The sequence below is a fragment of the Nocardia sp. NPDC004860 genome (genome assembly GCF_040609015.1).
Taxonomy (GTDB): domain Bacteria; phylum Actinomycetota; class Actinomycetes; order Mycobacteriales; family Mycobacteriaceae; genus Nocardia.
In genome coordinates this window covers 287,869-389,976 of sequence record NZ_JBEXJI010000005.1, presented here as the reverse complement: position 1 = coordinate 389,976, position 102,108 = coordinate 287,869, and the positions used below count along the sequence as shown (strand labels likewise).

Genomic DNA, 102,108 nt, shown 5'->3' with positions numbered 1-102,108 from the left:
GGGGGGGCGCCCGCCCCCGGCGGCCGGGGCGCCCGCCGGGCCCCCGGCGGGGGGGCGCGGCCGGGGGCCCGGGCCCCACCGCTGCCGTTCTGCGCAGCAGGTGCGCTCCCAGCCGGGGCAGCAGCTCCGGCTTGACGGCCTGCCACGAGCGGATTTCCTCTGCCGACAGGGGCGCGGCGGGTTCGCCCTTCATCTCGAGCCAGACGGTGCAGGCTGCCGCCAGCACCGACATGGTGGCCACTGCCGTGGCCGGGTCGCTGCCCATCGCGATCGCACCGTTGCCCCGCAGAATCATCGCGTCCGCCGACCCCATCGCCTCGGCGAGCCGGCGGCCGCGGTCGGCCTCGCGGACCAGCAGCGCGGACGGATACACCGGAATGGAGTCGCCGAGCCAGCACGCCTGACCATGCGTCGGGGCGACACGGTCGGTGCGCATGCCGACGGCCAGCGACGACGCGGGCTGGGCACGAGCGATCGCTCCGGTCGCCGGGTAGCGCTGGTAGAGGGCCAGATGGGCCCACGCTTCGGCCGGGCAGCCGGATGGCAGAGCCGTGGCGTGCAACGGGACGCGGAGACAGTCCGAAGGCGCGACGGTCGCCAGATCGGCCGCAGGGGTGATGACCATGTGGTCGCCGTCCCTGGCTGACACGTGCCCGAACGCGTCGACGAGCCCCAATGCGGCCAAGGCTCGCGCGGCGTCGACAACCTGGATATCGAGGGACCGGGTGATGGGGGAGGGCATGACAGGTAACTGTATGCACCTGGGGTTGGCGGCGCCACGCTGGAAGCAAAAGTCGGTAGCCCCGCCGAGAACTCGTTCCGCTAGGTGAAATCCGCGAGCATCCAACGTGACCGGCGTCACTACCGAGAGTCAAGGTGTATGCACTTCTACCCGAAAGGATCCACCATGACCAGCGCTTTGACCGCCGCAGCACTACAGGCGGTCGACACTCTCGACGCCGAGGGTTTTGCCGAGTTCTTCGCACCCGACGGCAGGATCACCTTCGGCAATGTCCCCGCTCTGGAGGGCCGTAGTGCGGTCGCGGCGGGCTGTGCCGGCTTCTTCGGCACGATCGATGGGATGCATCACGACATCGTCAACGAGTGGGTCGTGGGCAACGACACGATCGTCGAACTCACGGTCACATACACGCGTAAGGACGGCCGGAAGGTGTCGATCCCGGTGGCGTCGATCTGGACCGTCGGCGATAGCGGCCTGATCGACGAATACCGGGTCTTCTTCGACCTGGCGCCGGTGTTCGCATGACCGCGCGCAACGCGAAGGGACGCGTCGCGGTCGTCACCGGGGGCGCTGCCGGCATCGGCCAGGCGTTCGCCGAGCGCCTGGCCGCGGATGGACATGTGGTTGCCATCGCCGACGTCGGACCTGCGGACGAGACCGTGCGCCTGATCGAGAAGGCGGGCGGCCGGGGGTTCGCCGCCCATTGCGATGTGTCTTCGCCCGAGTCCGTGCGCGCATTCGCCGCCGAGGTCGAGGTCGAGCTCGGGCCGGTGGACGTGCTGGTGAACAATGCGGGTATCTACCCGGCCACCGCTTTCATCGGGATGAGCTGGGCGGAATGGCAGCGGGTGCTGGGGGTGAACCTCAACTCGTTGTTCCTGCTGGGGCAGGCCTTCGTTCCCTGCATGGTCCAGCGGGGCTGGGGTCGCGTCATCAGTGTCTCCTCGACCACCTTCCATTCCGGCATCGGACTCAATACGCACTACACCGCGAGCAAGGGCGGGGTGATCGGGTTCTCCCGGTCCCTCGCGGCCGAGGTCGGAGCGCACGGGGTCACGGTGAACACGATCGCCCCGGGTCTGGTGCGCACGCCCACCACCGAGAGCGGCCCGCAAGCGGCATGGTTCGATGTGCTCGCTCAGCAGCAGGCGATCAAACGGGTCCAGGAGCCCCATGACCTGGTCGGGGCGATGTCGTTTCTGGCTTCGGACGACGCGGCCTTCATTACCGGTCAGACCTTGGTTGTCGACGGCGGATGGGTGCGGGCATGAAGCCTCGCACGTGAGGTCCGGCTGGCCTGTATCGGTATGGCCGCTTCGGGCCCGCCCATCGCGGTGATGGGCGGGCCACGGCGGATCAGGTGAGGTTCTCCGCGATCGCGGTCGCGGTCGCCCTGGCGTCGGGCACGAGATCGACGAGGTGCCGGCGGTTCGAGCTCGCCGACGGGCACGCCAGCACGACCGCGGCGATGACCTTGCCCGACCGGGTGGTGACCGGGACGCCGACGGCGTTCACGCACTGCTCGCTTTCCTCGAGGCAGAGGGCATAACCGTTCCGGCGGACCACACCGAGCTCACGACGGAGCGTGACAAGATCACGCATCGAGCCATCGCGCATACGGACATGGCGGTTGGGGTAGAGCGCGACCAGTTCGGTGTCCGGAAGCTGGGCCAGGAGCACCTTGCCGCCCGAGGTGGTGTGCGCGGGGAGCAGGAGTCCGACGCGGCTGCCGACTCGGAGCGCGCGGTCGCTCTCCACACCGTCGATGAAGCGGCAGCCGTTGCCCTGCAACGTCACCAGAAACGTTGTGTCGCCCACCGTGCGCGACAGCGCCGCCAGGTAGGGGCGGGCCAGGCCGCCCAGGTCGTGCGGCGGCTCGGCGCCCGACGGCAACTGCGCCAGCCGAGGTCCGGGCAGGTAGGCACGTTTCCGGTCCTGTTCAGCGAACTCGTGTCGCTTGAGGGTGGACAACAGCCGGTGTGCGGTAGGGGGCGTCACCGACAACAGCTGGGCGGCGTCGGCCACTCGCAACCGGCCGTGCTCGCGCAGAGCGATGAGGAGGGTGAGGACGTTCTCGGCCGACGAGACCGACTCCTGCGACGGCACCACCGACTCCTGCGACGGCACTGTCGCCGTGGTCATGACGCGACCATGGCGTTCTCCAGTCGGCCGATACCGTCGATCTCGGTGACGACCAGGTCGCCGACCCGCAGGAAGGTCTTGTGCGGCATGCCCACTCCGGCCGGTGTTCCGGTCAGGATGACGTCGCCCGGCTCGAGTGTCAGAACGCGGCTTGCGGCGGCGATCAGCCGTGGCACCGTGATCACCATGTCGGCGGTGGATGCTTCCTGCTTGATCTCACCGTTGACGGTCAGCCGAATGGTGAGGTCGTGTGGGTCGCCGATCTGCCAGCCGGGGACGATTCCGGGCCCCAGCGGGCACGATCCGTCGAATGCCTTGTGCTGGAACCAGTCCCAGCCGAACGGCGGGAGGACCGCATCCTTCCTCGGGAACCGTCCGCGTGCGGACAGGTCGTTGGCGACGGTGTAGCCCGCGACGTGCTCGAGGGCTGTGCGCTCGTCGATATCGCGCCCGCCCGTGCCGATGACGACGGCCAGCTCGGCCTCCCAGTCGACGTCCGCGTTGTCCGGCAGCCGCACGTCGTCGTGCGCACCCACCACGGTCGTTGTCGGCGGCTTGAGGAAGAAGAACGGCTCGGCGTCGGGGTCCGGGCGCTGGGTGCCCATTTCCTGCGCGTGCCCGTAGTAGTTCGCCCCGGCGCAGAGGATCTTGCGGGGGTAGGTGAGGGGGGCGATCAGCTCGGCGTCCGGCGCGACCTCGAGTGCCGGGAGCTGGAGATTCCGGAGCAGTGGCGTGAACTCCTCCCACCGGTCGACGACTTCCAGGAGGGTGCGACCGGACAGCGACTGCGGCGCTCGACAGACCTTGCCGTCGGCGAGCACGCCGATGCTCGGCTCGGCTCGGTTGTTCTCGACGAATTGGACGAGACACCAACGCTGCGACGACATGGAAACCCCTTAAGGATCGGTTAGCTCCCTAAAGTGCACACACTTTTGCAGAGGATGTCAAGGTCGCTCGCTCGCCGGGCCGGAAGTTCCGGAGGCCGAAATTTGCTCAGCAGTCACTTTCTGGCGTGCAAAACGAGAAAGGCCCGGTCCATGAGGACCGGGCCTTGTCGCATTCAGAGGGTGCCGTTTTCGATGTCGCGTTTCAGGGCGGCCTGGTACGCCTGGTGGGATGAAACGCCATTGTCGACGGTGAAGTTGATGAGCAGCGGGTTGGCGATGAAGGTGAGGTGCTCGTTCACCGTGGTGGTGCCGTTGCCGTTGTCGACGAAGGTGATCTTCTGATGGGTGATGATTCCGGGCGAGTCATAGCTGTCGGTCAGGTAGTAATGATCAGCCGGATAGAGGCGCTGTTCGGCCTGGGTTTTCGCGGGGTAGTCGACCGAGCCCATCGGAACGTTCTCCAGCGCGGTGAAATCGATGGTTTCGGTGACGCCGTCGGTGCAGGTGCGATGCGTGATGATGTCCTTCAGGAAAGGATGCCGCCCGATGTCGTTGCGCAGGTTCGAGTACACCGTCCATACCTTGGCGATCGGCGCATTGATGGTGATCGGCAGATCGACCGTCCGCGACGACGTGCCGGACGACGGACTCTTCTGCTCGGCCTGATATGTGGCCCAGCCGGTTTGCCAGCCGGCGGTGTAGGCGTTCGGGGTGTCGGTACAGGTCGGTGCGGAATCCGCCTGCGCCACCGGTGAACCCGCCGCGAACGACAGGGCCATTGCGCATCCCACAAGATATTTCACGGGCGGACTGTAACGTGTTCTCGCGCCCTGCGCGAGGCGCTCCCGAATTCGAGACCGAACCGTATGAATTGTGCTGTGCGGCCCGCCTACCAGCAATGCACGGTTCGAATGACTGTCCGGCCGGCCGTCCGTCGGAAGGACGAGCCGGCCGGACCCGCGTCAGCTCCGCGCGGCCGGCACGCCGAGCAGCGCGGTCAATGCCGCAGCGGTGCCGGGGAACCGCTCGAGCAGGCCGGCTACCTCGTGGTTTCCGGCCGGGCCGGCCTTCTGCCAGCCGCCCTCGATGCCGAGCAGTCCGCTGAGCGCGTCACACGCGGCGGGGTGAACGGCCAGCAGTTCGGTGACCGGCCCGCGCGGCGCCGCGGCCACCGGCGGTGCGGCCGTGGTGAATTCGGCCGACCAGGGCGGGACGAAGGCGTCCACGGCGGGCAACGCGCCGGGGAAGGTACGGCCCGCTTCCCGGACCAGGCCCGGAATCAGGTCGCCCGCCTGATCCTTCAGGGTGGTGATCAACTTCGGCAGCCAGGGCAGCAGCACCGTGTCCGGCAGCGTGCCGAAGGCCTTCGACAACAGTTCCACCACAAAGGGTTTCAGTGCCGGAGCCGGGTCGATGGCCTGCACGAAACCGCTCACGTACTGCGGAACCGTCGGCAGCACCAGCGGATTGGCCAGCATCCCGTCGCACCGCGCGCGCAGCTCGGCCATGGTCAGCAGGCCGAGCTGGAACCGCGCCGCCCACAGCAGGGCCACCTTGGCCGGCGCCTCCGGATGTGATTGCAGCACCGCCAGTTCCAGCTGGGTGTGATCGCAGCCCAGCGACAGCGCCAGATTCTCCATCCCGAACAGGAAGCCCAGCATCGCCGCCACCTGCCCTGGCCCGGTCTCCTCCGCGGCGAAGGCGGTGGGCAGCAGGGTGCAGTAGTGCGCGTATCCCGCTGTCACGAACCGTTCGCACCATGCCGGTAGGCCGTCCTCGGTGGAGCGGAAGTAGTTGAGCAGCACCCGGATCCGTCGCAGCACGACGGGCGCGTCGTCCACTGTCCGTTCCGCGGCGAGGAGTTCGACCGCGCGGTGGCCCAGCTCGTCGGCGAGCCGGACCGAGCCCAGATACACCAGCGCGTCCTCGACCGCGCCCAGCGCCACGGCCGCGGTCGCGTCCAGCGCGGCGACCGCGCGCCGCAGGCGCTGCTCCAGCACCTGCTCCACCGACACGCCCTCGTACCCGAGCTCCACCAGTGAGCGCTGGTGTTTGCCGAGCCCGATGTCCCAGCTCTCCTGGATCGAGGTCTCACCCAGTCCGCGCGAGCCCATGATGGGCCGCAGCGCGTCCTGCGGCAGCAGCCTGCGCAGCAGCCACAGCAGATTCGAGCACGGCCGCAGGTCCGGATTCGCCTTCAGGTCCAGCAGAGCGCGTTGCAGCGTCCGCTTGGACAGATCCAGTCCCAGCGGTGCCAGCCGGTCGAGCACGTCGCGGGCCAGTGGCGGCAGCGCCGCGTACCCGACCTGGCCGATGCGGTCGCCGCCGAGCAGGATCTCGCACAGCCGCCGCACATCCCGCCGCCCCGGCACCCGGTCCTTCTCGAGGCAGGTGACGGCCGCGTCCTGGAAGTCGTACGGCGTCGGACGGGCACGATTGCGCAAGCCCGCCAGCAGGATCGAGGTCTCGAAGATGGCGATGGCGTCGGCGGTGCTGGCCAGGTAGCCGTTGCGCCGGGCCAGCCGGACGATATCCACCGACCACTCCAGGAGCTCGGCCTCGTCGAGCGGGTCCAGCACCGGTGGCCGGGACAGGAAGCCCGAAAGCCGGTCCGTCACTTCGGCTTCCGATTCCGCCGGAAGGGGCGGCTGCTTGGCGCGCTTCTTCGCTCCCTGCTGGCCTTCCAGCTGGAACGACTGCAATTTGCCGCGCCGCAACCCCTTCGCCCAGGTGGCTGCCGCGATCGACACCGCGCCGCCGGCCAGCCCGAACTGCGCCTCGATGGCGGAGTGGCTGGACGGGATCAGCCCGTAGTGCCATGTGGTGGCCGAGCGCGGCGAGATCTCGAACGGCTCCGACGCGGCCAGTCCGAACTGTTCGACCGGGCTGGCCGCATGGGCCGCGCCGCACACGTACAACGCCTGTGCCGGATCGATGTCGTTGGCGGCCAGGTGTTCGCGCATGCGGGTCCACATGTACCGTTCGCGGTCCTCGTCCTCGACGGTGCTGCCGCGCCGCAGCCGCCGGAACAGGCTGCCGATCATCACCATGACCTGGCGGTAGGTGTCGTAGTCGGCGTCCACCAGGGGCTGCTCGACGTACTGGTCCCACCATTCCGACCAGTGCCGGACCTTGCCGTGGTGCAGCAGGTGTTCTTCCAGTTCGGCGAAACGCGGTCGCAGATCACCGATTTCGAGGCCGACCGCGCCGCCGTGCAGGCCGTCGTCCTCGGGCTGCTCGCCGCCGGCGGGTGTCTCGGACTGCTTCGTCTCGGGAGCCCACTGGAAGACGTGATCGGTGGACCGATCCACCAGCACCAGTTCGACGCCCGGCGTATCGAGCGCGTAGGCGATGGCCTGGTACTCGGCCGACGATTCGGTGATCGGCGCGACCACCGACAGCGGCGCCCATTCCGCGGGAAAGCCCTCGATCTCGGTGGCGAAGGCCTGCAGCGCAATCGGCAGGCGGCAGTTGCGCAGCTCGTCCAGCAGCGGCCGCATGTCCTCGCACAGTTCCAGGTAGATGACGCTCGGCTGCTTCTCGCGCAGCCGTCGCACCATGGCCAGACCGGAGGCGGGCGAGTGGTGGCAGACCGGGAAGATCTCCAGCCGCTCCGACAGCGCCCGGTCGACATCGTCGACGATGCCCGCCAGGATGTCGCCCGCCGCCCCGGGTGCGCCGGCGAACGCGACGGCCGCGTCCGCCAGCTGATCTCGCAGCGCGGCAAAGGTATTCGGCGCGGGCCGGGTGTCGGACACGTTCACGACAGCCTCGCGATCGCCGCCCGGCCGCCCTCGAGGAATTCGCCCCAGGCGGCATCGCCCTTCTTGTCCTTGGTGCGCGGCTCGACGACGCCGTGCAGGTACTTGTTGAGAATGGCCAGGTCCTCGGGCGTGCGCCGGGCCAGCGAGCCGACCAGCGAACCGGCGAGGGTCTCCGCGCGCAGTTCCTTCGCACCGAAGAACTGGCTGTGCAGGATGGCGTCCTCGAGCACGCCGATCTGCTCGGCGGTGGACAGCGCCGACTCCAGCTTGTCGTCGTCGCTGGTGGCGGCGGCCGCGGCGGCGCGCAGATCGGCGAAGCTCTCCAGCAGGATGTCGAGCAGCGTGGGCGGCAGTTCCAGCTCGATGGAGTGGCGGCGCAGCAGTTCCGCGGTGCGGAAGCGCACGATCTCCGCCTCGCTCTTCTTGTTGGACACCACCGGAATTCGCACGAAATTGAAGCGCCGCTTGAGTGCCGAGGACAGGTCGTTCACGCCGCGGTCGCGGCTGTTGGCGGTGGCGATGATGGAGAAGCCCGGCTGCGCGAACACCACATTGTCGTCATCGAGCTCGGGGATCGAGACGTACTTCTCCGACAGGATGGAGATCAGCGCGTCCTGCACATCGCTGGTGGAGCGGGTGAGCTCCTCGAAGCGGCCGATCACGCCCTGCTCCATGGCGGTCATGATCGGGGACGGGATCATCGACTCCCGCGACTGACCCTTGGCGATGACCATGGAGATGTTCCACGAGTACTTGATGTGGTCCTCGGTGGTGCCGGCGGTGCCCTGCACCACCAGCGTGGAATTGCGGCTGATGGCCGCCGACAGCAGCTCGGCCAGCCAGCTCTTGCCGGTACCCGGATCGCCGATGAGCAGCAGACCCCGGTCCGAGGCCAGCGTGACAATGCTGCGCTCGACGAAACTGCGGTCACCGAACCACTTCTGCTCCACCTCGCGGTCCAGTCCGTCGGCGCGTTCGGAGCCGAGTATGAACAGCCGCACCATCTTCGGGCTCAGCCGCCACGCGAACGGCTTGGGGCCGTCGTCGATGGACTCCAGCCAATCCAGTTCCTCGGCGTACTTGACCTCGGCGGGGGCGCGCAAAACGTCGTTCATGATGGCTGGTCTCCTAGTCGAGAAAGTTCTTGAGTTCGTGCACGAGCTTCTGGATGCGTCCGGAAATCACCGGGGTGCCAAGGTTTTTGAACCGTTCGCGGAACCACGGGTTGACGCTCTGGTGGCCGGAGCTGTTCACCGAGCCGACCGGGATGAGCTTCACCCCGGAGCGGTGCACCGCCTCCATGGCCTCGAACAGCGGCTGGGAGCGATCGAACTCGTAGAAGTCCGAAATCCACACCAGCACGGTGTTCTTCGGGTCGGTGATCTTGGGCTGGGCCATGGCCATGGCGACCGGGCCGTCGTTGCCGCCACCGAGATTGGTGCGCAACAGTACCTCGAACGGGTCGTGCACCCACGGGGTGAGATCCAGGGCGCGGGTGTCGTAGGCGATGAGATGTACATCGACCTTGGGCAGGCCCGCGAAGATCGACGCCAGGATGGTGCAGTTCACCATGGAGTCGACCATGGAGCCGGACTGGTCCACCACCACGATCATGCGGGCGGGGACGGTGCGCTTGGCGGTCTGACGGTAGTAGAGCCGGTCGACGTACAGCCGCTCGTCCTGGGGGTTCCAGTTGGGCAGGTTCTTCCAGATCGTCCGGTCCACATCCAGATTGCGCAGGATGCGCTTGGGCGGGACCGAGCGGTCGACGGTGCCCACACTGGTCTGCTGCACCTGGGTGCGCAGCACTTCGGCGACCTCGTCGATGTAGCGGCGGATGAGGCGTTTGGCATTGGCCAGGGCCACGCCGGACAGATTGTGCTTGTCGCGCAACAGTTGTTCGATGAGCGACATGCTCGGGGTGAGCTGGGCGGCCAGGTGCGGATCGGCGAGTACCTCGCGCAGCCGCATGCGGGACACCAGCTCACCTTCCAGGCCGGTGAGCACGCCTTGCACGGCGCCGGCCTGCTCCTCGCCCAGGCAGCGCCGCAGCCAGTTCGCATCGGACTGCCAGCCCGCCAGCTGGGTGGCGCTGACCTGGCCGGAGCCGGTGGCGAAGACGTTCAGCAGCAGCTTGGAAACCAGTGCGGCGCTGCGGACATCGGCCGCGCCGATGGACTGGGGCGCGGCGGCTTCGGTCTCGTTCCCGGCGTCTTCGGCCGCCGCCCCCTCGGTCGCGGAGTCCCCGTTCTCGGAGAAGTCGAGGCTTTCGAACTCCGCTTGCATCTCCGGATAGCGTTGCACCACATTGTCGATGGAGATGCCCGGATCGAGTACGGCCAGCGGCAGACCCAGATCGTCGACGATGCCCGCGCTGGCCTGCTCCAGCGCCGGTTGCTGATCTCCGGTGAAGACACCGGCCAGGAGACGCCAGTACAGGATCTGGCGTCGCGTTTCATGATTCGTCATTTGCGCAGCAACCGTCCCGCGCGCTCGCGCAGCACCGCCACGGCATCGCCCGACTTGGCCTGTGCCTTGGCGACTTTCGGATCCGTCGGGCCCAGCGCCCAATCACCGTTGTGGAACGCGGTGAGCGCACCCTTGACCTTGCGCTGCACGGCCAGCGGCCGCACCGACCAGACGCCCGCATCCCAGCGCAGCAATCCGATCATGGCGCTGGACCCGGTCAGCCCGGCCGGAGTGAGCGGACCGGCGGACGGGAGCGCGTCCAGCTCCACCCGGATCCGCTGCTCACCCATCTCCAGTACGCCGTCGCGGAACCGGTACCCCTCGAGCACAACCGGTTCGGCGATGTGCACCGGATCGCGATCCAGCGGCGCGACGGCCGGGGCCTGCGCCTGCGGCAGTTGCACGGTGGCGGTGACGAACGGATCGGCGGCCTCCCCGGCCTTCGCCCGATCGTCATCCCACAGCAGGTCACCGGTCGCCGTCAGCGGCATGTCGGTGAGCTCCAGCGTGCGCTGCCTGGCCAGCGCGGTGAGCAACTGGCGATGCGCGCCCAGCAGCTGCCACACCGCCGGTCCCACAATGGTGTCCACCTTGGCCGCCGCCACCGACACCCGCACCCGGCGGGCCGGTGCGCCCGCGACCTCGAGCACGCCGTGCACCTGTGCCTGTACGGCGGTCCCGTGCTCGTGCAGGTCCACGCCGAGCGGGAGCAGACGACCCGAAACCGGCTCGGTGGCAGCGGATTCCGCGCCGCGCCAGGACAGCAGCAGGGCGCGCGTCCACAGATCGGCCCAGCGTCGCGCGGGCACCCGGTCCATGGTGGCGATCGGTGCGGACGCGCCCAGTTCGGCGGTGAAGCCGTCCAGCAGCATCGCCAGCCGCCGCAGCGCGGGTTCGGCCAGCAGCGACTCCACGGTCTGATCCGCGGCTGCCACCAGGTCGTGGTCCACGCCGCGCCATCCGGCGATGGCCAGTTCACCCAGCCAGGCGCGGGAACCCGCCACGAGCGGGCTCGGTGCGGCCGCATCCGGCGACGCCGTCCACTCGGATCGATTGCGGCCCATGGCCGTATCGGCCTGGCCGACCAGTGCGTCGTGCACCGCGCCCAGCAGGGCGGCCCGGGCGGCGGCCAGCGCCGACAGCTCATCCGCGCCGATCGCGCCCGTGCTCACCTTCGACACCGCCGCCGAAACCGCCTCGGCCAGAGGCGAACCCGCCACCGCCGCGGCCAGTGCCGCCAGCGCCGCGCTCTGCGGTTCGGAAACCCGGGCGAAGCCATTGACCAGAGCGGAATCGAACCCGCTCACCGCGTCCAGGGCTGCCTCTACGCCGGCGGGCGCATCCACCAGCGCGGCCAGTTGTACCGCCTGCATCAGCGACCCACCCCCGCCGGGAACCAGTGCAGCTCCGGAATCGGCGCCGTGCTACCCGGCAGCTCCAGATAGGTCAGATGCCGCAGGAACCGGCTGAACACCGCGGCGGCCGGAGCCGGATCACGAGTTCCATTGAGACAGTGGGCAAGTCGAGAGCCCTCGGGGACCTCGACCCGCAGGAACCGCGCCACCCGGTCCTGCCCGTACTGGAGCACCGCTTCATCGATCAGCGCGTCCAGATGCTTGCAGGCCCACCCCTGGTTCAACCCGCCGCACGGCCGGTTGTTGTTGGTGCTGCAGCTCAGCCCGTGGGTCCCCGCGGTCACCGATGCCACGTACACCCGTGAGATATCGGAGCCGCTCGACACCACCCCCTGCAGGCGTCCGTCGGCCAGCTCGACGAACGGCACCTTGTTCAATTTCCGCGGCGCGACAGCGGGCAAAACCCGCACCACAGAAGCGCTTTCCCAAGCCGGTTCACCCGGCGTGGCACTCGGATTCGAGGCCATCGTTCTCCCTCCCGGTCGATCACGATGCGCCCAAGGTATGTGACCCCACCGACAAGTCCCGCCCCACCCCCGAAACGGCTGGTGAGGACCCCTTCCCTCGGCAGCTTCCCGGGCCCGTCCGCCGCTACCGTGAACGGAGCGCCGCTGCCCGAAGAGGACGTATTTCACTGACTCGCAACGCAATTCCGATGCCTGGCCCGGGAAGTTGTGCAATTCATCGCCATTCGCATCGCCCGGTGCCCTGACCCGGCTCGTCCACCGGCGGCGGCCACTCGGATTTCCGTCGTATCCGTGCCCATGGATGGCCCCCGGCTCCACGAAGATCGGTGCGCTCTGCAACTCGCCGCGCGATAAAATCGATCATGGCTCGGGGTTTCAGCTCGAGGTGATGCGCAATGGGTGATCGGCCGACCGGCGATGCCACCGCTGCCTTCGATCCATTGGCCGATCGGGCGGTGAGTGAGCGGTCGAGCGCGCCGATCGTGAGTGAGGAACTCGAGCCGGGGGATCGGATCGACGATTTCGATCTGCTGCTGGAGTTGGGCCACGGTTCGTTCGCCAAGGTGTTCCTGGCGCGGCAGCGCTCGATGCAGCGACTGGTGGCGGTGAAGGTTTCCACGGACCACGGCTTCGAACCCCAGACGCTCGCCCGGTTGGAGCACGAGTACATCGTTCGGGTCTACGACCAGCGGGTGCTGCCGGACCGCGGGCTGAAGCTCTTGTACATGCAGTACCTGCCGGGTGGAACGCTGGCGGCGGTGCTGAAGCGGGTCCGCGCGACCCCGCCGGAGCTGCGCAGCGGGCGGTTGCTGCTGGACGCCGTCGACGCGGCATTGGAGGAGAAGGGCGAGATCCGCACCACGGGCCTGCGGGTGCGTGAGGAAATCGCCGCCCTGTCGTGGCCGGAGACCGTGGCCTGGCTCGGACGCCGGCTCGCCGAGGCGCTGGACTACGCCGAACGACGGGGTGTACTGCACCGCGACATCAAGCCAGCGAACATCCTGCTCTCCGCCGACGGTGTGCCGAAGCTGGCCGATTTCAATATCAGTTTCAGCGACCACCTCGCGGGCAGCAGTCCGGTGGCGTACTTCGGCGGGTCCCTGGCCTACATGTCGCCCGAGCATCTCGCGGCGAGCCACCCGACGCTGTCCGGCACGGTCGACGACTTGGACACGCGCAGTGACATCTACGCCCTCGGCGTCGTGCTGTGGGAGCTGCTGACCGGGCGGCGGCCGTTCCCCCGGGTCGAGGCGAAGGATTCGCAGGACTATGTCGAGCAGGAGCTCGCGCTCCGCCGCCGCCCGATCGCCCCGGAATTCCTGGACGACCTGCCCGCCGACTGCCCGGCCTCGCTGCGCCGTGTGCTGCTGACCTGCCTGTCGCCACGACGGGACGATCGGTGGGCCAATGGGGCGGAGCTGGCTCAGCAATTCGAGCTGTGCCTCGACCCCCGGGCCCGGGATCTGGTCGACCCGCCGCAGCACTCCCGGCGGCCGACCGGACCGCTGTGGCCGCTGCCGATGATCGCGATAGCGATCGGAATACCGAATGTGGTGGCGGCTGGGTACAACTATTACTACAACAAAACGCTCATCATCAGTAAGCTCACGCCCGCAGCCCAGCGGTCGTTCGACTATGTCGCCTCGATACTGATTCCGCTCGCTATCGCGGTGGGCGGAATCCTGATTCTCTACGCGTCGCGCCGCCTCATTATCGTACCCATTGGTCTGCGCATCGGATGGACTTTCAGCGACGAGACCCTCACTCGGACGCGTATCGATGCGCTGCGGCTCGGCAGCCGGGCGGCGCGGATCGCCTTCGTGTTCTGGGTGCTCTGCGGCGTGATCATCCCGGCGCTGCTGAACCTGATCGCCGGCGGCGTTCCACGCGGCACCTACGTGCATTCCGTGCTGGCGGTCGTCGTGTGCGGCGCAATCGCGGTGGCATATCCGTATTTCGCGGTCACCTGGTACGTGGTGCGGTGCCTGTATCCCCTTTTCCTGGTGCACGGAAGGTCCGACGCCGCCGATATCGACCACCTGGGCTGCCTCGCCGGGCGCACCGGTTTCTACCTCACCGTGGCGGCCGCGGTGCCGCTGGTCGGCGTGACCGGCATAACCTTCCTTCCGGGCGCGGAGATCGAATCCATTATCTGGGCGGTCCGGATCCTGTGCATCGGCGGCATCATCGGCTTCGTGCTCGCCTATCTGCTCTACGGCGTCATCGAGAAAGATATCGAGGCGCTCGAACGTGTTGCCTCCGCATCCGATACGTGTGCCGCGGGCACGGACGAGCCGAACCCCGATACGGCATCGGAGTCGTCCCGGCGGCGGGACTAGCGGTCGGGAGCCCCACACGGACGCGGCGGCTGCGCTGGTCCGAGCGGTGCGCGCGGCTGTCTGCGACCGGCATCGATACCCATTGGCGAGTCTCGGTGGGTGCGGGTGCACGCCTGGGAGGGGACGCCGATAATGTGATGTCGGATGAGTTGTTCTACCGCTGTTGCTGACCCGAAGTCGCTGACCCGCCGTTTCGGGCGGGTGATGTGGCTGGTTCCGGCGTTGTGTGTGGCCTTCACCGCGCTGTGCCTGATGCTGCCCGTGTGGCCGTTCAAGCAGATCACCGGTGGGTTCATCGACCTGCAGGTGTATCGGCTGGGCGTGCAGACGCTATGGCACGGCGGCGATATGTACGGGCAGTTGCCGCAGACCACGATCGGGATCGGGCTGCCCTTCATCTATCCGCCGTTCTCCGCGCTGGTGCTGTCGCCGTTCGCGGCGTTGCCCTGGGACGTGGCTCGTACCGGGTTCTTCGTGACCTCGGTGGCCGCGCTGGCGATTTCGTTCTATCTGGTGGCGCTGCGGGTGTGGCCGGGGGAGAGCCGGCAGCGGCTCGGGCTGTGGGTGACCGCCTGCGCCACGCCGCTGGCCCTGCTGCTGGAGCCGACCCACTCGACGCTGGATTTCGGGCAGGTCAATCTGCTGCTGATGGTGCTCGTGGTGGCCGACTGCCTGACGGAGAAGCCGAAATGGCGGCGCGGCATGCTGATCGGCATCGCGGCCGCGGTGAAGCTGACGCCGGCCGCGTTCATCCTCTACTTCCTGATCCGGCGTGATTACAAGGCCGCCGTCACGGCCGCGATCACCGGTGCCGTCGCTACCGCGCTGACCTTTGCCGTGTTGCCGCAGGCGTCGGTGAAGTACTGGTTCGGCGGGTTGGGCAATGTGTCGGGGCTCAGCGGTTCGGCATTCCACACCAATCAGTCGATTCAGGCGGTGCTGGCTCGGTTCGAGATCCACAAGCCACTGCTCACGATTCTGTGGCTGGTAATGAGCGCCGCACTGCTGGCGCTGGTGGTGCCCGCCATGCGCCGCGCGGCGGACTTCCCGCCGCTGGCCCTCGGGATCAACGCGGTCTTCACGCTGCTGGTGTCCCCGATCTCCTGGTCGCACCACTGGATCTGGATCGCCCCGGCCCTGCTGGCGATGCTCGGCTACGCGACCCGGTTGCCCTGGCGCCGTGCCGCGGGCTGGTATCTGGTCACCGCGATCACGGCCGCGATCTTCGTGATCGGCCCGCAGAATTGGCTCCCGGACGGCGAACATCGCGAATCGCACTGGACGCCTTGGCAGCACCTCATCGGCAACACCTACGTCTGGTTCAGCGTGCTGCTGGTGGCGCTGTTCCTGCTCGGCACCCGGCGTGCGCGACCGGTCGCCCAGAACCCTGCGGTTGGCGCGCTGGTCCGTTAGGCCCCTTCCTGTTTCACCACTTCCTGTGTCGGCTCGCGGTAATGCGCCGCGGCTGGACCGGATCGCGGGAAGGGGTTATTCTCGGCCGGGTGTTGACTCCTTCTGAACAAAGATTGGGGGTCCCGTTCGTGCCAGGTGAGTGCTGATGCGCACTTCGAGTACGAATTGGGACGATTCCCGCTTTTCCTTCTGGCTGCGCGTGCGTGAGTACGCCGTGCCGCCGTCCATGATCGAGACCGCGACTGCCCGGCGTTGTGTCGGGGACTGGGCCGGGGCTTGTGCCGCAGCGGGTTTCGATGTCGATATCGATATGCGTTCGCTGGTGCGCGCCCACGGCCGGGAACTCGCCGCTCGGGTGCGGGCCGATCTGCGCCACTTGGCGCCGGACCTGTTGCGCTGGCACATGCCGCGGATTGCTCCTGACGGTCTGCTTCGGCCGGGGCTGACGATCACCCTGGCACGATACGATCCGGAAGGATCAGTAATCCGTTGTGGCAGAGATCATTCCGTGCATCTGGTCGTCCGGACCGCACCCGCCTGGGCGGATGCGGGCCAGCGAATCAGCCTCGCACTCTGGGACGGATCCCGCTCCGGTGCCGGCCTGCACCCGCATTCCCGCCCCAGCCGGCGGTTCCGGCTCGATCTGCACCGTCATCTGTGGGATGCCCGCAGCAGTGATGAGCTGCGGATGCGTTCCGGTGCAGCGCGATTCGCCGACGAAGGCATGCCGGGCTCCGGGCTGTCGGAGCTGGTGCCGCCGGGGTGCGCCGTCGACCGATGGGCGGCTGAGGCGGGAATACTGCTGCAGGCGCATGGGCGCCGGGCCGGGCCGGTTCTGGTTCGGTGTGGCGCACGGCGGCGGATCGTCGTCGATGTGTCTGTGCCCGAGGATGATTCGCCGGTTATGCGGATCGAGCAGACGTTTCCGCGGGGCGGGATATCCGCGCTGCCGGTGCTGCCGGACGCGGCGACCTGGGTGTTGCCCGATCTGGAACTGCTTCGTGCCGGTGCCATCACGCCCGATCGGCTGCATCCACTGGTCGCGTCGGCGCTGGTAACGGATCATTCGCCCGCCGATATCTCCCCGATTGCCGACCCGGCGGGCCGGCCGCACCTGGTGGACTGCCGGGGCGAGCTGCACCGCATCGGACTGGTGAACGGGGTGCTGGCCGCACTGGACCACGATCCGGCGGAGGTCCGCAGGGAGGAGCTGCTGGTCGGGTTGACCGGCACTCCGCTGCCCTGTCTGCAGGCCATCGACCGGGCGCATCGGCATCCGGATTGTCTTGTCGGCGTTCGTGAACGGCTGGACCACGGCGACACCGCCGGTGCGCTGGCCGTCGTCGAAGGTCTGCTCGGGCCCGACGCGTTACTGCGTGCGGGAGCGCTGCGAGACGAGCTCGAGGCTGCCGCGCAACGGCGGATCGGCTACGGGCTGTTCCGGGCCGGGCTGACCAGGCCAGCGCTGACCCCACCGGCGGCCGAGCGCGATCATGCCCGCCGACGCAGCGCAAGCCGCGCGCATCCCCGCCACGCGACCGCACGCTGATCTTTCCCCAATTCCTTTACGCCCAAAGGTGATTCACACATGCCTGTAGAAACCACGTGCGCTCCGGCCGCGGAGCACGCCCACCCTTCCCAACTCGACGTCGCGGGCGAACTGCTGAACCTGCTGGGCGCGGTGACCACCGAGCCGCGCCCGAACATCCAATTGGACGCGCTGACACTGGCGGTCGCCGCCGACCTGCCGGTGCTGCTGTGGGGCGAGCCCGGGATCGGCAAGACCGCGGCCCTGACCCAGCTCGCCGCCTCCCTGGATCTTCCTCTGACCACGGTGATCGCGAGTGTCCATGAGCCGTCGGACTTTTCGGGCCTGCCCATCATCGGAGACGACCCGGCGACGCACGGCGTGCCGATGGCGCCGCCGGACTGGGCCGTCCGGCTGGTGCGGGCGGGTCGCGGGCTGCTGTTCCTGGACGAACTGTCGACCGCTCCGCCGGCCGTGCAGGCGGCCCTGCTCCGCCTGGTCCTGGAACGGCGGATCGGTGCACTGCGCCTGCCCGACGGTGTCCGCATCGTCGCCGCCGCCAACCCGCGTTCCTCGGCGGCCGACGGCTGGGAGCTGAGTCCGCCGCTGGCCAACCGTTTCGTGCACCTGCCGTGGACGCACGATCACGATGTGGTGGTCCGGGGCCTCGGCGGTACCTGGCCGCGCGCGATCTTGCCCACGCTCGCTCCGGAAAAGGTCACGGAGGCAGTGGCTTTCGCCCGCCGCGCGGTGTGCGTGCTGCTCGCGGCGCGTCCCGCACTCGTCCATCAACTGCCCAGCTCCGAAACCCGCAGGGGTGGCGCCTGGCCGTCGCCGCGCAGCTGGGAGATGACCGTGCGGCTGATCGCCTTCGCCACCGCGGCCGGCTCCGGACGGGATGTGCTGTCCCTGCTGGTCCGAGGCGCCGTCGGCGACGGTCCCGGTTTCGAATTGCTGGCCGGCATCGACCGGATGGACCTGCCCGATCCGGAGGTGCTGCTCGCCGACCCGGCCGCCGCCGAGCTGCCCGAGCGGGGCGATCTCCGTCAGGCCGTGCTCGACGGTGTGGTGGCGGCAGTCCGCTTGCGGCCGGAGCGATCCCGCTGGGACGCGGCGTGGGCGCTGCTGGTGAAGGCCGTGGAATCCGGTGCCCCGGACCTGGTGGTCGTCCCCGCGACGACCCTCGCCACCCTGCGACGGGACGACTGGGACGTACCCGCCTCGATCGAACGACTGGCCGGCATGGTGTCGGTGTCGCAGGGCGCGGATCGCGCCGCGGCCCGGGTCGCCGCGCAGGCGCGCCGATGACACCGGACACCGCGCCGCTCGACTTCGACAAGCTCTTCGCCGCCCGGCTGCTGGCCGCCCGGGCCCGGCCGTATCTGGCGACCGCCTTGTTCGCGCTGCACCTGGTCGAGTCGCCGCGGGTGCCGACGATGGGCGTGGACCGGTACTGGCGGTGCTATGTGTCGCCGGCGTTCGTGAACTACACGCCGGTGGAGGACCTGGCCTCGGTCCTGGTACACGAGGTGTCGCATCTGCTGCGCGAACATCACAGGCGCAGTGACCGATTCGCCCGGGAGCAGAACCTGACCGGCCCGGCGGAGCGACTGCGGATGAATATCGCCGCGGATGCCGAGATCAATGACGACGCGTTCGGCGACGGCCTGGTCCAGCCCGAGGGGGCGGTGCTGCCGTCGACGCTGGGGCTGGGCTCCGGTGAGCTCATGGAGGACTACCTGCGTCAGTTCCGTCTCGGGCCGCGCACCGCGGACCTGGCCTGGCTGGACTGCGGCAGCGGCGCCGACGGCCTCGACCGGGAGTGGGAACTGGGGCCGGACGGCGCGGACGGACTGAGTGAACAGGAACGCGACGCCGTCCGATTTCGCGTGGCGCAGGGCATTGTCGGCCGTCCGGGGCACGCGCCCGAGGGCTGGCGCCGGTGGGCGGAGGCGGCGGTGCACCCGCCGCAGCCGTGGCGGGATCTGCTGGGAGCGGCGATCCGCTCGGCGGCTTCCGCCCCCGGCGTCGGCGCGGACTACAGCTATGGGCGGCCCGCGCGGCGCTCGGCCGGAGTGCCCGGCGTCGTCCTGCCGAGCCTGCGGCACACCCCACCTCGCGTCACCGTGATCATCGATACCTCTGGGTCGGTCAGCGACGCCGAACTGGGCAGCGCGCTGCTCGAAACGGCAGCCATCGCCCGGACGGTGGGCGGCCGCCGCGACCTGGTCACGGTGCTGTCGTGCGACGCCGCGGCCCGGATCGCGGATCCGCTATGCCGTGCCGAGGGCATCCCGCTGATCGGCGGCGGGGGAACGGATCTGCGCACCGGCTTCGCCAAAGCGCTACGCGCGCAACCCCGTCCGGATGTGGTCGTGGTGCTGACGGACGGTCAGACACCCTGGCCGGCCGCCCGCCCCGCCTGCCGCACGGTCGTGGGCTTGTTCCGCCGGGACCCCGCCTGGCGGGAAGACGATCCGGACTACGTACCGGACCGTCCGCCCGCCTGGGCAAGGGTCGTCGATATCGGGTGACGGCGCGGGCCGTCACGGCCGGGATGGTTGACGGCGGTACGGGTGTGGCGCATGGTGGGCCGATGGGCGATGACGTGCGGGCCGGGCTGAAGTTCTCCAGTCTCGACAGTCCCTTGTTCGACGGGGCCGAGGCCACCAAGGGCGATTTGATCGACTACCTGGAGGCGATCGGCGAGCGGATGGTGCCGTCATTGCGGGAGCGGCCGCTGTCGGTGGTGCGGGTGCGGCCGGGGCAGGAGCCGTTCATGCAGAAGAACCTGCCCAAGTACACACCGGAGTGGGTGCGGCGGGTGACGCTGTGGGCGGGCAGTTCGAAACGGGAGGTGTCCTACGCGCTGTGCGATGACGTGCGGACGTTGCTGTGGTTCGGGAATCAGCGCGCGGTGGAGTATCACGTGACACTGCTGTACGCGGAAGGTCTCGCCGACTATTCCGGCAGCCCAACGCATCTCGTGCTGGATATCGACCCGGCGCCGGATCAGCCCTTCGCCCAGGTGGTCGGGGCAGCGCAGCTCATTCGGGAAGCGCTGGCGGCGGACGGGCTGGCGGGCGCGGTGAAAACCAGTGGCTCCAAGGGCGTGCACATCTTCGTCCCGGTCGTGCCGGGCGTCGACCTCGAGGATGCCGCGGCGGCGACCCGGGCGATCGCGGCCCGCGCCGAACGTCTCGATCCGCAGCTCGCCACCACGGCGTTCATTCGAGAAGACCGGGGCGGCAAGGTCTTTCTCGATTCGACCCGCGCCGGCGGCGCGACGGTGGTGTCGGTCTACAGCCCGCGGATCCGCCCGGGCGCGACCGTCTCGTTCCCGGTCGCCTGGGCGGACCTGCCCGGCATCGACCCGCACGACTTCACGATTCGCACAGCGGCCAAGATGCTCGGCGACCGCGATCCCTGGGCCGAGGCCATGCCCGAACCCCAATCTCTCCCAGCCGATCTCATCGCCCAGGGGCACACCATCCCGGTGGCGCGGGTGCAGGCCATGCACGAGGGCAAACGCCGCGCCCGCGCCCGCCGGGAGAACTGACCCGGGCCGCCGCCGCGTCCATCGCGATCAGCAGCACGCCGACACCGATGCCGAGATAGTCCACCGGGCGCAGCCGGGTGCGCGTATGCGGGGAAGGTCGACCCCGGGATCCGGGCACGCTGGGCGCCAGGTCGGAAATCGTCCGCCGCGTCGCCGAGGGCACGATTCAGGCGGTTCGCCTACGCTGGTCGGCGTGATGAGAGCGGTGGGTGCGGTGGCGGGGATCGCCCTGATCGGGGCGGCGATCGCGGGCTGCGGCGGCTCGTCGAATCAGCAGGCGGCCCCGGCGACGACCACATCCAAGGCGGCGGTGATGCCGGCGCCGAACACCATCGAACTGTGCGGCGGGGTGGCCGATGCCGATGTCGATCAGGCGACCGGGCTCAATGGGCTGCGGCGAGTGGCGGTGAATCCGCTGGGATGTGCGTGGCAGCGGCCCGCGGGCGGTGACTACGCGGTGGTATTCCACTGGTTCCGGGGCAGTCCGCTCGCGGAGCGCCGGACTCAGATCACCGACGCGCGCCCGTCCGACGTTCAGGTGGCCGGGCAATCCGGCATCGAATGGCAGGGGCCGCAGTCGTGCGAGGTGGCACTTCCGTTCGGGAACAGCGATTTCATCGATTGGTCGGAGCGGGCCGCGATCACCGAGACCGCCAAGGGGCCCTGCGCGGGACTGGAACAGCTGGCGGCGTCCACTCTGACGAAGGCGGGACAGGGGTAATGCGTACGGTTCGAACGCGAATCACCTTGGCGGCCTTGCTGATCGCCGCACTGGCGGGGTGCTCGCAGGGTCCGAGGGAATCACCCGTCCGCGCCGCCGACGCCCCGAACCTGCTGGCCGGCTGCGGCCCGCTGGAGGATCGGAAGATCGCGAGCAACCTGCACGTCTCGGGCCTCGAGCAGCAGAGCGCCCCCACCATCTGCAACTGGACCGCCACCAGTCCGAACGGCGGCGCGATCGACATCGCCTACGCCTGGCTGGAGAACGACACCCTGAGCCGTGAGGTCCAGATCGCTGACCAATTCGGTTATCAGGTCGAGCGTTTGGTGATCAAGCACTTCGGCGGCATGTACTGGCGTGACCCGAAGGATCCGAGCACCTGCGCCGTGACCACCTCCGACACCGGCACCGTCACCTGGTGGGTCCAGAACCGCGACCACGCGGCGCAACCGGACCCGTGCGCGGGGGCCATGACTCTCATGCAGGCCACCCTCTCGGTAGACGGTGTGTGACCGTCCCGAACCTGCTGCCGGACCAGAAGGCAGCGGCGGCGAGGGTCGAGACCATCACCGCCACAACGGGTTTCACAGACACAATCGGATCCGCCCGCTAGACGGCAGGGGCAGGCGCCGCGCCGGCGGGAGCCGGGGTCGAGTCGGGCGCGGACAGGCGCTGGGCCAGGCCGATGCCGACTGCGATGGCGGCGGGTACGCCGGTCAGCACCAGACCGGCCGCCGCACCCAGCGGAAAACCGATGGCGGCCACCCGTGAGGCAGCCCGCGATACCGGTCGGCACCGACATGACCGTGACGCCGGCGATGGCGCCGCCCGCGGCGCCGATGGCGCAACCGGCCGCGCCGCCGATGAGGGTGCCGATCAGGGTGCCCATCGAGGTGGCCAGACCGAACTGGTCGACCGCCGCGGAGAAGGCGGCATCCTGGTCGGCCTGGCTCGCGACGGTCTTCAGCACCGGCGCGGGGACGGCCGGGGCGGGGACGGTGGCGGCCGGGGTGTACGCGGTGATTTTCCTCATTGGCGAACCTCCGAAATTCTTGGTGGATGATTTCGAATGAGGGTGAAAAGGCCAGCACGCATTACACGGCCGCGTAATGGGGATACGCATCGTGCGTGGTGTGGTGAAAGGTCAGAGTCGTGTGGCGTGTTTCCACCCGCAAACGGATGAGTGGAACGGATCACTCGGATACGGACTATCGCCGGGGGCCATGGGTCGTCCTCACCTCCTGGTGGCCGGAGCGCACGAGGGCGCTGACCAGGGTGCACACGAGGAGTCGCCACGGCAGCAGGCCGGCGGGCGAGCACCCCTCTCGTCAGAGCTTCGGCACTGCACGACGTATACCCAATGACAATGACGTTGGGAAGCCACTTCGGGTGACCCCTTAATCCGGGGAAACCTGTCCTAACCCTGGGCGTCTCTCGACGTCGTCGGATCAGTGGCCTGTGTTCGTACAGGAGCCTCGCCTAGCGAGGTGCTGATTGACGCCGCAAATTCTGGCAGCAGAGGATTGATTCGTCAAATTCGGACATGCAATGTTTCGCCCGTGGCCGCCGGAATTCCGGGTCGCTCGATCAGGAGCGCAGATGACCGAGCCCACAGTATCGCCGAAGCCGGAATCGGTTGCGACGGCGCATCTGTCGCAGTTGCTGAAGGCGCCGGTGTACCAGGAGATGGTGGTTCGCCTGGGCGCGGTCACCGGCGTTCTTCCAGCGGTCCACTGTCGTCGACAAGCGCATCACCCCGCGGTTCATCGGCTACGAGCGGGCCGACACCACGCTGGGCGCGTTCGTCGTGGTGATCGGCGCGCCCGCGCTGATGATGACCGCCGACTACGCCGCGCGCCAACGACGCGGTCGGGAAGTTCATCGACGTGGGCGAGCTCGCGCACCTGCTGGGCCAGGTCCACCGCCTGCTAGGGTCGATTTTCGCGATCGTGCTGCTGGACGCGTCGATCATCGGCGCGGCGGCGGTCGCCCTGCGCGGGCGCGGCCGAGCTCAGTGCTCGAGGAAGGTGGCGACGATGTTCCAGAACATGTTCGGGTCCACGCTGTTGAAATCCCAGCTCTCGGTGAGGCTGTGCGTGATGCTGACGATGCTCGGGATGTCGAAGTCGTGCCGGGTGGCGGTGCCCTTGGCCTCCACGGCGGTGACGACATAGGCGGTGGCGGTTTCTGCGGTGTGGGGCACGAGGAAGCTCCAATCGAGGACCGGGACCGGATGGGAACGCGTGGCCGTGGACAGCGTCGGCCACAACCACGCATCGCAAACGCCGTGGCGAGCCTCGCGGCGGGCACGTCGTGGCGTTTCCGTCCAGTTTCATTTCCGCCCGCGTCGCGCGGGAGTTCCGAAGACGCCAAACCGGGCCGGTACACGCCAACCTTGCTGTGTGGTTGCCGGAATACCGTACGGTAGGTGCGATTTCGGCCTGCGCGCGGGGTCCATCTTTCAGGAATCGTCGCGATCGCGCCAGCGATGTACGGCGCGCCGCAGGCTGGCCGGATCCGCGTATCCCAGGAATTCCGCCTGCTGAGCACGTGGAAGGTGTTCGGCCCGTTGCAATCTGCGGCGCCGCGCCCGGTCCACCTCACGGCGCCAGGTGGTTCCGGCCTCGGTCAGGCGGCGTTGTAGTGATCTTGGTGAGGTCAGCAGACGCCGCGCTACCACTTCCAGTGTCGCCGTGCCCTCGTCGAGAGCGCCGTCGAGGACGTCGCCGAGCCGTTCCAGCCAGGTGACGCCGGACTCGGGAGTGGCCGGCAGTGTGGCCGCGTAGGACAGCAGCACGGCCGTCAACTCGGGATCGGCCGACTTCATGGGTAACGCCAGATCCGCGGCGCGCAGCGTCAGGGAGTCGACCAGGCTCCCGAAATCGATTGCGCGAGTGCCGAACAGCTCGGTGACGGCGGCGAGGTCGGCCGGCGCGGCCTGCCGGAAGGTCACCCGCGCGGGCACGATCGGGGAGCGGGTGGCCGCCCGGCCCCGGCCCACGAGGAGCGCGAAAGCCGCCTGCACCAACAGTTCCCGCCCGCGGCAGTCCTCCACCCCGGACAGCACCTCGTAGCAGACCTCGTGTTCGGTGCGATGCGTGATCCGGAAGTTGTAACTCGTTGTCAGACTGCCGGTGTGGCGCACGCAGGCTTCCAGCGCCGCGCCCAGGGTCTCCGCCGACAGGAACAGATACTCCAGCAGCCCGAATTCGCCGGTCGCACTGTCCTCCGGCACGCGCAGGGCGATATCCGGGTCACCGGTTTCCTGTTCGAGCAGCTCCCACACCCGCAGGCAGTACCGGGACGACACCCGGGTCCCCTCGCCACCCTCGCGCCAGGCGGGGACCCCGGCCAGCCGGGCGATCCGCTCCGGGTCGAGCCCCGCCCGGGCCGCCCGCTCCAGTGCGAACCGGGCCATCAGAATGCTGTCGTGAGCGTCGGATCGAGTAGTCACGGCCGCCCATCACCACGCCGCCCGGCGGCGCGCGCTCGCCAGCTCCCGGCTCCAACTGGTTCCGGCCGCGGCCAGTCGCCGCTGCAGGGTGCGCGGGCTGGTACCCAGCCGCCGGGCCATGCCGTGGATCGACGCCGTGTCCAGCGACGGTAGTGAATCGAGTTCGGCGGCAAGCAGATCGGCCCAGGCGCGCGCGGGCGGGGTGGACAGGGTCGCCGCCCTGGCGGCCCGGCGTAGCACGGCCGCCAGCCCGGGATCGGCGGTGAACTGCCGCCGGTCCAGGTCCGCGTGGCGCAGCGTGAGCGTGTCGGCATCGGCGCCGAAATCGACCGCGGCCGTGCCGAAGAACTCGGTATACGGTGCGTGATGGCGCGGCGCGCGTTCCCGCAGGGTCACCGCGACCGGCGCGATCCGCGTCCGGGCACCGAGGCGTGCGCGACCGGTCAGGAAGGCGAAGCTCGCCTGCGCCGCGACCTCCGCGCCCCGGCCCTCCCCGGTCGTCTCCGCCGCGAAGGTGACGTGCCGGTCGTCCTCGCCGACCACGGCCAGGCGCCGCGTGGTCGACAGCGCGGATCCGAATTCCCCTGCGGCCCTGAACCCTTCGCCCACGGTCGACGCCGTGGCGAGCAGATAATCCATCATCCCCAGTTCCCCCATTCCGTACCGTTCGGCCGCCCGCAGTCCCACGTGCGGCAATTCCGCCCTGCGCTCGAACAATTCCCACAATCGCGGATAGCACTGCCCCGGAATGCTTCCCGGCGGCCCGTCCAGCGCGCCGGCCCCGATTCCCGCCGCCCGCGCCAATTCCACCGGATCCAGCCCCGCCGCCCGGGCTCGCGTCAGCACGAACCGGGCCAGCAGCACACTGTCCGAGGCGGTCATGATCGCTGCTCCATCCGCCCGGCCACACCGCCTCGCCCACGCCACCTCGGGTCACCTCGCCGGAGTGGGTACCCCCGGGAACTTCGGCGAATCATGGCGTATCGCAGTCGTGTTCGGCGGCCCAGCCGGATTCGAGATCTTCGAGGTGGCGTTTGCGGGCGCGGTCGACCTCGAGGCGCCAGGTGGTGCCGGATTCGGCGAGGCGGCGCTGGAGGGTGCGCGGGCTGGTGTAGAGACGGCGCGCAACCTGGTCGAGCAGCGCGTCGGTGCCGTCCAGGACCTCGGCCAGCACCGCCGCCACCCGGTCCGGCCACTCGGTGGCGCGCGGCGGCGGGGGCGGCATGGTGGCGGCGTGGCGGCGCAATACCGCTGCCAGCAAGGGGTCCGCCGTGATCTGGGCCAGCTCGAAGTCCGCGTTGTGGAAGGTGATCCGGTCGACCGGAGCGCCGAAATCCAGCCGCGCCGTGCCGAACTGCTCGGTGAAGGCGTCGAGGCGGCGGGGCGCGCGCTCGCGCAACCGGATGCGCACCGGATCCATCGGGCGGCCGGTGGTCTGGCGCAGGCGCGAGATCAGGGAGGCCAGCGCCATCTGTACCGACAGGTCGCGGCCGCGGCCCTCGGTATTGACGGTGTAGATGTCGAAGGTGGACTCGGTCTCGGTCTGCGCGCCGGGCTCGACGCGGAAGTTGGTGGAGATCGCCCCCACGCACGGGCCCATCACGCCGAAACCCGCGCCGACGGTCTCGGCCGTCGAGATCAGATAGTCGATCAGCCCGAATTCCCCGAGCCGGTAACTGGCGGTGGCCCGCAGGGTGACCTCCGGGTCGTCCAGCTCGTACTCCAGCAGCTCCCACAGCCGCGGGAAGTAGTCACTGGACACCCGGGCATCGCCGTCCTCCAGCAGCCAGCCCGGCATGCCGGCCTCGCGGGCGAGGCGGGCCGGGTCCAGGCCCGCGGCCGCCGCGCGCGACAGGACGAAACGTGGCAGCAGCACGGAGTCGGAGGTGTGCATCAGCCAATGGTGCGGCGAATTCGCGGCCGGAAACCGCGAATTCGCCGAACTGTGAGACAACCCGCTCGTCCCCGATTTCCTGCGGGACCGGCGAGCGGGTGTCGCTCCCTGGTTTTTCTGCGGGTCAGGCGCGCAGGAAGGTGGCCGCTATGCCCCAGAACCGGCGGCGGTCGACCGCCTGGAAATCCCATGTCTGCGTGATGCTGTGCGTCGTGCTGACGATCCCGGGGATATCGAAGTCCTCACGGGTCGCCGTCCCCTTGGCCTCCAGGGCGGCGATGACATAGGCGGTCGCGGATTCCGCGGTATGGGGCATGGGAGCTCCGGTCTGTCGTAGGGGCATGGGGCGGTGTGCGGTTTCAGCGGATGGTGTCGCTCAGTACTTCCTCGTAGCGGTACTCGGTGGGGATGGTCTCGCCGGACGCGTGCGCCCGCTCCTCGCGCTGGCGCAGGTCGACGCGGCGGATCTTGCCGGAAATCGTCTTCGGTAGCTCGGTGAACTCCAGCCGGCGGACACGCAGGTAGGGCGCGAGGTGATCGCGGGCGTATTCCAGGATGGCGCGGGCGGTTTCACGGTCCGGCTCCCATCCCGCCGCCAGCGCCACGTAGGCCTTGGGCACCGCGAGCCGCGTGTCATCCGGCTGCGGCACCACGGCCGCCTCCACCACGGCCGGATGCTCGATGAGCACGCTCTCCAGCTCGAAGGGGGACACCTTGTAGTCGGAGGACTTGAAAACGTCGTCGGTGCGCCCGATATAGGTGATGTATCCGTCCGCGTCTCGCACGGCCACATCGCCGGTATGGTAGTAGCCGCCGTCCATGACCGCGGCATTACGCTCCGGATCGCCGAGATAGCCGGTCATCAGATTGACCGGCGCGGCAGCCAGATCCAGGCAGATCTCGCCCTCCTCGGCGCGCTGCCCGGTGATCGGATCCACCAGCACCACCGGCACGCCCGGCGCGGGCCGCCCCATGGAGCCGGGCTTGAGCGGCTGGCCGGGCGTATTGCCCACCTGCAGGGTTGTTTCCGTCTGGCCGAAGCCGTCGCGGATGACCAGGCCCCACGCCTTCTCGACCTGCGCGATGACATCGGGGTTCAAGGGCTCACCCGCGCCGAGGATTTCGCGCAGCCCCGCCGGACGCTCGCCCAGATCGGCCTGGATCAGCATGCGCCACACCGTGGGTGGCGCGCAGAATGTGTTCACTTCGGCCCGGCGCAGCTGCGCCAGCAGGGCCGCGGCGTCGAAACGCGCGTAGTTGTAGACGAATACGGTCGCCTCCGCCAGCCACGGCGCGAAGAAGCAGCTCCAGGCATGCTTGGCCCAGCCGGGCGCGCTGATGGCCAGATGTACGTCGCCGGGGCGGACGCCGATCCAGTACATGGTGCTCAAGTGACCGACCGGGTAGCTGATCTGGGAGTGCTGCACCATCTTCGGCTTGCTGGTGGTGCCGGAGGTGAAGTACACCAGCAGCGGATCGGTCACCTCGGTGACGGCCCGGAACGGCCCGGCCGATTCGACGGACGCCGCGGCGGCGTAGTCGTGCCAGCCAGATACCGGCTCGCCCACCGCGATTCGCGTGTAGTCGCCCGGCACCTCGTCGAACTTGCCCGTATCGCCGTGATTGGCGATGACGAAACGCGCTCCGCCGCGCTCGATCCGGTCGCTCAGATCGGCCGGGCCCAGCGCCCCGGTGGTGGGCATGATGACCGCGCCCAGCTTGGCGACCGCCAGCATGGCCTCCCACAGCTCGGCCTGGTTGCCGAGCATGAGCACGACGCGGTCGCCCTTGCCGACGCCCAGCCCGGCCAGCCAGGTGGCCACCCGGTCCGAGCGCTCGGCCATCTCGGCGAAGCTGATCCGCTGCTCGGAGCCGTCCTCCTCGACGATCCACAGCGCGGGCCGGTCGTTGCCGCGGGCGATGTGGTCGAACCAGTCGGTGGCCCAGTTGAATTCGCCGGTCAGCCGTGGCCATTCGAACTCGCGCAGAGCCGCGTCGTAGTCCGTCGACACGGCCAGCAGTCCGTCGCGGGCGGCGCGGTAGGCCTCGGTGTTCGTCATGCGTTCTCCTCGGTCAGGCCGAGCAGTCGCGCGCCGATCTCGCGCATCTCGACCTTGCGGATCTTGCCGGTCACGGTCATCGGGAACTCGTCGACGACGTGCACATAGCGGGGAATCTTGTAGTGGGCGAGCTTGCCGGCGCAGTACTCACGCAGACTCTCGGCGGTCAAGGGCGGTGTACCCGGTCGCATCCGGATCCACGCCATCAATTCCTCGCCATATTTGACGTCGGGCACACCGATCACCTGGGCGTCGACGATGTCGGGATGGGTGTAGAGGAATTCCTCGATCTCGCGCGGGTAGATGTTCTCGCCGCCGCGGATGACCATGTCCTTGATGCGGCCGGTGATGGCCACGTAGCCCTCGTCGTCCATGGTGGCCAGGTCGCCGGTGTGCATCCAGCGTGCGGCGTCGATGGCCTCGGCGGTCTTCTCCGGTTCGCCCCAGTAGCCGAGCATCACCGAGTAGCCGCGGGTGCACAGTTCGCCGGCCGTGCCGCGCGGCACGGTCACCCCGGTCACCGGGTCCACGATCTTCACCTCGATGTGCGGCCCGGCCCGGCCGACCGTCGCGGTGCGCTGCACCAGCGAATCGTCGCCGCGGGTCTGGGTGGAGACCGGGCTGGTTTCCGTCATGCCGTAGCAGATGCTCACCTCGCGCATGCCCATGCGCTCGATGACCTGCTTCATCACCTCCACCGGGCACGGCGATCCGGCCATGATGCCGGTGCGCAGCGAGGACAGGTCGTAGGTGTCGAACTCCGGATCGGCCAGTTCGGCGATGAACATGGTCGGCACCCCGTACAGGGAGGTGCAGCGTTCGGCCGCAACGGCTTCCAGGGTGGCGCGCGGGTCGAAGGCCGGTGCCGGGATGATCATGGCCGCGCCGTGCGTGGTGGCGGCCAGATTCCCCATCACCATGCCGAAGCAGTGGTAGAACGGCACCGGGATGCAGATCCGGTCCTGCTCGGTGTAGCCGCACAGCTCGCCCACGAAATAGCCGTTGTTGAGGATATTGTGGTGGCTCAGGGTCGCGCCCTTGGGGAAACCCGTTGTGCCGGACGTGTATTGGATATTGATCGGGTCGTCGGTGGACAGCGCCGACTGCGCGGCGGCCAGCAGCTCCGGATTCGCGGCCCGGCCGCTGGTCGACAGGCTCTGCCATTCGAGGCTGTCCAGCAGCACCACCTGTTCGAGCTCCGGGCACTCCGGGCGCACCTCGGTGATCATGGCCGCGTAGTCGGAGGTCTTGAACGACGGTGCCGCGACCAGCATCCGCATTCCGGACTGGCGCAGCACGTAGCGCAGTTCGTGCGCCCGATACGCCGGATTGATATTGACCAGGATCGCGCCGACCTTGGCGGTGGCGTACTGGATCAGCGTCCACTGCGGGCAGTTCGGCGCCCAGATGCCCACCCGGTCGCCCTTGCCGATGCCGGCCGCCAGCAGGCCCAGCGCCAGCGCGTCGACCTCGGCGTTGAATTCGCGGTAGGTCCAGCGGATACCGGTGGTGTAGTCGATGAGGGCCTCGCGGTCCGGATGCGCGGCCGCGGTCCGGTCCAGGTTGGCGCCGATGGTCTCGCCCAGCAGGGGAGCGTCCCAGACTCCGAAGGTGTAGCTCGTGCTCTCGCTCACACCAGTAGGATCTACGTCACACTCACCCTGGACTACCCCCGAAAGGGGCTGACCGATGACTTCGGCCACGGACGGGCTCCTGCGCCCCAGCGACGGTGACGCTCTGCGTGCTGAGCTGCGCACTCTCGCCTCCGCCAGCAAGCTTCCGGTCGTCTTCGGCGGCGAGGTGCACGCGGGCATGCTGGTGCTCAGCGAATTCGTCGGCACCCGCACCAACGGCATGCGCGGGCTGGCCGTCGCTCCCAGCTCCGGGCTGGGCGGCTCGGCGGTGGTGACGGGCAAGCCGCGCTCGGTGTCGGACTATCGCTCGGCCTCGACCATCACCCACCACTACGACGCCCCGGTGCTCGGCGAGGGCCTGCGCGCGGTGGTGGCGGTGCCGGTGGTGGTGCGGGGCGAGGCACGGGCGGTGCTGTACGTGGCCAATCGGGACTCGGGGGTGATCGGCGACCGCATCGCCGACGAGATGGTGCAGGCCGGGCGCCGGCTCGCGACGGAACTGGCCATTCGCGACGAAGTGGATCGGCGGCTGCGCCTGTCCTGCGCGCGGGAGTCCACGACGAGCGCCCATGCCTTCGTCGCCGAAGCCAATGCCGTTGTCACCGAACAACTCCGGGATCTGCACGCGGAACTGCGCGGCATCACCCAGGTGGTCTCGGAGGCGTCGGCCCGCCGGCGCCTGCGCGAGGTGACCGAGAAGCTCGCGCGCCTGGTGTCGGGTGTCGCGGCCCCGGACGACGCGGTGAGCCTCGCGCCCCGGGAACTGGACGTCCTCGCCCACGTCGCGCTGGGCTGCACGAATCTGGAAGCGGCGCAGCGACTTTCGGTGCGACCGGAGACGGTCAAGAGCTATCTGCGCAGCGCCATGACCAAACTCGGCGCGCACAACCGCCACGAGGCGGTCGTGCGCGCACGCCGCCTCGGGCTCCTTCCGTAACCGAATGTCGCAGGCAGCGGCCCGCGGCCGGACTCAGTCCGACACGAGGTGGCGGATCGATTCACCGCCCTTGGCGTGATGGAGCCGCCCGAACTTGCTGTCGAGCAGGTGCGCCATGCTGTCGGCGGCTCCGGTGTAGGCGTCCTCGGCGGTGGCCGCGCGGTGGGTGGTCGCCACCGGTGGCTGGCCCTTGGGCCGCGCCTCGAGGCTGCACTTCTTGTCCTCGGAACCACCCTTGTGCCCGTTCACATCGGTGATGTGGGCCTCGACCCGGGTGAGGTGATCAGCGAATCGATCCAGAATCGAAGCGATGGTGTCCGTCGCTTCCTCGGCGATCGCGCCGCCGCCGATGTTCTTGTCGGCGAAGACCTGGATTTGCATGGCATCTCCAATCTCTCGGGTAGCAATCCCTGGAGTAACCGAGGGCTTGCTGACACCTCCGACCCTACCCACTCCGACTGAGAGTGGCATGTGGAATAGATCGCGTAGCGGCGTACGGCTTTTCGTGATCCGCGCTCAGCGGGTGGCCAGATCCAGGACGGTGAGGGCGAGGTCCGTGGCGGCCTCCGGGTGGCCGAGGGCGCGGGCGGCGGCCGACACGGCGGCGCGGGTCCCGGCATCGGTCAGGAGTTCGGTGAGGGCCGTGCGGAGGTTCGCGACGGTGGCGTCGTCACCGACGAGGGCGCGAGCGGCGTTGTGGTCGGCCAGGATTCGGGCATTGCGAATCTGCTCGCCGCCGACCGAATGCGGGTACGGAATCAGCACCGAGGGCTTGCCCAGCGTGGTGAGCTCGGCGAGAGTTCCTGCGCCGGAACGGGATACGACCACGTCTGTGAGCGCCAGCACATCGGGGAGCTCGGGGCCGACGAACTCTCGCACCAGATAGCGGCCGCGCACGTCCTCCGGGAGGGCGGCGGCGTGGTCGCGAACCTGCGCGAAGGAGAGTCGTCCGCACTGGTGAATCACATTGGCGGAGTGGAGGAGTTCGGGTAGCAGCTGCCCGATCAGCTCGTTGATCTGCACCGCGCCCTGCGCACCGCCGGTGATGTAGACCGTCGGCAGGCCGGGGGTGTAGCCCTCCCAGTCGAGAGCCTTGACCGCCGCGGCCGGATCGCCGGTCGTGAGGGTCGGGCGAATCGGGTTGCCGGTGACCACGGCCCGGTCCCGGGCGCGCGCGGGCAGCATGGCGATCGACGCCTCGGAGCTGAGCGCGATGCGGTCGGCCATCCGGGCCAGCAGCAGGTTGGCCTTGCCGACGCCGGTGGTCTGCTCGTGGATCACCAGCGGCCGCCGGCGCAGCGCGGCGGCCATCCCGATCGGGGCGCACACGTAGCCGCCGGTGCACAGCACCGCGTCCGGGCGGAACCGGCGCACCACGCCCTGGGCGGTGAGGACGCTGACCGGCACGCGCAGGGCATCCCGCGCATTGTCCTTGTTGAGCATCTTGAGCGGATTGCGGTCGCGGCGCAGCTTGCCGGCCTTGATGCCGGTGAAGTCGATGTCGTTCTCCGCCGCGACCCGCTGCTCCAGGCTGTCGGGCACACCCACCCACAGCACCTCGGCCGCGGCCCCGGTCTCGGCCGCCAGATCCCGCAGCGCCCGCACGGCCGCTACCGCCGGATAGGTGTGGCCGCCCGTGCCGCCACCGGCGACGATCACGCGCACCCGGCCACGGTCGCCCAGTCGCTGCAGGATCGGGGCGCGGTCGGCGGCGGGATTCGGCATGGACGATCCTCCTGGTGTGGGTGGCGGGTGCGGGTGGCGCAGCGCCCAGGCTATCTCGGGTGGCGGCGGGCCGGCCGGTTCGGGAGGTACTGGTCGGTCGGCGAAGATTGCGAGGTGTTGGCGAGACGGCGACGGGCCTCTACCATGGTTGTGACGCTGATCACGTTGTCGCAGTGAGAGTTCTGACGCGGTTCGTTCGACATATCGCAAACAGCAGCGCAATACCGGTGCCGCCGGCGACCGGAGTGCACAACCTCCAGCGAGAGGGCCCTGAATTGAAGCCCTTCACCCTGCCCGATTTCTACACCCCGCACCCCGCCCGGCTCAATCCCCACCACGGGTACGCCCGCGCGCACTCCACCGCGTGGGCGCTGCGCATGGGCATGCTCGGCGAACTCGGAGTCGACGGCAAACCCATCTGGGACGCCGAGAGATTGGACCGTATGGACTACGCGCTGCTGTGCGCGTACACCCATCCCGACTGCGACGCTGAGGCTTTGGCGCTGCTCACCGAGTGGTACATCTGGGTCTTCTATTTCGACGACTGGTTCCTGGCCGAGTACAAGTACACCGGCAACCGGTCCGAGGCCACCCGCTATCTCGCGCGCCTGGAACTGTTCATGGCCGAACCCGGCTGTCCCGCACCGGAACCCGAGACGCCGTCGGAGGCCGGCCTGGCCGACTGCTGGGCCCGGACCGTGCCGGTCATGTCCCCGGGCTGGCGGCAGCGCATGCGCCGCTCCACCCACAACCTCATGGTCGAATCCCTCTGGGAACTGGACAATATCGCCCGCGACCGGGTGGCCAATCCGGTCGAGTACATCGAGATGCGCCGCCGGGTGGGCGGCGCGCCCTGGTCGGCCAATCTGGTGGAGTTCGCCTGCGGCGCCGAGGTGCCCGGCCGTTTCGCCGCCGAGCGGCCGCTGCGGGTGCTGTGCGAAACCTTCTCCGACGCAGTGCATCTGCGCAACGACCTGTTCTCCTACGAGCGCGAGGTCCGGGTCGAGGGCGAGAACGCCAATATGGTGCTGGTGCTGGAACGGTTCCTGGGCCTGCCCACGCAGGCGGCCGCGGAACTGACCAATGACATGCTGACCTCGCGTCTGAAGCAGTTCGAGGACACCGCGTCGGTCGAGGTGCCACAGCTGTTCGTGGAACACGCGGCCACCCCTGCCGAACAGCTGGCCGTCGCGCGGTACACCGGGGGCCTGCAGGACTGGCAGTCCGGTGGGCACGAGTGGCATCTGAGGTCGAGCCGCTACATGAACAGCGGCGTCGACCGCGGTCCGACCGGGCTGGGCAGCGCGGCCGCCCGGCTCGCGCCGGGGTTGCGAATCCAGCTCCGGCAGCACGTTCCGCCGCCGCGAACATCCGGACCGCTGCCGGTGCGCGGGCTGGTGATGCCGTATCGGGTGTCGATGAATCCGCAGGTGGCGCTGGCTCGCGCGGACGGGCCGAGGTGGGCCGCGGCCGTCGGGCTGCTGGATCCGCGGGTCGGCTGGACGGCCGAGACCGTGGCCGCCGCCGATTTCGCGGGGCTGATGGCCATGCTCGATCCCGGGGCCCATGCGGCCGCGCTGCTGCTGCGCACCCGCTGGTGCACCTGGGGCACCTACGCCGACGACCTGGCCACCCGGGTGTTCCGGGTGGAACCGGCATCCGGCCGAGATCAGTTGCGGCGCTTGCCGCTTCAGCTCACCGACAGCCCGCCCGCACCGCTCACCGCACTCGAATACGGCTTGGCCGCGCTGTGGCGCGATACCGCGGCCGGCTGTGACGAGACGGGGCGTGAGCGCTTGCGGGCGGCCCTGATCGAGCTGTTCGAGGGCTGGGAGTACGTGTTGGAGAACGAGATTCGGCACCGGCTGCCCGATCCCGTCGACTATCTCGAGCAGCGACGCCTCACCTCGGGCGGGCCGCTGTTCTGCGCACTGGACGCCCTGTATTCGCCCGAAATTGCCTCCGACCCACGGATTTCGAAAATATCGGACTCCAGTATTGTTCGGCAGCTGCAGAATTCGGCGCACGACTACGCGGCCCTCGTCAACGATCTCTATTCGTATCAGAAGGAGATCGAATACGAGGAGGAGATCTACAATCTCGTGTATCTCACCCAGTCCCTCCTGGGCTGTTCCCGAGAGCATGCGGCCGATATCGTCGTCGATCTCGCCAATGAACGGTTGACGCAGTTCGAACTCGTCGCGTGCGAACGGCTGCCCGAATTCTTCGCCGACCACGAGCTGCCCGGCGAGGTGCGAGCGGCGCTGCTCGGCCATGTCGACCGCTTGCGAGATCACATGGCCGGAAATCTGCACTGGCACACCAGCACCGGCCGCTATTCCGAGCAGACCCTACGTGCCTCCCGTCCCCGGCCGGTGATCGCCGGTCCGCTCGGCCCCTTCGTCAGCGTGCTCGCCGATCGGGCGAGCCGCCGCTGACCGTTGCGCCGCGGCCGCCCGGCGGTGTGGCGGCTGTGGGGCATCGAGGACGCGGTCCTGGTCGGGGACGCCCTGCACAGCTTGGCCAGCTGGATGCTGGACGAATGCCTGGAAACCCTGCGGCGCAAGGGGGCCGCGCTGCTGGGTTGCGCCTGCGCCCTGGGTGCGCCGTGCGCGGGCGCGGAGGTGGTGGCGGCCATGGACCGGTTCGGCCGCCGCGGATCTGCTGGCGCCGGCCGGTTGTGCCGGGCGGCGATAAATCGAATTCGGACAAATGAATTCGACCGGACGGTTCATATTTTGCGGCAGCATTTTTTCGTGATGTGACCGTCAAGCGCGCTTAACTCGTGGGCGGCGCATTTAGCGGATCGCTTGCGCTGGTGATGCTGGTTTCCCCGCGCGCCGGGTCGCGCAATGCCATGGGACTTAGGTAATCGATTCACCGGAATCCGTTGCTCTAAAACTGCTGGGCTGTCACGATATCCCACACGCGGTGAACGGGTTCGGTGCGATTCGCCGTCGAATTGTCGACCAGGCGCGCAACTTTCACATTCCGATGCTTCCGGGCTGCGATACGCCTCATTTCGCCGTGCCTACTTCCCAGGAGTTCGAGCATGACTACGGGAGCTGTCGTCGCCCTCGAGCCGCCCCGCGACGCACCCGGGCGGTCCCTGCTGCCGTGGCGCCGGCGGCATCAACGATGTGCTCCCGCCGAGACCGCCGCAGCCCATGCCGCGCGGCGGTCAACGACCCCTCACCCCGAGGAAACCAGAGAGGACGCAATGAACACGTCGAGCAATGCAGGTGCCCCCGGCAGCATGACCGACCGGGTGTCGACGCTGGTGAAGGTCCTGTGCACGGAGGTGCCCGAATGCATCGCCGCGGGCGCCATCGACATGGCCACCGGGATGCTGCTGGCGGTGGAGACCGTCGACAACCATCCCCGGGAGGACCTCGATCTGCTGGCCGCGGCCGCCCTGGAACTGTTCCAGGGCCGCAATGTGGTGATGATCGAGAACATCTGGAAGGAGCGGCGCGGAATCCGGTTGGACCACCACTACTTCCAGGAGATCCTGGTCAACAGCGACAATCTCACCCACCTGTTCGTGCGTGCCGAGAGCCGCGAGGACGTGGTCGTGGTGGTGGTGTGCCGCAAGTCGGTCAATATGGGCATGCTGTTCGCCCAGACCCGGCGGGTGCTCGAGGACGTCGGCAGGCTCTGACCATGCGCGCGGCGGGTCGGCCGGATCAGGGAATGCGGCCCACCGCCCCCAGCATGGACACCGCCTCGGGACGCGGATGCGGCCGGTACTCCTCGGGCCGCCAGAGGGTGACCGCGGTGATGCCCGGCGGAATCAGGGTGAATCCGTCGAAGAACTTGGCGAATTCGGCGCTGGAACGCAATTGGAACGGCACGCCGCTGCGGGCATTGGCCTCCGCGGAGCGGGCCAGGTCGTGCTCGTCGAGGTAGTCGTTGGTGGCGTGCGACATGACCAGGTAGCTGCCGGGGGCCAGGGCGTCGGTGAGCTGCCGGACGAGGTCGTAGGGCCGTAGCTCGTCGGTCATGAAGTGTGCGACCGCGACCACCATGAGCGCGACCGGCTTGCTCAGGTCGATGGTGGCCAGCAGGTCGGGATGGGTCAGGATGTGCTGCGGGTCTCGGAGGTCGGCGTCCAGATACGCGGTCCGGCCCTCGGGGGAGCTGTTGAGCAGATCGCGAGCGTGCACCAGCACGATGGGGTCGTTGTCGACGTAGACGATGCGGGACTCGGGGGCGATGCCCTGCGCGATCTCGTGCACGTTCCCGGCGGTGGGCAGGCCGGTGCCGATGTCGAGGAACTGGCGGATGCCCGCCTCACCGGTCAGATGGGCGACCGCGCGGCGCAGGAAGTTGCGGTTCTCCACCGCGGACAGCTGCACCGTCGGGAACGCCTCGGACACCGCGTCGGCGGACTCGCGATCGGCGGGGAAGTTGTCCTTGCCACCCAGCCAGTAGTCGTACCGGCGCGCCGGATGCGGTTTGGTGGTGTCGACGCGGTCCGCCGCTGATTCCGAGTTCAAAACGCTCACAATCCTTTTCGGCTACTGTCTGAATCTGTCAGCTCCAGTTGCGGATCGGTAGCGACTCTGTACCTTCGGAAACCGGCAGAGCCGTGCGCCCGCCCCCGCAGCATCGCCGGAAGGTTCGTCATGCAGTTGCGCTACAGCCCGTTCGATTTCGATGTCCATGCCGATCCGTACCCTTACTATGCCAGGTTGCGCAGCGAGGCCCCGGTCTACCGGAACGACACCGACGACTTCTGGGCCTTCTCGCGCCACGCCGACGTGCTCGCGGCACTCCGCGATTCGGACCGTTTCTCCAGCGTGAACGGCCTGCGCATGGAACCGGCCTTCTGGGGGCCGCAGGCCGAACGGTTCTTCTCCTTCGTCGCCATGGACCCGCCCAAGCACACCCGGCTGCGCGGCCTGGTGACGCGCGCGTTCACCGCGCACCGGGTGCAGTCGCTGCAGCCGCGGCTGCGCGAGATCGCGACCGGCCTGCTGGAACCGCTGCTGGAGCGCGGCAGCTTCGACCTCATGGCCGAATTCGCCGGGCCCTTCCCGACCGAGGTGATCTCCGAGCTGGTCGGCGTGCCCGAGAACGATCGGGAGATGCTGCGCAAGCTCGGCATGGAGATCATGTACACCGAGGAGGAGTCCACCGATCTGCGGCCGGAGGCCATGCAGGCCATCGGCGCGCTGGTGGGCTACTACACCGAGCTCACCATCGAGCGCAGCAAGTCCCGGCAGGAGGATCTGCTCTCCGGTCTGCTGGATGCCGCCGACGGCGATGACCGGCTCACCCCCGAGGAGATCGTCGGCGTCCTGATCCTGCTGGTCGGGGCCGGCATCGAGACCAGCATGCTCACCTTCGGCAATGCCTGGCACGCCGCCTGGCTGCACCCCGACCAGCGCCTGCAGGCCCTCGACGGCCGCATCGACGACTGGATCGCCGAGGCCATGCGCTGGGACCCGGCCACCCAGACCCAGCTGCGCACCACCACCGAACCGGTCGAACTGCACGGCGTGTCGATTCCCGCCGACGCCCGCATCCTGCTGCTGACCGGGGCCGCGAACCGCGACCCGGAGGTCTTCGCCGATCCGGACACCTTCGACCTGGACCGCGACACCTCCGCCTCCCTGGTCTTCGGCAGCGGCCGCCACCACTGCCTCGGCTCCAACCTGGCGCTGCTGGAACTGCGCACGGCGCTGCAGGAAATCGCCTCGCGGGTAACCGATTTCGAGGTCGACCCGGCGGGGCTACAGCGCATCCACGCCTCCAACAACCGCGGCTTCGCGAGCCTGCCGACCACGGTCACGCTGCGCTGAGCGCTACCTCCGTGCGGTGCCGCCGCCGGTCCGGTTCAGCGCAACGAGCCGGGCAGGCGGTCGGTCACCAGGCGGGTGTACGCGCGCAGGGTCAGGCACATCGAGAGCCAGCACGCGCCGATGAGCCAGCCGGCCAGGACGTCGGTGGGCCAGTGCACGCCCAGGTAGAGGCGGGACAGGCCGACCGCTCCGGCGAACAGGGCGGCGACGGTGATCACCAGGATGCGGGTGAACCGGCGGGCCAGGATCGGCAGGAGGACCGCGACCAGGATGCCGGCCACGACGGTCGAGCCGAGGGCGTGCCCGGACGGGTAGGAGTGATTGGTCTCGGTGACCAGATGGTCGATCACCGGGGGCCGATCGCGGGCGATGAGAAGTTTGCCGAAGAAGACCAGCACCCCCGCGCCGGCCGCCGCGACGGCGACGAGCACCGCCTGGTCCCAGTACTTCCGCCAGGCCAGCAGCACGCACGCCAGGATCGCGTAGATCGCCACCGAGGTGGTGTCCCCGGCCGCGCTGACCGCCTTCGCCAGGCCGGTCCAGGTCGCGGTGCGCTGGTCGATGAACCACTGCAACCAGGCGGAATCCGGTCCGGCCGGGCCGTTGTACCAGACCACCACGCAGGTCAGGACGAGAATCACGGCAGCCAGCGCCAGCGCGACCAACGTGCCGGTGAGGGTGCGGCCGGGGAATCCGGCGGGCCGTTTCGTGGTGGACGCTTCCTTCTGCGCAGGGGGTGAGGACAGCATGCCACCGAGGTTGCCATGGCATCGCTGAGAGAACGTTGAGAGCGCGGCCGGGCGGGGCCGGGCCGCCCCGCGGCCGGATCGTCGGGCATGCTGGTGCCCGTGCGGGTGCTGGTGGTCGAGGACGAGGAGCGGCTGGCGCGGACCGTGCAGCGCGGGCTCGAGTTGGAGGGGTTCGTCGTACAGCTCGCCCACACCGGGACCGACGGACTGTGGGCGGCGGTCGAGGACAGCTTCGATGTGATCGTGCTGGACATCATGCTGCCGGGACTGAGCGGCTACGAGGTGCTGCGCCGGCTGCGCGCCCGCGACGTGACCACGCCGGTGCTCATGCTGACCGCCAAGGACGGCGACTACGAGCAGGCCGACGCGCTGGATCTCGGCGCGGACGACTACCTGACCAAGCCCTTCTCCTTCGTGGTGCTCATCGCCCGGCTGCGCGCGCTGCTGCGCCGGCGCGCACCGCAGCGGCCGGTGCTGCTGACGGCGGGCGATCTCGCCCTGGACCCGGCGCGGCGCACGGTGCGGCGCGGCGAGACCGCGCTGACGCTGACCCCGCGCGAATTCGGGCTGCTGGAATTCCTGTTGCGGCACAAGGGATTGGCGCTGACCAAGATCGAGATCCTGCGCAATGTGTGGGACGCCCACTACGACGGTCCGGAGAACGTGGTCGAGGTGTACATCGGCTACCTGCGCAAGAAGATCGATGCGCCGTTCGGCAGCACCAGCATCGAGACGCTACGGGGCGTCGGCTACCGCATGGTCGACCCCGACTGGTCCGGCGACGGGCAGGTCGATGACGAATCGGGCTCCGCCCCACGGTGATTCGCCGATCCTGACCGAACCGCCGTGCGCGGCCACGATTTCCGCGACGATGGCCAGGCCGAGCCCGGAGCCACCGGTGGCGCGGGCGCGGTCGGCCTCCAGTCGCACGAAGCGGCCGAAGACGCGCTCGCGGTCGGCGGCGGGGATGCCGGGGCCGTCGTCGTCCACCAGTACCCGGGCGGTGTCGCCGTCGCGCCGGACGGTCACCGCCACCGTGGTGCGGGCGTGCGCGGCGGCATTGTCGACGATATTGCGCAGTGCCCGAGCCAGTTTCGGTTGATCGCCACGGATCCGCACCGGCTCGATCGCCGTCCGCACCGTGCGGCCGCCCCGCGCCCGCAGGGCCGCGGCCTGGTCGCCGGCCAGATCGTCGAGATCCACATCGCCGGTGCGCATGTCGAGCCCGCTCTCGTCGGCGGCGGCCAGGGTCAGCAGATCCTCGATGAGGTGCCGCATGCGCTCGGTCTCGGGCAGCAGTGTGCCGCCGATCAATTCGGCGTCCAGCACCTCGGGCCGGTCCCGGGCGAGCTCGAGCGCGGCGGTGACCGCGGCGAGCGGGCTGCGCAGTTCGTGTGAGGCGTCGCCGACGAAGCGCCGCTGGGCCGCGTGCCCGGCCTCGATGCGGGCGAGCATGTCGTTCATGGTCTCGGCCAGCCGGGCGATCTCGTCGCGCGCCACCGGCACCGGCACCCGCTCCGACAGTCCGGCCGCGCCGATGCCCGCCACCCGGCTGCGGATCTCCTCGACCGATCGCAGTGACCGCCCCACCAGCAGGTAGGTGGCCAGCGCGGCCGCCGCGACCACCAGGGGCCCGCCCACCGCGACCAGGACCGCGACCCGCTTCACCGCGTGCTCGGCCGATTCGCTGTCGCCCGCGACCAGCACGAGGTACCGGCCATCCGGCGCGGACAGGGTGCGGGCCGACACCCGCAGATCCTCGTCGTACGCGGAGACCGGCCGGCGCGCGGTCTCTCGCGCGCCCACTGTCCCCGGGTCCAGCAGCGGTGCCGCCAGCTTCGCGTTCGACTCCCGCGCGATCCGCCCCTGTGGGTCGATGACCTGCACCACTCCGATCTGTCCGGTCGCCTCGAACAGCGAGTTCGGCAGCTCGGCCACCGAATTCCGGGTCAGCTCACCGGCGATGGTCTCGGCCCGCGTGCCGGCCGCCGTATCGATCTCCCGCAGCAGCGACCGATTCAGCAGTCCGAGCATGGCTCCCGCCGCCAGCAGCAGCACCGCACCCACGGTCAGCGCGGCCGCGATGGCCGACCGAATCCGCAACCCCCAGTGCGAGGGCCGCAACCATTCCCGGATCCGATTCACGCCCCCATCATGGGTCACCCGCGCGCCGGGTCGTCCAACAGGCCGCGGTTGACCAGGCCGAGCACCTGATCGACCGCGAAATCGATGTCGGCGCGGGTGGTGGGCAGTGACCCGTCCAGTAACAGCGCGGCCAGGCCGTGGACCGCCGACCAGGCGGCGATATCCGCACCAGGCCGCAGCTCCGGGTCGAGGAGTCCGGCGGCCTGCGTCTCGTCGAGGACCTGGCCGAGGATGCGGTGCGGGTCGTCGGCCGGTTCGTCCGCGGTATCGGATGCGGCGGGCGAGTGTGCGCCGAAGGCGGTGCGGAACAGGCCGGTGTGGGTGAGCGCGAAATCGATGTAGGCCGTGCCGACCGCGTGCAGGCGGCCGCGCGGATCGTCGGTGCGGGCGATGCGCCGGCGCATCTCGGCCGCGAGTGCGGCGCGGGCGCGGCGGGATACCTCGGCGAGCAGGGCCTCACGATCGGTGAAATGCCGGTAGGCGGCCGAATGCGATACCCCGGCGGTGCGGGCGACCTCGCGCAGGACCACTCGGTCGGGTCCGCCGTCGTCGGCCAGCGCGAGCCCGGCGTCGACGAGGGCCGCGCGCAGCGCGCCGTGGTGATAGGTGGTGCGGCGGTCGGGGGCAGCTGGACTCATAACGTCAGGATTGCACATTCGGCAGAGATGTTGACGACGGTCACATGAGCTCGCATACTCATAGATGTGACCAATGGAAACATTGTGGTCCGTCATCCGGCCTTCGAATGAAAAGTGCTGATATGAACGACATTTCCATCGATACCCCGTACGCCTCCGGCAACTCCCGGACGGATATCGAGAAGGCCCTGCTCGCGGCCGGGCACGACCTCGATCGGCTACGGCTCGCAGACCTGGCGCTGGTCGAGGACTTCCACACCATGGGCCGGATCGCCACGGGTGCGCTGGCGGAACTGGCAGGTCTCACCCCGGCGTCCCGGGTGCTCGATGCCGGCAGCGGAATCGGCGGCACCGCACGGTATGTCGCGGAAACCTACGGATGCCGGGTCACCGCTGTGGATCTGACCGAGGACTACTGCGAGACGTCGCGCTGGCTCAATCGCCTGGTCGGGCTGGACGACCGGATCTCCGTGCGGCAGGGCGACGTCACCGCGCTGCCCTTCGCCGACGGCGACTTCGACGTGATTTTCAGCCAGCACGTGCAGATGAACATCGCCGACAAGGCCGCGCTGTACCGGGAAGCACGGCGGCTGCTGAATCCCGATGGCCTGCTGGCCATCTGGGACATCACCACCGCTTCGGGCGCCCGCCCCGACTTCCCCGTCCCGTGGGCCGACCGGTCCGAGCAGAGCCACCTGGTGACCCCGGACGATCTGCGTGTCACCCTGGAGCGCTCCGGTTTCGCCCTCGACCACTGGGACGACCTCACCGACCAGGCGGGCCCGATCATGCGGGCCGTGCTGGCCGCCCCGCCGAATCCCGTTGGGCTGCAGGCTTTCGTCCCGAACTTCCCGGTGAAGATCGAGAACCTGACCCGGGCGCTCGCCGACGGCCGGCTGCGTGTCGTTCGCGCGGTCGTGCGCGCTCTGCCGTAGCGCGGGCCGGATCGGGGAGCTCCGGGTGCGGGTTTGCGCGGTTGACCGCAGCCGGAGCTCCCCGATCATGAAAGTTACCGGGGGACCGGGATTCCCGCAGACCAGACGCCGCGGATCTGCGTTGTGGCCGTGATGTCGGCGAGCGGATCGGCGTCGAGCAGAACCAGGTCGGCGCGCAGACCCGGGGAGATCGCGCCGCGATCGGTCAGGCCGAAGTACTTCGCGGGCAGGGCGGTTGCGGCATCGAGGGCCTCGGCGGGGGACAGTCCCGCGCTGACCAGCAGCGCCAGCTCGTGGTGCAGGCTCGCGCCGAAGGCCGGGTTCACGGGCACGCCGGGGGAGGAGTTGGCGTCGGTGCCCGCCAGGATGGGGACGCCGGCCGCGCGCAGCGCACCGACATTGGTCAGGGCGTCGGCGAAGGCTCCGGGGACGCCGCGGGCGGCGGCCATGCCCTCCATCATGGTCAGAGTCGGGACGACGACCTTGCCCTCGGCGGCCAGGCGGGCGATATCGGCCTGTGGCAGGGCGACGCCGGCGGGGATGTGGGTAATGATGTCGACACCCGCGTCGAGGGCCATGGCGTATGCGCCGGGGGTGGCGGCGTGGGCGATGACGAGCAGATCGCGGGTATGAGCTTCGGCCACAACGGCTTTGGCCGCGGCCGCGTCGGGGCCGCCGTCGCCGGGGGCCTCCAGCACCAGCTTGATGTAGTCGGAGCCGGTGGAATGGCGCTGGGAGACAGCGGATTCGGCCTGGTCGGCGCTGCGGATGATGGCGGGTTCGCCGAGGAACTTGCCGTGCATGCCCTCGGGGCCGACGATGGCCATGCCCGCGCTGCGAATATCGCTGGTGCCGACGGTATGCCGGAGCTCGGCCACCACCTCGGCGGGGCTGGCCATATCGAGCCCGGTGGTCACGCCGTGGGCGGCGAGCAGCCCGGGAGTCTGCGCATCGCGGATGTGGACGTGGGCGTCGATGAAGCCGGGCAGCAGGATCGCGCCGCCGGCGTCGAGGTGTTCCGCGCCGGTGTCGTCGGTGCCGATGCGGTCGCCGTCGATGACGATCGTGGTGGGCTCGGTGAGCGCGCGGCCGTCGAAGACGCGGACATTGTCGAGCGCCGTCCGGCTCGCTGAACTTGAAGAGGTCACCGAACCAGCTTCCTCCCATTTACGCCGGGCGACACTGCGTTTCGGCTCAGCGCCGGCGGGGCAGCAGGCGGCGGGAGACGTGCTCGGTCACGGCGTCCGCGATCGGCGGCACCGTCGGCGTGGGCCGGGTGGGCGGCGGCGGGGCCGAGCGGGCGTCGGCGGAGATGCGGATCAGCAGCGCCAGGATGATGTAGTTGGCCAGCAGCGACGAACCGCCGTAGGACATGAACGGGGTGGTGAGACCCGTCAGCGGAATCAGTTTGGTGACACCGCCGACCACCACGAACAGCTGCCAGCCGATCGAGAACGCCAGCCCGCCGCCGAGCAGCTTGCCGAAGGCGTCGCGGGTGGTGAGGGCGGCGCTGAAACCGCGGACGCACAGGATGAGGAACAGCGCCAGCACGGCGGCCAGGCCGATCAGCCCGAGCTCCTCGCCGATGGTGGAGATGATGAAGTCGGTACCGGCGAACGGCACGTCCTGCGGCCGCCCGCTGCCCAGCCCGGTCCCGGCCAGCCCGCCGGTGCCCATGCCGAACAGGCCCTGCGAGATCTGGTATCCGGTCGTGTAATAGGTGGCGAACGGGTCTCGCCACACCTCGACGCGGACCCGCACGTGCCCGTACAGCTGGTAGGCGATGACCGCGCCGACCGAGAACATGGCCAGGCCGATGAGCAGCCACGCGGCCCGCCCGGTGGCGATGTACATCATGGCCAGCACGGTGCCGAAGACCAGCAGCGAGAAGCCGAGGTTCTTCTCGTACACCAGCACCAGCACCGCGATGAAGGTGACCAGCAGCAGCGGGGCCAGATCCCGCAGGCGCGGGAAGGTCATGCCCAGGAAGCGTTTTCCGGCGGTGGTGAACAGGTCCCGGTTGGCGACCAGGAAGGCGGCCACGAAGATGATCAGCAGCACCTTGGCGAACTCACCGGGCTGAATCGAGAACCCGCTGATCAGGATCCAGCTCTTGCCGCCGTTGACCTCGCTGAAGCGGGAGGGCAGCAGGGCGGGGATGAGCAGCGCGACCACCCCGGCCAGTCCGCAGGTGTAGCCGTAGCGGGCCGGTTTGGTGTGGTCGGGCACGAAGACCAGCACCAGCACGAACAGCAGCATGCCCAGGCCGGTCCAGATCAGCTGATGCGCCGAGTCCGAGGACGGTATCGGCTCGCCGGCGTTCTTGGCCTTCACCACCTCGGCGCGGTCCAGCCGGTCGATGAGCACCAGCCCGATGCCGTTGAGCAGCACCACGCACGGCAGCAGCACCGGGTCGGCGGCGGGCGCCCAGCGGCGCACGGCCAGATGGGTGACCAGCACGAAGACCGTGAAAACGCCGAGCGCGCGGACACTCTGGCCGTCGAAGCCATTGCCGGTGGCCGAGGTCATGGCCAGGTAGGCGAAGGCGATCAGGGCCAGCGCGGCCACGCAGAGTAGCAACTCGGCATTGCGCGGAACTCGCCCTCTCGACCGTGCCGGGGGAGGGCTGTGCCGAAATGCGCTCACACCGAACAGTATCGCGTGCCGTAGCGGATGAGGAGCCAAAGCAGTAGTGCTTCGGCCAGGGCGGTGAACACGGTGAGGAATCGGCTGAAGTGACTGGCGAGTACATTCACCACGGTCAGCGACAGAATGCAGCGGGCGACCAGCACGATCAGCAGGAAGGCGGTGTCCACCGTGGCACCGGCGGCCGCGTCATCGCACCGAATCAGGTGGTCATCGCACCGAATCAGGTTCTGGGAGCTTCATCCGGATCAGTAGGGGTGGGCGGTGGCGGAGAAGCGGGGGGAGAGCTGGTCCGTGAGGGGGCGGGGGAAGGACTGGTGGGCGGGGTCGCCGTCGGAGGTGTAGCGGGCGGTGGGGTTCGCCGCGAACCAGTCGAGCCAGTAGGTGGAGTCGAAGGGGACTGCGGTGCGGCCGGAGCGGATTCGGGGGAGGCCGGTCGGGTCGAGGGTGGCGGCGAACGGGGAGGGGGCGGGGTCGGCGCCGACGAGGAGGACGGCGGCGAAGGTGTACGGGGTGCCGTCCCAGGCGCCGGAGGTGGCGAGGGCGTGGTCGGCGGGATAGACGCCCAGGGGGAGGGCCATGGAGTGGACGACGGTGCCGGGTGCGGAGGTCGTGATGGCGCGGACGTTCTGGACCAGTTCGCGCTGAACGTCGGCGGGGGACAGGTGCGCCAGGTTGGGGTGGGTGGCGGTGTGGGCGCCGATGTCGTAGCCGTGGCGGACCAGCCAGGCCAGGGCGCGAGGGTCGTCTCCGAACGCCTCGTTGTTGAAGTAGAAGGTGGCGGTGGCGGCGAAATCCGGGTGGCGGGAATGGAATTGCTCGAGCAGGCCGACCGCGCAGTCGGGGGTGGGGTCGCCGGAATCGCCGAGGGTGAGCTGGGTTCGAGTGGAGTCGTCGAAGGTGAGGACCACCGGGTGCGTGCCCGCGGGTAGGTCGATGGCGCCCGCCAGATACTGGGCGATGGTGATCGGGCGATAGCCGTCGGTGTAGAGGCGGTCCAGCTCGGTGGTGAATTTCGTTGGCGTCTGGTCGTATTCGCTGCCGGGCTCGGCCTCGATGCGGTGGTACATGAGGATCGGGATCCGGCCCAGCTCATTGGCGGCCACCGTGGCCGGATCCGGCGGTCTCGAGGTCGGTGGGGGTGCCGTGACGGCCGCGGGGCGCGGCACGGTGGCGGTGGTTGCTCCGCAGGCGGTGGCGGTCGCGCACAGCAGCGCCGCCGCGACCATCCGCAGCGTCGTCGACGCCTTCATCGCCGCAACGCTACGCGGCGACAACGGTTTTGAGGTGATCTCGGCGAAAAACGGCCGACGCCTGCGTGCAGGCGCGATAGTGATGCCAACAGCTGTCAGTGGAAGTTGGTGTGTACGTTGCTCATGCGACTCCGGTCGATCCGCCGCCGGCGGTCCACCCTGCTCGCGATCGGCGCGGTCGTGGTTCTGGTGCTCGCCGCGCTGGTGTTCGTCTTCGGCCGCAGTCGCCCCTCGGCCGCCGGCGCCGACGCCCGCCCGGCCCGCCTGGAGCTGGCCCCGACGGCCGCCGCGACCTCCTATCGTGATCCGGTGACGGTGCGCGGCACCGCGATCGGCGCGAAGCAGGTGTCGGTGGGCGACCGGTCCGTCCAGCCCGCCAAGGACGGATCCTTCGAGATCCAGCTGCCGCACGCACCGCTCGACACCACCGTCGTGGCCACCGGCGCCGCGGGCGACCGCGTCACCGCCCCGCTGCGAGTGGAGGTGGCACTGCCGCGCATCCGGGCCGTTCACGTCACCGCCTACGCCTGGGCCTACGACCCCATGCGCGATGCCGTGCTCGACATGGCACGCGAGGGCCGCATCGACACCGTCGAACTCGATATCAAGGACGAGGACGGGATGGTCGGCTACGACTCGCAGGTACCGCTGGCGCGCGAATCCGGCGCCGCCACCACGATTTACGACGCGCCCGCCGCGCTGAAGCAGCTGCACGATATGGGCATCAAGGTGGTCGGCCGCATCGTCGCCTTCCGTGATCCCACCCTGGCCGGCTGGGCCTGGCACAACGGCCGTCCTGACTGGGTGATCCAGAACCCGTCCGGCCGGCCGTACTCCAGCGGCTACGGCGCGATCGCCTTCACCAACTTCGCCAGCCCCGAAATCCGGTCCTACAACCGGGATCTCGCGGTCGAGGCGGCCCGGCTCGGCTTCGACGGCGTCATGTACGACTACATCCGCCGCCCCGACGGCAATCTCGCGAGTATGCAGTTCCCGGGCCTGGCCGAATCGCCGTCGGACTCCATCGCCGACTTCCTGCGCGACTGCCGCGAACCCGTGCACGATGCCGGAGCCTCGCTGAGCGCGGCCGTTTTCGGCATCGCCGCCACCCGCCCCGACGAGATCGCCCAGGACATCCCGTCCATGGCCCGCTACACCGACTTCCTGGCCCCGATGCTCTATCCGAGCCACTGGCACTCCGGCGAATACGAGGTCGCCAATCCGAATGCCCAGCCCTACGACATCATCTTCCGGTCCCTGCAGGACTTCCGCGCCCGCACCGCGGGCACCGACGCCCAGATCATCCCGTGGCTCCAGGATTTCAGCCTCGGCGTGGCCTACGGCGACGCGGAGGTGAAGGCGCAGATCGACGCCACCTACGCGGCGGGCTACAACGGCTTCTTCCTCTGGAACCCCGCGGTCAGCTACCACCCCGGCGCTCTCGCACCCAACTGATCTGCCTCGCAAGGCTTCTCGTCGGGGCGGCCCGCCGATCGCGTCCGGGTCAGGCGGTGGTGGGGCGGTCCGCGAGCCCCAGGCGCAGGTGTTCGCTGTGGTAGATGGCCTCGTCCAGCAGTTGCGCGACGTGGTTGTCGTAGAGGCTGTAGACGATGCTGCGGCCGGTCCGGGTACCCACGACCAGCCCGAGATTGCGCAGCAGGCGGAGCTGATGCGAGACCGCCGACTGCTCCATGCCGATCGACGACGCCAGTTCGGTGACCGCGAGGGGGCCCTGGCGGAGCTCGCTGAGGATCAGTAGCCGGCTGGGGGTGGCCAGCGCCTGCAGGGTGGTCGCGACATGGGTGGCGGCCTCGGCGTCCAGCCGTGCCGTCGGCCGATCGCGGCCCTCGACGCCATGTCCCATAACACAGGAGGGTACCTCGAGGAACTCCATACACATGAAGACGTCTTCATGTGTTCTGGTATCGTCGCGGCGGTCAGGGGTAGCAATGGAGGTGAGTCGTGGTCGTGGCGACGCCGGTGCAGGCAATCGCGCAGCCGGAAGTGGCGGTCCGCCGGACCCGCCTGTTCGAGCTGGCCGAGATGCGATGGGCCGCAGTCGCCCTCGCACTGTTCCTGCTCGGGCTGGCCGCTCAGCTGGCCGGCGCGCCGAGCTGGCTGTGGTGGGGGCTGTACCTGGCCTGCTATGCCGCGGGCGGCTGGGAGCCGGGCTGGGCCGGGCTCCGGGCACTGCGCGAGAAGACCCTCGACGTGGACCTGCTCATGGTGGTGGCGGCGCTCGGCGCGGCGGCCATCGGGCAGATCACCGACGGGGCCCTGCTGATCGTCATCTTCGCGACCTCCGGGGCGCTGGAGGCGCTGGCCACCGCGCGGACCGAGGATTCGGTGCGCGGCCTGCTCGACCTCGCGCCCGAGACCGCGACCCGGCTCACCGTCACCGGTGAGGAGACCGTGCGCGCCGCCGACCTGAACATCGGCGACGTGGTCCTGGTCCGCCCCGGCGAGCGAATCGCCGCCGACGCCACCGTGATCGACGGTGGCAGCGAAGTGGATCAGGCCACCATCACCGGCGAACCGCTGCCCGTGGACAAGACCGGTGGCGACGAGGTGTTCGCCGGCACCCTGAACGGCACCGGGGCGCTGCGGATCCGGGTGGATCGCCGCGCCGAGGACTCGGTGGTGGCGCGCATCGCCGTCCTCGTCGAACAGGCCGGGCACACCAAGGCGCGCACGCAGCTGTTCATCGAGAAGGTGGAGCAGCGGTACTCCCTCGCCATGGTCGCGGTGACCCTGGCGGTGTTCGTGATTCCCCTCGCCCTCGGCGACCCGCTGCAGCGAGCCCTGTTGCGCGCCATGACCTTCATGATCGTGGCCTCCCCGTGCGCGGTGGTGCTGGCCACCATGCCGCCCCTGCTGGCCGCCATCGCCAATGCCGGGCGGCACGGCGTGCTGGTCAAATCGGCCGTGGTCATGGAGCGGCTGGGCGTGACCACGCGGGTCGCCTTCGACAAGACCGGGACACTGACCCGCGGCGCCCCGCACGTCGACGAAATCCGCAGTGTCGATCCGGAATTCAGCGAGCCGGAGGTGCTGCGGCTGGCGGCGGCCGCCGAACTCGACAGTGAGCACCCGCTCGCGGCGGCCATCGTGCGCGCGGCCCGCGCCGCGGGGCGGCAACTGCCGGCCGTCGAAGGATTCGCCGCCGATCCCGGGCGCGGCGTCAGCGCCCGGATCGGGCAGCGCCGGATCGCGGTCGGTTCTCCGGCGGCGCTGCTGCCGAGCTCCGGGCAGGGTGCGCCGGACGCAAACCGGGCCGCCCGCACGGCCGTGGACGGATTGCAGGAGAAGGGATTCACCGCAGTCGTCGTCTCCTGTGATGCGCGCCCGATCGGAGTGCTGGCGATCACCGATCAGCTCCGCCCCGAGGCCGCCACCGCGATCGATCTCACGGCCCGCGTGACGGGATCCGCCCCGATTCTGCTGACGGGAGACAACAGCCGCGCCGCGCATCGGCTCGCGGCTCGGGTCGGGCTCAGCGACGCCCGCGCCGAATTGCTCCCGCACCAGAAGGTCGATGCGGTGCGGGCGCTGCAGTCGGCCGGTGACCGGGTCGCGGTGGTCGGCGACGGCATCAATGACGCACCCGCGCTCGCCGCCGCCGACACCGGAATCGCCATGGGCGGAGCGGGTTCCGACCTGACCCTGCAGACCGCCGATGCCGTGGTCGTGCGCGACGACCTCACCGCCATCCCCGCCGTCATCGCCCTGTCCCGGCGCGCTCGCCGGGTGGTGGTTGCCAACCTGGCGATCGCCGCGACCTTCATTGCGGTCCTGGTGATCTGGGACCTGATCGGTACCCTGCCCTTGCCGCTGGGCGTCGCCGGACACGAGGGCTCGACCGTGATCGTCGGCCTCAACGGTCTGCGCCTGCTGCGCCGCGCGGCCTGGCGGCGGTCCGCCTCCTATCGGTCCAGCACGTAACTGCCCGGAGCGGCCTCGATCGGCTGGAATCGGGCGTTGCCGAGATGCGCCGGTGCGGGCACCAGCTCACCGGAGCGGTCGCCCAGCCATTGCGCGAAATCCGGCCACCACGAACCCTGTTCGGTGGTGGCGGTGCGCTGCCACGCTTCGGGGTCGAGGCTGTTGTCGTCGGAAACGCGATAGCTGGATTTGTGATTGTCCGACGGGTTGACCAGGGCCGCGATGTGGCCATTGGTCGACAGCACGAAACGCACCTTGCCGCCCAGCATCTGGCTGCTGCGGTAGCAGTTGGTCCACGGGCAGAGGTGATCGGCCGAGCCCGCGACCACATAGGAATCGGCGGTGATCCGCTTCAGATCGATCTCGGTGCCGAGCACGGTGACGCCGCCGGGCCGGGCGAGCTTGTTGCCCAGCGCGGTGTCGAGGAAGTCGCGATGCAGTTTCGCCGGCATCCGGGTGGTGTCGGCATTCCAGAACAAGATGTCGAAGGCCGGCGGCTTGCGGCCCTGCAGATAGTTGTTGACCCAATAGTTCCAGACCAGGTCTCGCGGGCGCAGCCACGCGAACACCGCGGCCAGCTGCTTGCCGTCCAGATAACCCTGCCGCCGCGAGCGGGCGATCGCGGCGGCGGCGGCCTGCTCGTCCACCATCGCGCCGAACGCGTCCTCACGGGCCTGGTCGAACATGGTGACCAGCAGATCGAGGCTGGCCAGCCGGTCGAAGCCCGCGGTCTCGGCCCGATAGGCCGCCGCCATCGCCGCGAGCAGCCCGCCCGAGCAGGCGGCGAGCACGTGTGCCGTGCTGTGACCGGTGATCTCGTCGACGGCGTCGAACGCCCCGGTGACGGCCTCGACGTAGGCGTCGAAGCCCCACTTGCTGTGCCGCGCATCGGGATTGCGCCAGGACACCACGAACACCTGCTGGCCCTGCCCCACCAGGTACTCGATGAGGCTGCGCCCCGGCGCCAGATCGAGCACGTAGAACTTGTTGATGGTCGGCGGGATGATCAACAGCGGTACCGTGCGCACGGTTTCGGTCTGCGGCCGGTACTGGATCAGCTCGAACATCGGCGTCCGCAGCACCACCGCGCCCGGGGTGATGCCGAGGTCGGACCCGACGCGGAACGCGGACTGATCGACCATGGACGGGATGAACGGGGCATGGCTGAAGTCACTGATCAGCTGCTGTGCGCCGGTGCGGAGATTGCCGCCGCCGGTGTCGATGATCGCCTTCCAGGCCACCGGGCTGAGCAGCGGATTATTGCTCGGTGCGAGCGCCTCGACGAGATTCGTGGTGAGGAATTTGATCCGCTCGGCGTCCTGCCACTCCAGAGGCAGGTCCTGCACCAGGCCCTCGGCGGCGATCCCGGCGGCCAGATAGACCTGTACCACGCGGCGCAGCAACGGATTTCCCGTCCAGGCGGGATCGGCGAACCGCTTGTCCCGGCTGGACGGGGCGACGGTGGAGGAGCCGGCCGCGATACGGGTCAGCTCCGCGCCCAGGGTTGCCGCCCGGTTCGCGACGCGCCGGGGCCGCCGCGCCATCGCCAAGAGCAGGCTCAGTCCCGGGCGCCCCGGCAGGAACCGGCGGGCGATCCCGGTCGTGGCCTCGGTGAGGATCAGGTCCGGGGGTGCGGAGACATCCAGATCGGTCATGACAGTCCTTCTGGGAGAGACGATTTCACGTTCGATGAGATGGGCGAAGGTCGACGATGACCCGCACCTGTCAATCGTCGGAGAGCCGCGCGGGCAAACCTATGTGCCCGGGAAACATGAAATGCCGCTAACGATGTGGCCGAGCACATTCATCCCGGATGGAGCGATGCGTACTCTGGTGCTCGGATCGTGCTCCGATACCCACGAGGACACCCAATGGCGAGTGAAAATGCCCGGGAGTACACGGTATCCGGCGACCGCCTGCGCGTTGTGGTCCGTCCCGGCGTCGGCGTCCCGCTGGTGCTGTGCAATGGGATCGGCGCGAGCCTCGAGCTGCTGCAGCCATTCGTCGACGAGCTCGATCCGGCGATTCCGGTGATCCGGTTCGACCCACCGGGGATCGGTCGTTCGCCATTGCCCCGGCGGCCCTATCTCCTGACCACGCTGGCCGGCCGGGTCACCACACTGCTCACCCAACTCGGCTACGACACCTTCGATGTGCTCGGCATCTCCTGGGGTGGCGGCCTGGCTCAGCAGATCGCCCTGCAGAACCCCCGGCGCTGCCGGCGGGTGGTCCTGGTCAGCACCGCCACCGGCTGGATGATGGTCCCCGCGCACCCGAAGGTGCTGCGCAAGATGATCACTCCGCGCCGATACCGCGACGCCGAGTACGCCACCAGGATCGCCGCGGAACTCTATGGTGGCCGGCTGCGCACGGATCCGGATCGGGTGACAACCCTGCTGGCCGGCCACTCGACGACGTCCTCCGCTCGCGGCTACCTGCTGCAGCTGCTGGCCGGCACAGGATGGACCAGCCTCCCGTTCCTCGGTTTGATCCGGCAGCCGACGCTGATCCTGGCGGGCGACGACGATCCGATCATTCCGCTCGTGAACGCGAAGATCATGGCCCGGCTGATACCCGACGCGCGGTTGCACGTCTACCACGACGGCCATCTGGGTCTGGTCGTGATTTCCGATCAACTCGCCCCGGAGGTGAGCAGATTCCTCCGGGGCGATCGGCAGGTCGACCTGCAACGGATGGATGTCGTTCGCTGACCCTGCGCGCCGCGTGGCGCTGAGCAGGGGGTACGGTGATCAGACGTCCGGGGATCTCGGATGGGTGAGCCGGGAAGTCTGGTCGGCGTCAGGACATGACGCCGGAACAGCGCAGGAGGCTCCACCGTGGCCGGCATACCCCTCGAATTCGACCGCCACCGCGAAGCATTGCGGACCAATCTGTGGTTCGTGCCGACCGTGGAAGTGCTCGCGGCCATCGGGCTTTTCGCGATCACCTACCTGCTGGACCGGGCGGCATATCAGGGCGGGTTCACCTTTCCGTCCTGGGTGATCGGCGGCCCGCCCGACACGGCGCGGCAGGTGCTGACGGCCATTGCCGCCGCCATCATGACCGTGGTGGGTGTGGTCTTCTCCATCACCATCCTGGCGCTGACGCTGGCCTCGACCCAGTTCGGTCCGCGCATGCTGCGCACCTTCATTCGCGATCGGGGCACCCAGGTCACCCTCGGCACCTTCGTGGCGACCTTCGTCTATGCCATCGCCGCCCTGGTGTCCATCGGATCGGATTTCGTGCCGCACATCACCACGACGGTGTCGATCGCGTCGCTGGTGCTCGATCTCGCCGTGCTGATCTACTTCATCAATCACATCGCCATGGCGATCCAGCTGCCCAATGTCATTGCCGAGATCGCGGGTGAGGTGGCGGCCGGAATCGAGGCGCAGCGCAGCGACGCGCCCACCACCCCGCACTGCGGGCCGACGGCGGCCGAATTGCTGGAACGGATGGCGGGCGAGGGCGGCGAGGTCCGGGTGACCGGCAGCGGATACCTGCGCTACATCCGCTACGAGCAGCTGGTGCGGCTCGCGACCGAGGCGGACGCGGTGATCCACCTGCCCTATCGGCCCGGGCATTTCCTCACCGAGGGGCAGGTGGTGGCCACCGTGTGGCCCGCGTCGGCGGCCGGGCGGATAGCGGAGAACTTCTCGCGCGGGCACGTGGCCGGGCCCACCCGGTCGCTGACCCAGGACATTTCCTTCGGCATAGACCAGCTGGTCGAAATCGCCGTGCGCGCGCTGTCCACCGCGGTGAACGACACCTTCACCGCCCTGACCTGTGTCGACTGGCTCGGTGACTGCCTGTCGCGGGCCGCGGTGGCGTGGGAGCCGAGCCCGGTCTACCGCGGCAAGAACGGTTATGTCCGCGTCATCGCGGCGCAGGCGAGTTACGAGCGGCTGGTGCAGCGGGCCTTCGAGAAGATTCGACAGTCCGCGCGCGGCATGCCCGCGGTCATGATCCGGCAGCTCGAAGCGCTGGCCCAGATCTCGGATCACACAACCGATCCCGAGCGGCGCAGCATCCTGCTGGAGCAGGCGGCGATGATCGTGCGGTCGGCGCGCGAGTCGGTGCCGGAGGACGCGGATCTCCAGGACGTGCTGCGACGGTACCGGGTGCTGGTCGGCGACGCGGAGCTGCCGCTGATTCAGGCCGTGTCAACGCCAGAACTGCCAGGCACGGCGTGAATCCTGTTCCTGCGGTATGAGTGTCGCCGCGGGCGGCAGGCTGTCCGCGGGGTCCAGGACCAGCAGGGCGGTCATGGCCTGGGGGAGGTCCAGGCGGGTGCGGAGCCAGGGCCAGCCGCCGGTGAGGGTTTCGGTCAGATCGGCCGGGGGGAGGTCGAGGGCTGCCACCGCTTGCAGGAGGGTGGATGGGGGCATGTCCCATTGGCGGGCGCAGGCGGTGACCAGGGTGGGGAGCTGATCGGTGGGGGTGAGGGCGAGGATGCGGCGCAGGGCGGAAACGGCGTCGGGGGTGCGGGAGCGCGAGACCAGGGCGGAGACGACGAATTCGAGGTCCGCGGTCAGGGCAGCGGACAAGGTGCCGGTGGGCGATTCGGCTGCCAGTGGTTCGTCGGCCGGGGTGCACAGCAGGGTCGTGAGTTCGGCGCGGGACCAGGTGCCGCGCTGCCTGCTCCATCCGAATGCTCTGCGGGGCACGCGGAGTCCGTCTCGCTGCTGATCGTCGGCGGGCGCCGGGACGGCGAGGACGACCAGGGCCTCGATCGGTTCCGGAAGGTTCAGGGTCTTGCGCAGCGTGCGCCACGCGGGGCGGAGGGCGGCCACCAGTTCGGCCGGTTCGGAGCGGGTGAGGGTGAGGGCCTTCAGCAGGGCCGTGGCGTCGATCGCGGGGTAGCGGGTGGCCTCGGCCAGCAGCGTGGGCAGCAGGTCGGCGGGTGCGCAGGCCAGGATCTGTTCCAGCGCATAGCGATCGCGGCCGTTGCACGAGACGTTCACCACCAGCTGGGCGACGATGCCCAGGTTGGTGTGCATGGCCCGGCGCAGGATTCGGCTGCCGCCGGTGTGGGTGCCCGGATCGTCGACCTCGGCGCTGAGGGCCTCGTACACCAGGGCCCGGTCGCGGGAGCCGATCGCCTGCTCGCGCAGGGCGCGGTGGCGCAGCAGATGGGCGGCGACGATGCGGCGACGCTCGACTTCGCCGGTGGCCCAGTCCCGCTGGAGGCGCGGCCACACCGATTCGGCATCGGACGAGGTCAACGGAGCGGTCCCGGATTCCAGGCGGTGCCAGGCGGAGGTGGCCAGCGCCCCGCTGAGATCGATGCCGAGCTGCCGGGCCACCTCGACGGTACGGGTGCGGTCGCGGCCGTCGGTGAGGATACGGTCGGTGAGAACCTGCTCGAAGGTGCGGCGGACGCCGGGACGGTGGTCGAGTCGCGCCAATGCCTGCGCGACGCTGGGTCTTCCGATGGCGAGACGGACGGCGCGACCGGCCACCGCGTCGTCGCGGAGCCAGTCGGGGTTCAGCTCCGGGTCCGTGATCACCTCGGCCAGGTGGTTGTCGTCCAGCTCGGCGGGACCCAGGATGCGCAGGTGCCGTCGATAGCACCAGTGGCCGATTTCGTCTGCGGTGGACAGGGATTCGGGAAGCGTGACACCGGCGCGCCGGTGGCCGATGATCTGCTGCCCGAGCACGACGAACGGGTCCGATTCGTCGCCGGGATCGCCCGGTGTGACGATCCGGCGCGCGCCGCCGGGCGGGGCGGGGCTGTCGCGGGTCACCGCGGTGATCGCGGCGGGAGTCGAGGACGGCGTGCTGGAGGTGCAGAAGGTCAAGTCCCGCAGGCTGTTCCGGGGCAGCAGGCCGTAGAGCGCGCGCAGCATGGCCACGGCGTCCGTGCCGCTCTCGACGTGCAGCTCGATGGCGGGGCCGCGCCCGGCCAGATGCGCCAGGGTGTAGCCGAGCAGCGCGGGCAGCCAGTCCAGGTCGAGGTAGGCCTCGGCCGCGGCGGTGACGGCGGGACTGTACTCCACGGAATTCGGCAGCGGCGGCCAGTGGTCGGTGGGAAATTCGGCGTCGTCGAGCGAGGTGCGGAAGCGTCCCGCATCGTAGAGGCTCAAAGTCGTTGCACCGTCGAGTGTTCCGCGACCACCCGCGACGAGGTGTGCCACACAGGTGCCCGGCCGGTCATTGGCGGGCGTCTTCAGCACCGCCACCGCGAGTCCCCGCACCACGGTGAACTCCAGCGCGAACGCCTCCGGCGACGCGGGCGAACCATCCCAACTGACCAGCGACCCCAGCTCCCGCGTGGTGGATCCCAGTGCGGCGGGCCAGTTTCCGGACCTGGCGACCACGCCGACCCCGGTCCCGGAGGACTCCAGCGTCACCACGGCCCAGCCGCACAGCAGCTGCGCGAAGCCCGTCATCGGTCCGCCCGTAGCCGGTCGATGCGGTCGAGCATGTGGATGACCGGGTCCACGGCCGCGAACGGCTTGAACACCGGATAGGTGTTGTCGGCCCGCTTGCCGCACCCGACCGCCGAGACCGGGAAGTAGCGGTTGTGCGGGAAATGGATGGACAGCGTGGCGTCGACGGCCGGAAACAGTTTGCGCACCAGGCTTCTGGTGGCGTCGGAGCGATAGTCGATCTGGCCGGGCTGATACAGATTGCCCGCACCATTGAGGCTGTACGGCGTATCCGCCCAGTCCGGCGGCGGCGCGACCAGTCCGACCTCGGGCAGGTTGATCAGCGACAGCAGATCCGATTTCGCGATGATGGTCGAGGCGTGCAGGCGTGGCGGCTCGATGGGCAGATCCAGCGGATAGCTGTTGGCCGTGCGCCACAGCTTGGCGATCTGGTCGATCATCATCTTGGTGCGGCCGACGGTCTGGGAGTGCTCGACATTGTTGTTCAGGCTCTCCTCGTTGGCCGGTCCCGCGTGCTCGCGCATGATGGCCAGGTACTGCTTGTTCAGCGTGGACGGCATCACGAACCAGAGGAAGTCGGCGATGGCCAGGTGCGGGCTCACCTTGGCCGCGATCTCGGCGTCGGCCACATCCTCGCCCGCGACATCCACGAAGGCGAGATTCACCGTGCGCCTGGTGGACAGCGAGGTGAACTTGATCAAGATCGGGGTGCGGACCTGCCAGCCGCTCCAGGCGTGGGTCCGGGTCTGCTGCTGCGCCATCGGCGGTTGCGGCGGGCGCGGCGGTTGCGGCAGACCCGGCGGCTGCGGTGCGCCGAGCGGCCCGATGCCGTTCTCCTGCCGCTGCTGCGCGCCGACGTAGCCGCGCTTCTGGGTGTAGCCGATGGCCTGCCGGTTCATCAGCGTGTTCTCCAGCGCGGCCAGCATCTTCGTCGAACGGCGGGACGGCACGATGGACCATTCGCGGGCCAGCATCGGGTCGTTCATGACCGAATAGATCATCGACACGATGAGATGCGTCTTGGACGAGGCGGATTCGCCGACGAAGCCGATCACGGTGGTCGGATGGTCGAGGATCTCCTCGTCGATCTCACAGCCGTTCGGGCAGCGCCGATCCAGGCGCCGCGAATAGTCCCCGACGCGGGTCGCGAACCCGCCGTTGGGCTGGCGCAGCACCCAGATCCAGGAGCGGCGGGCGGTATCGAACTTGAACTCCGCCAGGCAGTTCAGGCAGACGATTCGCACGGTCACCCCTCAGAGCACGGTGTAGGTCAGCCACAGCAGCGTGGCCAGGAAAGAGGCCCCACCGACCGCGGACGCCACCCGCAGCCAGTGCCAGGAGCGGGATCCGGCGTACACGTACTGCTGCCAGGCCAGGCCGGCCCGTCGGTTGTTCATCGCAGTTCCTCACAGATGGTGGGCGATCGACACGATCACCCAGGCGAGCAGCACGAAAACCAGCCAGCCCAGCACGATTCCGGCACCGGCCGCGCCGAGCAGCACGCCGCCGATGTAGCGGGGATCGTCGCGGGTCAGCCCCTCCAGCACGCGCTGGCGGTATTCCAGGGCCGGGCGGACGAAGATGCCCCACAGCCCGGTCTCGGGCAGGTCGACGCCGTGCCGTTCCTCCGGCAGTCGCACCGGCGGGCCCGGGGTCAGCACGCTCGTCTGCGCGCGCACCGGCACGGTGACCGGTTCCGGCCTGGGGCCCTTGACGGTTCGGGCCAGGTTGCGGGTCTCGGAGTGGACCGCGTCCCGGAAGTAGTGCTGGAACTCGGCCGCGGATTGGAAACGCAGCGCCGGATCCGGCGAAAGCGCCTGATCCAGCACCGATTTCAGCCGGCCGGGCAACGGCGCCGGCGCGAACACCGCCTCCAGCACCTCATGGCACACCACCGCGAACGAGTACACGTCACTGAGATGGGTGAACCTGCCGTGTTCGAGATACTCGGGCGCGGAATAGTTCTGTGTGCCCACCACCTGGTTGGTGCGGGTGAGCCGCAGCATGTTCTCCCGCATCTCGATCGCGATGCCGAAATCGGCCAGCTTCGCCGTGCCGTCGCGGCAGATCATGATGTTCTCGGGCTTGATGTCGCGGTGCACCACCTGCTTGGAGTGCGCGTACACCAGCCCGCTGAGCGCGTCGGTGAGAATCCGGGCCAGTGCCGGCAGCGACCAGTTCTCCCGGTCCCGCATGAACTGCCGCAGATTCTCCCCGTGAATGAACTCCATCACCAGAAACGGTGAGCGGCAGCCGTTCTCGGCGAACACCCCCGAGTCGTGCAGCATCACCACATTGGTGCAGTTCATCTGCGCCGCGATCCGCGCCTCCCGCTCGAACCGCTGCCAGGCCACCTGCTCGTCCTGCGCCCGCACCGCGACACTGCCCGCGTCGAGCACCTTGACCGCAACCTGCCTGCGCAACTGCCGATCCCAGGCATCCCAGACCTCGGCCATCCCGCCCTTGCCGACCAGCTCCCGCAGCTCGTACCGGCCATTGATCAGCCTCACCGGCGTCCGACCTTCCCCGCGGAGCGGCCGCCTTCCCCGCGAACCACCCCGGACGACAACGAATCACCGCCCACTGTACGCGCGCCCACCCACCCCCCGCCCACCCATATTTCCAGCCGATTTGCACTAGAGGGGGTCCCCTGGTGTACCTTCTCCCAGTCGCCCGGGAAACCGAGCGGCAACCATCCGGGGCTATGGCGCAGCTGGTAGCGCACCACACTGGCAGTGTGGGGGTCAGGGGTTCGAGTCCCCTTAGCTCCACAATCAGAGAAGCCGCATATCAGAGACATGCGGCTTCTTGCATTGATTTGCTGCGCGGACCATTGGATGGTCACTGATCGGGCGAAATCGTTTTCTCATGGGGTTCGAGTCCCATTAGGTGTCTTGGCGACTCGCGGTCGATTGGCTCAACCGGGTAGCCCGGTGACCGAGTCGGAATTGTGGTCGACGCGATGATGGCCGGGACTCGGGGCGGCGGCACTATTCGCGAGATGAGTTGTCGGAAATCCTGATTCGGTACAAATGGATTAGAGCCGAAGGCACTGCGCAGCCCGCACTTGATTCAGCCGAAGACGTGCACGCCCGCAAACGGGTTGCCGTAGGCAAGGCTTCGAACATCCTCAGTCAGTTGATCGTCGGTCGTCCCGTGTTGGCCGACTCGGTCAGCGCGACTCGTGGAGGAGATCGGACCGGTGCGGACTTGCCGCCTGGACGTTGAGGTAGGACTGGGCGAGCGGTGGCAAGAGCCGCCGCGTGATCGGCGAGACATCCGAAAGCCGGTGCGTCGCAGCCAGATCCGAGTCCAGCAGGTCGAGCAGACGGTCATCGGCGGCCGGGTGCACGGGCTTCGGGAACCAGCGCTCACGCCAATTGTCGAAGAGCTGGTCGACGCCCGCGCGCCGCCTTCGGAATATTTGTAATTCTCGAGCTCGTAGTTCACGACCCAGGCGCGGTACTCGTCGTGAGTTTCGGGGACTCGCAAGCCCATGCGGATTCCGAAACCACGCCAAACGCGGAATGGCCGAGGCGCTTGGCGGCCGTGAGCGCGTGCACGCGAAGATGATTCAGATTCCGGTGGCCTTCGAATGTGACCGTGGACGTGGTGTACAGCTGTTGATCCTCGCTTCGACCGCGGCTCGTCGGGATCCGCGCTCTCGGCCACCGACTGCAAGAGCGCGTGTGCTTTTCCCATGATGTCCAGCGCGGTCTCAGTGGTCGCCAGCCACTTGTTCGCCAACTCCCTTGTCGAACGCGCGATTTCAGCCTGCTCAGCGGCCAGCTTGCCGACCTTCTCACCCGGCCCCAGACGGTTCGCTCGACTTCGGCGGTGTAGACGCCCGTGCATCGTGACGAATCGTTCGATGACGGGCTGTAGGAAGCCGCGCAAGACCCCTCCGACAACCACCAGATCGTCGCTTGCCAAACCGGCTTCGAGAAGCCCGCCAAGTAATGACTCCCCGATCCTACTTCCACTGACCACCACAACCCTCGACACAAAACGAAAGGCTGGCGCGTCAGCACCAAGCGCTCGCGGTGTACAGGATCGGGTGTCGTAGGGGCATGCCGCGAGACCCGGTGCACACGCTGTCGGTTGTCGAGGTCCCCGGTTACCCCGGACCCGAGAGACGATGTGCACCGGTTCCGCATCGACGAATACTCGACGGTCCCGGACCTGGTGTCTACCTCACAGTTCCGCACAGCGGCTGCGTGGCAAGAGCTGGGAGGTACCGCGCCGGACATCCCTATGTACCAAGGTGAGACCGACGCGGTCGTGTCTGCCGCCGGCGTCCATGCATTGGTGGATCGGTACTACGCGCTGGGATCTACGCTCACGCAACGGTATTCAGCGATCACTGGCAGTCACGATGGCACCGCTGTTACAGCGGTGCTGTCTGCCATGAGTTACCTGGCGGATAGCCTTGTCGCCAGACCGACGGCTCCGAGTTAGGTCCAGGCCGAATCCGAGGACCTAGCCACTCCTCCGAGAATCATGCCCTCGCGCCCTGACCCGGGCGCCATCACACCGATGCCCGATGGGACTGTAGAACAACGGTTCCGGTCCTCAGAAAGTGGCCAGATCGTCCGGAGTGAGGACAAAAGTCAAGGTGAGCCGATTGGCGACGTAGCCTTGGGGCAATCCGGGCCCCAGCACGATCGCATCCTCTGCGCCGAACTTGCTGACTTCGTTCATGAGAAGGTGGACCCGGATCGGGTTGAGATACTGAGTGAGGAACAACTCGCGAACCTCGTCGGCCGTCTGGATGACGCCGGTCTGATGGGGCGAACACAGGGTGATCTTCGGATCATAGAAGGTCATCCTGGAGATATGGTGCGCCATGAAATCCGCCACATGCTGCACGAGCGGGGTGTGGAAGGCGCCGACGTACTCCCCCAACATTCGGATCCGAGTCGGTTGCTCGGCCGCGAGAGCGGCCAAGTCCGCTCGATATCCGGCGAGCACGATGACCCGTTTGTCCTCGCCGGGCACGGCGCCGTAGTCCGCGGCCAGGTAGATCCCGGGCCGGACGGGGCTGACGTATTTCTCGATACCGTCACTCTCCGCCAAGGTCGCCACCGCCATCCCCTGTAGTGGCGAGTCGGCTGGCACCTCGGGGATGAGGCGTTGGTAGTGCAGCATCTCGAACAGTTGCTGTCGATCAACTCCGCCAGCGAGGCAGGCGCTCACCAAACCGCCGAGGCTGAGCCCGCCGATGACATCCGGCCGGATGTTGCGGTCCGCCAGTACATCGTGCATCCCTACTATCAACGCCGCCTGGCGCACGGCGCCGAAGCTCTGGACGAGTTCGCCTTCTCCGTCAAACTTGCCGGCGATCAGGTTCGACGTGTCCAGTTCGGTCCAGTACGCCGCCTGCTCGAATACTTCACGGATAGCAGGGAATCGAACGCAGTAGTCCGTGACGAATGCCGCCTCTAACGGAATTTGTCCCCCGAGCAAGTATGCGATGGTCATGCAACATTCCCCTTGAAATAATGAGGTTGACGAAGGCCGACATATGACCGACAGCCGACTCCCGTGTTTGAAGAATCCCGCCCCATGGGCAATGCCCGCCCAGAAGGAAGCTGCCCGTGTCACCGGGCTCGATTTCACATTAGGCCACGTCCAACCTCCTCGCAAATGCTTAACCGTTGTTATCCGCACCAGTATCGACGATGGCAGGACGCTGCCATTGCCTTGGCAGGATTATGTCAACGCACCACCGCGACAAAGTGCTAATGTCCACTGTTGAAACAACTGTCGCGAGTAGTTCTGCGAGAATGCTTGCGGAGCAAGGATGTATCACCCAATCATCGGGTGTGCCATTGCGATCCGGGCGGTCGGGGAAGGGTCGAGGCATGGCTTCGAATCAACAGTACAAGAATGGGATAAATCCCTGGGCGGCGCTCGGCGCGCTGTGCATGGGCTACTTCATGATCCTACTGGACATGACCATCGTCGGGGTTGCGAACCCGGCGATCATGGTCGGCCTGCATACCGACTTGTCCAAGGTCATCTGGGTGACCAGCGCCTACCTGCTCACGTTCGCGGTGCCGCTGCTCATCACCGGCCGTCTTGGCGACCGGTTCGGGCCGAAATACATGTATCTGGGCGGACTTTCGATCTTCACGCTGGCATCGCTGTGGTGTGGTATGGCCGGCAGCATCGATTCGCTGATCGCCGCGCGAGCGGTGCAGGGCTTCGGTGCGGCATTGATCGCGCCGCAGACGATGGCGGTGATCGGTCGAATCTTCCCGTGGGACAAGCGCGGTGCGGCAATGGGAGCGTGGGGTGGCGTCGCGGGCATCGCGGCGCTGATCGGCCCGATATTCGGCGGTTTGCTCGTCGACAACGGCGGTTGGCAGTGGATCTTTTATGTGAATCTGCCAATCGGGGTGATCGCGTTCGCGTTGGGCGCGCGGTTGATTCCGGTGCTGCCGACCAACAGCCATTGTTTCGACATCTTGGGTATGGTGTTGGTCGCAATCGGGATGTCGGCGCTCGTGATCGGCATTCAGGAAGGCAACGCTTACCACTGGGCGGGCTGGGTGTGGGGCCTGATCCTCGGCGGCCTCGCCGTCCTCGCGATGTTCCTGATCTACCAGAACCGCAACAGCCTCGAGCCGCTGGTTCCGCTGAGTGTTTTCCGAAACCGCAACTTCTCGCTCGGGAATGTCGTCACCAGCGCGCTGGCGGCGGCAGCGACCGCGCAAATAGTGCCGTCGTACTTCTACCTGCAGGCGGTACGCGATCTGTCCCCGACCAAGGCTGCGTTGGTCGTCGCACCCATGGCGATCGTCTCCGGCGGTTTGTCGCCGCTGGTCGGCAGATTGTCGGACAAGGTGCCACCCCGTTATTTGCTGACGTTCGGTTTCACCGTATTCGCGGTGGGGGTGTGGTGGTTCATCACCCTCGCCACTCCGCACGGATCCATCCCGCTGGTGTTCGCGGCGGGGGCGATCTGTGGTGTCGGCAACGCATTCATCTGGGCGCCACTGCCCGCGACCACCATGCGGACCCTGCCGCTCGAGCAGATGGGGGCGGCCTCGGGCGTCTACAACACCACCCGCCAGCTCGGCTCGGCACTCGGCAGCGCGGGCATCGGTGCACTACTTGCCGCGCGCATGGCGGCACATTCACTGCCCAGCGCCTCGACCGCCGCGGGCGGTCATCTCCCCGACTTCATCAAGGCGCCCTTTAGCTCGGCGCTGTCCGATTCGCTCTACCTCCCTGTCGGCCTGTTGGTGGTTTGCGCCGTCACCTCAGTGTTCCTCGTCTCCAGCAAACCACCCTCCGCGGTGCCGACTTCGGCTGCGGACGAGGAGACCAGGGTTGGTGCGGCTGACTAAGTACGTGTCTCAAAAGCGTTAGAACCGAACACAATATTCTGATCATCGTGAATTGAGGACAGGGATGAGTGAAGCTTCATCGGTTACTCAAAGGCAAACGGCCCAAAATCGGCCGCCGGGACCAAGTTTGGCGACCCTGTTGAAGTTGGTTGTGGCCAGGCGTCGGGAAACGTACGCGATCATTCCCGAAGTGGCTCGCCGGTACGGCGATGTAGTCGACCTGCCGGTACCGGGACGCGATGCACCACCGGTGACATTGGTCAGCCACCCGGATCACGTCGACCACATCTTGGTCCGGCACCACCATCGGTACGTCAAAGGCGAGTCCTACCAGGAGCTCACGGACGGTCAACCGCTGTCGTTGGCGTTCTTGGAGGGCGAGGATTGGAAACAGGTTCGCCGACCGCTCAACCCTCACTTCACGGAACAGGCATTGGAGCGAATCGCCCCCAAGCTGACATCAGGGGTCACTGCCCGTGTCGATGCATGGGCAAAGTACGTCGATACCGCAGATTGGATCGATCTCGAGCATGAACTCGGCACCGTCGTCCTGGACGGGTTGATGCGCGCGGTATTCGGAGTGACCATGGCGACCGGGGAGCTGGACAGCTACGTCCGGTCTGCACGGGATTTCAGCCGCTACGCCGCTAATCGCTCGATGATGCATGATCTCCCGGCCTTCCTTCCGCGCCCTTTCCAGCGACGGGGACAAGCCGGACTTGCCGCCGTACACGCCGATCTCGAGAGGTTCATCGCACAGCGGAGAGCGGACGGTCCAGGCGCAGAGCAGGATCTCCTGGACACTCTGTTGGAGATGAGCTTTGACGAATGCCCGCATTTGCAACAAGCCAGGCTGCTCTCGGAAGTGAGTGGCATGATTTTCGCCGGATTCGAAACCACGACTGAAGCCATATCCTGGACTCTCGCCCTGATGCTTTGCAACCCGCTGACGCTTGAGCGCGCATACGAGGAGGTCGATTCGTTCGGCGGAGCGCCGATCGGGTACGCAGATGTGGGGCGCCTTTCGTATCTCAAGGCATGCTTCGATGAGGGGCAGCGTGTCCAATCGTCGATGGCCAACATCCGCACCGCGATCGAGGACGATGAGATTGGTGGATATTTCGTTCCCAAGGGCTCCCGAGTCTTATTCTCTCCGTACGGAATTCATCGCGATCCCCGATTCTGGAACGAGCCGGACAAGTTCGAGCCGAATCGCTTCCTCACAGACAAGATCAACAGGAACGCTTACCTCCCTTTCAACATCGGTCCGCGAAAGTGCATCGGTTTCCGTCTCGCCAATATGGAGGCCCTTTCAGCACTTGCAGTGATATTGCAGCGGTACACATTCCAACTCCGCGAGGGCTGGCAACCTCGGCATCGGATGCGCATCATCACCTCGCTGGTGGGTGGGCTGCCTGTGCAGATCAAGACTCGCTAATCGACGGAACTGGGTGTAGACGGTGACAATATGGATCTGAAACTTGCTGGTAAACGGGCACTTATCACTGGATCGAGCAGTGGCCTGGGTGAGGCGATCGCACTATGCCTCGCTCAGGAAGGAGCCGCTGTCGTCGTGCACGGGCGGGATTCGTCTAGAACGGCGGCGGTGGCGAAGGTTATCCGTGAAGCGGGCGGCGAGGCGAGTGCCACGCTTGGCGATCTCGGTACAGACGCCGGCGCGGAGGCTGTTGTGGCAGATGCAATGACGGGGGGACAGATCGACATCCTCGTCAACAATGTCGGCGTATTCGATCCGTGGGCGACGTGGGCGGACACCACGGCCGAGCAGTGGGCGGAGCTGTATAACATCAACGTGATCTCAAGTGCGCGCATGATCCAGCGTCTTGTACCACAGATGCGGGCGCGCGGATGGGGGCGCGTGATCCAGATCAGCAGTGTCACCGGCGAAATGCCGACCGCCACGCAACCTCATTACGCCGCAGCGAATGCCGCGCGCAATATTCTCTCCCGCTCACTCGCCCGGGAGCTGAAGCACTCGGGTGTCACGTCGAATGCCGTGGCGGCGGGCGGCATTCGTACCCCTGGCTCGCTGCATGCTTTGCTCGCCATGGGCAAAGCGCAAGGCTGGGGAGACACGCTCGAGGAGATCGCACCGAAGGCCTCGCTGGCGCAAAATGACATCGGTCGTGTCGGCACACCTGAGGAATACGCGGAACTCGTCGCTTTCCTCGCTAGCCCGCGGTCGGGCTACATCACCGGCGCTACGCTGCGAATCGACGGCGGGCATTACGACGGATGATCGCCTCCACCGCTGTCAACACAGCACGATCTAAATCGAGAAGTAACGCTGCCGTTGCGCACGCCGATCACGCCAGGCTCGGAACCAGCGATAAGACCCTCGATGTGTACGAATTGGAGCGCGCCGCCACCCGCATCGCGTATCTGCTGACCCGCATGCGCCGACACGACCTCGTCTGCATCGAAGCGGGTGTCAACGTGAACCGCGCCACCATGACTGTGCTGCGTGTTCTGGCCGATGCCGACTGCCCACTGCGGCCCGGCGAAATTGCTACACGGCTCGACGTCGAAGCCCCGCATATCACTCGTCAACTGCAACTCCTGCAACACACAGGCTTCATAGACCGGATCGCCGATCCTAACGACGGTCGCGCGCAGCTGATTCAAATCACCTACGCCGGACATGAGGTGGTTGACGCAGTCCGGGCCGTCGACCGCCGACGTATGGCTGACGCACTCGCCGACTGGTCCGCCGACGACCTCCGCCTGCTCGCCCGACTCCACCGCCGCATGGTGAACGACCTTCTCCAACACGCTCAACAACACATATGACGGGGTGATGCGCAAATTACCACCCCCAGTCGACCATTGAGACTTATTCACTGGAGTCAGTAGAAGAAAAACGGGACTGCCCCGAGTTCGGTTGACTCGCGGAGTGTGGTGTTTCAGGCCGAGAGCGCAGGCTGATTGATTGTCTCAAATTCGATCGGTGTCAGGCGGCCGAGGCGGCGTTGTCGGCGGCGGCGATGGTAGGTTCACTCGATCCAGATCACGATCGCCAAGCGCAGCTCCTCCCTGGTCGACCAGTGTCGGCGGTCGAGGACGTTGCGTTGCAGCAGTGCGAAGAAGGACTCCATCGCCGCGTTGTCACCACATGCTCCGACATGGCCCATCGGGCCTCGTAACCCGTTGGCCGACAACATATGCACGAATCGTCGGGACCGAAATTGACTGCCCCTGTCGGAGTGGACTACGGTGCCGACCGGTGATCGGATCGCGACCACGTTGCGTAGCGCCGCTACCGCCAGGGCAGCGGTCATTCGTTCGTCGATCGAGTAGCCGACGATCCGATTGGAGAAACAGTCCTTGATCGCGCAGAGATAGAGCTTCCTTCGCTCGTGCGATGCTCGGTGATATCGTTGAGCCACAACCGATTTGGTGCTGTCGCGGTGAACTCGCGAGCTACCAGGTCGTCATGGACGGGTGGTCCTGCGCGTCTGCTGAGTCCGCGTTTGCGGGCGAACACCGACCAGATCCGCTGCTGCGCACACAATCGCTGCACCCGGTTCTTCCCGGCCCGGATACCGCGGTCGCCGAGTTTGTCGGCGATAAACCGATGCCCGAACGCGGGGTCGTCGTGGTGGATGTCGCGGGTGGCATCGATGAGGTGGGTGTCGTCCCAATCTCGTTGGGACACAGGGTTTTGCTGCCATTTGAAGAATGTTTGCGGCGTAAAGCCGAGGACCCGGCAGGTCCCCGCGACGGGGAACCCGTCCGCGGCCAGGTCGAGGACCAGCGGGAACCTCATTTTGGGGGCCGCTCGCGGGCGAAGAACGCCGCCGCGCGCCGCAGGATCTCGTTCTCCTGTTCCAGCTGCTTGGTGCGTTTGCGCAGTTCCCGCAGCTCCGTGGACTCTTCCCGGTCAGGCCGGGCTTGTTGCCGTCGTCGATATCGGCCTGTTTGAGCCAGTTGTGCAGACAGGCTTCGGAGATTCCGAAATCCTTGGCGACCTGCTTGATCGAGGCGTTGCCCTTGCAGGCGACCGGGACAACATCGCGGCGGAACTCCTGCGGATACGGCTTCGGCATGGTGGACATCCTTCCAGCGAGGACGAAGTCCTCACGGATCAGGAATCAACCAAACCGGGGGCAGTCCCGAATATCGCGATGATGGGCTGGCAGGATGCTACCAATATGTTGGCAGCATTCTGCCATTATCGACACCACTCCAGATGCCTCATATCTATATATGCTCTCCATGTGACCGACATTCGTGATATCCCTCCATTTCCGTTCCCTTACCACGAACGGCGGATCTCCCACCCGAGGTCCGCCGTGATCGAGAGTTCCAGCCAGCTCGGTGGCCGCCTGCTCAATCACCGGAGCGTGCAGGTGGATCGTTTTCTCTCGCTCCGTCTGGACTGTATGGTGGACGAATCGCGCTACTCTGAAGCCGGACCTCTGAGTTCGCTCATTTCCCTTCCGGTCGTGTGGTGAGATCGATATGAAGCTTGTTGTCGGTCAGACCTGTACTGGTCACGGTGTTTGCGAAGGCATCCGGCCTGATCTTTTCGAAGTGGGAAGCGACGGTCAGGTGCGTCGATTGACCGATGCCATCACCGAAGCCGACATCGAAGACGTCGAGTACGCCGTCGGACAATGTCCGGCGCGGGCACTAGCGCTGATACGTCAGCCCTAGTTGTACTGACCTGAGAGGTTGGTGACACGGCTGGCTGTGGGTGTCCGCCGAGTGCGGTGTGGCCGCGGTGGTGATTGTAGGTGTGGAGCCAGTCGGTGAAGGCGATTCGGCGTTCGGTTTCTGATCGGTAGGGGCGGGCGTAGGCCCATTCTTCGAGCAGGGTGCGGTTGAATCGTTCGACCTTGCCGTTGGTTTGGGGCCGGTATGGGCGGATCCGCTTGTGGGTGATGCCGGCATCGGCCAGGGTCTGTCCCCAGAGCCGGGATTTGTAGCAGCTGCCGTTGTCTGTCAGTACTCGTTTGACGGTGATTCCGTTGCTGGCGAAGAACTTTCGGGCGCGATGCCAGAATTCGACGGCGGTTTCCTTGCGCTCGTCGGGCAGGATCTCGCTGTAGGCCAAGCGGGAATGGTCGTCGACGGCGTTGTGCAGGTAGCTGGAGCCGACGTGGCTGTCGCCGTTGTGGTCGAGGGTCTTGCCGGCGGTGCGGGTGCGGTGGCGTTGCCCGGCGCGGCGGCCGTGGACGCGGTGGCCGCCGCCGTCGGGGATGTTGTCCAGCTTCTTGATGTCGACATGGATCAGGTCCCCGGGCGCGGGGTGCTCGTAGCGGCGGATCACACGGCCGGTGGCGCGATCGAGGTGCGTCAATCGGGCGAGTTTGTAGCGGCGCAGGATTCGATGCACCGTGGCCGGATTCGAGCCCAGCAGATACGCGATTCGCGCCGATCCCCACCGGCGCAGCAGGCGGACCTTGATGACGCGGCGCTCGGTGCGTGTCGGTGTCCGGTTCGGGCTGTGGTGCGGGCGGCTGGACCGATCGGCCATCCCGACCGGGCCATGAATTCGGTAGCGGTCGGCCCAGCGTTTGGCGGTGGTGTGGGCGACCTGGAACCGTTCGGCGGCGCGTCTGAGCGGCCAGCCGTCCTCGACGACGCAACGCGCGAGCCGCAACCGGCCCAGCTCCGACAGTGGGGCATTACGGTGGGACACGAAGACCTCCGGAAGTGAATGCGTTCCTCAACAGCTCGCACTTCACTCGGAGGTCTTCGCCATGTCAGCTCGCCACGCCGTCACCAACGTCCGTGGTCAATACACCTAGTTGGCCATGGAAGTGACTGTCCGCGGCGAGTTTTCGGCCGGTGCTTTGAGTAAACCGAGTTCCATCGCACGAGCACCGATCTGGAATCTGGTCGCAACACCTAGGCGAGCCATGATGTCGGCGACATGGCGGCGATAGGTGCGCACCGACACCGCGAGCCGACGCGCAGCCAACTCGTCCGTCAATCCGAGATCGAGCGCACCCAGCACCGCAAGCGTGATCGGATCGACCTCCGACCGCCGCAGAGCCAGGTGCGCTGGCAACCCCGGTGCCGACTCCCAGAGCACCGTGGCGAACTGATGCAAGACCCGCAACAAGTCCGGATCGCTGATCACGAAGCCGTAGGATCGCTCCTCATCCGCGCCACCCCAGACGGCCGCGACCTGCCGATCGATAATGATCATGTTGTCGAAGTTCGCGTCGGAAACCCTGATCTGATCGTGCAACTCCGGTTGCTTGCGCAACGATTCGTAATCACGAGTCTTGGCATAGCGCTGGGAGAAGAGTATGCGAACCTCCTTGCCGGTCGAGAGCATGTCGGCAACTAGTCGCCGACCCTGCCAATACTGCGGCTCAATCCGCAATGGACTCGCGACCGTCAACAACGCCTCCTGGTGACCACGTTGGAGAAGCTGATGCAGATTGCACTGCCAGCCTTCCCCTGGTCGCAGCCGGACCATATTCCCGTACTCATCCCTAGCGTCATGGTGCTCAGCTATCGCATGATCGAGTAGCCGACGTGACTCCGCCAACAGCCACCCGATATCTGCTGAACCCCGACCAGCAAGTTGGACACCAGTCTCAGTGGATACCTCAGTAACTGGATACATCTCCACACTCCCCTCCATTGCTCACAGTAAACCAGCGGCGGCTCTGGCGCACTTCCGGTGGTGGTCGGGGCTGGTTGATGCCATGAGCCCTCGGTGGACCGGGTAGATGATGTTGTAGGGCTTGCCTTTTCGGGCATTTTGCCGCTAAGAGCTCCTAACAGGTTCAGTCGAGTGGCGTCGTGTTCTGTTGCAGTGCAGGATGTTTCGTCGTGGCAGCACCCTGGATCGTGGACGACGAATTGTGGGCGGTATTCGAATCGCTACTGCCGGTGAAGGCGGCCGGGACACCGGGACCGGCGCAGTTGAACCCCCGTCTGGTGCTGCAGGGGATCTTGTTCGTGCTGATCACCGGGATTGGGTGGGAAGATCTGCCCCAGGAACTGGGCTTCGGATCCGGGATGACCTGTTGGCGCAGGTTGCGGGATTGGCAAGCCGCAGGAGTGTTCGAGGAAATCCATCAAGCTGTGCTCGCCCGCGCCCACGCCGCCAGGCTGATCGACTTCGACCGGGTCATGGTCGACGGCTCACACGTGCGGGCGAAAAAAGGGGTGCCGCAACAGGTCCCAGCCCGGTCGACCGCGCCAAGACCGGTTCCAAGCACCACATCCTGACCTGCGCGAACGGATTCCCGCTCGCCGCCGCGCTGTCGGCGGCCAACGTCAACGATCACCTGATGCTGCCCACACTCCTCGACCGGGTCCGCCCCCTGCGCGGGCGTGCGGGCCAGCCCCGCCACCGGATCACCAACCTGATCGCCGACTAGGGATGCGACTATCCCAGCGTGTATTCCGAACTGCGGCAACGACATATCACCGGATATATCGCCCGCCGCGGTACCCGAGACAAGGTCACCGCCGGCCGCTGGATCGTCGAGCAGACCTTCGCCCTTCTGCACCAATACCGACGGCTGGCCATCCGATGGGAACGGCGCACCGACATCCACCACGGATTCCTCGACCTCGCCGCCGCACTCATCTGCTGGCGACGACTCAGCAACCGAACTCGATAGATATCCCAGGAGCTTGAATGTCAAGCAGCAGACGGTTGAGCGGGACCTCGCCATGCCGTGGCTTCGTCGTAGTGGGTTCCGGTTTTGAGGCAGCCGTGCAGGATGCCGACGAGTCGGTTGGCCAGCTGGCGTAGGGCGGCGTTGTGGCCGGCACCGCGGGCTCGGTGGCGGTCGTAGTAGGCGCGAGCGCCCTGGGACCACAACAGTGCGGGTTGTGCTTGGGTGGTGAGTGCGTCGATGAGGCGGTCGTTGTGCACGAACCGTGCCAGGGCGACCTTCTTCTTGCCCGACGCGCGGGTGATCGGGGAGGTGCCCGCGTAGTTCTTGCGGGCCTTGGCGCTGGCGTAGCGGTGGGGGTCGTCACCGAACTCGGCAAGCACCCGGGCGCCCAGGACCGATCCCAGCCCCGGCTGGGACAGGATGATCTCAGCGGCCGGGTGCTGCCCAAAATGGGCATCGACCTGCCCGTTCAGGGCCTTGATCTGAGCGTTGAGAACGGTCAGCACCGCCAGCAACGCCTGCACCGACGCGGCGTAGGCCTCGGTCACGACGTCGGGTTGCCCGAGGTGCTCGCAGCGCAACGCGGCCCGGACACGGGCAGCCTTGTCCGCGACGTCCTTTCGGCGCGCGCGTTTGAGCGCCGCACTGATCTGCGCGACGGTCAGCCGCGCCGCCTGGGCCGGGGTGGGTGCTTTGGCCAGCAGTTCCAGGGTGTCGGGGGCGTCGAGATCCTCGAAAGCGACCAGCGCGGCCGGGAAGTAATCGCGCAGCGCGTGGCGCAACCGCTGCGTCTGGCGGGTCCGTTCCCAGATCATCGTCTTGTGCATGCGGGCGACGACCTTGACCGCCTCGGCCCGCGCGGAATCTCCTGCGACCGTCCGCAATTCGTGAGCATGGGTGCGGACCATGTCCGCCAGGACGTGAGCATCGCCGGCATCGCTCTTGGCGCCCGAGACCCCCAGCCGGTCACGAAACCTGGACGCCTGCAACGGATTTACCGCCATCACCGTATATCCGGCCGCGATCAGCGCCCCGACCCAAGGGCCCCGGTCGGTCTCGATACCGACGATCACCTCAACCTCGTCGGCGTCCTCGCCGACCAGATCCCCGATGATCGCGTGCAACCTCGCCATCCCGGCGACGCCCTCGGGCAGTCGTGCCCTGGCCAGACGGCCACCGGAAGCGTCCATCACCTCCACATCGTGGTGGTCCTCGGCCCAGTCATCACCGACGAACAGTCGCAACGATCCTCCCAATCTCCACGGCGAACGCGATCGAGCAGCCAGCAGGAGAACCATCAGCGACCTAATCAAGCAGTGCTCACGTCCGTTCCGGGCGGGCACGACATCCCAGCAGCGATCAACTCTCCCAACCTACCGGCAAGGGCACGGTCTATCGTCAGGACTCGAAGTCCAGGAGCTGGGAGTGCTCACCCGCCGGTCGGCCACCGCGAGGAGTTTGCCCGATGACTCACTCCCCGAACTGATTAGGAGCTCTAAGCGCTCGCCGGGAAATAAGTTGTGTCTTCGGGTTTGGCCGATGATGGGGTGTGGGCGTGTCGGTGGAGACCGTGGAGGCGTTGGCGGCGAAGTTCGCGCTGATCTTGCCGCATCTGGACGAGCGGCAGCGCCGTCTGCTGCTCGGGGTCGAGGCCAGGATGCTCGGGCATGGCGGCATCCGGGCGGTCGCCGAGGCTGCCGGGGTGAGCGAGTCGACCGGTTCCGGTGGGATGGCCGAGGCGGCGTCCGGTGCGCAACCATCGGCGCGGGTGCGGCAACCGGGCGGAGGACGGAAGCGGTTGACCGCCACCGATCCTGGGCTGCGAGAAGCGCTGCTGGCATTGGTGGAACCGCACGAACGCGGCGATCCGGCCTCGCCGTTGCGGTGAACCATCAAGTCCACGCGCAGGCTGGCTGATGAGTTGACCGGCCAGGGTCATCCGATCTCGGCCGACACCGTGGCCACGGTCCTGAAGTCGGACGGATTCAGCCTGCAGTCCAACGTGAAGACCCTCGAAGGCGCCCAGCATCCCGACCGAGATGCCCAGTTCCGGTATCTCAACGACCAGGCCCGCGCCCATCGGGACGCAGATCAGCCGGTGATCAGCGTGGACACCAAGAAGAAAGAACTGGCCGGAGACTTCCGCAACCCGGGCCGGGTCTGGCGGCCGACGCGACGGCCGGTGCCGGTGAACGTCTACGATTTCCCCGAATCCGGTGTGGGCAAGGCCATCCCGTATGGGATCTACGACATCGTTGCTGATGCCGGGTGGGTCAACGTCGGCACCGATCACGACACCGCCGCGTTCGCGGTGGAGTCGATCCGCCGCTGGTGGAACGACATCGGCCACGCCACCTATCCGACCGCGCAACGACTGCTCATCACCGCCGACGCCGGTGGCTCCAACGGGTATCGCACCCACGCCTGGAAGGCCGAACTGGCCGCGCTGGCCGCGGCGACCGGCCTGGCGATCACGGTGTGTCATTTCCCGCCGGGCACCAGCAAATGGAACAAGATCGAGCACCGGCTGTTCGCGGCGATCACGCTCAACTGGCGCGGTCGTCCGTTGACCAGCCACGAAGTCGTGGTCAACACCATCGCCGCCACGACGACCCGCAGTGGTCTGCGAGTGCGTGCGGCTCTGGACACCCACGCCTATCCTCTCGGCGCTCACGTCGACACCGCCGATCTCGCAGCCCTGCCGCTGACTCGTCACAGCTGGCACGGCGACTGGAACTGCACTCTGCACCCCACCCAGATCACCGGACCTGCCCACTCGAATCCACCTGCGGGCCAATGGGATCCCCGAATCTTATCCGACCCGGAGATGACCGGGATGACCCGCGACGAACTGGATCGGCTCACCACCGCCCTGCACGCCCGCCACCAGCAGCAACCCCGGATCAAGCAGGGCCGGCCATCTACGGTCGCGTTCGCCGATCAAGTGCTGCTGGCGGTGCTGCATCGCCGTCTCGGCCTGACCCGCGAGCCCCTGGCCATCCTGTTCGGCACCAGCCGCACCACCGCCCACCGCATCCTCACCGCAATCGGCGAACTACTCGACCAACACGGCACCCACATCCCACCCCCGACCACCCCACCGGCTCGACTGTCCGATCTTCGCGCCCGCGTCGTCGATCGAAACCCCAAGGTCGCTACCAAGACCCAACCAACAAGTTAATTTCCGGCAGCTTCCTTAGTCATGGAATGTGTTCGGATAGAGGACGGGTGGGTGGTGGTGCGGGCCAGGACGGCGTCGCGCCCGGCGGTGTGTTTGCGGTGTGGTGTCGAGTCGGTGCGGGTTCACAGCTATCACAACCGGACGGTCGCGGACCTGCCGCTGAATGGTCGGTCGGTGGTTCGTGCGGGTGCGTGTCCGTCGGCTGTTCTACTGCGACACCGAAGTGCTGCAATACATTGCGCGAGCAAGTTCTCGGATTACTCGAACGCTACCAGCGCCGCACCGCCCGGCTGACGGGCCGGGTGCGGGCGGTCGTGCGGGAGCCGGGCCGAGTCGCGATCCGGGTGCTAGCGGCCTTGCCGATTCGCATGTCCCGCGACACCGCGGTGCGGGTGCTGCTGCGCATCCTGGCGCCGCAACGACCTGTCCCCTTGAGTGGTGAGCGTGGACGATTTCGAGTTTCGCCGCGGAAACCGTTACGGCACAGTGCTCATTGATGCGGTCACCCATGACCGGATCGATGTGCTTCCCGATCGCCGTTCCGAAACTCTTGAGACATGGCTGCGTGAACACCCCGGTGCGGAGGTCATTGTCCGTGACGGTTCGGCCGCCTACGCCGAAGCGATTCGACGGGCGTTGCCCAGCGCAGTGCAAGCCAGCGACTGCTGGCACCTGTGGCGCGGACTGGCCTGGGCGGTCGAAACTGCCGTCGCCGCGCACGCCCGCTGCTGGGCAGCGACGGGCCGAAGCGGCAGACATTGACCCGCGAGACAACAACTTTGGAACGCTGGCGTGCGGTCCACGACCCGCTCAACAACGGTGTCGGACTGCTGGACTGCTCTCGGCGACTGTGCCTGGCACTCAACACCGTCAAACGCTACGCCCGCGCCACCGAACCCGATCAGTGGCGCCGCCCGCCGCAATATCGAGCCTGCCTTGTCGATCCCTATCGCGACCACCTGCGTCAACGCCGCGAAGCCGAGCCCGGAGTCCCGGTGCTGCATCTGATCCACGAGATCAAAGCTCTCGGCTACACCGGGCGGCATCAATCTGCTGCACAAATACCTGAACCAGGGCCGTGTCGAAGGCGACCGGCTGACGCCCTCGACACGGCGGCTCAGCTCATGGATCTTGAGCAGACCCGCTGATCTGATCTCCGGGCGGCGCGCCCACCTGGGTGCTGTCGATCAACTCCGCCGGCGAGGCAGGCGCTCACCAGACCGCCTAGGCTGAGACCATCGATGGCGTCCGGCCAGGCAGTTGTCGACTGCGGTCAGTGCGGCTTTCCATTGGTTGACCTATTTCTTCTGGCTGGCACCGGTGGGTCCAGGCTAATCACCTTCTTCTCAGCCAGCTCCGCGTCGCAGTGAGCCCGCATGTGCACAGGATTCGCAGCGCCACGGCGATCGGCGTCTTCGAAGCCACGGGCAAACATCTATTCGCAGCGCTGCAGTAGGCGCAGCGCGATGCCGGTCATCGTCTCAAGATCGTCACCGACTTGCAGCAGTTCGATGAGGAAGTGGTCGAATCCGGTGACCTTGGCGGTGGTTTCAACGGTGGCCAGGATGTCGTCCTCGCTGGTGCCGCGGGCGACGTTCACACGGACCACGGTGGCGATCGAGGCGGGGTCGCGGCCAGCTTCCTCGGCGGCGCGGTCGATCTCCGTGCGCAGCTGGACCAGGTGCGTGCCCGTCTCCGGCTGGCCTGGCTCGGACAGCATCGGCAGCCAGCCGTCGGCGCGGCGCCCAATGCGGGCGAGCGCGGCGGGTGCGGAACCGGACAAGTGGATCGGCGGGTGCGGGCGCTGCACGGATTTCAGCTCGCTACGATGCTCGGGCACTGAGACGTACTTGCCGGTGTAGCTCGCCGGGTCGGTGGTCCAGATGGCCTTCAGTGCATCGATCATCTCATCGAGGCGCGCCCCGCGTTGGGAGAACGGCACGCCCGCCGCCTCGTATTCGTCCGGCGACCAGCCGATCCCGAGGCCGGCGTCGAGGCGCCCATTGCTCGCCACCTCGAGCGTGTTGAGCGAACGCGCCAGCATGGCAGGCTTGTACAGCGGCGCTATCAGCACATTCGTGCCGAGGCGCACCCGCTTTGTCGCCGCCGCCGCGAGACCGAGGACCACGAACGGGTCCAGCACGGAGTTGAACACGGCGGGAATGGTCGATGATCCGCCGTAGCCGATTTTCGGGTTCGTCGCAGCGATCAGCCGCTCTGCCACCCACAGACTGTGCGCCCCAGCCCGCTCCAGCTCGGCGGCGTACTCCGCGATCCCAGCACCCTGGTGGGCCTGTGCCCCGATCTGCGGAAGGGAAAACCCGATCTTCATCCTTATCCTCATCTGTCCTCGATGGACGTGTTTCCTTTTGGGGACCGGCTACGCCGCTACCGCAGCACCGTGGTGCTTCGTTTAACGGCTTGGTGATTGTTGCCGTCCACCAGCCCCGTATTCGATGTCACCACGCGAGCGGAAGGGAAATGAGCGAACTCAGGAGTCCGCCTTCGGTGTAGCGCAACTCGTCCACGTCGCAGTCCAGTCGGAGTGAGGGGAAATGTTCCACGAGCACGCGGAGGCCGATGCGCAGCTCCGCCAGCGCGAGGTTGATACCGAGGCAGGTATGCGGTCCACGACCGAAGGCGAGTGTGGGTACGGGCGGACGATCGAGTTGGATGGTTTCCGGGTCGGAGTACACCGACTCGTCCCGCAATCCGGAAGCCACGGCAACGACGACAGCCTGGCCCTCGCGGATACGGCCGGAAGGCAGGTCGACGTCCTCGGTGGCCAGACGCATCGGAAAGAAGGCCCCGAGCTTGGTTGTGCGCAGGAGTTCGTCGACGGCGGCCGGTATGAGGTCTTGGTCGGCGACGAGCCGCTTCCAGAGTGCGGCGTCTTCGTCGAGCAGCGTCACTAGGTGCCTGCCCAGCGAATTCGAGGTCGTTTCGTTGCCCCCCGCGATGGTCGAAGTGACCAGAGTCACGAGCTCAGGTTCGCTGAGTCGGTCGTCGCCGTCGCGCGCGGCTATCAGATTGTCGATCAGGTCTGTGCCAGGGCGGGTTCGCTTGTAGGCGATCAGCTCGGCGACGTACCCGGTAAACTCGCTCATCTGCTGAATCCGCTGTTCCAGTGTCATTTTCGCACCAGAGACAAAGGCGTTGGACCAGGCGCGGAACTGTGGCGCGTCGCTTTCCGGCACACCGATCAGCCGCCTGATGATGGTCACGGGCAAGGGAATGCAGAAGTCGGACATGACATCCGCCCGATGTCCGCCGTGATCGAGAGCCTCGGCCAGTTCGGTGGCGACCTGCTCGATCATGGGATGCCAGGTCGCAATGCTCTGGGGAGTGAACGCGGAGGCGATGATGCGGCGTATGCGGCGGTGTTCGGCCCCTTCCATGTTCGCAAACATCGTGGGGTCGTCCAGATAGCTTGGGCCCTCGACAAAGCGCGGCGATCCTGGGGCCGTCAGGTCGTGCGAGAGCCGTGTGTCTGCTAGAGCGGCAGCGACATCGGCGTTGCGAACCAACAGTACTGCGTCGTGTCCGCTTTGCAGGCGAACGGTTCCGAATGGACACGACTTTCGCCGGTCGGCAAACTCCGGAGCGAGCCGCCGTTCGTGGTAGGGGAACGGAAATGGCGGGGGCTCATTGATGTCAGTCATATACGGACCATATATGAATAACGGTTATCTGCATTAGCGTCCATGTTGGCATAATTCTGCCACTTCGTTGGCAGCAATATGCCAACGCGTCGCCGCAACATAGTGATAACGTCTGCTGTTGGAACAACAGTCGTGAGTGAGGGGGGATCTGTGACACAGCATGCAAATTCAACGCTACAGCCGTATGCCGATCTGACAGACTTGGATGTATTCGCAAACGGGTTTCCTTACGATGAGTTTGCCCGACTGCGCGAACATGATCCGGTGCGATGGCATCCGCCGACCGAATTCACCCCAGGAGGCGAAGGATTCTGGGTGGTAAGTCGATATTCGGAAGTCGTATCGGCCGCCCGGAACATCAAGACGTTCTCCTCCAGCCACGGTGGTCCGCGCACCGAAGGTGGCGGTGTACTGATCGATGATTTACCGGTCGGGCTTGTGGCAGGTGTCCTGCTCAATATGACCGACGACCCGCGACACATGCATGTTCGGAAGTTGCTCAGCCCGCCCTTTGCTCCAAGGGTGTTGGCCGGCCACGAAAACGAACTGGCAGCACGTGCGAAGTCAATTGTCGCTGGCGCCATCAGAAAAGGGGAATGCGAATTTTTGCAGGATGTGGCCGCGGAGCTTCCATTGCAGGCGACCGCCATGCTATTGGGTGTGCCGCAGGAGGATCGTCACAAGCTGCTCGAATGGACGGTGGCATCCCTCGACCATGTCGACCGCGATCCTGGCGGTACGAGTCCCTCGTTGCAGAAATCGATGGACGAGATGTATCACTACAGTGTCGACCTGCTGAACAGCAAGCGAAAATGCCCGGCCGATGATGTGCTGTCGTTGGCAGTTCATGGAAAAGTTCCGGGTCCGGATGGCATACCGGCACCACTGACGGAACTTGAAACCCAGACCCTCTTCAGCCTCTTGATCGCCGCCGGTGCCGAGACAACCCGAAACTCGATAGCGCTGGGGATGCAGGCGCTTATCGACCGGCCGCAACTGTGGCATGAGCTTCGTAGCGACCGTGGCCTGCTTTCCGGCGCGGTCGATGAGATGCTTCGCTTCACATCCGTGAGTACGTACAACCGACGGACTGCGACGTGCGACACTGAACTGGGCGGTGTCCGGATCGCCGCCGGCGACAAGGTAACTCTGTGGTGGGCATCGGCCAACCGCGACCCGGCAGTCTTCAGCGACCCGGACAACTTTGATATCCGCCGCAACCCCAATCCGCACGTGACCTTCGGCTTGGGCGGCCATTTTTGCATGGGCGCCGCGTTCGCGCGCATGTTGATGCGGCTCGTCTTCAACGAGCTACTTGACCACGTTGCGGAGCCGATAGGTACAGGTCCGCTGGAGTATTCGCGAAGTAACAAGCACGTCGGAGTTCGTCGTATGCCGGTCCGCCTCCAGGCGACATAAATGAATGCGTCGCATGTTCGAATGGTGCCGCACCCAACCGTAAGGAGTTTCTGAATGTCCGCATACTTCAAGATCGTTGACGGCTGCTACGTCGGAACCAGTTGGGCTGCCAGCCCGTGGCTTCCGACGCAACTCGGTGGCCACGGTGTCTGCGGCATACTGGCCCGAGAGTTGGAGACACACTCTCCGGGAGAGGATTTCATTCCGGCGCGGATGACTGCAGATCTCCTCAAACCGGTGCTAAATGAGCCAGTTGTTGTGCAAAGCAGCATCGTTCGCGACGGGAGGCGGGTTCGTGTTGTCGATGCTTCGATCGTGCAACACGGCGTGGTGCGGGTGCGTGCAACCGCGATGTTCCTGGCCATTTCCCAGCAACCGCCGGGAACGGTCTGGCAGGCGTCTCATCAATTTCCCGCACCGACAGCTCGCCTGAGTGCGCCCGGGGAAGATGGTCTGCTGTTCAAGTCTGGCGATGGCGAGTGGAGCGAAGATTTTGTAGCGGGCCAGAATGGTGAGCGCAAGTATTCGTGGCAGAATGTATGGCCGCTTGTGGAAGGCGAGCAAATCACCCCGTTCCAGCGGGCGGCGTTTGTCGCCGACACGACCAACATGGTGTGCAACTGGGGAACCGAGGGCATCGGCTACATCAATACTGATATGACGATGACCCTGTCCCGACTTCCGGAGGGGCCGGAACTGGGCTTGTTGGCGCAGGATCAGGTTGCGGCCGCGGGGATCTCGGTGGGAACCGCGACAATGTACGACCGGCTTGGGCCGTTGGGAACATGTGTCCTCACCGGTCTCTCCAATGCCCAACACCAGATTGACATGCCCACCTGGATCGCACACTTTGCCGAGGTGTAGCCGCCGATGCGAACCGTTCTTGCGCTGGCAACGTCTCACAGGAATCGGCGCAGGTCACAGAAAACTGGTCTTGACCGGCCCTGCTCCTTCAGGAATGACCTGCTGAAGCCCTACTACGCCGAGGCTCCGGGATGCGCGGTCACCCCTGTAGGCGGCTGACCGGATATGCGGAAGGACCGGAATTCTGGCCGTCGCCTTTGCGGCTACTGGATACCGGGGGTCTCGTACTGTCGAAAGTAGAAACGGATTAGTCCGGCCTCTATAAAGCTCCTGTTGTGCAGAGACCTGGCTGTAGCCGAACGGTGTCCCCGACAATTCGACTGACGGTAGATCGGCTCCGACGGATGTGGGCGGCGATTTGTGTTGTATTCCATCCGTCATCGAAATGCAGGGCGAGGATCTGCGCCACTTCCGCTGGGTCTCGTCGCCCGGCTGCATCTCGACTGCAAATCACTGTGGCGAGTTCGGACCATGAAGGAGTGGAAGTACCGTCCGCACTGGATGCGCCAGAGGTGCACACTGCGTTCGAACCTTCCGCACCGTCTGCTGGCACCTTGGCAATGGGGATGGTGCTTGTCGTTTGGGGCGGGAAGGTCTCGGCAAAGTTGTGCGGCTCGACGTGGATGCTGTCGTGCGCACGGACCAGGTCGCTGGTGGTGATCAACAGGGCCATCGTGGCCTGAGCCGTTGAGCCCTCAATGATGACCGGCAGCAGCCATGCCTCACTGTCAGAAGCCCCGAGACAGCGGCGAGAGGCGTAGGGCGGTGAACGACAGACGGAATGCGCTGGATGCGATCAGTACGGTCGTCCCGATCGCGATCATGCGCAGCAGGCGGTCTGGGCCGTGCGCACGTGACAGCACCGCAACACCGTGCACGGCGGTGATTAGCGCGATGGGCGGTACTACGGCCACCGGCACGGCTAGCCAGCAGCGGCCGGATGAGTGCAGCACTGCGGCGGTCGTATTGCCCGTGATGCTGATGATGGCGGCTGTGATCAGCACGCGCCAAAAGAACGCGTGCGCACTCGAGCGGGTCGTCGCGGCTGGTGTGTGCGCATCGATATCGTTGTGTGCTGTGGGAAGTTGGGGAACTGCGGCTTTCTCGAACGTCTGCATGGGAGCCTTCTCCAATGTGGAAACCGATCGGGATGTTGCCTCCGATACCGGGTGAGGGTTCACCGCGGGCGGCCATGACTGTCTCGGCGAGGGACACCTCGCCGCACCAGTGCGGAACGGACTGTGGCGGCCTGGACGCCGAGCTGCTCGGCGATCGTGGCGAGCGACTGTCCGTCCTGGTAGCTGACGATGGCCTGATCGATCTCTTCGCTGGACAGTCGGCGCTGCTGGCGTATCGCCGCGCCTCCCGTGCGAAGGATCTCGAGGATGCTGCCCTTGGCAAGCTGGTGGTCGGAGGCGAGCTGGTTCGCTGAAGTTCCACCCTCATAGGCGGCGATGATCTGCGCCCGATCCGTCTCTGAAAGACGTCGAGCCAGCGCATGCACCTTCTGGACCTTCGCGGTCAGTCGACGTTTCTGTTGGTCGGAGACTCGCTCGCGGAGCTTTTTGAGGGTGGAGGTTAGGGCACCCTGGTTCGAGTAAGCTCGCATTAGGTCCACCGAATAACAGAGCCGCAGGTCAATAGCCTGCGGCTCTGCTGTTTTCGTGGCGCACGAACCGTTCGAGGCGGTCATGGGCGTGCGTTCCACAGGGTGCTGACCGGCAGGGCGCGGAATTTCGGTCCGAAGGGGAGGGTTTCGGTGCCGGTGTAGAGCACGTATCCGGCGAGGAGGTCGTCGCCCAGGCGTTCTGCGAGGTGGCGGAGACCGCGGAAGTCCTCGGCCTTGACCGTGGCGGCGGCTTTCACCTCGATCGCGATCACCTCGCGTCGGTTGTTCTCGAGGATGATGTCGACCTCGACGTTGTCGCGGGTGCGGTAGTGGAACATGCGGGCCTCCTGCTCGGACCAGGTGAGCTGACGAGCGAGTTCGGCGGCTACGAAGCCCTCCAGCAGTGACCCCAGCGGGCCGTTGACGGCTCGCAGCGCGCGTGAGTCGGCGCCGCACAAATATGTGGCGATTCCGGAATCGACCATGAACACCTTGGAGGTCGCGACGGCCCGGGTGGTCAGGTTTCGGGACCAAGCGGGGATTCGCTTGATCAGGAAAACCTCTTCCAGGAGGCGAAGATAACGGGTGACGGTGTCCTTGGGCAGGCCGAGTTCATTGCCGAGGGCGCCGGGCACCAGGAGTTGACCGGATCTGGCCGCGACGAGGTTGGTCAGGGTGAACATCTCTGCGGAACGCTCGATCTCGGACAATTGCATGACGTCTCGGTTGATCAGATCGGCGACGTAGGAGGAGAAGAATCGGGAACGCCGTTTGCCCTCTCGTGCAACGGCTTCGGGGAAGCCGCCGCGTGCGATCCGTTCGATGTAATCATCGCGATTCTCGGTCGCATCGTGCCGCAGCTGCGGTCCGCGCTCGAAAGCACAATCGATGAATCTGTCTGGCGCTCCGTCGATTTCGCCTTGGGAGAGCGGCCAGAGTTCGATTGTCTCCACGCGTCCGGGAAGGGCGTCCGGAACGCTGCGGAGCGTCATGACGTGAGCCGAGCCGGTCAGTAGGAACCGGCCGGGTCGTCCATCGGCGTCGACGGTCTCCTTGATCGCCAGCAACAGCTCCGGTACTCGCTGGACCTCGTCGATGATCAAGAGGGAATCGTCGAGGACGAACTGCGTCGGGTCGTAGCCGGCCGCCTGCCGAGTCTCCGGCTTGTCGAGGCTGCGCCAGGTCGCGCCGATCTCCCTGCCTATCCGGGAGACCAGCGTGCTCTTTCCGCATTGGCGAGCTCCGTTGACCAGGACGACACGAGTGTCTGCCAGCGCTTCATGTACTGCCGAGTGGGCATGGCGGGGAAGGATCCGACCAATTGGCGATGACGAGAAGGACGAGGTCACTGCTGTATTATTGCACAGACTGTGCGCGATCTGCCGCTTAGTTTGTGCGCGATCTGCCGCAATATATGTGCGCGATCTGCTGGTGAGTTCGTGCGCATCTTGCCGATGCTGGAGTCGTTGCCCCCAGAGAGCGCCCTCGATGAATCGGGGGTTTGATTCGCGGGTGATTCGTTGCGGTCGGCCGCGTGGAGCGGTAGCGATCATCGGGCACCGCCAGCCGAGCCCGGCCGCGTACCGACCGCCCCGGATCGTGATGTCCGGCCCATCCACCAGCACCGCCCGGTTCGTATGCTGGTCCGTCAGGTCCACTCGAACACAAGGCTCAGGCCCGGCGGATCTCCGGGCCTGAGCTGTTCGATACGACCGGACCTATGTTCCGTTGGCCGCTTCCCGATCTTGGGTGTGTGTCAACGAATTCGGCGACCGCCGCCTTTCCCTTGTCGGTGATGCTCGGGTGTCCCATGTCGGCCTTCGTAACCCAGAGGGTTCGGGTGGCGTCGTCGATCGCGTGCCAGATACGTCCACCCGCGGTGACCTCGTACTGCCACTGCTCGAATTCCTCATCGCCGAGCTTGACCGATTTCAGATCGGCTTTCAGGCGGTGCTGCCGTTGGGGCTTCGCGATGCTGCGGGGGTCGGCGGTGATGTCGACCCAGGCCCGGTCGAGCGCATCGATTGCGTTCCGCTGCATCTCCGTCCAGCCGCGCGCCGCCTGGGTACTGTGCAGCAGGATTCGCCACGGCTTGGGGCGCGGGGCTTCGTCGCCGCGCTTCAGTTTGCTCATCCGGTATTTCCAGGTCGCTGTACCTCACTGAACTCGGCACGCTGGAACGGTCCGGTGAGCTGCGCGACCAGCGATGGATCGGTGTGGATCTCGGCAGTGTGCTTCCACGCGATCAGGTTCCGCATGAACGGCAGGTAGTAGCCGGTGTCCACCCCGGCGAGCAGATCGTCGAGCAATTCCGTCACAGCTTCGCCGCGGTGCTCCGGCGGCAGCCAAACCAGCCAGGGCAGTTCGACAGCCAGCACCTCTTCCGCCATTACCCGGTTCGCTTTCGCTACCAAAGCGAGCGACCTGGCCGCGATGCGCAGCGCGCCATCCATCGCTCGATACCGTTCGTCGCGCATCAGCACGACGTTCTCCGCGTCCCGCCGCTCGAGCAGTACGTCGGCATCCTCCAGGAGCGGGAACACCGATGTCTGTTTCCTGATCAGCTCGCTGAAGGGTAGTGACCTCGTGCATCCATGGTAGCCGCCACTGCTGAATTAGTTCAGCTCTTCGGGTGAAGACTCGTCACCGCCGTGCAGGCACCCACCGCGCGAATCACGATGTCCGGCCTGTCCGCCAGCCGGGCGCGGTTACGTCAAACCTGTTGGACCACACAGCACTTTCGCAGTTTGCCGGTTCGCCCAGGGCTTGGTGGGTCATCGGTATTGGCGGATGTTCTCGGGCCGCAATAGATTCCGTTTACCAGACCGCTGCGGTCGGGGTAACCCCGACCGCAGCGGTCATGGCGTGCCGGATGCGGCTATCAGCCGAAGGAGCCGGTGCTGGGCTTGGGGGTCGGAGTGGGGGTGGGGGTCGGGGTGTCGGCCACGGTCACTGCCTGGGTGGTGGTGGAACCGGATACGCCGGTGCGGCCGGAGAAGGTGGCTGCGATGTTGTAGGTGCCCGCGGCGCCGGGGGTCCAGACGATCGAGGCGGTGCCGTTGGCGGCGACGGGGATGTCACCGAGAACCTGGTCGCCCGCCTTGAACTGGATGGTGCCGCCCGCGGCCGCCGGGGAGACGGTTGCCTGCAGGGTGACGGCCTTGTTGACCTGGGCGCCGCTCACCGGGGCGAGCGTGGTGGTCGATACGGCGTCGCTGGACACGGTGATGTTCGGGCCCTTGTCGGTGTAGTTGCCGGAGCCGAGGGAGCCGTTGTAGCTCATGGAGGTCGGCAACGGGGTGTCGCGGGCGCAGTTGACGCCCACGGTGTACTGCACCTCGAAGGTCTGGGACTTCGGTGAGATGTTCGGGTACACAGGGTATTTGACGATGCTGAAGGAGGCGCTCACCGAGTCCGGGGCCGAGGTGTCGAGCGTGACCTGGTCGCCGCCCATCCTGCCCGAGCCCGCGACCGGAGTCAGGCAGGTGGGGTGTGCGTCCTTGACCGAGTAGATGTACTCGACCGGGATGCCGGTCCGCTCGAACATCGTCGTGACGGTGATGGTTTCGCCGGCGATCGGGTTGGTGTCCGAGACCGTCCGGGTGAACTTGCTGTTCCCGTCGGTCCAGGTGACCGTTCCCGATGCGGCCGAGGCCGTGCCGGGGATCGCGGCGACCGCGAAACCGGCCGCCACCGCGAACGCGGCCATCGAACCGGCCGCCCGCCGCATACTGCTGTCCATCATCGTTTCTCCCACAGACCTCGGGTGTCCCTCGACACGGTCGTCGAGGGGTTGCCGCACCCGAGTTGGGCAGCATTAGATCACGGTGAAATGGTCAGTGGACCAGTTTCTGAAATGATCGTGATTCAGTTTTTGTGAGTGCCGCGGCGGACCAGGTCGTCATGGACCGGTGAGCGCGGCCGCACGGTCAGCCCGCGTCTGCCGGCGAACGCACTGTAGACGTTGGGACACAGGATCTTCACGCCACTGTTGGAACGCTTGCCCCGCGCGGGCGCAGATCCAGCCGCCACAAGGCATTGGCACGGACTCGACCGTGGTTGTGCCAAACCACTATCGACCTGGCATATTCCCGAGACGAATCGCAGCTATCCAGGAGTAAGTAACCGCGTTCACTCATTTCGAGTACTGGTCCTGGGGAAGTGCTGATGCGCACTCGATTTCGCTGTCTCGTCGCGGCCGGGCTGGTCATGGCCGCCACCCTGCTCCTGGTGCCCGGGGCCGCCCGCACCGCACCGGAAAGACACATCGGCGTGCTCGGCGACGATTTTCCGTGGGGTGTGGCGGCCTCCGGATTCCAATCCGAAGGCCAGTCACCCGACAGCAATTGGACCCGTTACATCGAAGACAATCCGGGCTGGGATCGGCTCGGCGATTCCGTCGATTTCCATTCCCGGTTCCGGTCGGATATCGCCTTGGCCGAGAACCTCGGCGTCAAGGTGTTTCGGATCGGGGTGGAATGGGCACGGCTGGAACCCCAACCGGGAGTATGGGATCCGGCCGCCTTCGCCTTCTACGACGACGTGATCGACGCCATCCTGGCAGCCGGCATGCGCCCCATGCTGACGCTGGACCACTGGGTGTATCCGGGCTGGGAAGCGGACGTGGGCGGCTGGCGCAATCCCGGGATGGTGGCGGACTGGCTCACCAATATGCGGAAGGTGGTCGACCGCTACGCGGCTCGCAACCCGATCTGGGTGACGATAAACGAGCCGGTCGCCTACATCATGCACGAGGTACGTCAGAACCGGACCGATGCCGACCAGATGCTGAACGAGGTGGCGCAGGCGCACAACAGCATCTACGACTACATCCATCAGGTGCAGCCGAACGCGCTGGTGACCAGCAATGTCGGCTACGTTGCCGGGGCGGAGTCGCAGGTCAACGGACCTCTGCTGGAACGCATCGGCGACAGACTCGATTTCATCGGCATCGACTACTACTTCGGCTACCAACCACCGGACCTCGCCGCCGCGAACACGCCCGGGGGCTCGGCGCCCGCCCCGGCGGGAATGTGGGATCTTCCGGTCCGGCCCGAGGGTATCTACTTTGCGCTGCAACACTATTCGCAACGGTTTCCCGGCAAGCCATTATGGATCGTGGAGAACGGCATGCCCACCGAGAACGGGCAACCCCGCGCAGACGGTTACACCCGCTCCGAGCATCTGCGAGACACCGTCTACTGGCTGCAGCGCGCGAAGACCGACGGCATGAACCTCATCGGCTACAACTACTGGAGCCTGACCGATAACTACGAATGGGGCTCCTACACACCACGATTCGGCCTCTACACCGTGAACGTGCGCAGCGACCCGGCCCTGAACCGCGTACCCACCGACGCGGTCGACGCCTACCGCGACATCATCGCCCACAATGGCGTGGCCGCCGAGTACCTACCGATCCGCGCCCCCGCCGACTGCGAGCTGGTCGATCCCCCCGCCAGCTGCAACACCCCGGTCACAGCACCCTGAGCACCACATGGACGACGTTCGAGATTCTGGCCGGCCAATCGGTTACCAGGGAAGCGGTTCGGAAGTAGGTTTCCATCGCGGGCCGGAACAGTCGACCGCGTGTCCGCCGGTCTTGCACAGGGTCGGCGCCCGCTCGACGACAGTGACCGAAAAGCCTTGCCTGGTAAGCCAATATGCCAACCTCGTCGATTTTTCGAGAGTCTCTGGTTGATTCGACGCTGAGTGCGTGATTGATTCGTTGCGACGGGGCGGCAGCGTCGAGAGCCTCGAGTACGCTCGAGCCGGCGCAGGATTCAGGTGCGCTGCGCCTCGAGTACCAGGATTGGTAGCAGCAGCGCGCCATTCTGGTCGCGGTCCGGGCGGAAGTTGTTCTGGGCGAACATGTTCGACTGTTGCTCAGTGGGCACTGTCGTCTCCAGGCGATCGGCTCGCAGAGTGGTGATCGCCCAGTTCGGCGGAGCGAACAGGATGTGCAATTCCGACTCGGGGATCGGATACGGGGCGTACAGCTCGGTGTGTTCGGCAGGGGTGAAGCAGAATTGGATCAATCGGCCGCCTGGTTTGATTGCCCGAGCTAGCGCACTCACGTGGGTTCGGCGCTGCGCCGGATCCAGACAGTGCAGGAGCGCGCTGCTCACTATAGTGTCGAAACAGTTGTCGTAACCATCCAGGGTCGTCGCGTCGGCGATCTCGAATGTCACCGATACACCGCGCTCCGTGGCACGTTGGCGGGCCTGTTCGATGGCGGTGGGTGCGACGTCGAGGCCGGTTACCCGGTAGCCGAGGCGGGCGAGATGGACGGCGGTGTCGCCGGGCCCGCAGCCGATGTCGAGGACTTCGCCCCGGATGCGGCCGGCCCTCTCGAATGCCACGAGTAGCGGTTGCGGCCTGCCGATATCCCATGGCGGTCGCTGGACGATGACGCCCGGGAAGAGTTCCTCGCCCCGGTACAACCGCTCGTAATCGACTGTCGTCGGGTCGATCCGCGGTGCTGCGTTGCCGTTGCTCATCTGATTCGGTCGCTTTCGGAAGTGGCGGTGAGGAACTCGCCCGGCGCTCGGCCGTGAGCGAGCAGGTGCTTGCGGAGAAACAGCAATTGGGTGTCGACGGCCTGCTCATGCGCGTCGAGGAACGGCGCGTAGTGCCCGCCAGGCACGTGGGCGATGTCCGCGTGCGGTGCCGACCTCGCCGCCTCGACCGCGAGTTCGGCCGGGGCGGTCTGATCCTGATCGGCAACGAGAACCAGCAATGGGCTGGTGATTCGGGACGCATCTCGACCGGGTCGATACAGGCTGATGCGGATCCCGCTTCGGGCCGCGATCATCTGCGGCCACTCCGGATAGCGGTTTCCGGGGTTCAGTGCTCGGTCGCCGTCGAGGCCGTCGGGTGTGGTGAGCATCGCGACGGTACCGGGTTCGCCCGCCAGCGGTATCAGCACCGGCCGGCGTACGGCCAGGCCACCGAAAGCATCGAGAATTCCCAATCCCAGAACACGCAGCATCGCGAGCGGGCGTTGATGACGTCCGGCCTGTGCCGCACCGCGGACGCCGTCGACCAGCGGGGTCTGCGCCACGGCCGCGCCGAGACGCGGGTGCCGCGCCGCAACCCGGAAGACGTGACCACCGGTCAGGGAGAAGCCCCAGATCGCGATTCGGTCCGGTGACACCTCCGGCAGGGTCGATGCGTGGGCGATCGCGGCCTCGAAGTCCGCGAGTTGCTCGCGCATCCGGATGATCTGGCGTGGCTGCCCGCCACTTTCCCCGAGCCGCCGGAAGTCGAAAGCGAGCACCGTGAACCCGTCGTCGTGGAATCGGCGTGCGAAGGGGTCGGTACCCGGTTCCTTCGTGACCGCTCCGCCTGCCGCCATGACCACGCAGGCGCCGTTGGTGCCGGGGTAGTGCCACGCGACGCACTCGACGTCGCCGCTGGCGAACCGCACCTGCACTCGTCCTGTTCTTGTTTGCACCGTGACCTCCTACTTGTATCTAGTATGACTTAGATATTATATTAATTCCATAGCTTATGGTTTGCGTATTTTTAGAGAGGGATCGGCCCCGGTCCCGATGGGAGAGCACCTCATGAACGCCGACACCAACCGTCGCCTGACCAACGCCATCAACACCCTCATCGTCGGATTGCAAAGGCGCGGAATCGCTTTCGGTCCGATGCAGTTGCTCACGGTCCGGGGGCGACGCAGTGGGCAACTGCGGACCTTCCCGATCGCGGTGATCGCGCTCGACGGCGGGCAGTACATCTTCCAGGCCTTCCCGAAGGCCGCATGGGTCGCGAACGCACGGGCCGCGGAGACTGTCGAGCTGGCCCGCGGCCGACGGTCCTCGACCGTCCGACTGGTCGAGGTGCCGGTGGACGAACGACCGCCGCTGCTGCGTCAATTGGTGACCAGCAGTCCGGCCAGTGTCGGCAATCGTTTCGTGACAACGGGTCTCGCCGAGAGGTCCACTCCGGATGGAGTCGCCGCGGCGGCGCATCGGATCGCGGTGTTCCGTGTCGAGCCGATCTGATCGAATATCATACGGAATTCGTACAAACCGATCGGGAGTAGCGCGTATGAGTTCGACAGCGGATCAGGCAGGGGCTCGGCGCCGCAGGCAGCTCACGGTTGCCGTCAAGGATGCGCTGCGCGACTTGAACATTCAGCTGTCGCTGCTCAACCGCCGGTTCGGCGGCCGAATCGAACTCAGAGACGTCGACTGGACCTGCCTCGACCTCATCAACCGACACGGTCCGTTGACCCCGACCGAGTTGGCGCGCCGGGCCGGCCTGCATCCCGCGACGCTCACCGGAATTCTCGATCGGTTGCAGAAGGGCGGCTGGATTGTGCGCGAGCGCGACCCCGAATCGACGGACCGCCGTGCGGTCGCGCTGCGGGGCGTCCGCGAACGCAACGCCGAGTTGTTCCGGGTGTTCGCCGGAATGAACAACAGGATGGACGAACTGTGCGACCACTACTCCGAGGCCGAACTCGAGGTGATCGCCGACTTCCTCCGCAGAACCGGCTACGCCGGGCACGAATCAGCCGAGGAATTGGCCGACAGCTGAGAGGAAATCGCGGATCACCGTACCGGACGATGTCCGCACCGAAATCGGCCGCTTCCACGCCTCCAACATCGGCCGCCTCACCGCAGCGCTCGCCACGAGTGTGCTGTTCTTCCTGGCGATCTGGGCGCCTGATGATCCCGGCGGGGCCGAAGCCGCAGGTTGTGCGGCTTCGGCCCCGTTCTCGTTGTCGGGTTGGATTTCAGATGTGGTCGACCAGGCCTCTGGCACCCTCGGACATGGCGCAGTGCGCACAGCAGAAGAACCTGCCGTCTGCCTCCACGCCGTGACCGATGATCTTGCATTTGCAGTGCTCACAGATGGGTGCCATTCGGTGGATCGCACATTCGAAGCAGTCGAAAACGTGCCGCACTCCCTGAGCTTCGACGACGATCGGCATCGCGTAATCGTTACCGCAAACCTCGCATGCGCTCATGGATCGCACGCTACTCCGTGGGACCGGTTCGATGTCTGCAGTTCCGGTTTATAGGTCGTTGACCAGCCGAGTTGTGGTGCCGAGGGGCTGCCTCGGCTACGCCGGCAGGCCGGCCCGGCGGCGGGCCACGGCGGCAACGGCGGCCCAGTCCTTGTCGGCGTCGCCGTGGGCGAGGGCGTCGAGGAAGGCGTCGCGCAGCACGCTGCCGAAGGGCAGCGGGACGTTCGCCGCGGCGCCGGCGGTCAGGGCCAGGTTGACGTCCTTGAGACCGAGTGGCAGCCGGAAGCCGGCCGGTTCGTAGCGGCGCTCGGCGACCATTGCCCCGTAGCCGGTGTAGATCGGACCGGGAAACAGTGTGCCGCTGAACATTTCGACCAGGTCGGTGGGCCGGACACCGTGGGACTCCGCCAAACTGCACGCCTCGGCCATGGACTCGATGGCACAGGCGATCAGGAAGTTGGCGCTGATCTTCGCGGCGTTGGCGTGGCTGGGGCGGGTGCCGAAAGGCCAGGTGTGCCGGCCCATCGCGGACAGCAACGGTGCTGCCTGCGCCAGCGCCGTGTCACCGCCGGCGGCGAGGATGTTCAGTTCGCCGGCGGCGGCGACCTGGGGCCGGCCGAGGACGGGCGCGGCGACGTATCCGATGCCGTGCTCGGTGTGCAGGGCCGCGGCCCGGTCGGCGAGCGCGATCGAGACCGTCGCCATGTTGACGTGCACGGCGGCCTTCGCGCCGGCCAGCAGCGCCGGGTCGAGCAGTAGCTGTTCGACGGCGTCGTCGTTGGCCAGCATGGACACGACCGCCTCGGCGGCGAACACGTCAGCGAGGGTCCCGGCCGCGTCGGCGCCCTGGGCGACCAGCGCGGCGACCGGCTCGGGGGAGCGGTTCCAGACCCGGAGCCGATGGCCCGCCCGCAGCAGGCTGGCGGCCATGCCCTGTCCCATTGCGCCGAGCCCGATGAAACCAACGGTCATTCCGGTCATCACACACTCCTCGTTGTCGTCGTCGGCCGACCGGGTGAGCGGCGGCCGTCTCCAGGTCGAAGGCCAGTGGGGCCGGGCCGGGCGGACCGAGCCCGATCCATCGTCCTCCCCTGGTCCGACATCGCCTCGTCCGACATCGCCGCTGTCTATCCCGCGGTGCGGTTTTCGCTGCTGAGCAGCCACGCCTGCTTCTCGAGTTGATGGATGACGGCATGGAGCAGGTCCGCGGTGGACGGATCTTCGGCATCGGTGTCGTCGTGCGCGGCGCGCAGTGTCGCCACCACGTCGCGAATCTGTGTGGTGACCAGGTCGACGATCACGGCGGTGTGCTGCTCACCGGCCGGGAGTTCCGGCAAGAGGCTGGTCGCCGCGACCGTCTGGGGCCGGCCGTCCGGCACCGCGTCGAGGGCGCGCATCCGTTCGGCGATGGTGTCACCGGCTTCGCATGCGGCATCGACGATTTCGTCGAGCTGCAGGTGCAGGTCACGGAAGTTGTGACCGACGACGTTCCAATGCGCCTGCTTGCCGTTGAGGTGGAGAGCGGTGAGCTCGACGAGGACCTGCTGCAGATTGCCGGCCAGTCGTGACGACGCGCGAAACGCGATTGCCGATTCCATGTGGGTGGTCATGATGGTGCTCCTGAATGTGTTGGGGTGGTGGACTATTCGGGCTAGTGAGTGGTGGTTCCGGCGATCAGGCTCTGCTGAGTGCGGACACCCTGCTCGATGCGGTCGCCGAGCTTCTTGTCTACGTTGCGCCAGTACTCGAAGGCGCGTTGCAGGACCGGTTCAGTGACACCGTGGAGGAGGTGGCCGACGATGTTGCCGGCCAGCCGAGCCCGCGCGGCATCGTCGAGCACGTCGCGCACGAGGGTGCCTGCCTGCCTCCAGTCGTCGTCCTCGGCGCGCAGGGAGTAGGCGGTGCGCACCATCTCCCCGTCGGTGTGCCAGCCCGCCGGTTCGCCGTGGCGTTCGGTGTCGGCGCGGGGGCCGCCCTTGGAGTTCGGCGCGTACACCGGGTCGGAGACGGTGCGGTATCGCATCGCACCGTCCTTGCTGTAGCTGTGCACGGGCGTGATGGGCGCGTTCACGGGCAACTGGTTGTAGTTGGTGCCGATGCGGGCGCGGTGGGCGTCCGGGTAGGCGAACATCCGGCCCAGCAGCATCCGGTCCGGGCTCGGACCGATGCCGGGCACCAGATTGCTGGGCGCGACGGCCAGCTGCTCGATCTGGGAGTGGTAGTCGGTCGGGTTGCGGTCCAGAGTCAGGCGCCCGACCTCGATCAGCGGGTAGTCGGCGTGCGGCCACACCTTGGTCAGGTCGAAGGGGTTGAAGCGGTAGGTCTTCGCCTCCTCGAACGGCATGATCTGCACCTTCAGCGTCCAGCTCGGGTAGTCACCGCGGGCGATCGCCTCGAACAGGTCGCGGGTGTGGTAGTCGGTGTCGACCGCTGCCATGCGGTCGGCCTCGTGCTGGGTGAAGAATTCGATGCCCTGGTCGGTGATGAAGTGGTATTTCACCCAGAACTTTTCGCCTCGTGCGTTGATCCACATGTAGGTGTGCGAGCTGTATCCGTTCATGTGCCGCCAGGTGCGCGGGATACCGCGGTCGCCCATCAGCCAGGCCACCTGGTGCGCGGATTCCGGTGACAGGGTCCAGAAGTCCCATTGCATGTCGTGGTCGCGAAGGTTGTTGTCGGCGCGGCGTTTCTGCGAGCGGATGAAGTGCTGGAACTTCATCGGGTCGCGGATGAAGAAGATCGGGGTGTTGTTGCCGACCATGTCGTAATTGCCTTCGGTGGTGTAGAACTTCACCGCGAACCCGCGTGGGTCGCGCCAGGTGTCGGGGCTGCCGTGCTCGCCGGCCACGGTCGAGAACCTGATCACCAGCTCGGTCGTCGTATCCTGTTGGAACACGGCGGCTTTGGTGTAGGCGCTGACATCGGCGGTGACCTCGAACCGGCCGAAGGCGCCGCCGCCCTTGGCGTGTGGCTGACGTTCGGGCACGCGTTCGCGGTTGAACTGGGCCATCTGCTCGATCAGATAGTGATCGTGCAGCAGGATCGGCCCGTCCGGGCCGACGGTCAGCGAGTGCTCGTCGCTCTGTACCGGGATACCGGCATCGGTCGTCGTCGCTCTGGGCGCCGTCTTGCTCATGGTCTGGCCTTTCTGGTGGTGGAGGCGGCGGATCATCGATCGTCGGGATCGAGTGCGAGGAAGACGGCGCCCGCGGCGGCGCCGGCAATCAGCTGAGCCGCGAGGTACACCCACAGCGTCGGCCAGGCGAACATCCCCATCACCGCCGCGCCGATCGTGACCGCCGGGTTGAACACTCCGCCGGAGATCGCGCCGACCGCGAATCCGCCTGCCACGACGGTGAATCCGATCGCCAGCCCGTAGAACGAGTTGTCCGGATGGCTCCTGCTCGTGGCGACGTTGAGCATCACGTAGCAGAGCGCGAAGGTGAACAACAGCTCGACCACGAACGCGGCCGCGATTGTGTGAAAGGTGAGGGCCGGATGCGGCGGGGCTGCGGGCTGTGCGGGATCCACGACCGCACGCGCCACCACCGCGGCCAGTAGTCCGGCAACCAGCTGCGCGATCCAGTACCGGACGGCATCGCGCAGCGCGATCCGATGTCGCAGCAGCACCGCCAGGGTGACCGCCGGGTTGTAATGCCCCCCGGAGATGTGCCCACCGGCGTAGATCATCACCATCAGCACCGCGCCGATCGCCAGTGGTGCGAACGAGCCGACACTGCGGACGGCCGTCCCGACCGTGAACACCAGGAAGAATGTCCCGATCAGCTCGACGGCGTACTTCGCCGCCGTCCGGCGGGAGGCGGCCGCCCGGTGCGGTTCAGCTGGGCGGACAGCGGCGGCCTCTTCGAATGTGACCATGTCGCGACTCCTCGGTTTGCCTTCTGGGACTTCCAGAATCGCTGTCACCCGAGCCGGTGTCGTCGCTGCTGACATCCATCGGTGCTCCCGGCCAGCACCACAGTGGGTATGGCGGCTACCTGCAATCGGCCCGGTTATGCTCGACCTCTATCGGCCATCCATGTCCGGCGCAAGGAAGGCGAGAGTTCAGTGACGACTCCGTTGCGGGTGCTGCTGGCCGATGACGATGTGCTGCTCCGGGAGGGGTTGGCGAGCCTGCTCACGCGTTCGGGTTTCGACGTCGTGGCCCAGGCCGGAGACGCCTCGCGCTTGCTGGAGCTGGTCCGGGACACGCGGCCCGAACTGGTGGTGGTCGACATTCGAATGCCGCCGACCCACACCACCGAGGGGCTCGACGCGGCCCGTGCGATCCGCGACGAATTCCCGGAAACCGGCATTCTCGTGCTGTCGGCCCACTCGGATGTCGAGCACGCGATGGAGTTGCTGGCCAGCGGCCGGGGGATCGGCTACCTCCTCAAGAGCCGGGTCACCGACGTGGAGGATTTCATCGACACGCTCCAGCGAATCGCCAAGGGCGCGGCGGTCGTCGATCCGGCGCTGGTGACGGAGTTGGTGTCCGCCCGCCGGCGCAACGATCCGCTCGCAGCGCTCAGCGCACGCGAGCACGAGGTGCTGGCCCTGATGGCGCAGGGGCGTTCCAACGCCGGCATCGCCCGGCAGTTGTGGGTCACCGAAGGCACCGTCGAGAAGCACGTGCGCAGCATCCTGACCAAGCTGAATCTGGCCGAGACCCACGACGATCATCGCCGGGTGCTGGCGGTGATCACCTTCCTCGAGTCGCGCTGACCCGGGCCGCTCCCGCGCCCCGCAGCAGGGCCGCCGTGCTGCGCAAACGCAGGGCCGCCGTGCTGCGCAAACGCAGGGCCGCCGGGCTGCGCCGACGCAGGGCCGCCGTCCTGCGCAAACGCAGGGCAGGTGCAGCTGCCGGGAAGGCCGGGATTGCTGCTGGCAGGAATCGTCGATGGGCGCTGGCCGTGGCGACAGGCGCCTTCCGAAGCGCGACAGTAGGCAGCAAGACCCCTACAGAGATTCGGAGAGCGACATGAAGACAACAATTTTGGGAAGAAGCGGACTGCACGTTTCCCGAATTGCCTTCGGCACTTGGCAACTCGGCGGCGATTGGGGGCGGTTCGACGAGGACGCCGCGATCACGGCGATCCGGCGCGCCCGTGATCTCGGCGTCAACTTCTTCGACACCGCGCAGGCATACGGCTTCGGTGCGTCCGAACGGATCCTGGGCCGGGCTCTGCGCCCCGAACTCGCCAGCGCCCGTGACGAACTCGTGATCGCCACGAAGGGCGGGTTACGCAGGACCGATACCGGCCTGGTCCGCGATGCGAGCCCCGACTGGCTGCGCAGGGGAGTGGATGCCAGCCTGGCCGCGCTCGGCGTCGACCACATCGACCTCTATCAGGTGCACTGGCCGGATGCGGCCGTGCCGGCCGCCGAGACCGCGGGCGCGCTGGCCGACCTCGTCGCCGCGGGCAAGATCCGCCACGTCGGGGTCTCGAACTACAGCCCGGCGCAGATCGCGGAATTCTCCGCCGTGCTGCCGGTGGAGACGGTGCAACCGCCATACCACCTGTTCCGGCGGGACATCGAGGACGACCTGCTGCCGTACTGCCGGGTTCAGAACATCGGCGTGCTGGTGTACGGGCCGCTGGCACATGGCTTGCTGACCGGAACGCTGCATCGAGATACGACGTTCGCCGATGACGACTGGCGCAGCACGAGCCCCGACTTCACCGGCGACGTCTACCAGCAGAATCTGACAGCCCTGTGGGAACTGGAGACATTCGCCGCCGACCACAACATCACGGTCGGTCAACTGGCGATCGCCTGGACATTGGCCAATCCCGCCGTGCACGTCGCGATCGTCGGCGCCCGGCAGGCCGGCCATATCCAGGACAGCCTCCGCGCCGCGGACATCGTGCTCGACGATTCCGACCTGGACGAGATCGACAAGATCATGGCCTGGGCCATGCCGATCGCCGGGCCGTCTCCGGAGAGCGTGTGAGCTGGTGACCGTCACCGGCGCCGGCACGTTCACGCTCGCCCGCGCTCCCGGCACGAGGCCGTCGGGCGGCGCCGCCGACGGGCGGCGGTGAGGAAGGCGTAGAGCCCACCGGCGACAAGACTGCCCGATAGCCAGGAGAAGTCGGTATTGGCCAGGGCCTTGGCAAGTGGGCCTTGCATCGCGGGGACCAGACCGTATTGCCAACTCCAACTGGCGAGCAAGCCGGCCACGACACTTACCAGGCCGGGGATGTTGACCTTGCCGTAGGCCGAGGTCGTGGCATCGCGGTACAGGTCGGGGATCGACGGGGTGCGGCGGTGGATCAGGAAATAATCGACGAGCAGGATGGACATCCAGGGACTGATCCACATGAGTATGGAAACCATCCAATTGTCGAAGGCGTGGGCGAAGCTCGATGAGTTGATGAAGATCGCCAGAACGACAGCGGCGATCGCACCGGCGAAGAGGGTGATCTTCCACCGGGCGGTGCGGATGCCGAGGGTCAGGGCGGCCAGCGAGCACGAGTAGAGGTTGAGGATATTGGTGGCGACCGGGCCGTGCATGATCAGCAGGAGTACGGGGATCGCGAGGGCACCGAAGGTGCCGACGACCAAGGTGGACGGATCGGCGCTGCCGCCGGCGCTGGCGAGACAGGCGCCGAGGGCAGCGAGCCAGACCGTCGGAATGTACATGCCGGAGGCCGAAGCCCAGAAGACGGTCCGCGCGGGCAGCTCCGGGCGGGCGAAGCGGCTGTAGTCGGCGGCGTAGGGGATCCAGGTCAAGCCCCAGCCGACGCCGATGGCGGTGACGAGCTGGGTGATGGCGGTGAGCTTTTCGGCGGGGGAGTCGGCCTTGGCAGGTGACCAGTCGAGGTGGGTTCGGGCGAGCGCCACCACCGTCATCACCACCATGACCGCGACAGTGAGCGGTACCGTGTACTTCTCGAAGGCGCGGATGGCGTAGAAGCCGTACAGCGCGAGGGCGAGCTGCACGGCCATGATGACCGCCGCCACAGCGATTTTCAGCCCCAGACCACCTCGGATGCCTATCTGCTCGAGTACGGCCAGTACCAGGTCGAGCACCACCCAGCTGTTCACGCCGACCCAGGCCATGGTCAGCAGACCCTGCACGATGGCCGGCAGCGCCGCGCCGCTGATACCGAAGGCCGAGCGCCCCAGCACCATCTGATTGACGGCAGTGCGGTGACCGATCACATTGAACAGGCCGAATATCGCGCAGCCGAAGAGATTTCCGACCACAACGACGATCAGGGTCTCGAACAGGCTGAGCCCGAGGGTGATGCCGAGCGCACCGAGCACCCAGTTGATGGGAGCGACATTCGCGCCGCACCAGATCCAGAACAGTTCCCAGGATGAGCAGTCGCGCTGCTGGTCGGGAATGGGCAGGATGCCGTGCTCGTCGAAGCGGACGCCGGTACCGGTGGGGGACGTGATCTCAGCGGTGCCGGGAGGTTGCGGAGAAGACATAGCGGAGTTCCTTCGTAGTGAGGTACCTCATAACAGCACCGTCAATGCCAGCGGAGGGATGGATGTTCATCCACCAATTACCGGCTCTCCGTGTACATTCCACCAGGTGTTGACTATTGGCCGACTCGTCGCGGACCCTGCCCTGGGGCTGCGAGTCGTGACGGCGGAACTCACCGAATCCGTGGGGACGGAGATCCACTGGCTGCACACGACGGAGCTCACCGACCCGTCGCCCTATGTCCGGTCCGGCGAACTCGTGCTCACCAATGGCCTGTGGCTGTCACATGTTTCGGCGGACCGGTTCGTGGCGGCCGTCGCGCGGGCAGGTGCGGCCGGGTTGGTGTTCGGGCTCACGGCGCAAACCCCGTCGCTGCCCGAAGAGCTTGCCGCGCTGTGCCTTTCGCACGGATTGCCGCTCATCGAGCTGTGTGCCGGGGTGCCGTTCGCCGCGCTCACCCGAGCGGCCGCCCGGATCCAGAACGAGGTGCTGCAGGCGGAACTGACTGCCACTGTCCATCGTGGCGACGCCCTCGCCACCGCTCTCTCGCGCGGCAGCGGTGCGGCGGGCGTACTCGAAATCCTGCGTGGCGAAACGGAATTGCCGCTGCTCGTGGTAGACCGCAAAGGTCGCCGTCTGGCCAGTATCGGCTGTGAGCCCACCGATGAGCAGGTGCGGATGGCCGCGGCCGCGCTCAATCGCACCCCGCCGCCGATCGAGGTCGATCTGCTCGGGCCCGGACCGGCGGTGTTGTATCTCGTGGAGGGTGCGATGGGGGAGATCGACGCCGGGCTCTACTGCCTGGAACCGGCGGCGGCTCTCACCGCTGCCGATCGGGACGCGCTGGCCCAGGCGGCGCGCTTCCTGAGCTTGGAGGTCACCAAACAGCAGGCCGTACACGCCATCGAGGCGCGTTTCGCCACCGAGCTATTGGAGATGATCCTCTCCGGGCCCCGAACTAGCGGTGAGGTGATTCGCCGCCTGCGCGCCTATGGCGTGCCGCCGGACCGGCCGCTGGGAGTGCTCGTGTCCGCACCGGTCGCCGCCTCCGACGCCGATGCCCTGCCCGGCGATATCGCGCACGCGATCGGCGCGTTCTTCGCCACCCACGGCATACCCGTCTTCACCGCGGCGGGCAGCCGGGATGTGGTGTCCATCTGCCTGTGGGAGCGCTCGGCGGACGAGTTGGCGCGCTTCGCCCGCGACCTGGCCGCGGAGGTCGGCAGACGGGTCTCCGCCGACCGAGTCGTGATCGGCGTGGGAGATATCGCCACGGCCGGTGGTCTGCGGGAATCGCTGGTGCGCGCCCGCGAGGTCTGCCAGATCCTGCGAGTGCAGCATGGCCCGGACACCGCTGTCTTCGCCGATATCGCGACCTTCCGGATGCTGCTCGGCCTGCTCGACGACCAGGTGCGGCAACGGTTCTCGGAGCAGGTGCTGGGCGTCATCCGTGACCACGACGCCCGCACCCACACCGATCTCGAGCACACCCTGCGCACCTTCCTCGCGCACGACGGCCAGTGGGCGGTCACGGCCGCTGCCCTGCACGTCCACGTCAACACCCTGCGCAATCGCATGGCCCGCATCACCGAGCTGACCGGCCGCAATGTCAATCGCCTCGAGGACACCATCGACCTGTACCTGGCCCTGGTGGCCGAACCGCCGGGCCCGTGAGCGTGTGCTACCGCGGGTAGACGGCTTCGTCCACGTCGTAGGCAGGCAGGGGACGGGCCGGGGTGTGGGCGTCCTCCCGTGCCCAGGTCGCTACGTCGCGGCAGCGGGCGAAGGTGACGTCTCCGCATTCCTGGGCGTAGGCGATCAGGTTGCGCAGGGCCAGCATTCGGCCCGGACGACCGGTCAGGAACGGATGCATGCACACGTTGAACAGGCAGCCGTAGTGACGCATGCCGTCGAGCTCGGCCCGCCACATCTGCTCGACCTTGACCGGGGACTCGATGACCGAGCCGATGCGCGGTGCGGGCAGGTACGCGTACTGCTCCCAGTCGTCCAACGACCAGTGCACGGGCAGTTCGATGACCGACCCCTGTGGGGTGTCCACCTGGTACGGCCGGTCATCGCCCATCAGCGAGGAGTCGTAGGCCAGGCCGTATTCTGCTATCAGGGAAAGGGTTTCGCGACTGGCGCTCCACATCGCGGCGCGATGCCCGGCGATCTCGATGCCCTGGGACATGAATACCTTCAGGGCGCGTTCGAAATCGGCGCGCTCGGCGCCGGCGGGCAGCGAGGTGGGCGGCCGGTGGCTGTAGGAATGGTGCGCGACCTCGTGCCCGCGCTCGACGATCGACGCGGCCAGTCCCGGGCGT

The 102,108-nt window shown here is 67.2% G+C and carries 89 protein-coding genes, 1 tRNA gene, 6 pseudogenes and 1 riboswitch (1 of these 97 only partly in view); of the genes and pseudogenes, 41 read left to right on the top strand and 55 right to left on the bottom strand.

Annotation, left to right across the window (positions count from 1 at the left end; genetic code table 11):
• A partial coding sequence (locus ABZV44_RS14490) for a class II aldolase/adducin family protein (RefSeq protein ID WP_354835990.1) occupies window positions 1-742 on the bottom strand: 742 nt, incomplete at its 3' end.
• A 165-nt stretch (window positions 743-907) separates the two neighbouring features.
• Between ABZV44_RS14490 and ABZV44_RS14485 the strand changes: the two genes are divergently transcribed.
• Window positions 908-1,267, top strand: a complete 360-nt coding sequence (locus ABZV44_RS14485) for a nuclear transport factor 2 family protein (RefSeq protein ID WP_354835988.1) — start codon at window positions 908-910, stop codon at window positions 1,265-1,267.
• Window positions 1,264-2,013, top strand: a complete 750-nt coding sequence (locus ABZV44_RS14480; protein WP_354835986.1) for a 3-oxoacyl-ACP reductase family protein — start codon at window positions 1,264-1,266, stop codon at window positions 2,011-2,013. Before ABZV44_RS14485 ends, ABZV44_RS14480 begins: the two co-directional genes overlap by 4 nt.
• 85 nt (window positions 2,014-2,098) lie before the next feature.
• Here ABZV44_RS14480 and ABZV44_RS14475 read toward each other — a convergent pair whose 3' ends face one another.
• The 8 genes from ABZV44_RS14475 to ABZV44_RS14440 all read right to left on the bottom strand — a co-directional run bounded on the left by ABZV44_RS14475 (window position 2,099) and on the right by ABZV44_RS14440 (window position 11,787).
• Window positions 2,099-2,884, bottom strand: coding sequence for an IclR family transcriptional regulator (locus ABZV44_RS14475; RefSeq protein ID WP_354835984.1), 786 nt, complete (start codon window positions 2,882-2,884; stop codon window positions 2,099-2,101).
• Window positions 2,881-3,771 carry a fumarylacetoacetate hydrolase family protein gene (locus ABZV44_RS14470; RefSeq protein ID WP_354835982.1) on the bottom strand — a complete coding sequence of 297 codons (891 nt, stop codon included), beginning with the start codon at window positions 3,769-3,771 and terminating at the stop codon, window positions 2,881-2,883. Before ABZV44_RS14470 ends, ABZV44_RS14475 begins: the two co-directional genes overlap by 4 nt.
• 173 nt (window positions 3,772-3,944) lie before the next feature.
• Window positions 3,945-4,574, bottom strand: coding sequence for a hypothetical protein (locus tag ABZV44_RS14465; RefSeq protein WP_354835980.1), 630 nt, complete (start codon window positions 4,572-4,574; stop codon window positions 3,945-3,947).
• A 159-nt stretch (window positions 4,575-4,733) separates the two neighbouring features.
• Window positions 4,734-7,535, bottom strand: a complete 2,802-nt coding sequence (locus ABZV44_RS14460; RefSeq protein ID WP_354835978.1) for a DUF5682 family protein — start codon at window positions 7,533-7,535, stop codon at window positions 4,734-4,736.
• On the bottom strand, window positions 7,532-8,650 hold the full coding sequence (locus ABZV44_RS14455) for an AAA family ATPase (protein WP_354835976.1): 1,119 nt from the start codon (window positions 8,648-8,650) through the stop codon (window positions 7,532-7,534). Before ABZV44_RS14455 ends, ABZV44_RS14460 begins: the two co-directional genes overlap by 4 nt.
• 13 nt (window positions 8,651-8,663) lie before the next feature.
• The gene (locus ABZV44_RS14450) at window positions 8,664-10,004 is read right to left on the bottom strand and encodes a VWA domain-containing protein (protein WP_354835974.1); all 1,341 of its coding nucleotides are present in this window, start codon (window positions 10,002-10,004) and stop codon (window positions 8,664-8,666) included.
• A complete protein-coding gene (locus ABZV44_RS14445; protein WP_354835972.1) occupies window positions 10,001-11,377 on the bottom strand; it encodes a hypothetical protein in 1,377 nt (458 codons plus the stop codon). The genes ABZV44_RS14450 and ABZV44_RS14445 overlap by 4 nt, the downstream gene beginning before the upstream one ends.
• Entirely contained in the window at window positions 11,377-11,787 is a 411-nt protein-coding gene (locus tag ABZV44_RS14440; RefSeq protein WP_354835970.1) for a hypothetical protein, read from the bottom strand. Before ABZV44_RS14440 ends, ABZV44_RS14445 begins: the two co-directional genes overlap by 1 nt.
• Before the next feature lie 494 nt (window positions 11,788-12,281).
• Between ABZV44_RS14440 and ABZV44_RS14435 the strand changes: the two genes are divergently transcribed.
• The 8 genes from ABZV44_RS14435 (at window position 12,282) to ABZV44_RS14400 (ending at window position 21,958) form a co-directional block, all read left to right on the top strand.
• Window positions 12,282-14,225 carry a serine/threonine-protein kinase gene (locus tag ABZV44_RS14435; protein WP_354835968.1) on the top strand — a complete coding sequence of 648 codons (1,944 nt, stop codon included), beginning with the start codon at window positions 12,282-12,284 and terminating at the stop codon, window positions 14,223-14,225.
• A 144-nt stretch (window positions 14,226-14,369) separates the two neighbouring features.
• Complete coding sequence (locus tag ABZV44_RS14430; RefSeq protein ID WP_354835966.1) at window positions 14,370-15,638, top strand: glycosyltransferase 87 family protein; 1,269 nt, start codon at window positions 14,370-14,372, stop codon at window positions 15,636-15,638.
• 145 nt (window positions 15,639-15,783) lie between these two features.
• Window positions 15,784-17,187, top strand: coding sequence for a hypothetical protein (locus tag ABZV44_RS14425; RefSeq protein ID WP_354835964.1), 1,404 nt, complete (start codon window positions 15,784-15,786; stop codon window positions 17,185-17,187).
• 39 nt (window positions 17,188-17,226) lie between these two features.
• On the top strand, window positions 17,227-18,474 hold the full coding sequence (locus ABZV44_RS14420; protein ID WP_354835962.1) for a MoxR family ATPase: 1,248 nt from the start codon (window positions 17,227-17,229) through the stop codon (window positions 18,472-18,474).
• Window positions 18,471-19,700, top strand: a complete 1,230-nt coding sequence (locus ABZV44_RS14415; RefSeq protein ID WP_354835960.1) for a VWA-like domain-containing protein — start codon at window positions 18,471-18,473, stop codon at window positions 19,698-19,700. Before ABZV44_RS14420 ends, ABZV44_RS14415 begins: the two co-directional genes overlap by 4 nt.
• A 62-nt stretch (window positions 19,701-19,762) precedes the next feature.
• On the top strand, window positions 19,763-20,725 hold the full coding sequence (locus ABZV44_RS14410) for an ATP-dependent DNA ligase (RefSeq protein ID WP_354835958.1): 963 nt from the start codon (window positions 19,763-19,765) through the stop codon (window positions 20,723-20,725).
• Between the two features lie 196 nt (window positions 20,726-20,921).
• Window positions 20,922-21,446 (top strand): DUF3558 family protein, encoded by a 525-nt coding sequence (locus ABZV44_RS14405; RefSeq protein ID WP_354836014.1) that lies wholly within the window; start codon window positions 20,922-20,924, stop codon window positions 21,444-21,446.
• Window positions 21,446-21,958: a DUF3558 family protein gene (locus ABZV44_RS14400; RefSeq protein WP_354835956.1), complete on the top strand. Its 513-nt coding sequence runs from the start codon at window positions 21,446-21,448 to the stop codon at window positions 21,956-21,958. Before ABZV44_RS14405 ends, ABZV44_RS14400 begins: the two co-directional genes overlap by 1 nt.
• A gap of 97 nt (window positions 21,959-22,055) precedes the next feature.
• On the opposite strand, the gene ABZV44_RS14395 is transcribed toward ABZV44_RS14400, so the two are convergent.
• On the bottom strand, window positions 22,056-22,211 hold the full coding sequence (locus ABZV44_RS14395) for a hypothetical protein (RefSeq protein ID WP_354835954.1): 156 nt from the start codon (window positions 22,209-22,211) through the stop codon (window positions 22,056-22,058).
• A gap of 2 nt (window positions 22,212-22,213) precedes the next feature.
• Between ABZV44_RS14395 and ABZV44_RS14390 the strand changes: the two genes are divergently transcribed.
• Window positions 22,214-22,519 carry a hypothetical protein gene (locus ABZV44_RS14390; RefSeq protein ID WP_354835952.1) on the top strand — a complete coding sequence of 102 codons (306 nt, stop codon included), beginning with the start codon at window positions 22,214-22,216 and terminating at the stop codon, window positions 22,517-22,519.
• A 240-nt stretch (window positions 22,520-22,759) separates the two neighbouring features.
• Window positions 22,760-22,940, bottom strand: a riboswitch (M-box (ykoK) riboswitch).
• A 223-nt stretch (window positions 22,941-23,163) separates the two neighbouring features.
• A pseudogene (locus ABZV44_RS14385) lies at window positions 23,164-23,440 on the top strand (manganese transporter); the annotation flags it as partial.
• A 17-nt stretch (window positions 23,441-23,457) separates the two neighbouring features.
• Here the strand turns inward: ABZV44_RS14385 and ABZV44_RS14380 are convergent.
• The 7 genes from ABZV44_RS14380 to ABZV44_RS14350 form a co-directional block, all read right to left on the bottom strand.
• Entirely contained in the window at window positions 23,458-23,649 is a 192-nt protein-coding gene (locus tag ABZV44_RS14380) for a hypothetical protein (protein WP_354835950.1), read from the bottom strand.
• Window positions 23,650-23,907: 258 nt separating this feature from the next.
• Window positions 23,908-24,900, bottom strand: a complete 993-nt coding sequence (locus ABZV44_RS14375; protein ID WP_354835948.1) for an AraC family transcriptional regulator ligand-binding domain-containing protein — start codon at window positions 24,898-24,900, stop codon at window positions 23,908-23,910.
• A gap of 9 nt (window positions 24,901-24,909) precedes the next feature.
• A complete protein-coding gene (locus ABZV44_RS14370) occupies window positions 24,910-25,782 on the bottom strand; it encodes an AraC family transcriptional regulator ligand-binding domain-containing protein (protein ID WP_354835946.1) in 873 nt (290 codons plus the stop codon).
• Window positions 25,783-25,873: 91 nt separating this feature from the next.
• Window positions 25,874-26,794, bottom strand: coding sequence for an AraC family transcriptional regulator ligand-binding domain-containing protein (locus ABZV44_RS14365; RefSeq protein WP_354835944.1), 921 nt, complete (start codon window positions 26,792-26,794; stop codon window positions 25,874-25,876).
• A gap of 124 nt (window positions 26,795-26,918) precedes the next feature.
• Entirely contained in the window at window positions 26,919-27,110 is a 192-nt protein-coding gene (locus ABZV44_RS14360; RefSeq protein WP_354835942.1) for a hypothetical protein, read from the bottom strand.
• 43 nt (window positions 27,111-27,153) lie between these two features.
• Window positions 27,154-28,854, bottom strand: coding sequence for an AMP-binding protein (locus tag ABZV44_RS14355; protein ID WP_354835940.1), 1,701 nt, complete (start codon window positions 28,852-28,854; stop codon window positions 27,154-27,156).
• Entirely contained in the window at window positions 28,851-30,488 is a 1,638-nt protein-coding gene (locus ABZV44_RS14350; protein ID WP_354835938.1) for an AMP-binding protein, read from the bottom strand. Before ABZV44_RS14350 ends, ABZV44_RS14355 begins: the two co-directional genes overlap by 4 nt.
• Before the next feature lie 55 nt (window positions 30,489-30,543).
• Between ABZV44_RS14350 and ABZV44_RS14345 the strand changes: the two genes are divergently transcribed.
• The gene (locus ABZV44_RS14345) at window positions 30,544-31,425 is read left to right on the top strand and encodes a LuxR C-terminal-related transcriptional regulator (RefSeq protein WP_354835936.1); all 882 of its coding nucleotides are present in this window, start codon (window positions 30,544-30,546) and stop codon (window positions 31,423-31,425) included.
• Between the two features lie 33 nt (window positions 31,426-31,458).
• Here the strand turns inward: ABZV44_RS14345 and ABZV44_RS14340 are convergent, their stop codons facing one another.
• Both ABZV44_RS14340 and ABZV44_RS14335 read right to left on the bottom strand, forming a co-directional pair.
• On the bottom strand, window positions 31,459-31,806 hold the full coding sequence (locus ABZV44_RS14340) for a ribosomal subunit interface protein (RefSeq protein WP_354835934.1): 348 nt from the start codon (window positions 31,804-31,806) through the stop codon (window positions 31,459-31,461).
• Between the two features lie 135 nt (window positions 31,807-31,941).
• The gene (locus tag ABZV44_RS14335; protein ID WP_354835932.1) at window positions 31,942-33,150 is read right to left on the bottom strand and encodes a UDP-N-acetylglucosamine--N-acetylmuramyl-(pentapeptide) pyrophosphoryl-undecaprenol N-acetylglucosamine transferase; all 1,209 of its coding nucleotides are present in this window, start codon (window positions 33,148-33,150) and stop codon (window positions 31,942-31,944) included.
• Window positions 33,151-33,425: 275 nt separating this feature from the next.
• Between ABZV44_RS14335 and ABZV44_RS14330 the strand changes: the two genes are divergently transcribed.
• The 3 genes from ABZV44_RS14330 to ABZV44_RS14320 all read left to right on the top strand — a co-directional run bounded on the left by ABZV44_RS14330 (window position 33,426) and on the right by ABZV44_RS14320 (window position 36,811).
• Complete coding sequence (locus ABZV44_RS14330; RefSeq protein ID WP_354835930.1) at window positions 33,426-35,588, top strand: germacradienol/geosmin synthase; 2,163 nt, start codon at window positions 33,426-33,428, stop codon at window positions 35,586-35,588.
• Between the two features lie 81 nt (window positions 35,589-35,669).
• Complete coding sequence (locus ABZV44_RS14325; protein ID WP_354835928.1) at window positions 35,670-35,915, top strand: hypothetical protein; 246 nt, start codon at window positions 35,670-35,672, stop codon at window positions 35,913-35,915.
• Window positions 35,916-36,406: 491 nt separating this feature from the next.
• The gene (locus ABZV44_RS14320; RefSeq protein ID WP_354835926.1) at window positions 36,407-36,811 is read left to right on the top strand and encodes a hypothetical protein; all 405 of its coding nucleotides are present in this window, start codon (window positions 36,407-36,409) and stop codon (window positions 36,809-36,811) included.
• 25 nt (window positions 36,812-36,836) lie between these two features.
• Here ABZV44_RS14320 and ABZV44_RS14315 read toward each other — a convergent pair whose 3' ends face one another.
• Window positions 36,837-37,658, bottom strand: coding sequence for an SAM-dependent methyltransferase (locus ABZV44_RS14315; protein ID WP_354835924.1), 822 nt, complete (start codon window positions 37,656-37,658; stop codon window positions 36,837-36,839).
• Window positions 37,659-37,778: 120 nt separating this feature from the next.
• Between ABZV44_RS14315 and ABZV44_RS14310 the strand changes: the two genes are divergently transcribed.
• Entirely contained in the window at window positions 37,779-38,957 is a 1,179-nt protein-coding gene (locus ABZV44_RS14310) for a cytochrome P450 (protein ID WP_354835922.1), read from the top strand.
• 35 nt (window positions 38,958-38,992) lie between these two features.
• Here the strand turns inward: ABZV44_RS14310 and ABZV44_RS14305 are convergent, their stop codons facing one another.
• Window positions 38,993-39,706 carry a phosphatase PAP2 family protein gene (locus ABZV44_RS14305; RefSeq protein ID WP_354835920.1) on the bottom strand — a complete coding sequence of 238 codons (714 nt, stop codon included), beginning with the start codon at window positions 39,704-39,706 and terminating at the stop codon, window positions 38,993-38,995.
• Window positions 39,707-39,805: 99 nt separating this feature from the next.
• On the opposite strand from ABZV44_RS14305, the gene ABZV44_RS14300 reads away from it, so the two are divergent.
• Window positions 39,806-40,528, top strand: a complete 723-nt coding sequence (locus ABZV44_RS14300; RefSeq protein ID WP_354836012.1) for a response regulator transcription factor — start codon at window positions 39,806-39,808, stop codon at window positions 40,526-40,528.
• On the opposite strand, the gene ABZV44_RS14295 is transcribed toward ABZV44_RS14300, so the two are convergent.
• Complete coding sequence (locus ABZV44_RS14295; protein ID WP_354835918.1) at window positions 40,442-41,851, bottom strand: ATP-binding protein; 1,410 nt, start codon at window positions 41,849-41,851, stop codon at window positions 40,442-40,444. The two genes, ABZV44_RS14300 and ABZV44_RS14295, sit on opposite strands and share 87 nt — an antisense overlap.
• Window positions 41,852-41,865: 14 nt before the next feature.
• Window positions 41,866-42,489, bottom strand: a complete 624-nt coding sequence (locus ABZV44_RS14290; RefSeq protein WP_354835916.1) for a TetR/AcrR family transcriptional regulator — start codon at window positions 42,487-42,489, stop codon at window positions 41,866-41,868.
• Window positions 42,490-42,611: 122 nt separating this feature from the next.
• On the opposite strand from ABZV44_RS14290, the gene ABZV44_RS14285 reads away from it, so the two are divergent.
• Window positions 42,612-43,424: a class I SAM-dependent methyltransferase gene (locus ABZV44_RS14285; protein ID WP_354835914.1), complete on the top strand. Its 813-nt coding sequence runs from the start codon at window positions 42,612-42,614 to the stop codon at window positions 43,422-43,424.
• Between the two features lie 74 nt (window positions 43,425-43,498).
• Here ABZV44_RS14285 and ABZV44_RS14280 read toward each other — a convergent pair whose 3' ends face one another.
• The 4 genes from ABZV44_RS14280 to ABZV44_RS14265 form a co-directional block, all read right to left on the bottom strand.
• A complete protein-coding gene (locus ABZV44_RS14280; RefSeq protein WP_354835912.1) occupies window positions 43,499-44,572 on the bottom strand; it encodes an amidohydrolase family protein in 1,074 nt (357 codons plus the stop codon).
• Window positions 44,573-44,618: 46 nt separating this feature from the next.
• Complete coding sequence (locus ABZV44_RS14275) at window positions 44,619-46,070, bottom strand: FtsW/RodA/SpoVE family cell cycle protein (protein ID WP_354835910.1); 1,452 nt, start codon at window positions 46,068-46,070, stop codon at window positions 44,619-44,621.
• Entirely contained in the window at window positions 46,067-46,240 is a 174-nt protein-coding gene (locus ABZV44_RS14270; protein ID WP_354835908.1) for a hypothetical protein, read from the bottom strand. The genes ABZV44_RS14275 and ABZV44_RS14270 overlap by 4 nt, the downstream gene beginning before the upstream one ends.
• 78 nt (window positions 46,241-46,318) lie before the next feature.
• The gene (locus ABZV44_RS14265) at window positions 46,319-47,323 is read right to left on the bottom strand and encodes a polysaccharide deacetylase family protein (protein WP_354835906.1); all 1,005 of its coding nucleotides are present in this window, start codon (window positions 47,321-47,323) and stop codon (window positions 46,319-46,321) included.
• A 123-nt stretch (window positions 47,324-47,446) separates the two neighbouring features.
• On the opposite strand from ABZV44_RS14265, the gene ABZV44_RS14260 reads away from it, so the two are divergent.
• Complete coding sequence (locus ABZV44_RS14260; protein ID WP_354836010.1) at window positions 47,447-48,778, top strand: putative glycoside hydrolase; 1,332 nt, start codon at window positions 47,447-47,449, stop codon at window positions 48,776-48,778.
• Window positions 48,779-48,827: 49 nt separating this feature from the next.
• Here ABZV44_RS14260 and ABZV44_RS14255 read toward each other — a convergent pair whose 3' ends face one another.
• Window positions 48,828-49,187, bottom strand: a complete 360-nt coding sequence (locus ABZV44_RS14255) for a metalloregulator ArsR/SmtB family transcription factor (protein WP_354835904.1) — start codon at window positions 49,185-49,187, stop codon at window positions 48,828-48,830.
• A 104-nt stretch (window positions 49,188-49,291) separates the two neighbouring features.
• Between ABZV44_RS14255 and ABZV44_RS14250 the strand changes: the two genes are divergently transcribed.
• Complete coding sequence (locus tag ABZV44_RS14250; protein WP_354836008.1) at window positions 49,292-51,265, top strand: heavy metal translocating P-type ATPase; 1,974 nt, start codon at window positions 49,292-49,294, stop codon at window positions 51,263-51,265.
• Here ABZV44_RS14250 and ABZV44_RS14245 read toward each other — a convergent pair.
• Entirely contained in the window at window positions 51,247-52,920 is a 1,674-nt protein-coding gene (locus ABZV44_RS14245) for an alpha/beta fold hydrolase (protein WP_354835902.1), read from the bottom strand. The genes ABZV44_RS14250 and ABZV44_RS14245 overlap by 19 nt on opposite strands.
• A gap of 216 nt (window positions 52,921-53,136) precedes the next feature.
• On the opposite strand from ABZV44_RS14245, the gene phaZ reads away from it, so the two are divergent.
• Together phaZ and ABZV44_RS14235 are read left to right on the top strand one after the other, a co-directional pair.
• Window positions 53,137-53,976: a poly(3-hydroxyalkanoate) depolymerase gene (gene phaZ / locus ABZV44_RS14240; RefSeq protein WP_354835900.1), complete on the top strand. Its 840-nt coding sequence runs from the start codon at window positions 53,137-53,139 to the stop codon at window positions 53,974-53,976.
• Window positions 53,977-54,102: 126 nt separating this feature from the next.
• Window positions 54,103-55,458, top strand: a complete 1,356-nt coding sequence (locus ABZV44_RS14235) for a DUF2254 domain-containing protein (protein ID WP_354835898.1) — start codon at window positions 54,103-54,105, stop codon at window positions 55,456-55,458.
• On the opposite strand, the gene ABZV44_RS14230 is transcribed toward ABZV44_RS14235, so the two are convergent.
• The 4 genes from ABZV44_RS14230 to ABZV44_RS14215 are packed head-to-tail and all read right to left on the bottom strand — an operon-like array spanning window position 55,429 to window position 60,167.
• Window positions 55,429-57,657, bottom strand: coding sequence for a hypothetical protein (locus tag ABZV44_RS14230; protein WP_354835896.1), 2,229 nt, complete (start codon window positions 57,655-57,657; stop codon window positions 55,429-55,431). The genes ABZV44_RS14235 and ABZV44_RS14230 overlap by 30 nt on opposite strands.
• Window positions 57,654-58,907 (bottom strand): hypothetical protein, encoded by a 1,254-nt coding sequence (locus ABZV44_RS14225; protein ID WP_354835894.1) that lies wholly within the window; start codon window positions 58,905-58,907, stop codon window positions 57,654-57,656. Before ABZV44_RS14225 ends, ABZV44_RS14230 begins: the two co-directional genes overlap by 4 nt.
• A 3-nt stretch (window positions 58,908-58,910) precedes the next feature.
• Window positions 58,911-59,054, bottom strand: coding sequence for a hypothetical protein (locus ABZV44_RS14220; RefSeq protein ID WP_354835892.1), 144 nt, complete (start codon window positions 59,052-59,054; stop codon window positions 58,911-58,913).
• Window positions 59,055-59,063: 9 nt separating this feature from the next.
• Window positions 59,064-60,167 (bottom strand): serine/threonine-protein kinase, encoded by a 1,104-nt coding sequence (locus tag ABZV44_RS14215; protein ID WP_354835890.1) that lies wholly within the window; start codon window positions 60,165-60,167, stop codon window positions 59,064-59,066.
• 188 nt (window positions 60,168-60,355) lie between these two features.
• Here ABZV44_RS14215 and ABZV44_RS14210 point away from each other — a divergent pair.
• Window positions 60,356-60,428 (top strand) — tRNA-Ala (locus ABZV44_RS14210).
• Between the two features lie 1,801 nt (window positions 60,429-62,229).
• On the opposite strand, the gene ABZV44_RS14205 is transcribed toward ABZV44_RS14210, so the two are convergent.
• On the bottom strand, window positions 62,230-63,138 hold the full coding sequence (locus ABZV44_RS14205) for a hypothetical protein (protein ID WP_354835888.1): 909 nt from the start codon (window positions 63,136-63,138) through the stop codon (window positions 62,230-62,232).
• Window positions 63,139-63,521: 383 nt separating this feature from the next.
• Between ABZV44_RS14205 and ABZV44_RS14200 the strand changes: the two genes are divergently transcribed.
• From ABZV44_RS14200 to ABZV44_RS14185, 4 genes are all read left to right on the top strand, one after another.
• Window positions 63,522-65,012 (top strand): MFS transporter, encoded by a 1,491-nt coding sequence (locus ABZV44_RS14200; protein WP_354835886.1) that lies wholly within the window; start codon window positions 63,522-63,524, stop codon window positions 65,010-65,012.
• A 64-nt stretch (window positions 65,013-65,076) separates the two neighbouring features.
• Window positions 65,077-66,450 (top strand): cytochrome P450, encoded by a 1,374-nt coding sequence (locus tag ABZV44_RS14195; protein ID WP_354835884.1) that lies wholly within the window; start codon window positions 65,077-65,079, stop codon window positions 66,448-66,450.
• 30 nt (window positions 66,451-66,480) lie between these two features.
• Window positions 66,481-67,272, top strand: coding sequence for an SDR family NAD(P)-dependent oxidoreductase (locus tag ABZV44_RS14190; RefSeq protein WP_354835882.1), 792 nt, complete (start codon window positions 66,481-66,483; stop codon window positions 67,270-67,272).
• A complete protein-coding gene (locus tag ABZV44_RS14185; protein ID WP_354835880.1) occupies window positions 67,269-67,823 on the top strand; it encodes a MarR family transcriptional regulator in 555 nt (184 codons plus the stop codon). The genes ABZV44_RS14190 and ABZV44_RS14185 overlap by 4 nt, the downstream gene beginning before the upstream one ends.
• Before the next feature lie 113 nt (window positions 67,824-67,936).
• Here ABZV44_RS14185 and ABZV44_RS14180 read toward each other — a convergent pair.
• Window positions 67,937-69,079, bottom strand: a pseudogene (locus tag ABZV44_RS14180) (IS3 family transposase).
• On the opposite strand from ABZV44_RS14180, the gene ABZV44_RS14175 reads away from it, so the two are divergent.
• The gene (locus ABZV44_RS14175; RefSeq protein WP_354836016.1) at window positions 68,963-69,487 is read left to right on the top strand and encodes a hypothetical protein; all 525 of its coding nucleotides are present in this window, start codon (window positions 68,963-68,965) and stop codon (window positions 69,485-69,487) included. The pseudogene ABZV44_RS14180 and the gene ABZV44_RS14175 sit on opposite strands and share 117 nt — an antisense overlap.
• Before the next feature lie 7 nt (window positions 69,488-69,494).
• Window positions 69,495-69,689 (top strand): ferredoxin, encoded by a 195-nt coding sequence (locus ABZV44_RS14170; RefSeq protein ID WP_354835878.1) that lies wholly within the window; start codon window positions 69,495-69,497, stop codon window positions 69,687-69,689.
• Here the strand turns inward: ABZV44_RS14170 and ABZV44_RS14165 are convergent.
• Window positions 69,686-70,677: pseudogene (locus tag ABZV44_RS14165) on the bottom strand (IS481 family transposase). The gene ABZV44_RS14170 and the pseudogene ABZV44_RS14165 overlap by 4 nt on opposite strands.
• A 105-nt stretch (window positions 70,678-70,782) precedes the next feature.
• Window positions 70,783-71,388, bottom strand: a complete 606-nt coding sequence (locus ABZV44_RS14160; protein WP_354835876.1) for a hypothetical protein — start codon at window positions 71,386-71,388, stop codon at window positions 70,783-70,785.
• Window positions 71,389-71,825: 437 nt separating this feature from the next.
• On the opposite strand from ABZV44_RS14160, the pseudogene ABZV44_RS14155 reads away from it, so the two are divergent.
• Window positions 71,826-72,625, top strand: a pseudogene (locus ABZV44_RS14155) (IS5 family transposase).
• 20 nt (window positions 72,626-72,645) lie between these two features.
• Here ABZV44_RS14155 and ABZV44_RS14150 read toward each other — a convergent pair.
• Entirely contained in the window at window positions 72,646-73,923 is a 1,278-nt protein-coding gene (locus ABZV44_RS14150) for an IS110 family transposase (RefSeq protein WP_354835874.1), read from the bottom strand.
• Between the two features lie 251 nt (window positions 73,924-74,174).
• Between ABZV44_RS14150 and ABZV44_RS14145 the strand changes: the two are divergent.
• Window positions 74,175-75,806 (top strand): annotated as a pseudogene (locus ABZV44_RS14145) (ISAzo13 family transposase).
• Between the two features lie 15 nt (window positions 75,807-75,821).
• Window positions 75,822-76,967, top strand: a pseudogene (locus ABZV44_RS14140) (ISL3 family transposase); the annotation flags it as partial.
• Window positions 76,968-77,241: 274 nt separating this feature from the next.
• On the opposite strand, the gene ABZV44_RS14135 reads toward ABZV44_RS14140, so the two are convergent.
• The gene (locus ABZV44_RS14135) at window positions 77,242-78,138 is read right to left on the bottom strand and encodes a TIGR03619 family F420-dependent LLM class oxidoreductase (protein ID WP_354835872.1); all 897 of its coding nucleotides are present in this window, start codon (window positions 78,136-78,138) and stop codon (window positions 77,242-77,244) included.
• Between the two features lie 127 nt (window positions 78,139-78,265).
• The gene (locus tag ABZV44_RS14130) at window positions 78,266-79,468 is read right to left on the bottom strand and encodes a cytochrome P450 (RefSeq protein ID WP_354835870.1); all 1,203 of its coding nucleotides are present in this window, start codon (window positions 79,466-79,468) and stop codon (window positions 78,266-78,268) included.
• A gap of 150 nt (window positions 79,469-79,618) precedes the next feature.
• Between ABZV44_RS14130 and ABZV44_RS14125 the strand changes: the two genes are divergently transcribed.
• Window positions 79,619-80,887, top strand: coding sequence for a cytochrome P450 (locus ABZV44_RS14125; RefSeq protein ID WP_354835868.1), 1,269 nt, complete (start codon window positions 79,619-79,621; stop codon window positions 80,885-80,887).
• A 54-nt stretch (window positions 80,888-80,941) separates the two neighbouring features.
• Window positions 80,942-81,751 (top strand): acyl-CoA thioesterase domain-containing protein, encoded by an 810-nt coding sequence (locus ABZV44_RS14120; protein WP_354835866.1) that lies wholly within the window; start codon window positions 80,942-80,944, stop codon window positions 81,749-81,751.
• Between the two features lie 259 nt (window positions 81,752-82,010).
• On the opposite strand, the gene ABZV44_RS14115 is transcribed toward ABZV44_RS14120, so the two are convergent.
• The 7 genes from ABZV44_RS14115 to ABZV44_RS14085 form a co-directional block, all read right to left on the bottom strand.
• Window positions 82,011-82,424, bottom strand: a complete 414-nt coding sequence (locus ABZV44_RS14115) for a helix-turn-helix domain-containing protein (RefSeq protein ID WP_354835864.1) — start codon at window positions 82,422-82,424, stop codon at window positions 82,011-82,013.
• A gap of 55 nt (window positions 82,425-82,479) precedes the next feature.
• Window positions 82,480-82,869: a hypothetical protein gene (locus ABZV44_RS14110; RefSeq protein ID WP_354835862.1), complete on the bottom strand. Its 390-nt coding sequence runs from the start codon at window positions 82,867-82,869 to the stop codon at window positions 82,480-82,482.
• A 59-nt stretch (window positions 82,870-82,928) separates the two neighbouring features.
• The gene (locus tag ABZV44_RS14105; protein WP_354835860.1) at window positions 82,929-83,444 is read right to left on the bottom strand and encodes a hypothetical protein; all 516 of its coding nucleotides are present in this window, start codon (window positions 83,442-83,444) and stop codon (window positions 82,929-82,931) included.
• Entirely contained in the window at window positions 83,441-85,018 is a 1,578-nt protein-coding gene (locus tag ABZV44_RS14100; RefSeq protein ID WP_354835858.1) for an ATP-binding protein, read from the bottom strand. Before ABZV44_RS14100 ends, ABZV44_RS14105 begins: the two co-directional genes overlap by 4 nt.
• A gap of 13 nt (window positions 85,019-85,031) precedes the next feature.
• Window positions 85,032-85,493, bottom strand: coding sequence for a hypothetical protein (locus ABZV44_RS14095; protein WP_354835856.1), 462 nt, complete (start codon window positions 85,491-85,493; stop codon window positions 85,032-85,034).
• Window positions 85,490-85,843, bottom strand: a complete 354-nt coding sequence (locus ABZV44_RS14090) for a hypothetical protein (protein ID WP_354835854.1) — start codon at window positions 85,841-85,843, stop codon at window positions 85,490-85,492. The genes ABZV44_RS14095 and ABZV44_RS14090 overlap by 4 nt, the downstream gene beginning before the upstream one ends.
• A gap of 398 nt (window positions 85,844-86,241) precedes the next feature.
• Window positions 86,242-87,105, bottom strand: a complete 864-nt coding sequence (locus ABZV44_RS14085; RefSeq protein WP_354835852.1) for an Ig-like domain-containing protein — start codon at window positions 87,103-87,105, stop codon at window positions 86,242-86,244.
• Window positions 87,106-87,527: 422 nt separating this feature from the next.
• Here ABZV44_RS14085 and ABZV44_RS14080 point away from each other — a divergent pair, with 422 nt between their 5' ends.
• On the top strand, window positions 87,528-88,850 hold the full coding sequence (locus tag ABZV44_RS14080; RefSeq protein ID WP_354835850.1) for a family 1 glycosylhydrolase: 1,323 nt from the start codon (window positions 87,528-87,530) through the stop codon (window positions 88,848-88,850).
• Between the two features lie 293 nt (window positions 88,851-89,143).
• On the opposite strand, the gene ABZV44_RS14075 is transcribed toward ABZV44_RS14080, so the two are convergent.
• Window positions 89,144-89,860, bottom strand: coding sequence for a methyltransferase domain-containing protein (locus ABZV44_RS14075; protein WP_354835848.1), 717 nt, complete (start codon window positions 89,858-89,860; stop codon window positions 89,144-89,146).
• Complete coding sequence (locus ABZV44_RS14070) at window positions 89,857-90,816, bottom strand: alpha/beta hydrolase (RefSeq protein WP_354835846.1); 960 nt, start codon at window positions 90,814-90,816, stop codon at window positions 89,857-89,859. Before ABZV44_RS14070 ends, ABZV44_RS14075 begins: the two co-directional genes overlap by 4 nt.
• A 112-nt stretch (window positions 90,817-90,928) precedes the next feature.
• Between ABZV44_RS14070 and ABZV44_RS14065 the strand changes: the two genes are divergently transcribed.
• Together ABZV44_RS14065 and ABZV44_RS14060 are read left to right on the top strand one after the other, a co-directional pair.
• Window positions 90,929-91,372: a nitroreductase/quinone reductase family protein gene (locus ABZV44_RS14065; RefSeq protein WP_354835844.1), complete on the top strand. Its 444-nt coding sequence runs from the start codon at window positions 90,929-90,931 to the stop codon at window positions 91,370-91,372.
• 46 nt (window positions 91,373-91,418) lie between these two features.
• Window positions 91,419-91,910 (top strand): MarR family transcriptional regulator, encoded by a 492-nt coding sequence (locus ABZV44_RS14060; RefSeq protein ID WP_354835842.1) that lies wholly within the window; start codon window positions 91,419-91,421, stop codon window positions 91,908-91,910.
• Between the two features lie 529 nt (window positions 91,911-92,439).
• Here ABZV44_RS14060 and ABZV44_RS14055 read toward each other — a convergent pair.
• From ABZV44_RS14055 to ABZV44_RS14040, 4 genes are all read right to left on the bottom strand, one after another.
• Entirely contained in the window at window positions 92,440-93,324 is an 885-nt protein-coding gene (locus ABZV44_RS14055; RefSeq protein WP_354835840.1) for an NAD(P)-dependent oxidoreductase, read from the bottom strand.
• A 146-nt stretch (window positions 93,325-93,470) separates the two neighbouring features.
• Entirely contained in the window at window positions 93,471-93,953 is a 483-nt protein-coding gene (locus tag ABZV44_RS14050) for a DNA starvation/stationary phase protection protein (protein ID WP_354835838.1), read from the bottom strand.
• 41 nt (window positions 93,954-93,994) lie between these two features.
• On the bottom strand, window positions 93,995-95,479 hold the full coding sequence (locus ABZV44_RS14045) for a catalase (protein ID WP_354835836.1): 1,485 nt from the start codon (window positions 95,477-95,479) through the stop codon (window positions 93,995-93,997).
• A gap of 32 nt (window positions 95,480-95,511) precedes the next feature.
• Window positions 95,512-96,222 carry an aquaporin gene (locus tag ABZV44_RS14040; protein WP_354835834.1) on the bottom strand — a complete coding sequence of 237 codons (711 nt, stop codon included), beginning with the start codon at window positions 96,220-96,222 and terminating at the stop codon, window positions 95,512-95,514.
• Window positions 96,223-96,411: 189 nt separating this feature from the next.
• On the opposite strand from ABZV44_RS14040, the gene ABZV44_RS14035 reads away from it, so the two are divergent.
• A complete protein-coding gene (locus ABZV44_RS14035) occupies window positions 96,412-97,068 on the top strand; it encodes a response regulator transcription factor (protein ID WP_354835832.1) in 657 nt (218 codons plus the stop codon).
• A 256-nt stretch (window positions 97,069-97,324) separates the two neighbouring features.
• On the top strand, window positions 97,325-98,299 hold the full coding sequence (locus tag ABZV44_RS14030; RefSeq protein WP_354835830.1) for an aldo/keto reductase: 975 nt from the start codon (window positions 97,325-97,327) through the stop codon (window positions 98,297-98,299).
• A 29-nt stretch (window positions 98,300-98,328) separates the two neighbouring features.
• On the opposite strand, the gene ABZV44_RS14025 is transcribed toward ABZV44_RS14030, so the two are convergent.
• The gene (locus ABZV44_RS14025) at window positions 98,329-99,786 is read right to left on the bottom strand and encodes a cytosine permease (protein ID WP_354835828.1); all 1,458 of its coding nucleotides are present in this window, start codon (window positions 99,784-99,786) and stop codon (window positions 98,329-98,331) included.
• Window positions 99,787-99,892: 106 nt separating this feature from the next.
• Here ABZV44_RS14025 and ABZV44_RS14020 point away from each other — a divergent pair, with 106 nt between their 5' ends.
• Window positions 99,893-101,458 carry a PucR family transcriptional regulator ligand-binding domain-containing protein gene (locus ABZV44_RS14020; RefSeq protein WP_354835826.1) on the top strand — a complete coding sequence of 522 codons (1,566 nt, stop codon included), beginning with the start codon at window positions 99,893-99,895 and terminating at the stop codon, window positions 101,456-101,458.
• A gap of 7 nt (window positions 101,459-101,465) precedes the next feature.
• Here ABZV44_RS14020 and ABZV44_RS14015 read toward each other — a convergent pair whose 3' ends face one another.
• Window positions 101,466-102,108, bottom strand: the 3' portion of a protein-coding gene (locus ABZV44_RS14015; protein ID WP_354835824.1) for a polysaccharide deacetylase. It continues 227 nt past the right edge of the window; only the last 643 of its 870 coding nucleotides appear in the window; its start codon lies off the right edge, out of view — the gene reads right to left on this strand; it ends in the stop codon at window positions 101,466-101,468.

Bases quoted from the DNA above. Each gene is read 5' to 3' on its own strand.
- ABZV44_RS14485 (WP_354835988.1), top strand. From the start codon at position 908: ATGACCAGCGCTTTGACCGCCGCAGCACTACAGGCGGTCGACACTCTC.
- ABZV44_RS14480 (WP_354835986.1), top strand. From the start codon at position 1,264: ATGACCGCGCGCAACGCGAAGGGACGCGTCGCGGTCGTCACCGGGGGC.
- ABZV44_RS14475 (WP_354835984.1), bottom strand. From the start codon at position 2,884: ATGACCACGGCGACAGTGCCGTCGCAGGAGTCGGTGGTGCCGTCGCAG.
- ABZV44_RS14470 (WP_354835982.1), bottom strand. From the start codon at position 3,771: ATGTCGTCGCAGCGTTGGTGTCTCGTCCAATTCGTCGAGAACAACCGA.
- ABZV44_RS14455 (WP_354835976.1), bottom strand. From the start codon at position 8,650: ATGAACGACGTTTTGCGCGCCCCCGCCGAGGTCAAGTACGCCGAGGAA.
- ABZV44_RS14450 (WP_354835974.1), bottom strand. From the start codon at position 10,004: ATGACGAATCATGAAACGCGACGCCAGATCCTGTACTGGCGTCTCCTG.
- ABZV44_RS14445 (WP_354835972.1), bottom strand. From the start codon at position 11,377: ATGCAGGCGGTACAACTGGCCGCGCTGGTGGATGCGCCCGCCGGCGTA.
- ABZV44_RS14435 (WP_354835968.1), top strand. From the start codon at position 12,282: ATGGGTGATCGGCCGACCGGCGATGCCACCGCTGCCTTCGATCCATTG.
- ABZV44_RS14430 (WP_354835966.1), top strand. From the start codon at position 14,370: ATGAGTTGTTCTACCGCTGTTGCTGACCCGAAGTCGCTGACCCGCCGT.
- ABZV44_RS14425 (WP_354835964.1), top strand. From the start codon at position 15,784: ATGCGCACTTCGAGTACGAATTGGGACGATTCCCGCTTTTCCTTCTGG.
- ABZV44_RS14420 (WP_354835962.1), top strand. From the start codon at position 17,227: ATGCCTGTAGAAACCACGTGCGCTCCGGCCGCGGAGCACGCCCACCCT.
- ABZV44_RS14415 (WP_354835960.1), top strand. From the start codon at position 18,471: ATGACACCGGACACCGCGCCGCTCGACTTCGACAAGCTCTTCGCCGCC.
- ABZV44_RS14410 (WP_354835958.1), top strand. From the start codon at position 19,763: ATGGGCGATGACGTGCGGGCCGGGCTGAAGTTCTCCAGTCTCGACAGT.
- ABZV44_RS14405 (WP_354836014.1), top strand. From the start codon at position 20,922: ATGAGAGCGGTGGGTGCGGTGGCGGGGATCGCCCTGATCGGGGCGGCG.
- ABZV44_RS14400 (WP_354835956.1), top strand. From the start codon at position 21,446: ATGCGTACGGTTCGAACGCGAATCACCTTGGCGGCCTTGCTGATCGCC.
- ABZV44_RS14370 (WP_354835946.1), bottom strand. From the start codon at position 25,782: ATGACCGCCTCGGACAGTGTGCTGCTGGCCCGGTTCGTGCTGACGCGA.
- ABZV44_RS14365 (WP_354835944.1), bottom strand. From the start codon at position 26,794: ATGCACACCTCCGACTCCGTGCTGCTGCCACGTTTCGTCCTGTCGCGC.
- ABZV44_RS14360 (WP_354835942.1), bottom strand. From the start codon at position 27,110: ATGCCCCATACCGCGGAATCCGCGACCGCCTATGTCATCGCCGCCCTG.
- ABZV44_RS14355 (WP_354835940.1), bottom strand. From the start codon at position 28,854: ATGACGAACACCGAGGCCTACCGCGCCGCCCGCGACGGACTGCTGGCC.
- ABZV44_RS14345 (WP_354835936.1), top strand. From the start codon at position 30,544: ATGACTTCGGCCACGGACGGGCTCCTGCGCCCCAGCGACGGTGACGCT.
- ABZV44_RS14340 (WP_354835934.1), bottom strand. From the start codon at position 31,806: ATGCAAATCCAGGTCTTCGCCGACAAGAACATCGGCGGCGGCGCGATC.
- ABZV44_RS14335 (WP_354835932.1), bottom strand. From the start codon at position 33,150: ATGCCGAATCCCGCCGCCGACCGCGCCCCGATCCTGCAGCGACTGGGC.
- ABZV44_RS14320 (WP_354835926.1), top strand. From the start codon at position 36,407: ATGACCGACCGGGTGTCGACGCTGGTGAAGGTCCTGTGCACGGAGGTG.
- ABZV44_RS14310 (WP_354835922.1), top strand. From the start codon at position 37,779: ATGCAGTTGCGCTACAGCCCGTTCGATTTCGATGTCCATGCCGATCCG.
- ABZV44_RS14305 (WP_354835920.1), bottom strand. From the start codon at position 39,706: ATGCTGTCCTCACCCCCTGCGCAGAAGGAAGCGTCCACCACGAAACGG.
- ABZV44_RS14290 (WP_354835916.1), bottom strand. From the start codon at position 42,489: ATGAGTCCAGCTGCCCCCGACCGCCGCACCACCTATCACCACGGCGCG.
- ABZV44_RS14285 (WP_354835914.1), top strand. From the start codon at position 42,612: ATGAACGACATTTCCATCGATACCCCGTACGCCTCCGGCAACTCCCGG.
- ABZV44_RS14265 (WP_354835906.1), bottom strand. From the start codon at position 47,323: ATGAAGGCGTCGACGACGCTGCGGATGGTCGCGGCGGCGCTGCTGTGC.
- ABZV44_RS14260 (WP_354836010.1), top strand. From the start codon at position 47,447: ATGCGACTCCGGTCGATCCGCCGCCGGCGGTCCACCCTGCTCGCGATC.
- ABZV44_RS14255 (WP_354835904.1), bottom strand. From the start codon at position 49,187: ATGGGACATGGCGTCGAGGGCCGCGATCGGCCGACGGCACGGCTGGAC.
- ABZV44_RS14245 (WP_354835902.1), bottom strand. From the start codon at position 52,920: ATGACCGATCTGGATGTCTCCGCACCCCCGGACCTGATCCTCACCGAG.
- phaZ (WP_354835900.1), top strand. From the start codon at position 53,137: ATGGCGAGTGAAAATGCCCGGGAGTACACGGTATCCGGCGACCGCCTG.
- ABZV44_RS14230 (WP_354835896.1), bottom strand. From the start codon at position 57,657: ATGACGGGCTTCGCGCAGCTGCTGTGCGGCTGGGCCGTGGTGACGCTG.
- ABZV44_RS14220 (WP_354835892.1), bottom strand. From the start codon at position 59,054: ATGAACAACCGACGGGCCGGCCTGGCCTGGCAGCAGTACGTGTACGCC.
- ABZV44_RS14205 (WP_354835888.1), bottom strand. From the start codon at position 63,138: ATGACCATCGCATACTTGCTCGGGGGACAAATTCCGTTAGAGGCGGCA.
- ABZV44_RS14200 (WP_354835886.1), top strand. From the start codon at position 63,522: ATGGCTTCGAATCAACAGTACAAGAATGGGATAAATCCCTGGGCGGCG.
- ABZV44_RS14195 (WP_354835884.1), top strand. From the start codon at position 65,077: ATGAGTGAAGCTTCATCGGTTACTCAAAGGCAAACGGCCCAAAATCGG.
- ABZV44_RS14190 (WP_354835882.1), top strand. From the start codon at position 66,481: ATGGATCTGAAACTTGCTGGTAAACGGGCACTTATCACTGGATCGAGC.
- ABZV44_RS14185 (WP_354835880.1), top strand. From the start codon at position 67,269: ATGATCGCCTCCACCGCTGTCAACACAGCACGATCTAAATCGAGAAGT.
- ABZV44_RS14170 (WP_354835878.1), top strand. From the start codon at position 69,495: ATGAAGCTTGTTGTCGGTCAGACCTGTACTGGTCACGGTGTTTGCGAA.
- ABZV44_RS14150 (WP_354835874.1), bottom strand. From the start codon at position 73,923: ATGGTTCTCCTGCTGGCTGCTCGATCGCGTTCGCCGTGGAGATTGGGA.
- ABZV44_RS14135 (WP_354835872.1), bottom strand. From the start codon at position 78,138: ATGAAGATCGGGTTTTCCCTTCCGCAGATCGGGGCACAGGCCCACCAG.
- ABZV44_RS14130 (WP_354835870.1), bottom strand. From the start codon at position 79,468: ATGACTGACATCAATGAGCCCCCGCCATTTCCGTTCCCCTACCACGAA.
- ABZV44_RS14120 (WP_354835866.1), top strand. From the start codon at position 80,942: ATGTCCGCATACTTCAAGATCGTTGACGGCTGCTACGTCGGAACCAGT.
- ABZV44_RS14115 (WP_354835864.1), bottom strand. From the start codon at position 82,424: ATGGCCCTGTTGATCACCACCAGCGACCTGGTCCGTGCGCACGACAGC.
- ABZV44_RS14110 (WP_354835862.1), bottom strand. From the start codon at position 82,869: ATGCAGACGTTCGAGAAAGCCGCAGTTCCCCAACTTCCCACAGCACAC.
- ABZV44_RS14105 (WP_354835860.1), bottom strand. From the start codon at position 83,444: ATGACCGCCTCGAACGGTTCGTGCGCCACGAAAACAGCAGAGCCGCAG.
- ABZV44_RS14095 (WP_354835856.1), bottom strand. From the start codon at position 85,493: ATGAGCAAACTGAAGCGCGGCGACGAAGCCCCGCGCCCCAAGCCGTGG.
- ABZV44_RS14085 (WP_354835852.1), bottom strand. From the start codon at position 87,105: ATGATGGACAGCAGTATGCGGCGGGCGGCCGGTTCGATGGCCGCGTTC.
- ABZV44_RS14080 (WP_354835850.1), top strand. From the start codon at position 87,528: ATGCGCACTCGATTTCGCTGTCTCGTCGCGGCCGGGCTGGTCATGGCC.
- ABZV44_RS14075 (WP_354835848.1), bottom strand. From the start codon at position 89,860: ATGAGCAACGGCAACGCAGCACCGCGGATCGACCCGACGACAGTCGAT.
- ABZV44_RS14065 (WP_354835844.1), top strand. From the start codon at position 90,929: ATGAACGCCGACACCAACCGTCGCCTGACCAACGCCATCAACACCCTC.
- ABZV44_RS14060 (WP_354835842.1), top strand. From the start codon at position 91,419: ATGAGTTCGACAGCGGATCAGGCAGGGGCTCGGCGCCGCAGGCAGCTC.
- ABZV44_RS14055 (WP_354835840.1), bottom strand. From the start codon at position 93,324: ATGACCGGAATGACCGTTGGTTTCATCGGGCTCGGCGCAATGGGACAG.
- ABZV44_RS14050 (WP_354835838.1), bottom strand. From the start codon at position 93,953: ATGACCACCCACATGGAATCGGCAATCGCGTTTCGCGCGTCGTCACGA.
- ABZV44_RS14045 (WP_354835836.1), bottom strand. From the start codon at position 95,479: ATGAGCAAGACGGCGCCCAGAGCGACGACGACCGATGCCGGTATCCCG.
- ABZV44_RS14040 (WP_354835834.1), bottom strand. From the start codon at position 96,222: ATGGTCACATTCGAAGAGGCCGCCGCTGTCCGCCCAGCTGAACCGCAC.
- ABZV44_RS14030 (WP_354835830.1), top strand. From the start codon at position 97,325: ATGAAGACAACAATTTTGGGAAGAAGCGGACTGCACGTTTCCCGAATT.
- ABZV44_RS14025 (WP_354835828.1), bottom strand. From the start codon at position 99,786: ATGTCTTCTCCGCAACCTCCCGGCACCGCTGAGATCACGTCCCCCACC.